The organism is Yoonia maricola, from assembly GCF_002797915.1.
GTDB lineage: Bacteria > Pseudomonadota > Alphaproteobacteria > Rhodobacterales > Rhodobacteraceae > Yoonia > Yoonia maricola.
The window spans coordinates 56,052-166,855 of record NZ_PGTY01000004.1 but is presented as its reverse complement, the minus strand read 5'-3'; the positions used below and the strand labels follow the sequence as shown (position 1 = coordinate 166,855).

Sequence of the window (110,804 nt, the reverse complement as noted above, 5' to 3'; positions counted from 1 at the left end):
AAGCTCAAGAAAGGTCGCAACGACCGTATCATCCGCCATTAACACCAGCCCGTCTTTTGTATCAACTGTGCGCAACTCTGGCGCGTCGCCTTCATATGTGATCTCGATCATGTCTTCTGCCGCGTCAAAATCTTCAACGATCAGTTCGTTATCGACCAACAGCGCAAAGGTATCGGCACCCGTACCGCCATGCAGGTTGTCGCCCGTACCGCCCATCAGCGTATCATCACCGGCACCGCCGTTGATATAGTCGAGGTCCGCATCACCCCTGTCGTAAAGGATGTCGTCCCCGGACCCGCCATGCAGCGTATCCGCGCCACTGCCACCAACCAACGCATCATCACCGAGCGACCCAAGCAACGCATCGTCGCCAGCACCACCCATCAACACATCGTCACCGCCGCCGCCATTCAGCGTGTCATCACCCGCACGACCGGCCAGCACATCGTTCCCAATGTGCCCGTTTAATTCATCATCGCCCTCACCCGCATCCAGCGCATCATCGCCGCGCCCGCCTTGCAGGATGTCATCGCCCGCGCCGCTGGCCAGATGGTCATCGCCATCTTCGCCGTCCAGATAATCATCCCCTGCCCCGGTCAGCACGATATCATCCAGATCGCCAGAAAAGATCACCGTGTCTTCGTCGCTGGGGTCGATCAGATCATCAATTGGTTTGATATCGACGCTCGGATCATCATCCTCAGCCGTCTCATCCATCACCGAAGTTTCTTCTTCATCCGCGTCCGACATCACGACAGCCGCCATAGCGACCCCCATCAATCCAAAAAGAGCAAGCATTCCGCTAACCTACCACTATCCGAGTCGCCCCCACCCTGACGGCAACTGGATAGCATGAGAGCACAGCGAAACCGCGTGAAAACTGAACGAATGGTTAATGCCTAAAGAGCATCCCAAAGGATCGGTTGCTGCGTATAGCTGATGTAAAGCGGGTGCTTGGGGTGCCCGTGTTTGCTGATGCCAAGCGAATAAAGCGGCTTACCGGTTTGTCGTAAAAGCACTTCCATCTGCGGACCGCGATCACGGTGTGTGCCGTGGGTGCCCCAAGCGGCGATCACCTGATCAGCCCATGCGACCCCTTCAAGGATCGTCGTATCATTCTCAGGCCCAACCGGGTCCTTGGCCTTGCGCATTTTAAACGGGTCAGTGTCGCGCCACGCAAAGATATTCGTCACGCGAAATGCGCCAAAGCCCAGCGCCCGCGCTCGACGCTCACAACGCTCGACTGTGGGATCGTTTTGTACTTCGGTGGCCTTTGATGGGTTCAGCATCACAAAGAGCACACGCTTGCCCTGCGCGTCCCACGTCCGGGTCAGCGCATAGCGATAGCGCTCGCAAGCTGAATAGACAGCCTCGGATGGCGCATCGTCTTTGATATGCCTGCGGGTGATCACCTAGACGACAAAGACGCGGGAGGGCTGCAATTCACCACCGCGATAGGTGCCAACGGCAATGGCCTTGCCCTCAAACGAAGCCCAAACCTCTTCGCCAAATTCCACGTCCGTCGCAATAACCGAAGCAGGGTTGCCATTGCGCAGCTTGGCAACGCTTTCGGCCAGACAGCGGACCTCTGGCAGATCAGAGAGGCCAACCTCCAATGGCTGCAAATGCGCATCCAGATCAGGCGTCTTCGCCAGCGCATCCACCTGTTCCAGCGTCACGCCATCGGTAGCCTGAAACGGCCCCGACCAAATCCGACGCAGTGATTTGACATGCGCCTTACAGCCCAACGCATCCCCCAAGTCGCGGGCGATAGACCGAACATAGCCGCCTTTGCCACATGTCATTTCCAGCACAATGTGATCAGCGTCAGGTCGATCAACCAACACCAGTTCTTCGACCCACAACGGTCGCGCCGCCAGCGCCATCTCTTCGCCATCGCGGGCCTTTTTGTAAGCACGCTCACCATCCACCTTCACGGCAGAAAACTGAGGAGGCACCTGCATAATGTCACCAACAAACGCACCCAAAGCGGCTTTGATCTCTGTCTCGTCCGGGCGAAGATCAGAGGTGGCGATCACCTCACCATCGGCGTCATCGGTATTGGTCGCCTGCCCCAACCGCACGGTGAAGGTATAGGCCTTCAACGCGTCGGTGATATAAGGCACTGTCTTGGTCGCCTCACCCAAAGCCACCGCCAGCACACCTGTCGCCTCTGGATCAAGCGTACCAGCGTGCCCGGCCTTTTTGGCATCCATCGCCCAGCGCACCTTGTTCACAACAGCAGTCGAGGTGATGCCAGCGGGTTTATCCACAACCAGCCACCCCGAAATATCGCGCCCCTTGCGTCTGCGTGCCATGTCATTGCCCCTTGCTTTTGTGCGCGCTTGCTATTGGGTCCGCAGGGACTGGTCAATATCGCGCACGCCTTGACGCTGGGTGTCGCCCCTTTCATGCTTGGTTTGTCATATTGCAACGGAGCGTCTCCATGTCTCAGCCGATCGTGCAAAAGGGCAACTGCCTTTGCGGGGCCTGCCGGTTTGAATTGGAAGGACCGCATAACTGGGTTGGTCATTGCCATTGCGAAAGCTGTCGCAAAGCAACGGCCTCGCCCATGACCACATGGATCGGACACCCTAATGGCGCATGGCGCTTTGTTGGAACGACGCCCGCATCCTACGAAAGCAGCCCCGGCACGACACGCGGCTTTTGCCCGACCTGCGGATCGCCGATGTTTTTCCGCACGACACGTTTTCCCGACGAGGTGCATTTTTATGCAGCACTTCTTGCAGAGCCGGATAAGGTTGTACCAATGGCGCACTACCATGCAGATGAAAAGCTGTCTTGGCTTCACCTCGCCGATAGGTTGCCAAACCTTTAGGGCGGCAGATCATCAGAATAGGAAAGACCAAAGATGGCCACAGCACTTCTTGCCCGAAACCGGAACTTCCGCTTGCTGTTCAGTGCTGGTGCCCTGACGAACCTCGGCGATGGTTTGGTGGTGCTGGCGCTGCCATGGCTGGCCACGTTGATGACGGACAATGCGCTGATGATCGGCGCGGTCGCAGCCGCAGGGCGGTTGCCATGGTTGTTTTTCGCCATCCCCGCAGGTGTGATCATTGACCGAGTAGACCGGCGCAAGCTGATTGCGCGGGCTGATCTGCTGCGGGCCGTGATTGCATTTGCGATTATGCTGCTTGCCTTGCAAAGCCATGATGAAGGGGGCGTTTGGCTGCTGGCGGGGCTGGCCTTCTTGCTTGGCTCCGCGGAAGTGCTCAGGGACAATGCGGCGCAAACGATCCTGCCATCCATCGTCGCCTCAGAAGACCTTGAAAAGGCGAATGGGCAGTTGTGGAGCACCGAACAGCTGACCGGGCAATTCATCGGCCCGCCTTTGGCCGGGGTATTGATTGCAGCGGGCATCGCAGTGCCTTTTGGCCTGCATGCCGGGTTTCTGGTTTTGGCGGCAGGATTGGTCTGGCTGATCACACTGCAGCCGACGCTCAAAGCGCAAACCGGGTTTGGTCAGGCCCTTTTGGAAGGGATCGCCTTCATGCGCGGTGATGCCCTGCTTTTGAGGCTGGCAATCGTGCTGGGCATCGCAAATTTCATCGCCACGGCAACGCTGACGGTACAAGTGCTTTTTGCACAGGATGTACTGGCGCTTTCACCCGCCGCTTACGGTTTGGTCCTGTCAGCCGCCGCGATGGGCGCGATTTCCGGCAGCCTGCTGGCACCATGGCTGACGCGGCTTTTCGGTATCCAACTGTGCCTTTTCGCATCGGTCGCTGGGTGGGGGATCGGCTATACAACCATCGGTCTAACCTCGCAGGGGGTCGTGATGGCCTGCGCCCTTTATGGTGTGATGGCCGCCGCGATGCTGTGGAACGTCATCACCGTTTCATGGCGGCAGCGCCGTATCCCGTCCGAACTCTTAGGCCGTGTGAATAGCATCTACCGCTTCTTTGGCTGGGGATCGATGCCGCTGGGTGCGTTGGCCGGTGGCCTGCTCGTGTCGGTTTTAGAAGACGATATGGGGCGCGAGATGGCGATCCGCGCACCGTTCCTTTTGGCAGGGCTTAGCTGTGCTGCGTTGTTAGCTTATGCAGTGTTCAAGCTGAGCTTGGACTAATTGCCTTCCAACACTTCCAAGAAAGCATCACCAAACCGTTCTGCATATTTATCGCCAATCACACGCGTCAGGTGTTCCATATCAGCGCCGCGTAGTTGAGCAACCTTGGCCAGCATTGAGGCCGAGCAACTCATCGGTTTATCGGCCCCGTGCGGCCCACGGTTGAGCGAAGCTTGCACCTGCATCAGACGGTCGTAAACCGCACCTTCATCGCGCCCCGCCAGCTTACGGCGCATAGGATGCACCTCTTCGGTCGCACCGGCGATCACCTCAAGAAAATCACGCCCATAGTTTTCCAGCTTCTTGGCCCCGACACCGCCGATATGCGCCATCTCATCCAGCGTCATAGGCCGCTTCTCGGCCATCTCGATTAAAGTGCGGTCGTTGAAGATGATATAGGCCGGGGCATTCGCCTGCTCTGCCAGATAGCGCCGCTTCGCTTTCAGCGCTGAAAGAAGCGGGGCATCTTCCTCGCTCACCAACATCCGCACCTTCGGGCCTGAACCACGCGCCGCTTTGATTGTATCCTTGCGCAGTTCAATCGTCGCCTCACCCCGCAGGATAGGGCGCGCATGTTCCGTCATCCGCAGTGCGCCATGCCGTTCACGATCAGGGCGCAGTAGGTCATGGCCCATCATCTGCCGGAAAATCGCCTGCCATTGCCTTTTGTCGTAATCCTTGCCGACACCATAAGTCGGCAGGCTGTCATGGCCGCGTTGTTGGATTTTATCTGTGGCGTTACCCAACAAGATATCGATCAGATGCCCAGCACCGAACCACTCTTCTGTCCGCAGAGCTGCCGACAAAGCCATGCGCACAGCCGTCGTGCCATCAAAAACCTCAGCCGGTTTTTCACAGAGGTCACAATGCCCGCAAGGGCCAGGCGTTTCACCGAAATACTCAAGCAGATTCTGACGGCGACAGCGCAACGCCTCTGCCAGTCCCAATAGCGCATTCAACCGCCCATGATCCGCCGCGCGGCGCTCTGGCGGGGCCAACCCTTCATCAATCTGCTGGCGGCGATAGCGGATGTCGTCGGGACCAAAAAGGGTCAGGGTTTCAGCAGGTGCGCCATCCCGGCCCGCGCGACCAATTTCCTGATAATAGGCCTCGATCGATTTGGGCAGGTCCGCATGGGCGACCCAGCGGATGTCGGGCTTGTCGATCCCCATGCCAAAGGCAACTGTGGCGCAAACAATCAACCCGTCCTCTTGCTGGAAGCGGCGTTCCACAATGCGCCGGTCCTCCGCCTCCATGCCGCCATGGTAATGGCAGGCGCGATGGCCCGTTTCGGACAACGCCTTGGCCAGCGTTTCGGTCTTTGCGCGCGTTCCGCAATAGACGATACCCGACTGCCCTTTGCGCGCAGCGGCAAAGTTCAGAATCTGATTGCGGGGGCTATCTTTGACGGCAAATGCCAAGTGAATATTCGGCCGGTCAAAGCCGCGTAGAAAAGTGGACGGTTGCTGCCCACCAAAAAGCTTTTCAACAATCTCTTCGCGTGTTTCAGCATCCGCAGTCGCAGTGAAGGCGGCCAATGGCACACCCAGCGTGCGCTTCAACTCACCAATCCGCAGATAATCAGGGCGGAAATCATGGCCCCATTGGCTGACGCAATGGGCCTCGTCCACCGCGATCAGGCTGATACCTGCGCGGCGCAGCATGTTCATCGTGCCGCCCGAGGCAAGGCGTTCGGGCGCCATGTACAAGAGCTTGAGCGTACCGGCCTCCAACGCCTGCCAAACGGCATCGGTTTCTTCGGGGGTATTGCCGGACGTCAAAGCACCGGCCTCAACACCCGCTTCACGCAAACCGCGCACCTGATCACGCATCAGGGCAATGAGGGGAGAAATGACGACAGTGACGCCGTTTCGGGCCAAGGCAGGCAATTGAAAACACAAGGATTTCCCGCCGCCCGTTGGCATGATCGCGAGAGTGTTTTCACCTGCGATCACGGCATCAACGATCTCTTCCTGACCCGGGCGAAAGGCATCAAAGCCGAAAACGTCACTCAGAAGCGATGTGGTGGACACGCAGATACCCTGTTTTTTGCAATTCTTGCTGCTCTTGAGCGTGACAATCCCACGGTAAGAATCAGTTAACAAGAGGCAGTGATGCGGCAAAAATACAAAAGGCCGACACCCCCGAAAGGATGCCGGCCCAAGGAACGGGAAGGGGGACGCCTTCCTGCTTAGCTGTTGATGTCGTAGTCGCGTTGGGCGACAGCTTGACCATCAACTTTCAGAATGGCGATCACGTCACGCTTTGGGTTTGCGCCAACATTGACGCGAACATCTGCGTTTGCACCGGCATTCACGGTCTCAGTACCCAACAAGGCGCCAAGTTCGCCTGTGCCATAGTCGTAGATTTCCACAACGCCAGCACCTTCGGCACGTACGATGCCAAGATCCAGAACGGTGCCGCTTTCCAGGTTTTCGTTGTACTCAAAATAGCTGTCAGCGGAGGCAAAAGAAGCGGTGGCAGCGATGGTAGCGGCGACGAGTGCGATTGATTTGATAGACATGGTTATGTTCCTTTAGATTTGTGTATGTGCAGCGGGAGAACTGCTATGTGTTTTGGTGGTGGCGACCCGTCATCGGGCCACCACCGAGGGGGGATTACTGGTTGATGTCGTAGTCGCGCTGCGCAACGGTCTGGCCGTCAACTTTCAGCAGTGCGATCACGTCCTGCTTTGGACGGGCACCAACATTGACGCGAACATCTGCGTTTGCACCGGCATTCACGGTCTCAGTGCCCAACAAGGCGCCGACTTCACCTGTTGCGAAATCGTAGATTTCGACAACGCCTGCGCCTTCAGCGCGGACCAGGCCAAGATCCAGGACAGATGAGCTGTCCAGATTCTCGCCGAATTCGAAGTAGTTGTCAGCGGTAGCGACAGAAGCAGTAGCAGCGACTGTAGCGGCGACGAATGCGATTGATTTGATAGACATGGGTTTGTTCCTTTTCAGTTTTTGTGGTGCGGCGTTCGATGCCGCGTTTTCGTATGTTTGTGCGGCGCATCTGCCGCGGTTGGGTTTGTTTGTGCGGCGGGGTGTGCCGCGTTTCGATGAGACTAAGATTGGTCAGAAAGGCCGGTTCGGGAAGGTGCACACCGATCACGAAAATGGTGATCGATGTGATCGGCGTTGGTGCTTGACATGCGAGTTTTCGTTCTACCGGAACAGTTCTGCGCATTTATGCACAGAAAAGGAGTCCTCTTTGTGCGCCAGTTGCCCTTGGGGCAGCCAAAACTGGATCAAAAGTTTTTCACCTGTTCACAGATTTCAGTTAGGCGCATTTCTGTGAGGTGCGATTATTTCTCCAACCTCGCGCCCGCGTGACCCATGTGACAGGAAATCAGGGGCTTAGCAGTCCCCGACTTCGCTATCGAAGCAGCCGCACCCACGATTTTGAGTCGTTGCCAAGCCCTGTCACACCCCGTAACCCTATTGGTTCAGGAGGTATCTGATGGGCGAGATCATTTTAGTTCGGCACGGGCAGGCCAATTCAGGTGCAACCGATGAAGAAAGCTATGACCGGTTGTCTGATCTGGGCCACCAACAGGCAAAATGGCTGGGTGACTACCTTTCTGACCGCGAAGGCGCCTTTGACAAAGTCATTTCCGGCAGCCTGCGCCGCCATAAAGAAACCGCCGCCGGCATCGGTTACCAAGATCCCCACATCGACCCCCGCCTGAACGAGATGGATTACTTCAATCTAGGCCAAGCGTTGGAAGATGTGCACGGTGTGCCCTTCCCCGGCCCCGATGAATTCGCCAGCCATGTCCCCCAAGTAATGGAAGCTTGGCATAAAGCCGAGATTATGGGCGTCGAAAGCTTTGCTTCCTTCGAGGACCGCGTGACCTCTGTTCTGCAAGAGGCGGCAAGTCCGGGGGTACGCGTCTTATGCGTCACCTCTGGCGGGGTGATCGGCATGATCATCCGCCATCTGCTGAACCTTGATCCCACGCGCATGGCGCACGTGCTGCTACCGATCATGAACAGTTCACTGCACCGGGTGCATGTCATCCCCCAAGGTCCGATCCTTGCCAGCTTTAATGCCGTGCCGCATCTGGACCGGGATGACCGCATTCATGCCCAGACACATTACTAAAGGACCACGCCCATGCTGAAACTGCACTACGCCCCGCGCACCATCTCTGTCGCTATCGCCATTGTTCTCGAAGAGCTGGAAATCCCGTATGAAGCCGTCCGCATTGATTTCGCAACCGCCGAGCAAACCAAACAGGACTATCGCGAGATCAACCCCAAAGGCCGGGTGCCCGCATTGGAAACCCCCGATGGTATCCTGACCGAGACCCCGGCGATCATCGAATACGTGGCCCCGCAACTTGTGCCCGAAGATGCCTTTGCTGCGGCCAAGATGCGCGAACTCATGGCGTATCTCAACGGTACGATGCACCCCCATCACGCCCATGGGCTGCGGGGGGAGCGTTGGGCTGATGAAGAAAGTTCACTCGCCGATATGAAACGGAAAGTGCCAGAGCGGATACGGGATTGTTCCGTGCATCTTGAAGAATATCTGCCCAGCCTTCCCTTTCACACCGGCACGTTAGAGGTGCTTTCGGATGCCTACCTCTATGTGGTCCTAACCTGGCTACCAGGCGATGGCGTCGATATCACCCATTTCCCGCGGCTAGAGGCGTTCCAGCACCGGATGAACACCAAAGCCTCTGTGCAGGCGGTCTTTGAAAAAGGCATGCTGTGATGACCCATATCTGGGTCCGGTCCGAGGCCCGTCCGCACGAAGCACGCGTCGGGCTGACCCCGCAAGGTGCTGCCAAGCTGATGTCGGCCGGATATCAGGTGACCGTTGAGGAAAGCACACAACGCAGTTTGCCAACCGCCGATTATGCCGCCGCCGGATGCGCGATTGCATCTGAATTTTCTTGGGTTGATGCCCCGCAAGATGCGATCATCTTCGGCCTCAAGGAACTGCCCGACGACGGCACGCCACTCCGGCACCGCCACATCATGTTTGGTCATGCTTATAAGGGGCAACCATCAGGGAAGATCCTACTAGACCGGTTCAAGACGGGCGACGGTACACTTTATGATCTGGAATATCTGACGGACACAGATGGACGGCGGGTTGCGGCCTTTGGCTATTGGGCGGGATATGCCGGCGCGGCTGTGTCGCTGATGTGCTGGTTGGCACAACAAAACGAACAGGTTGCAGGACCTGTGAAAGCCTACCCCAGCGCGAACCATCTGCTAATGGAACTGCAACAGGCGTTGGTGGCGCTGGGGACCCGGCGCCCAACCGCGCTGATCATCGGCGCTTTGGGGCGGGTCGGCTCAGGGGCGGCTGATCTGTGTCATGCCATGGGAGTAGCCACGACGAAATGGGATATGGCTGAAACCGCCTCAGGCGGACCATTCCCGCAAGTGCTGGCGCATGATATCTTTCTCAACTGCATTCTGGCGCGCCCCGGCACGCCAGTGTTTGTGCCCTCCAGCACCAAAGTGGCGCCGCGCGCGCTCTCGGTCGTTGGCGACATCGCCTGCGACCCCGGCAGCGATTTTTCCCCGATCAAGGTCTATGACCGCACGACCACATGGGATGCGCCTGCGCTCCGGGTACATGACCACCCTGTGCTCGATGTCACGGCAATCGACAACCTGCCCTCTATGCTGCCTACCGAGAGCAGCGAAGACTTTGCCGAACAGCTTTTGCCGCATCTGATGACACTCGGGCAGATTGACGATGGTGTCTGGGGGCGGGCACGGGTGTGGTTTGAACGGGCAACATCCTGACCGGACGCAGGTTTCGTGAAAGGTAAGGTGGATCATGATCCACCTTACTCAGGCGGGACGGTAAAGATCATCCTCAGCCGCCGAAGGATCCACACCAAGGGCGGCCATTCCGGCCTCAAGGTGATCAGCCAAATGCGGTGACCCTTTCAGATAGTCCGCGGCAGGCGTCGTCGCTTCGCGCTCCGCTGTTGCTAAGGCTTCGGCGAAATCCTCGGGCTCAAAACTCCCGCGCCCGATCCAAAAGACGGCGACCAGCCCGACTTTTTCGTCATCGGCAAGCTGATCAACAAAGCCATCAAACTCATTCTCGGCCCGGTCAAGCTCGCGCGCCAGAATGATCACCTCGGCGATCTTATCGGCTGTGATTGGTAACATCGGATATCCTCCTTTGCGTCCAGCATGGCGAAGCGACACGCAGGCAACATTGATCTGGCGCAAGCTTTAGCCAATCCACATCGACTTACTTCTTGTCGCGCGCAGCTTTCTCTTCCTTGGTCAGCTTGTTGTTCCAAACATTATTGCTCAGACCCAGTTCAGCCGCCAAAGGCTTGGTTTTGCCAACACTGACCTTGCCGCCTTTGTTCAGAAATTCCTGAATAAGAGCATCGTCAGTGTTTTCTTTGGGAACATGTTTCATGTGAGAGACGGTAGTCCAGTACGGCGCGGCGAGCAATGGTGGGCATGCGGGACAAAGCGTACCTTGGATCAAAGCGCGCCAAGATTCGTTTCGCCGAACCGTTCAATAAACGGCCCTTTTGCGAAGGCTAGCTAAACGCATCCAGAAGAACATTGGCCGCTGCAGTCCGCTCGGCCCAATCTTCACCCTCGATGCATTTCCACTCCGCCCCCAAATCATCCAACCAAGAGCGCAGCTTGACGGTGAACCACGCTCGGCGCGCCGGATCAGGGAAATGTCGTGTACCGTCATCTTCCCAAGGCGTGGCATGGTCGAGCAAAAGGTAAGTCTTCCCTTCAACCGCAGAACGTGCCCAGTCTACGAGCGGCTTATGCACTTTACCTAACAACGCTTCGGCCCAAACTAACGTTTGCAAGGCATCCGTATCCTCGACAATAATCGGTCCACCTCGCGCCGCCATCGTATCGGCCACCGCTTTGTGGCCCGCCATGATCGCCTCAAAGTCTGACGCGACCCAATCTTGCCCATGTCGGAATACGGCGTCGTAATCACGCCCATATTCAGGGATCGGCACACTTTTAAGCCGTGCGGCCAAAGCTTGGGACAATACCGTCTTGCCAGTGCTTTCGGCTCCCACCAGAACAAGGCGGCGTTGGTAGTGGCTCCGCACTGGAACTGGCACATGGCTCCAATTGCTCGTCAAATCTTCTCGGATTGCGGTCGCCGACACCGGCACAACCTTTCGCTCCGGGTCCACAGGAAAGGGCCGCGCATCGACTTCCTGCGCGAGGCGGTGGACGTAGCCTTCAGAACCGAAGACCCAATCAATCGGCTCGGGGTGAAACTCCGCAATTGCTGCGCGCCAGATAGGCCAAAAGTCGTGGTGATCCTCTGGTGCCTGCGGAATGTCGCGATGCATGTGCAGCACGCGATAGCCGGGCCACGACAAGCATTCCCTCATCCACTTGGCCCTTAGGTGTCCGTCAATCGGCTCTGCGTCATGACTACACACTAGCACCGTCATCACATCACACCGTGCTTTCCCGACCTCGGCACAATAGAGATGGCCCGCATGGGGTGGCATAAACTTCCCCAGTAGAAAGCCGTGTGTTTTCATGTCGTCAGAGGACGCATCGCAGCCTGACGCCACTGGAATAACCCTGTGATAGCAAGGCATAGGAACACGACGTAAAGTGCAGCCGTCGGCTCCAGTCCGCGGGTGTAGAAAAGGCCAATCGCCAGCACATCCACGGCAATCCACAAATACCAGCTTTGCAGGTATCTTCGCGACAATAGGAATTGTGCAGTTATGCTTAGCGCCGCCACTGCCGCGTCCCAGTACGGGGCGGCTGCATCGGTATGGGCCGCCATCAGACTCGCAACGAATAACCATACAATGGCGGTCGCCCCGAGATAAAACGCGAACATGCCAGTTCCCAAAGGCGCCACGATGACCCGACCGTCGGGCGCACGCCCGTTTATCCAGACATAGAGGCCGTAGAACTGAATAAAGAAAAAGTAGACCTGTAGCAGCGCATCACTATAGAGCCGATATTCCCAGAAGATGAAAAAATATAGCGTTACCACGGCAAAGCCGAACGGGTAATTCCAGATCGAACGTCTGATGATCAGACTTACGTTCAGTATTCCACATACAACCGCGAGCCACTCGATAGGGCGGCTGCCAACCATGCCCCAGAAGAACTCCAACATATCGCTTACCCTTCTCGCTTAACTTACCGAGTTTAAACAGCAATTCATTGGGGTGATACAACCAACATAATCCGACCCTTCCAGCGCCGATATGTTCAAGGCCATCAACAGTCAGCAAAAAGTTGTGCAGAGGTTTGGCTCCCGCACTAGCAGACATCAGCTGTGATGCAGTAACGCGGTAAAGTGGGCTCTAAACTGCCACTGGCCCTATGCCCGCTTCTCCAGCGTCGCTACGCCCATCACCTCAAGCACCTTGGCTTCGATATGTTCGGCGTTCATACCGGCCACATCATACATCGCCTTGGGGCTGGCCTGGTCGATAAACGTGTCAGGCAGCACCATGGAGCGGTACTTGATACCATCATCAAAGACACCCTCATCCGCCAACAACTGCGCGACATGCGATCCGAAACCGCCCACGGCCCCTTCTTCGATCGTGATCAGCGCGTCGTGATCTGCCGCCAATTGCAAAATCAAATCCCGGTCCAACGGTTTGGCAAAGCGCGCGTCGGCCACGGTCGGCTTGATCCCCTTCGCCTCCAGCGCCTCACAGGCCGCCGTGACCTCTTGCAAGCGGGTCCCAAACGACAGGATCGCGACCTGTTTGCCATCACGGATCATGCGGCCTTTGCCGATCTCAAGCAATTCCGGGTTCTCTGGCATTTCAACGCCCACCCCTTCACCACGCGGGAAGCGGAACGCAATCGGGCCTTCGTCATGCGCCGCGGCAGTCGCCACCATGCGCACCAGTTCGGCCTCATCTGCCGCTGCCATAACGACGAAACCAGGCAAGTTTGACAGATAACCCACATCAAAAGACCCCGCATGGGTCGCGCCATCGGCACCCACAAGCCCTGCACGGTCAATCGCAAAACGGACCGGTAACCGCTGGATCGCCACATCATGCACAACCTGATCATAGCCGCGTTGCAGGAAAGTCGAGTAAAGCGCACAGAACGGACGCATCCCGCCCGCAGCAAGCCCCGCACTAAACGTCACCGCGTGTTGTTCGGCGATACCAACGTCAAAACAGCGGCTGGTGTAGCGTTCCATAAATTTGGTCAGCCCTGTGCCATCAGGCATCGCCGCCGTGACGGCGCAAATCTTGGGATCATCAGCGGCCAGCTTGCACAGGCTTTCAGCGAAAACGGATGTATAAGACGGCGCGTTGCTTGGCGCCTTCTTCTGCTCACCTGTGACCACATCAAACTTGGCAGTCGCATGGCCCTTATCGCTGGCACGCTCTGCAGGGGCATATCCCTTGCCCTTCTTGGTAATCGTATGAATCAGGATCGGGCCATCGGCCCGGTCTTTGACAGTACGCAGCACTGACAAAAGCTGCTCCATGTCATGTCCATCAATCGGGCCGAGATAAGAAAAACCAAGCTCTTCAAACAACGTCCCACCGACGGTCATATGCTTGAGCATATCCTTGGCCCGCTTGGCCCCTTCGCGGAACGGTTCGGGCAGCAGCGAAACGGCACCCTTCGCGGCGGCCTTGAATTCCTGAAACGGCTCGCCTGCATAAAGGCGCGACAGATAAGACGACATGGCACCCGTCGGCGGGGCAATCGACATCTCATTGTCATTCAGGATCACAATCAAGCGCTTGCCCAAGTGACCAGCGTTGTTCATTGCCTCATAGGCCATGCCCGCAGACAGGGCGCCATCGCCGATCACAGCAATTGCGTCGCCACCTTCACCACCCAGGTCGCGGGCGACGGCAAAACCAAGCGCCGCAGAAATTGAGGTGCTCGAATGGGCCGCACCAAAAGGATCATATGGGCTTTCAGAGCGTTTGGTAAAACCGCTGAGACCTCCCTCGGTCCGTAGCGTACGAATACGGTCACGACGGCCCGTTAGGATCTTATGCGGATAGCATTGGTGCGACACGTCCCAGATGATCTTGTCCTTGGGCGCATCAAAGACTGCATGCAGCGCAACCGTCATCTCGACCACGCCCAGGCCGGCACCCAAATGCCCACCCGTCACCGAAACGGCCGAGATCGTCTCGGCCCGCAACTCATCGGCCAACTGACGCAGCTCTGCGTCAGACATGCCCTTCATATCGTCAGGCGTGTTGACGCGGTCCAAAACAGGGGTGCGGGGTTGGTCTGACATAGCGACCTTTCTTAATGCGTACGCGCAATCACAAACTGAGCGGCTTCTTTCAATGTATCCGCATCGTCACCATAAGGAGATAGCGCATCGCAAGCCTCTTCCACCAGAGCAGCCGCGCGGCTTTTTGCCCCATCAAGACCCAGCAAAGACACGAAAGTGGCCTTACCGGCGGCGGCATCCTTGCCCACTGCCTTGCCTACGGTCGCGGCATCGCCAGTCGCATCAAGCACATCATCGGCAATCTGGAAAGCCAGACCCAAGGACGTGCCATAGATCGACAAAGGCTCGCGCTCTGCCTCGGCCATGCGCGGACCAACAAGGGCGGACCAGGAAATCAAAGCGCCCGTCTTGGCGGCCTGCAAATCCATGATCTGCTGCAAATCCAGTGGCGCTGCGGCGGTTTCGGCGGCAATATCAGCGGCCTGCCCACCCACCATACCGCGCGCACCCGCAGCATTGGCCAATGACATCAGCAGGTTCAACTTGGCACGCGGCGCGCATTCGGCCTGCACCAGCAATTCAAACGCCAGCGCCTGCAAGCCATCACCAGCCAGAACCGCCGTGGCCTCATCCCACTTCTTGTGGACACTCGGCTGACCACGGCGCAAATCATCATCATCCATGCAAGGCAGGTCATCATGCACCAGCGAATAGGCATGGATACATTCAATCGCAGCGGCAGCACCAGCGGCGGCCACTGGATTGATCCCCAGCATCCGCGACGTCTCCAAAGCCAGAAAAGCACGCAACGCCTTGCCACCGGATGCCGCATAAAGCATCGCCGCAGGCACATCGCCTTCCAGCCCGCTCAGAGCAAAGCCAATGCGGGCTTCGGTCAACTTCGATGCTTGCGCTAATGCGTCTTGCAGTGGTTTGCGTTGCAAAGCCGCGATCTGATATGTTTTCATGCCATCAACCATCAAGAGGTGCAGTCCCTGCGGGCGTACCGGTTTCACCCAAGGTGATCTTGGCCACCTTTTCCTCGGCTTCTTTCAACTTCGCCTCACACCGCGCTTTCAACGCAGCCCCCCGCTCATAGAGGGCAATACTTTCGTCCAAAGCCACATCGCCGCGCTCAAGCTGACCGACAACGGTTTCCAACTCTTTAATCGCGTCTTCAAAGCTCATCTTTTCAACGTCGCTCATCGGCCTCTTTCCTCCAGAACCTTCACATGGGCTGCCGCAGATGCGCCCAATGCCGCCAAGTCATATCCACCTTCGAGACTCGATACCACCCGACCCTCACAATGCCGGTCGGCCACATCACACAAGCGCGCGGTCACCCAACCAAAGTCTTCGGTCGTCAGGTTCATACCCGCCAATGGATCATCCATATGTGCATCAAATCCAGCCGAAATTATGACGAGTTGCGGAGAGAATGCGTCAACACGTGGCAGCACCACCCGCTCCATCACATCACGGAACGCCTTTGATCCTGTGCCCCCAGGCAAGGGTACGTTCAGGACATTATCAACGCCAACCTCATGGGCAGCCCCCGTGCCGGGATAAAGCGGGGACTGATGGGTAGAGCAAAACAGGATACGCGGATCATCCTCAACCAGATCTTGCGTGCCGTTGCCGTGATGCACATCAAAATCAACAATCGCCACCCGCTCAAGCCCATGATGGTCCAACGCATGTTTGGCCCCAACCACGACATTGCCGAAAAAGCAGAAGCCCATCGCCGTCTGCCGTTCGGCATGATGGCCGGGTGGACGTACAGCGGCAAAAGCATTCGCCACCTCGCCACCCAACACCATATCAACAGCACGTACGACACCACCGGCGGCGCGATAGGCAGCTTTCAAAGTGCCAACTGACATATGCGTATCAGCGTCCAGTGACCGCCAGCCTTCTTCGGGTGCCGCCGCACGAATAGCATCTACATGTGCCTTCGGATGTGCACGTAAAAGATCGTCCTCAGCAGCCAAAGGGGCCTTCACGCGCTCTAGCGGCAAAGCGTCCAGCGCACCCAAAACCGCATCCAGCCGCGCCACCTGTTCGGGATGGCCGGGGGGCGTCACGTGGTCTGCGCAGTCTTCATGAGAAATCAAGGCTGTTGTCATAGGCACAAAAGACGAGATTCAGTGCAAAAGCGCAACCATGTTCCCGTTCGCTACCATCCACCTTCTTTGCGGCTTGCCGTTGGCAGGCCTTACGTTAGCCTAAGGATATGTTTCGCCTTCTGCTGCACTTTGTAATTGTACTTCTACTGACCATGCTTACGCAGATTGGCGGCTTGGCATGGCTTGTCGGGCTTTTGTTTCAAAGAGGGCTGCTTGCCTTTGTGTTGACGTACACCGCGATGACAGTGGCGGCGATCCCGATTGCGCCCAGCTTTGGCAGAGTAGCTCTTAGCTGTGCCGCGGATGGCCCTCTCCAGATACAAAGCTGGATGTACTGCGGCTTGAACCGCAACTACGTAACCCCGGAACTTGCGGATGTTCTTGAACAAACTGCAAGCACCATGGACCAACGTTATCCCGGGACAACAACGCTGATACTCGACGCGAATTTTCCATTCTTTGACAACTTCCCGCTGCTTCCACACCTGTCACATGACGACGGCGAGAAGGTGGATCTGGCATTCTACTATGAAGATGAGACAGGCTATCTAGCCGGCGCAACACGTTCCCCTATCGGCTATTTCGCCTTCGAGCAGGGGCCAAGCGATTGCCCGCAAGAATGGCCGTCGCTGAGGTGGAACTTCGATGCGCTGCAGCCCTTGTGGCCCGACTACGCGTTGGATCCAGAACGCAATCGTGCTGTGTTACAACTTTTGGCGAATGAGCAGCGCATCGGACGGATTTTTGTTGAGCCGCACTTGGTGCAAAGCCTTAACGTGGCTCATCCTAAAATACGCTTCCAAGGATGTAGGGCCGCCCGCCACGACGATCATATCCACATACAGCTGAGATAAAGGTAGTGGCAACATCCGGCTGGCCCTTTACTCCGGCGCCAGCATATACCCGGCCCCGCGCACGGTCTGCAGATAGCGCGGCTGCTTGGGGTCAACCTCGATCTTGCGGCGTAACCGTGTGATCTGCACATCAACAGCGCGTTCCTGTGTCTGTCCGCCAGAACGGCTGAGTTCTTCAACCAACCGCGTCCGCGTCACAGCCTCACCCGGGCAGCCCGAGAAAATACGCATCAACTGGCTCTCGGTCGCTGTCAGGCGCACCAGCTTTTCGCCATGCCACATTTCGCCCCGCTCAATATCATAGCGCACAGGCCCCATGTTGAGGACCTTGGGCAAGACAACCACCGGTTCTGTGGCAGGCATACGGCGCAGGATCGCGTTGATCCGCAACAACAGTTCTTTCGGTTCAAACGGTTTGGCCAGATAATCATCTGCGCCCGCCTCTAGCCCCGTAATCCGATCATCGGTGCCGCCCTTGGCGGTTAGCAACATGATCGGCGTTGTGATTGTCTTGCGCAGGTCACGGCACAACGCCATGCCATCTTCCCCCGGCATCATCACATCCAACACGATCAGGTCGAATTCCAACCCTGACAGGATACGCCGCGCATGGGCGGCATCACGGGCGGTGCTGACCAGAAAACCAGACCGTATCAGAAACTTCTGCAACAGGCCGCGAATACGTTCATCATCATCAACAATCAGCAGGTGGGCGTCATCGTTACTCATTCCGGTCTATCCTTCATCGCCTCATAATGGTGGCGCGTCTCTTCATCCATCATCGCTTCCAGCACCTGCCGAAACCCGGCAACCGCCGCCGGACCTGCAGCACGATATGCCGCCCGCATCCGGTCGCGCTGGGCATCCGACAATGCGCGTTCCAACTCTGCACCAGCTTCTGTCAAATGCAAATGGCGCTCACGTTTGTCACGCTGCCCCACAGTGCTCGCCACCAAACCGTCTTCGATCAAACTACGCAAGACACGATTAAGCGATTGTTTTGTAACGCCAAGAATGGACAACAGATTGTTCACCGTCGTACCCGGACTCCGATGAATGAAATGGATCGCGCGGTGATGGGCGCGGCCATAGGACTTTTGCGCAAGGATACGGTCTGGGTCAGCGGTAAAGCCGCGATAGGCGAAAAACATCGCCTCAATCCCTTTTCGCAACTGCTCATCCGTCAGGAACAGCAGGCTCTGGCCCATCTGCGGCGGCATCCCGTCGTTCATGCACGTCCTCCCCTTGGTCTACCACCACAATACGTCAGCTTTGTTGACATTCCAAGAATCAACTCGTAAGAAAACGCAGAAACTACGCAATATTATGTCCGAAACGGACCTACCTGCGTAACAAATGCAAAACGGATGGAGGATACGATGGCCGGTGCATATGACGACAGAGACGGAAAGATCTGGATGGACGGCCAGTTGGTCGACTGGCGCGATGCAAATGTGCACATCCTGACACACGCCATGCACTACGCCTCTTCGGTCTTTGAGGGCGAGCGGTGCTATTCTGGCAAGATTTTCAAATCGCGCGAACACTCTGAACGTCTCATCAAATCAGGTCAGCTGATCGACTTTGACATCCCCTACTCGGTCGATGAAATCGAAGCCGCCAAACAAGCCGCCCTCGACGCGAATGGCCTGAAAGACGCTTACGTGCGCCCTGTTGCGTGGCGCGGGTCTGGTGAAGATATGGGTGTCGCAGCGGCGAAAAACCCCGTCCATCTGGCCGTTGCCGTTTGGGAATGGGGCAACTATTACGGCGATGCAAAGATGAAGGGCGCGAAGCTGGACATCGCGAAATGGAAGCGCCCCAGCCCGGAAACTGCCCCGTCACAGGCCAAGGCCGCGGGCCTCTATATGATCGCCACCATGTCCAAGCACGCGGCCGAGGCGAAAGGCTGCTCCGACGCCATGATGTTCGACTACCGCGGCTATGTGGCCGAGGCGACGGGCGCCAATATCTTCTTTATCAAAGACGGCGAAGTGCACACACCCAACGCCGATGCGTTCCTCAACGGGATCACCCGCCAGACGGTCATTGGCATGCTCAAAGACAAGGGGCTGACCGTGCACGAGCGGGTTATCATGCCCGAAGAGTTGGAAGGGTTCGAGCAATGCTGGCTAACAGGCACGGCAGCAGAGGTCACGCCAGTAGGCCAGATAGGCGACTACAATTTTGAGGTTGGCGCAATCACACGCGAGATCGCTGAAGACTATGAGAAGCTGGTCAGGGCCTAAACCACCGCCACAATTGGACGAAGGGGCGCAGTTGCGCCCCTTTTTTCATTACAAATCCGCATCGCGTGCAAACTGTCTGTAGAATTTCGCGCGCTGCGCCCAATCCCTATGACGGCTGCGTCGTTGCAGGATCAATGTCGCGCGGCTTGGCCGCTTTTTGCGTTCAATCCTCGCGGCGCGCAGCATCATGGCACCTGAAACAGTCTTTGGTCTGTCGAATACATGTTTTGTCATCTCATCCTCCGATCTGATGACCGATCATAGCATATTTTCAAGGGATTCGCGCCCCAGTCGGCAAACCCCGGTATTGCCCGCGCCCAGCCATGCAAAGCACGCATTCTCATAAAATTGTATCTATGCGCGAAACATTAAATACATAAATGCGTTCACCACAGACAAAGTTCGGGCGGCTTTCCATGGGATAGTAATACGGTTCAAATTGTCAGAAGTTTCATGGTCCCTTCCAACGACGCAAGCGCGGCATCCGCGCGCTTCAAATCAAAACTCTCAAGCAGTGAAATGCAGCTGCGCCGCATCCTCAAATCTGCGCCACAGGATCTTTGGCTGGATACGGTGCGACGTACCAAAGGCCCCGAACATGATGGGCTGGTGTATTGGATGCTTAGCCAGACAGAGTGCGATTTCGCGATTGCCGTGCATGCCTTCTATCGGAGCGACCCCGCACAGTATCTTGATAATCCTCGGCCACTTCCGCAGCGGCCGGGTTCATCTGACTTATTTGCCCTTGTGTTATTAAACTGGGACACCGGTTCTTACCGCACGCATCGTTTGCAGGTGGATTCATCGGACGCAGAACCGCGCATAATCGCGCGGGTCAGGCAAAAGGTGATGGCACACCCACAGGGCGCTTTGCCATTCAAAATCCCACAGCGGTTTTTAGAACCAGCAGGGGGTGCGCCGATCAAGGTGCCACCACATTTGCTCCCAAACGAAGCACCTCATCTATGGTCGCTTTTCGCTGAGCTGGGGCTTGACGTCGATGCAGCGCCACCCGGCTTTGCCCGCAAAAAGGCATGGGTCAAATCTCTGTTTAAGAAGTTCCGCAAAAGCCGGACTTAGTTTCCAACATTCCCCGTTGCCTTGCGTTGCTGCGCGCGCTGCAGGCCCAGCGCACGCTCGCGCCAGATGATCAGCACACCCGCAGCAATCACAATGCCGGCGCCGATCAGCATGGTCCCGGTCGGGACTTCATCGAAGATAAAATAACCGATCAGCAAGGCCAGGATCATCGAGGTATAGTCAAAAGGGGCGACCAGCGACGCGTCGGCATAGCGATAGCTTGAGGTCAGCAAAATCTGTCCGATACCACCCAACAACCCGGCCATGATCAGCATGACTGCAACCTGCCAAGGTGGGATAACCCAGCCCCACGGCAGGGTAAACAACGCCATCACCGTCGATGTGATCATGAACCAGAACACAATCGCCGCTGTCGTTTCTGTCGCCACCAGCTTGCGCACAAAGACCTGCGCCAATGCCGCCAACACTGCACCCATCAGAACAACAACGGCGCCCAATGTCTCGGACGTGTTCAAAGACGCGCCCACAGACAGACGCGGCGACAACACAATCAAGACGCCAACCATACCCATCGCCACAGCGGACAGGCGGAACAGGCGCACATTTTCATTTAGAAACATCGCGGCAAAGACCACCACCAATAGCGGTGCGGCATAGCCAATGGCCGTGACCTCTGGCAAAGGCAATAGCCCCAAACCGGTGAACCCCAGCCCCATGGCCGATGTTCCAACCAACCCACGCCAGACGTGCCCCATCGGGTTTTTGGTCTTCCATCCATCCCGCAACTCATGCCGGATCGCCAGCCAGCCCAGGATAATCGGCAAGGCACAAAACGACCGAAAGAACACCGCCTGCCCCGGCGGCACGTCGACCGAAGCCGCCTTCACAAGGCTCGCCATGCCCATGAACATGCAGACCGACATAACTTTGAAAACGATGCCGCGAATGGGCTGCATAGTGGTTCCCTTCATCGCTACACTAGGACGCAGTTCCACCACAATGAAGCCTTTTTCCCTTGCTAATGCCTGACGTTAGGGTATCGACAACCAACTCAGGCTAAGAAGCAGTATATGCAAGATAAAAATCAGACCCCCGCAAATATGTCCCCTCGCGATTGGGTTCAGATTTTAGCAAAATACCGCGAACCAAGCAGCTTCCGCAGCAGCTTTGAACTCGCCATTAGTTTGATCCCCTTTGTCGTGCTTTGGGTGCTGGCCTGTTGGGTCGCACAATACAGCTATTTCGCGGCATTCCTGATCTCTTGCGCCAATGGGCTTTTCCTGCTGCGCCTGTTCTGCATTCAGCATGATTGCGGGCATGGGTCGTTTTTCGGCAACCGGGACGTCAGCGACTGGATCGGACGCGCTTTGGGCGTCGTGACGTTGACCCCGTATGACGTTTGGCGGCGTACACATTCTATTCACCACAGCCATGCCGGCGACCTTGATCAACGCGGCATTGGCGATGTGATGACGTTAACGGTTGAAGAATATCACCAGCGAACAGCCTTTGGGCGTATGCTGTACCGTGCGTATCGGCATCCGCTGGTGATGTTCGGCCTTGGGCCAACATATTTGTTCTTCCTGCAAAACAGGCTGCCACTGGGCCTGATGAATCAAGGACACAAATACTGGATCAGCGCGATGGGCACCAATGCTGCGATCCTGACGATCCTTGGCACCATCGTATATTTCGGCGGCTTTCAGGCGCTCTTCCTTGTCTTCCTGCCGACGACATTGATTGCAGCCTCCATTGGTGTCTGGCTATTCTACGTCCAACACCAGTTTGAAACGACGCATTGGGAACAATCGGAAGACTGGCAATTGCACGAGGCCGCTTTGCACGGCAGCTCTCACTATGACCTGCCACCGATCCTGCGCTGGTTCACCGCCAATATCGGCATCCACCACATACACCACCTTTACAGCCGCATCCCGTTTTACCGGCTGACAGAGGTTCTGCGCGATCACAATGAGTTGGTCGAGGTCAGCCGCATGACCATCGCTCAAAGTATCAAATGTGCCAGCCTTGATCTATGGGATGAAAAATCAAAGCGGCTGATCTCTTTCGCAGCAGCGCGCAAGCTGGCTGCATAGGAAAGATGTCGCAGTCCCGGACTTGATCCGGGAAGTCCTGCTACCCCGGCGTTACGCGTAGCACCTGCCCTGCATCCAGCAGGACCAAAACCGCACCATCGTCCAAGACTTCGACATCGCGGATGCGGCCGACATCGGTCAACATCCGTTCCTCACCGACGACGCGCCCACCTTGTATTTTTAATCGGACAAGCCCGCCGGGGTTCAGTGATGCAATCAGCAAATCACCTTGCCAATCGGCATAGGGTCCATCGTAAAACATCATCCCACCTGGCGCGATCACGGGATCCCAGTAATAGACCGGTTCCTCAAACCCCGCAGCGCGCGCAGCGCCCTGACCTACATCAGAGCCGCGATAGTTGATCCCATAGCTGACAACTGGCCAGCCATAGTTCAGCCCAGCCTGCGGTTGGTTCAACTCATCCCCACCGCGCGGCCCATGTTCAATCGTCCAAAGCCCGCCGGGGCCAATGGCTGCCCCTTGCATATTACGATGGCCCAGCGACCAGATTTGATCATCACCATCCCGGCCAACAAAGGGGTTATCGGCGGGCACCGTGCCATCCGCATTGATACGAATGACCTTCCCATGGGTGCTATCGATGTTCTGCACAAGCGTGCCACTGTCCCCCGCACCGCGATCTCCGGTTGTAATCCAAACGGTGCCATCCGGCATAGGAATGATCCGACTGCCAAAGTGGCGACCATTGCGTGCAGGGTTGTCCTGCACAAAGATGTCGACGACCCCACTCAGGCTGCCATCAGCGGCCAACACGCCCCGCGCCGCGGCAGTCACCACGCCACCGCGCACAGATTTGGAATATGTCCAAAAGATCGTCCGATCCTGCGCAAAGCGGGGTGAAACTGCCACATCCAGCAAACCACCCTGTCCCTGTGCGGCAACATCCGGCAAACCGGAAAGCGGGCCAGATACACTGCCATCAGCGTTGATCAGGCGCAAAGCACCGGGTTTCTCGGTCACCAAAAACTGCCCATTGCCCAAGGGCGCAATCCCCCACGGGCCATCCAAACCATCGGCAAACACCTCAACCGAAATCGTGGTTTCGGGAAGTGCAGGCGCGCGGGTCTGTTCTGCAAAGGCCGGTGCAAAATCAGCGTTCGGGCGGCCTTGTGCAACCTGCGCCATCGCAGCGACACCGGCCGCCATAACAAGCGCCAAAATAGCAAGAATGCGGATCATGGTCAGTCCTCCTTCAACCGCAAGATAGCCCAACGCGCGGCATCCGCCACCGCCGGATCAGAATCATCAACCAAAGGTGAAACGGCAGCAGCCAACGCCCGATCACCTGAATTGCCAATCGCGTAAGCGACATTGCGCACAAACCGGTCCCGCCCAATGCGTTTGATCGGAGAGCCAGAGAACAACGTACGAAAGGCGGCGTCATCCAAAGCGGCCAGCTTTGCCAAAGGGGGTGCCACCAAATCATCGCGCGCCGCCAACTTGGCATCGCGGCCCTCATGCGCAAACTTGTTCCAGGGGCAAATGGCCAGACAGTCATCGCAGCCATAGATGCGGTTACCCATCAGGGGGCGCAGCTCTTCATCCACCGGGCCCTTATGCTCAATCGTCAGATAGGAAATGCAGCGCCGTGCGTCCAATTGATATGGTGCAGGAAAGGCTGCCGTCGGGCAGATGTCCAAACAGGCGGTGCAAGACCCACAGTGACTGACCTCGACCTCATCGGGTGCCAAATCCACAGTCGTAAAAATCGCTCCCAGAAAAAACCAGTTCCCCAAATCGCGGCTCAGCAAATTCGTATGCTTCCCCTGCCAGCCGAGGCCCGCGGCCTGCGCAAGCGGTTTCTCCATCACAGGGGCGGTGTCAACAAACACCTTAATCTCGGCCCCCGGTTCCTGTTCAATCAACCAGCGCCCCACACGCTTGAGCCGCTTCTTGACCACATCATGATAATCACGGTTCTGGGCATACACACTGATCGCGCCCACGTCATGCTCCTCCAAAACCGCCAAGGGATCATGCTCTGGCGTATAGGGCTCCGCCAACATGACAACCGATCGGGCGGCGGGCCACAACGCCGCCGGATCACTGCGCCAATTCATCCGCTCTGCCATCCAGCCCATTTGCCCATGCATCCCGGCATCGACAAAGGCCTGCAATCGCTCTGGCAATTCCGGCACCGCGTCCGGCCGGCACACACCAACAGAGGCAAACCCGGCTTCTTTGGCGAAGGCAATCAGACGGTCTTTCATGCGCGCACGCGGCGGTTAGAAATCCAGATCAGCATAATGAGCCGCTGGTTGAAACCCTGGCACCTCATCCGCCAGGATCGACCGAAAGGCAGGGCGGGATTTGATCTTGGCATACCAATCCTTAAGTACCTCATGCCGGTTCCAATCCACATCGCTGGTGTAATCAAGGCACGATAGTTGCGCGGCAGCTGCAAAATCCGCCATCGTCATATCATTTCCCGCGAGCCATCGGCGCTCGTCCAGCAAACGGGCCATGTAATCAAGGTGATACTTAATCGCCTTCGCTCCGGCCTTTACATTCGTGCTATCAGGATAACCGCGCCCCATCACCTTACGAAACACGCGCTCACCCGTCAGGTTGATGGTGACCTCGTGATAAAACTTATCATCAAACCAACCTACTAAACGGCGCACTTCGCAACGCGCATCAGGGGTTTTGGGCAGCAAAGCAGGCGTTGGGTTAGTCTCTTCGATATATTCACAAATCGCGACGCTATCCGACAGCGTGCGCCCATCCATCTTCAATACCGGGACCTTGCCCGCAGGGTTGCGACGCAGAAAATCTGGGTCCTCTTCCCAATAACGTTCTTCAACCAGCCCCACTTCGATCTTCTTTTCGCCAAGGCATAGACGGACTTTGCGGGAAAACGGGGACAGAGGGTAATGATACAGGGTGTTCATGGTTTGCTCACTCAAAGGACTGCCTCTTCAATGCCGCAAGCCGCCGGGCTGATCAATGGCAGGGGTCAGTTTTCAAAGCATTCCGCGCGCCCATCCGCCGCAATCGTCGCCGCACCACTGAGGATCGAGGCCGCACGGCTGCGCGTGAAGGAGCTTGGGTTGCTCGCAGAGCGGTTCTTGGGCGACGGCAAAATGGCGGCCAGACGTGCCGCCTGCGTATTGCTCAGATTGGATGCATCGACGCCAAAGTAATGCCGCGCCGCCGCCTGCACGCCAAAGACTCCTTCATCGAACTCAGCCACGTTCAGATAAATCTCAACAATTCGGCGCTTTGACCACACCGCCTCGGTTAGTGGCGTCCAAACAGCTTCAATCGCTTTGCGCAACCAACTGCGCCCATGCCACAGGAAGACATTCTTCACGACCTGCTGCGAGATGGTCGAAGCACCTCCGCGCCCGCGTTCTACCGCCGATTGGATCGCATTCACATCAAGGCCCCAGTGCAGACAGAAATTTGCATCCTCTGCGGCCACAACAGCGCGAGCCATGATAGGTGCCACATCCTCAAGATCAACCCATTCCTGTTCAACGCTGACCAAGCGATGCGCCTCTGACCGTATATAGGGCGTCGTCGGGGGGTTGATGACCGCATAAAGCAGCGTCCAAAGCAGCGCGAAAGAGAACACCGCAAAGAGACCCCAAAAAATTACCCGCCGCGTCAACCGCCGAAACCGCTCTATCGGGCCGAGTTTCTTGGTCTTCTTCGCAGGTTTCTTCTTAGGTGCCGGTTTTTTCGCCGGTTTCTTCTTTGCTGTACTCGTTTCTGCCATCGCCCCCATAAGCCATGGCAGCGGTTAACAGGTCAAGAAGATGCACCACCCCCACGCGTATTTCAACGCGGGGGCGTGTCATTTATTCCGCAGGGATCGCTGCGTCTTCAATGCTTAGTGGCGCGGGCAAATGCACCAGCATCTCTTTTGGGCAAACCTGTACGAAGTTGTCCTTCTCAAGGTCCCAATGTTGCAGAATGTCGGCAGCCTTTCGGCTGCCCGTCTCTTCCGCATGGCGCTCGATCAGATTTTTCAACTGGTCATGCCAATGATCCACCGTAACCGAATTGGTCACCAGCGTTTCCATATTGATCAGATCAGCCGCTTCCCCTTTGGGATCATAAAGATAAGCCATCCCTCCGGTCATCCCGGCCCCAAAGTTGGCCCCAATCGACCCGAGGATCACGGCGACACCACCAGTCATGTATTCACAACCATTGGTCCCGCAGCCCTCGATCACCACTTTCGCGCCAGAGTTCCGCACAGCAAAACGTTCGCCCGCGCGACCGGCGGCAAAGAGGTAGCCATCGGTGGCACCATAAAGCACCGTGTTGCCGATAATCGTGTTCTCAGACGCAACCAGCGGGCTGACCATCGGCGGACGCACAACAATCGTGCCCCCCGACAGACCCTTGCCGACATAATCATTGGCATCACCGGATACTTCCAATTTCAGCCCCGGTGCCGCAAAAGCGCCGAGCGATTGGCCCGCGCTGCCGCGCAGTTTCACCGTCAGGTGGTCCGGCTGCAACGCGTTGCGCATGCCGAACTGCTGCACGATGTGCGACGACGTCCGTGTCCCGATGGTGCGCAACGTGTTCTGCACTGCATAGTCCAACTGCATCTTCTCACCGTCGTTGAGGAAGCGCGCCGCGTCCTTCACGATCTGCGCATCCAGCGTGTCATCGACAACATTGCGGGGCTTGTAGCGGTCATAGGTGATCTTGTTGGCACCATCGACCGTGATCAGCAGCGGGTTGAGGTCCAGATCATCGAGATGCGCTGATCCACGCGACACTTGGGTCAACAGATCAGCACGGCCAATCACATCGTCCAAAGACCGCGCGCCGATAGAGGCAAGGATTTCACGCACCTCAGTCGCATAGAAAGTGATCAGGTTCACGACCTTGTCGGCATTGCCCGTAAACTTCTCGCGCAGGGCTTCATCCTGCGTACACACACCCACAGGGCATGTGTTCGACTGACATTGGCGCACCATGATACAACCCATCGCGATCAGCGCGGCGGTACCAATGCCGTATTCTTCCGCACCCATCATCGCGGCCATAACGATGTCACGACCGGTGCGCAGGCCACCGTCTGTGCGCAGCGTAATCCGCTCGCGCAGGTTGTTCATGGCAAGTACTTGGTGCGCTTCGGTCAGGCCCATTTCCCACGGCAAACCAGCGTATTTAATCGACGTCGCAGGCGATGCACCGGTCCCGCCATTGTGCCCCGAAATCAGGATCACATCAGCCTTGGCCTTGGCCACACCAGCGGCAATCGTGCCGACACCCGACGATGACACCAGCTTGACCGTCACCTTACAACGCGGGTTGATCTGCTTAAGATCATAGATCAGCTGTGCCAGATCCTCGATCGAGTAAATATCGTGGTGCGGCGGCGGTGAAATCAGCGTCACACCTTTGGTTGAATGACGCAGACGGGCGATCAGGTCTGTGACCTTCATCCCCGGCAACTGGCCACCCTCACCGGGCTTGGCGCCTTGGGCAACCTTGATCTCAAGTTCTTCACAGGCGTTCAGATATTCAGCCGTCACGCCAAAGCGACCCGACGCCACCTGCTTGATCTTTGCAGATGGATTGTCACCATTTGGCTCTGGGTTGAAGTGTGCGGGGTCTTCGCCACCCTCACCACTATCCGACTTCGCACCAATCCGGTTCATCGCAACGTTCAATGTCTTGTGCGCCTCAGGGCTCAGCGCCCCAAGCGACATACCCGGCGTCACGAAACGCTTGCGGATGGCCGTAATGCTCTCCACCTCTTCAATCGGGATCGCTTTACCCAGCGGCTTAATCGCCAGCAGATCACGCAGATGGATCGGTGGGTTTGACTGCATGGATTTCGAGAATTGCTGCCAAAGCGCATAGCTCGCATTGTTGCACGCCGCTTGCAGCATATGCATCGTCTGCGCTTCCCAAGCGTGCTTTTCACCGGATCGGCGGGCCTTGTAGAAACCACCGATAGGCAGCACGTCAGAACCGCCTTTCCAGCCTTTCGCGTGCACTTCTTCAACCTTGGTCTGGATACCTGACGTACCAATACCAGAGATGCGCGAATGCATGCCGGGGAAGTATTCGGCGACCATCGCACGGCTTAGACCAACAGCCTCAAAATTCAGACCGCCGCGATAGGAGGACAACACCGAAATACCCATCTTTGACATGATCTTTAAAAGACCTGCATCAATCGCTGCACGATAACGCTGCATCGCCTCGGTCAGCGTGCCGTCAATCAGCCCGCGACGCAAACGGTCCGCAATCGAATCCTGCGCAAGATACGCATTCACGGTGGTAGCACCACAGCCGATCAGCACGGCAAAATAGTGCGGATCAATGCATTCCGCCGCACGCACGTTGATCGAACAGAAGGTGCGCAGACCTTTGGAGGTCAGGCCGGAATGCACCGCAGATGTCGCAAGGATCATTGGCATCGCAACTTGGTCTGCGGACTGGTTCTGATCGGTCAGCACAATATGCCCGGCGCCAGAGCGAACAGCATCCTCTGCTTCTGACCGAATACGTTGCAGACCGGCATTCAGCGCACCGGGACCCGGCTCAAACAAGCAGTCGATAACAGCCACGTTGTCACCAAAATGGCGGACCATTTCATCAAACTCGGCATTGCCGACAAAGGGACTGGCCAATTGCAAAATCTCAGTCTGTGAACTGTCTTCGTCCAGTACGTTCTTGAGGTTTCCAAACCGCGTTTTCAGCGACATCACCCGGCTTTCGCGCAGTGAATCAATTGGCGGGTTGGTCACCTGAGAGAAGTTTTGGCGAAAAAAATGCGACAGCGGTCGGTAGGTTTTGGACAGCACGGCGGAAGGCGTATCATCGCCCATCGAAGCAATCATTTCCTTGCCATCCTCGGCCATCGGGGCCAGCACCTGCTCCAACTCTTCGATGCTGTACCCGGCCGCAACCTGACGGGTGCGCAGATCAGCGCCTTCGAACAGCGCCTTCTCTGGCACATCGCGCATCACGGCATTCAGGTCAACGACCTTCTTGACCCAATCGCCAAACGGCTGCGCCGCGGCCAGTTTGTCCTTCAGTTCCTCATCATGGAACAACCGGCCCTCTTGCATATCCACAGCAATCATCTGCCCCGGACCAAGCGCGCCTTTCTCAACAACCGATCCTTCATCGACAGGCACCATGCCCACCTCGGACCCTGCAACCAGCAGGCCATCACCCGTCACAACATAGCGCAAGGGGCGCAGACCGTTGCGGTCCAGACCACCGCAAACCCAACGGCCATCTGTCATCGCCAAGGCGGCGGGGCCGTCCCACGGCTCCATCACGGCGTTGCAGTAACCGTACATATCCTGCCACGCCTGTGGCATTTCCACCGCCTGCTGGGACCATGCCTCTGGCACCATCATGGTCTTGGCCATCGGGGCATTGCGGCCCGCGCGGACCAGAACTTCAAATACGGAATCCAATGCAGAGGAATCCGACGCACCCGATGGAATGATCGGCTTGATATCCTCGGCCTTGTCGCCAAACGCACCGGATGCCATGCGGATTTCATGGCTTTTCATCCAGTTGACGTTGCCTTTCAGCGTGTTGATCTCGCCATTATGGGCCAACATGCGGAACGGCTGGGCCAGAGACCATTGCGGGAAGGTGTTGGTAGAATAACGCTGGTGGTAGATCGCAAAGGCGCTTTCGAACCGCGCGTCCATCAGGTCGGGGTAAAACTCCGCCACCTGCTCAGCCAGCATCATACCCTTATAGATCAGCGACCGGCAGGACAGAGAACACACATACATGCCACCGATGCCAGCAGCGGTCGCTGCCTTCTCAATCCGACGACGAATGATGTAGAGCTCACGCTCGAACTGTTCCTCATCCAAACCCTTGTCGTTACGGATCAGAATCTGTTCAATCTCTGGCCGCGTCGCGTTAGCCTTGTCACCCAGCACTTCGGTGTTCACCGGCACATGGCGCCAGCCATATATATAGTGACCCATGCGCAGCACCTCGGTTTCCACAATCGTGCGGCAACGTTCCTGTGCGGCAAAATCCGTACGAGGCAGGAAAATCTGACCAACAGCAATCAGGTGATCCTGATCAGGCTCATGGCCTGTCCGCTGGATCTGGTCATAGAAGAACGGAACCGGGATCTGCACATGAATACCCGCGCCGTCACCTGTCTTGCCATCAGCATCCACAGCGCCGCGGTGCCAAACGGCCTTCAGCGCATCAATGCCTTTTTCGACAACATCGCGCGACGCAGTGCCATCAATCGATACCACAAGACCCACACCACAAGAGGCGTGCTCATCATCGTCCTTATAGAGACCATTTTCAGCCATCCACTGACGCTTGGCTTCCTCGGTCGCGACCCAAGTTTCGTCATATGTTGTCATTGTATTTCCTTTCACGGGCGGGGCCATCACAGGGGATGGGCTTGAACTTCAGGTCTTAAGAGATCGCAATCCCGCAGCCATGTTTCGGGCTGCTGCTCAGGAACCCCGGTTCACCGGGATAGATAAACTCCACGGGGCGGTTGCTTTGCTCAAACGCACCTTCGGACGTGGTCACCATACCTGTTCCTGACAAAAACATCCGCCAGTTGCGGCTGATGAATTCGCGCCCCTTGGAGGACCAGACCTCATTGCCAGCCTCATCAAAGGCTGTGATGTCATAGGTCGTCTCGGCCAGCGTGACCCCATCAATCGTGATCTCGCGGCCAGTCAGCGTGTCCTGACCCACATAACGTGTGGTACCGATTTCATCCGAGAGGGTGCGGAAGTCATAATCATCCACACCGCTTTCAATCAGATCAGAAAGCGAGGCAGGCTCTGCCGGGTCGCTTTCCAACACCTCACGATGCCCGCTCATGACATGAAAGCTGCTGATCCACTGGGTTTCATTGTCGATCACGCCGGCATAGGTCACACCACGCTCATCAAGACTGACGCGACGTTGATGTCCTTCGGGATCACCCTGACAGGTAAAGTGATGGTTCACCTGACAGCTTTCGCTTTGCACGGTCAGATAGGCGGTACAGCCCGCAGGTACGTTGAATGTACCGGGTGCATCCTGTGCGGCGGCAGGGGCCGCAAGACAGATCAAGGCAAGTGCCGTTCTCATGGCCGAAATCCTGCGTCAATTTCGTTGCATTCATACTTCGGCGTGTCCGAGAAAAACCCAGGCTCGCCCGGATAGATGAATTCAACCGGTGACATATCGACGATCTGATCAGGGTCTTCCTGCGGCCAACTTTCCCCAAAGAAGAAAAGGCGGTGCTTTTCACTGACAAACTGGCGGCCGTTGCTGGCGTCAATTTCATTGCCGTCCTGATCAATCGTGCGGCCTTGAAATTCGGTGTTCAGCAAAACCTCGCCATCAATCTCGGTCGTCTCGCCGGTCAGCAGGTCATAGCCAACATTCCGCTCGGTCCCATCCTCGGTTTCCAGCGTAAAGTCCCATGTGTCGATCTGGGTCTCAAACAATTCAGTCAAGGAAGCAGAATCTTCGGCCGGGGTGATAAGGCGCTGGTTTCCAGTCACCTTATAGGCTTCGATCCATTGAAACTCTGAATCAACCTTCTGCACGCTAAAGACACCCGCCTGCGTCAATAGGGCGATCCATTGATCACCCGGATCATCCGCATCGCATTGCCAGACATTGATCATGACGCAGCCCTTGTTCTGCACCGTCAACACCGCTTCACACCCCTCGGGTGCAGCAAAGCTTTGCTGGGCGGCGGCGGGAGTAGCTGCAACAAGTGCAGTCAGGATCATCCAAGGCTTCATCATTTTTTAACCCTTCAGGTCAGTATTAGTGACGTATGTGTTGCGATGTGTATGTACGGCATGTGTACAGGTTGTGTACGCGTTGCATATCACTCGGCGGCGACGTTTGCTGCCTGTCCCAGATACTCCAGCATCGCGGTCGCAGCGTCACGCCCATCGCGGATCGCCCAAACAACAAGCGAGGCTCCGCGCACGATATCGCCAGCGGCATAAACACCCTGAAGGCTGGTCGCACCCGTGTTGAAATCGGCCTTCACCGTCCCCCAACGCGTCACTTCCAACCCATCGACGCCCCACAACTTCGGCAGGTCTTCGGGTTCAAAGCCAAGCGCCTTGATCACAATATCGGCGCCCTCGACATAGTCGGAGCCTTCAATCAACTCAGGTGCCTGACGACCAGTGGCATCTGGCGCCCCAAGGCGCATTTTCTGAACCTTAACACCTGTCACCGCATCGCCCTCAAAGCCGTTCGGCGCAGACAGCCAGACGAACTCAACGCCCTCTTCTTCTGCATTCTGCACTTCACGCTGCGATCCGGGCATATTGGCGCGGTCACGGCGGTAGAGACACTTCACGCTCTCAGCGCCTTGGCGCACAGCAGTACGAACACAGTCCATCGCCGTATCACCACCACCAATAACAACGATACGCTTGCCTTCGGCGTTCAGTTCACCGCTGTCAAACTCCGGCACATCATCACCAAAGCTCTTGCGATTGCTTGCAGTAAGATAGTCGATGGCATCGACGATGCCTTCCGCACCTGACTCTGGCAAATCACGCGTCTTATAAACGCCCGTCGCGATCAAAACTGCATCATGCTTGCCGCGAATGGCGTCGAACGACAGGTCTTCACCCACATTACAGTTCAACACGAACTGCACGCCGCCATCTTCCAGCTGCGCCATGCGCTGCATGACGATATCTTTCTCCAGCTTGAAACCGGGAATGCCGTAGGTCAGCAGGCCGCCGCCACGGTCATAACGGTCATAAACCGTGACCTGCACACCCTGACGGCGCAGCATATCCGCCGCGGCCAGACCACCGGGGCCGGCGCCAATAACACCAACGCTTTCACTCCGCTCCGCATGCGGACGGATGGGTTTGACCCAGCCTTCCTCAAACGCCGTATCGGTGATGTATTTTTCAACAGACCCGATGGTCACAGTGCCATGGCCAGACTGTTCAATCACACAGTTACCTTCACACAAACGGTCCTGCGGGCAGATACGGCCACAAATCTCTGGGAACGTATTGGTCGCTTGGCTGATTTCATAGGCTTCTTCCAGCCGGCCTTCCGCGGTCAAGCGCAGCCAATCGGGAATGTTGTTATGCAGCGGGCAATGGGTCTGGCAGTAAGGCACCCCGCACTGGCTACACCGGCTGGCCTGCTCGGCGGCCTTGTCGCGGGCGTACTCTGCATAAATCTCGCCGAAGTCTTCTTTACGCAAGTTCGGCGGGCGCTTTTCAGGCATATCCCGTTCGACTTTGGTGAACTTCAACATCTTCTGACCAGCCATGGCTATTCTCCCGTTTGGCGAGGCGAGCCGCCTTTTAAAACGCCGCAATCGAAATGAAAAGGCAGCATTACTGACCTATATGAAAGAAAATCGAAGGTTCCACAATGACATGAGGTCAAAACTATTAAAATTTAGGTCCGATATGAGACCTATATCCGCTCTTCCCCCTAAATTCAGGCAGGTTAGGTTGAGCGAGACGAATCAAAGACCGGACCAATGACGACATTTCACCTGCTTCTTATCGCATTGATCCAAGGGATCACCGAGTTTCTGCCGGTGTCATCGTCGGGTCACCTTATCCTTTTGCCATCCCTGTCAGGTATGGATGACCAAGGCCAAGTCATCGACGTTGCGGCCCATGTCGGCACACTTGCTGCCGTCATTCTTTACTTCTGGTCTGACGTGAAATTGGCACTGGGCGGCACATTGCGCCTGATCCGGGGCAAGATCGACACGCAAGGCGCGTTCCTTGCGCTCTGCCTGATTATCGCGACGGTTCCGGTCATTATTGTGGGCTTGATCCTGAAGGTCACAGGGCTGTCAGACGCCATGCGCGGGATCGCAGTGATCGGTTGGGCGATGATTGTCTTTGGGGTATTGCTGTATTGGGCCGACCAGCGTGGACCGGCAGAAAAGACAGCCCCCGAATGGTCACTCAAAGATGCCTTCAAGATGGGGCTGTGGCAGGCTGTTGCCCTCATCCCCGGCACATCCCGGTCAGGTATCACAATCACCGCCGGGCGGATGCTGGGCTACACCCGCACCGACGCGGCCAAGCTGGCGATGCTGATGTCGATCCCGACGATTATCGCATCAGCAGCGCTCTTGGGGTTGGACGTCATAGCGGCAGGCGACATTGGCGAAATACGCGATATTGGCATCGTGATGGGCATGTCATTTGCGGCGGCACTGCTCGCCCTGACGCTGATGATGCGCCTGCTCGAATCGGTCAGCTTCACGCCCTACGTAATTTACCGGATCGGATTGGGCGTCGTGTTGCTGTGGATTGCCTATACTTAGGTCTTGAGGTTCTTCGCCGATTCTTTGATCGCGTCGTACTGACCAGAGGGACGGAAACGCCATAGGTAGTCTGGCAAGACAGCCTCCATCGCGGTGGGGCGCATGCCTAACGCGTCAAAGCTGCGCGCATCTTCGGCCACGATATTATCAACGGCTAGATTGATGACCTGATCCTTGGTCACAGGCCCTTTGATCAGACCAAGAGACACGGCACGCACAATGCCAAAACCGCTTGCCATCAACCGCGCCATCCAGAACGGCGTATTCACGATCAAACGACGGCGGCGGATCACACCAAGCATAAGCTGCATCAGCTCGCGGAAGCTGTGCACATCAGGGCCACCAAGTTCATAAACGCCACCCTCGGCCTGTCCCAGCACACCCTTCACGGCAGCGGCAGCAACATCATCAACATAGACCGGTTGGAACCGCGTATCGGCACCGATCACAGGCAGAACAGGACCCATGCGAGACATGCCAGCGAAACGGTTAAAGAACTGATCTTCGGGACCAAAGATGATGGAGGGGCGCAGGATCATCGCATCGGGCATATGCGCGAGCACGCCAGCCTCTCCCGCAGCTTTGGTTTTGGAATACGCCGATGCCGCCTCAGCATCCGCGCCAATGGCCGAGATATGAACCATCCGCGACACACCATGGGCAGCAGCGATACGGGCCATACGCGCGGCACCTTCGGCCTGCACGGCAGAAAACGTGTTCTTGCCAACTTCATCCAGCACACCTACGCAGTTCACAACCGCGTCGGCGCCATCAGTCACAGCTGCAACGCTGGCGTCATCGCGGATGTTGCAGAAAACAGGCTCCACCTGACCGACGACACCGTAGGGGCGCACGAACATCGCCTCGTTCACATTGCGAACAGCGACGCGGACGCGCCAGCCCTCTTTCGCCATGCGGCGGGCAATGTAGCGGCCGACAAAACCGGAACCGCCGAAGATGGTGACAAGCTGAGACATCATGGTAGCCTTTAGATAAGTCGCTGCGTCAGGGTTTACCCCCCGGTGCCACCCTAAGACAAGGCGCAATGGGCACGGAATCAAACCGCCATCTGCTTTTTCATCTCGAATCGCGTTGACAGCGCAAGGATCGGCGCGTAAATCGCCCAAACGTGACCTGCCCAGGTGGCGGAATTGGTAGACGCGCCAGCTTCAGGTGCTGGTGTCTGTATGGACGTGGAGGTTCGAGTCCTCTCCTGGGCACCATTCTTCCAATTTTATTACATGATATCAGTACAATGCCGGATATAACATCTTTCGTTCCCCAAATATTCCCCGTTTCTCAAGATGGCCTCGTGCGGCAAAATGGGGCGAATGCCTCCAAAAAAAACCGCTCCGCCTACCGTATCTCTCGGTAGATACGTAGTTATGTAATGTACTCTTTCACGGACATACCTTGGACGGCCCTGCGAGCACAGAATACGCAGTCAAGGCGTGGCGCAACTCCGTTTCAGCATAAGCTGTCGGTAACTGCCCCTTGGCGCGTGCTTATCGAGGCGGCTAGTCCTCCGCACAGCAGAAGCGATTAGTGTGGGGTTTGTTGAGACCATCGCCGCATAAGGCTCATATGCGGCCTTATGTCTCAAACGCACCAAGCATGGCGGCGTGTGAGGCATGGCTAAGGCCCAAGTCATTTAGAGGCTAGAACTGGAGGTCATGCCTTGAATGTCCGCTATCATAGACACGAATAATGGCGGCTTTCATGGGTCTAAGTCCTTTGGCGATTGAGGAAAAGTTTGGCAGGTCGTGACGCCTGTGTGATCAGGCCGATTGCATAAGCAAGGTCTTACCCGCCCATTCGGCGCTGATGGCGGCATCGGCCAAGGCCTTTGCCACGTCACCGCGGGCAGCTTTGGCTTTGGTGTCGACGTCGTCACCAAAAACCATGTCACCGTCGCCAGCATCGTCTGTCAGGGCGACGGGACGTACAATAGCATACGTCAGACCAGAATTTTTCAGATGTTCGTCTGCATCGTGTTTGGCTTGTAGGTAGTGGCCCATATCCGTGTCGGGATCAGGGTTTTCTGCACCGACAGTGCTTAGCATGACGAACCGTGACACACACGCTTTTGCAGCTTGGTCCACCAGATCGATTGCCCCATCACGGTCAATCTTGTCCGTCATTTCGGCGCTGGTGTCGCCACCTGATCCGGCCGCAAAGATAACGACATCGCAACCGTCGCAAACCCCGTCTTGCAGATCAGCAAGATCGCCGCTGCGCAGTTCAGCCTGTACTGGCAATTTACTTGTGTCAGAACTTTCGCGCACCAAGGCAACAGTATCATGGCCCTGCGCGACAAGTTCATTCATAAGCCGTGTTCCGGTGTTTCCGGTGGCTCCGGCGACGAGGATTTTCATACTCATTTCCTTTATGTTGGGGTCGACCTATTGCTTAGGTGCCATTGGTCCCGCGGCTTTTGTGGCGGCCAGATAGCCGGGCTGCTTTTGCAGGTCTTCCCAGTATGTTTTGATCCTTGGCGCGTCGCCTAGGAACCCGGTGGCGTCCAAGTTCGCCAAAAGATAGGAAAACTGGATATCCGCCAAGCGTGCGGTCGCGCCAAAAAGCAATCCGCTGTCGGGCAAATGGCTTGCGACATAATCAAGATGCATGTGCAGCGACTGGCGTGCACCATCCGACGGATCATACCCTTGCACGACAGGCATAAGAACGTTCATGCAAGCCGCCGCAAACGTGCTTTCTACGTAGTCGAGCAGCTCTTCGTGCCGAATGTAATCCGTCGTCTGCGGGTTCGGGCGATGTGTTTTGTCGCCAAATTTGTCGATGATATACCGCAAGCAAGTGGCGGACTCCGCCAGTTTCAAATCACCGTCCTCGATCACTGGCGATTTGCCTAAAGGGTGCACATCCTGCAACGCGTCAGGTGCGCGGAACTGGTCGGTCCGATCATAAGGGATCAGATCATCGGGTTGCCCCAAGTCTTCCAATAGCCAAACTAAACGGATGGCCCAAGAATAGGCAAGGCAGTGAACTTTGATCATCAGATCAGCCTTCTTTCGCGAAATGTATCGACTGTTTTTGTCAAGCGGCGCAGTTGGTGCCTTAGGGCAAATAGATCGCTTTGGCGTTGACGAATTCCTTCATGCCAAAGCCGCCGTGTTCGCGACCAAAACCAGAATCCTTCACGCCACCAAACGGCATGTTTGGATCAGCTGCACCAAATGAATTGATCCGGACCATGCCAGTATCAAAGTGGTCCCGCGCCAATTGCAGTGCTTTGTCTTCATCTTTGCTAAAGATACCACCGCCCAGCCCGTAGCGGCTGTCATTTGCGATACGCATGGCATCGGCGTCATCTTTTGCCTTGATGATTGCCGCGACAGGCCCGAAAATTTCATCATCATAGGCGGGTGTACCCGGTTGGCAATTTGCAAGCACGGTTGCTGGATAATAGTGTCCGGTGCGATCCGGGGCGGACCCGCCACACAGCACATTTGCGCCGCCTTCGATGCTTTTGCTGACCTGTTCGGAAATTGTATCAAACTGCTCGGCACTGGACAGCGGTCCAAGCTGGGTATCATCGTCTTTGGGATCACCCATCTGGACGGCCTTCATCTGTTCGACGAAGGCGCTGGTGAATGCGTCATAGACAGCCTCGGTCACGACGAAACGTTTGGCCGAAACGCATGTTTCACCGTTGTTGTACAAGCGGCCTTGCACACAGGTTTTTACGGCCAGTTCAATATCCGCGTCCTCAAGCACCAGGTACGCGTCGTTCGATCCCAGCTCTAGCACGGATTTCTTCAGGTTTTTCGTGGCAACCTGTCCAATATGTCGTCCGCCGCCATCGCTACCTGTCATGGTCACACCGCGCACGCGCTTGTGTTCGATCATCACGTCAGAGGTATCGTGGTCCGCGATCACAACCTCGAACAGCCCTTCTGGCAGTCCGGCTTTCAGGCAAATGTCATGCAGCATCAGGCCACTGCCCGTACAGATTGAGGCATGTTTGAGGATCACACCGTTACCAGCCATCAGGTTTGACGCAAGCACACGCACCGGTTGGTACACTGGAAAATTCCACGGTTGAATGCTGTAAATAACACCAATCGGCGGGTAGGTGACCATGCCACGCTTTTCACCACCGCTGTGTTTGCGATCTTCATCGGCCAAAATGTCTGGACCGTGTTCCGCTGTATATTCAAATATCTGTGCGCACAGCTCGACTTCTGTATGACCGTCACGCAGCAGTTTGCCGGTTTCTTCGGTCATTAACATCGCAAGGCTGTCGGCATTGTCGCGCAGCGCCGCGGCAATCTTGCGCAGATACGGCGCGCGGTCTGCGTGACCTTTGGTACGCCACGCAAGGAACGCTTTGTGACATTTTTCGATTTTGTCGAAAGCGACGTCTGATGTCATAACGTCGTAGGTCGCGATCGTTTCTTCGGTTGCGGGGTTGATCGTGGATATCTGTGTCATGTCAGGCACCTTCAATGGGACGTTTCATAACAAACCCATTGCGACCCGCATGGTTCCATCAATGCGATGCATGACCCAAGGTCATGGGAAATTATCCTTTGGTTTTGACGAAGGGCCCTTGGCCGCGCACAACGATTAGGTTGTCAGATATCGCGCGGCTATTTTTCTGATCCATTCACAAGTTAGTCAAACATCCCGTGAACTTCGATAAACATGCGTGTGTGCAATGCGCCTGCTGTTTCTGACGACAGGATGCATGTCCCGGCCTTCATGTGGATAACAGACCCGTCCCGATGAGGTTTAATTTCGGCAATCAGATGTGCGTCAGTCTCGGACATCTTGCCTGTCTCTTTGTTTTGGAACTTCAAATCCGTACCCTCTGTGAAACTGCGCGGGCTGTGACAGTCTCACAGATCAAAAGACCGCTCTATAAAGTATGACATATGGGGGCAGATATATTTTTGGCTAAGATCGATGGGGCCATGAACCTGCGGGCCGTCCGCCTCCCCTGCCCCGCTTCTGGCATTGACAGCAACAAAATTGGCTTCGGCTGTCTTATGTTAAATAGTCAATCAGCATCCGGTCGGTCGTCTGCGCCACGGTGCTCCATAAATCGACTTGCTGCCAACAGGCTTGCCGCGAGTATTGCGCAGATCACCGCAAACACCCCCAAACCAACACCGGACGCAAGGCCAAGTGCGCCAGCGACCCAAAGGCTTGCCGCTGTCGCCATGCCGCCGACATTCTTGTCGCCTTGGATGATCGCGCCCGCACCCAGAAAACCAAGCCCGCCGATAAGGCCTTGAATGACACGGGTTGGGTCGGCGGCCAGTTCCGCTGTCCCCATGCTGCGCGACATTTCGATTGCGGTAATCGTAAAAATTGCAGAGCCGAGCGACACCATCATATAGGTGCGTACACCAACCCGCCGCCGTCTGACTTCGCGGTCAAGGCCAAGAATACCGCCTGCCACAAGCGCAAATATAAGCCGCAAGAACCAGTCCGCTTCTGTAATGCCAATGTCCAAGGCGTTGAATATCTCGTTCATGGCGGCTCCTGCAGGTCATGCGATGCTTTGGATCGAAGCGATCTTCGCAGCGATATCCAACCTGTTGTATCTCTGCCTTACAACTACGAAGCCAACAACTCGCGGCGGTTTTCGTTCCCAGTAATGCCGGTTGGCAGACAATGCGGCCAATCAGCTTTTGTCGGTCACCTTTGATAGCACTCCGGATCGTATGCGGGAACCAAATATCCTTTTGCACGTTACCTCCCTGCCAGGCGTTGACCGCCAATAAACTAACAAAAGGAACCTACTTATGCGTATTAAAACACTTATCATCGCTACCTTGTCTGCAATGACACTTGCCGCCTGTGAAACAGTTCAAGGCGCTGGCGAAGACATTTCGAACGCAGGTGCTGCCATCAGTGAAGAGAGCCGCGACGTACAGGCTGAGCTCTAAACGTTAAAGAGATCATGTTATTCGATGGGCCGCGTTGTGCGGCCCATCATGTTCTTGCCCCCCGTTTAACAGTAAGGCACAGTTCATTGGTCTCGTCCCTCAGACATCTTTTTTTGTTCATCCTTTCCGCCTGCATCGCAACTTTGCTTGCCCTACCGGTGCAGGCGCAAACGAATACGCAAGATTCAGACACCTCAGAAGTTCTTACACCGCAAGCCCCGGTTGCGGTTGATCCGGTCAATTCTGATACAGACATTCAGAACCGGATTTCAGCGATCATTGATGCCACAGGATGGTATCAGGACATCACAATTCAGGTTCAGGAAGGTGTCGTTTTTCTAGATGGGGTTGCGGATACTGACGCACGCGAAGAATGGGTGCGGCAACTGGCGGCCAAGACAACGGGCGTTGTTGCGGTGGTCAATCGCATGACAGTCGACGAACTTGGCGCGTCCACAATCAATATCAAAACCTATTACTGGTTTGACGGATTAGAGATTTCAGCGATCAAACTAAAGTCAGCGCTGTTGCGCCTGGTGAAATCCAATTTGACCGAAGCGGGCATATCTATGCCTGATGAAGCCCGCGAGGTGATTTTCCCAGATGGCGTGCAGGTGCGGACGCAGGTCGAACATGTCGATAGCAGTGCGGCTTCGGTCGCAGCCTTGCCAGAACCTGATCAGCCACCGGCAGAGCCCGATCAAACCGGTGCCGAGGCTGATTTGAAGAACGATTTTCTACCGCCGCAATCCGATGATGATCGGTTAGAGGAAGACGCGAATGATTTACTTGCCTCACGGTAGGGTGCTCAGTGCTTAACTCTAGGGCAGAACAGTTCGCGGAACCAACGACTTGTTGGCGGGTTTTTACCATTCATGCAACTTCAACACGCGAGGTCAACTATGACACATTTTGCCCACGGTCCAATCCAACAGATTCCAACAAACAACGAAACAGTCTTTGCATTCCAAATTCATGGCCACATCGACGATGACGCCTCCGAGGCACTGGCCAAATTTATGAATGATGTCTTTGATAAACACCCCAAAGTCAGCATGCTGCTGGAAATGACCAAATTCACAGGCAGTGACTGGGATAGCATGCTAGATGGTGACGTCATCAAGTCACGTTTTAGGTCACTGCAACATGTCGCATGCTACGCCGTTGTTGGTGCACCGGACCGCGCGGCAAAGATGATTGCAGTTATGGATAAGGTCATTCCCGTCGAGGCACGCGCGTTTGATACGCACGAAATCACTCAAGCGTGGGACTTTGTCGGGGCGCAACCGATTGTCGCCTGACCGCGATGCGGGTTGCATCGTGACAACAGCGCCGTGTTCTGTACCGTCATGCAGGGTGCGGCGTGCGATCCTAACCTGTTCCCTCGGTTCCCTGCGGCGCGATTGGCAAGGGCTGTTTGAATGTCAAAGTAAGATAAGGGAATGGGATTTCTATGCCAGCGTCATCAAGCGCGCGCTTTACACCTGCAACAACTTCGTCGCGCGATGTGCGGACCTCGACCGGTTTTGATCCCGTCCACCATGCAACCTCAAAATTGATCGAGGATGACGCGAATTCCTGGGCAAAAACCTGAATCGGTTTGCTGTCTTTTTCAACCGTTTCGCATTTTTCAACGGCATGGGTGATAACGCTGCGTGCTTCGTCTACGTCGACATCATACGCAACACCGCAAATGATGGTCACGCGGCGTTTGGGCTTATCTGTGCGGATAATAACAGGGTTTTTGAACAGCATCGAATTTGGCACAATGACCAGCTGACCGTCGGTGCGTGAAATATGGCTTTCGCGGATGGCGATATGTGTCACTTCGCCCTCAATGCCCAGACATTCGATATGGTCCCCGATCCGCATCTCACGGCGGAACAGGATGATGATGCCCGCAAGAAAGTTTTCAAAGACATCTTTGAACGCAAATCCGATGGCCACCGACCCAAGACCCAACCCGGCAAGGATGCTGGCGGGGGTCAGCCCCGGAAAAACGATGACGGCAGCGATCATCAACCCGGTGACCCAGGTCATGATTGATGCCAGAAGCGTGGCAAGTTCCCGCAGGCTTGTCCGTAGTTTGGTACGCGCCATCAGACTGGAAATACCAACCCTGACGATCTTACTGACCACCGCTGTTAAAATAAGAACGACAAGAGCAACAACGATCTGTGGTGACAGCTCAATCGCTGATCGACCAATTTCGCGCAATTGCTCCATTAAAATCCCAACTGGCTCCAACAGAGTTCTCCATTTTGTGACGCATCACACCTCAACGCTTACCGCGTGATTTGGTTCACGCTATTTTTCGGGCCAACGAAGTATTCATCCCGGCCAACACGCCCAGAAACGCGAATGCGATCAATCCAAGATAGCGTTCATAGATCCCATCTATCCCTGTGGGTAGGAAAAAGAAGAATGGCGCCGATATCGTCCAGATGATCGACACGGCAACCAGACTGTGACCATACACGCGCCCAACCTGATATGCGCCGCCCGACATCAACCAAGGGGACGCGGTCATGATGACGCCCAACGCGTAGACAAGGTAGACGTGTATGACGACCCCCTCGTTATCGTTGTCGCCATACTCGTTGCGCGTACCGATCAGAAATACGATCAGCGCCATAAGCCCAACACCGATTAGACCAACGCTCCATCGTGGACCACCCAGATGAATATGTGCGGCACACAGCGCGGTCGCCAGCAAAGACCCTGCAAAGGCGCAAATGCCAATATCCACGATGAATTCATATCGCCCGGCGCCAAGGTTACTGATGGTGTCGGCCAGCCAGTCGTGATCGGGCACAACGAAATCCGCAACCAAGATGGACGTCGCGAAAATGATGCATCCGGCAATCGCAGCATAGCTTAGATATCTGGCTAGATCGGGCTGAAGTTGGCTACGCCATGTCCTATCGAAATCGACATTATTCATGGTCTTATCCACTGTAATTTACATTGAAAGACTACAACGTTTACCGGGCCGGTTTGTTCCAGTGGTGCGGTCTTATCGGAAATTCAGGAAAACGGCGGAACGATCCGCATGGCTTGGTGTTGACACGGCATCAAGGCTGGCGCGTCCAGCCATCATTCAAAACAGGAGGAAAGAATGAGAAACTTTCTAAGCACAACAGCCGTCGCACTGACAATGACAACAGCCGCATACGCGGACGGTCACACAGCGGTCTTTTCAGATGCACAGTTTGACCCGGCAATGAACATCAATGCCACCGAAATAGTCGGCATGCGGGTCTACGCATCCGAGGCCAGCATCGAAAACAACATGACCATCGCCGCTGATGGCGAAACCGAATGGGATGACATCGGCGAGATCAACGAGATCCTGTTGACCCGTGACGGTGATGTACAATCAGTGATCGTGGGCGTTGGTGGCTTTTTGGGCATCGGCGAAAAAGATGTGGCCATCAATATGTCTGAGCTGCGCTTTGTGAACGAAGAAGGCGAGACAGACGATTTCTTCTTGGTGGTCGAAGCCACGACAGTGGGTGTCCAAGATGCGCCGGCGTATGAGTATAGCCAGTTGACCAACTCCATGGGCGACGGTGACGAAATGGGTGCATGGACAGGTCCGGACATCGAAATGGACGGTTTTGCCCGCATGATGCCAGAAGACCTGACAACAGAAGATCTGACAGGCGCGCCCGTCTTTGGCGTGAATGACGAAGAGGTCGGCGAGATTGGCGAACTTTTGGTCACAGACAACGGCAAGCTTGACCGTGCCGTGATCGACGTGGGTGGTATTCTTGGTCTGGGCGAGCGTGAAGTAGCCGTATCCCTGGACGAGCTGACAATCCTGCGCATGGACGACGGTGACGACGTGCGTGTCTACATCGACGCATCCCAAGAAGCATTGGAGCAGCAGCCCGAATACGACGGCTAACTACACATCTGGGGCAAGGTGTAACGCCTTGCCCCATTTATACATTCTTTAAAGGATTTGCCTCATGATTACGACAGCGCGGCTCACCGCTCTTTTCAGTGCTTTTTTCCTTGCAACAGCATCCTCTGCTGACCAGGTCGGCAACGTTGATGTTGACTGGTTGGGCAATGACATCGTGATCGAGGCATTTTCAGATCCGCAGGTTGATGGGGTCACCTGTCACGTATCGTATTTTGAGCGTGGCCTGATCGACCGCCTGAAAAAAGGCAACTGGTTCGAAGATCCATCAAATTCAGCTATTTCTTGCCGTCAGACCGGGCCGATCGTCATTGGTGATATTGATCGCAGCGACGAGGGTGAAAGCATCTTTTCGGAACGCCGCTCAATTATCTGGAAATCGCTGTCAGTGAAACGCATCTTTGATGAGGCGAACCGCACTTTGATTTACGTGGCCCACGCCCGCGAGGTTCAGGACGGCAGCGCAAAGATGGCTATTTCCACAATCCCGCTTTACGAACCTTCCAACTAAGCGCGGGCCTCTGCTGCGTATCGTCATCGACGCCCAGATTGAAACGATGTCTTTACATTGGTGCTTCGGCAAAGAATTCTTCTGCGAATGATGGATGCACCGGTGTCGCTTTGGTCAGCGACACCGCGGGTGCTTTGGCTGCAATCAGGGCCGCCGCCAATGCGATGATGTCCTCTGCGCCGTGGGCTGCAATGGCGACCCCGGTCAACGCATCATCGTCGGCGTTGATCTGGTAAAAAGCTGTGTTGCGATTAGCGGATGACAGGACGTTTTGCGCCAATGGCGTCAGATCGCCACTGCGCAGTGTTGTACCGCTGGTGTCACCAACGAAAGCGGCAGGCGGGTACACAAAGGCCGTGGTCGCCACCAGATCAAGACTGACCGCTTCGGCATCACCGCCATGCAACATATGCGCAAGCGCTGTGCCATCAGCCGTCGCCACAGGTGTCAGCGGCAGCCGGTCGGCGATATCACCGATGGCGTAAATGCCGGGCTGGCTTGTCTCAAACCGGTCAGAGATCGCAAGCGCCCCACTGTCAGCGGTATTAAGCCTGTCGGCAAACTGGCCCAGTTGGTCAATATTGGGCGTCCGACCCGCGGCCGCGACAACGGCATCGGTCGTATCGGTCAGCCCTGACGCGCATGTATATCCAAGCGATGCGCCGTTCTGCTTTACTGCCGTCACGCCGTCATCCGTTCGGATGCGGATGCCTGATGCCTCAAGCCCCTTTTGGACATGAAGCGCCAGATTTTTGGGAAAGGTATCCAGCAGATGCGGCCCGTTATGGACCAACGTCACATCCGATCCCAGCGCATGAAAAATCGCGGCAAATTCGCAACCGATGTAGCCGCCGCCGATAATGGTGATCCTATCCGGTCGCGTCGTCCAGCCAAGCACGTCGTTACTGTTGCTAAGCAAAGCGGCACCGGGGATATCCATGTCGGCCGGGCGTCCGCCACAGGCAAGAATGATTTGATTGGCCGAATATGTCGTATCGCCGACCTTCACACAGCGCGCGTGAATGATCGTGGCCTGACCGCGCACCAGCGCAACGCCCGCATCGTCAAGATTACCCGCGTAAATGTCGCGAATATCTGCGATATGGGCATCGCGTTTCGCGATAAGCGCCGGATAGTCGATGGCTGTTTGCGTCGCGATATTCTGTGATGCAACGGCTTGCGTTGCGCGTGCGATCTCACCAGCAGACCAAAGTATTTTCTTGGGCACACAACCGCGGTTAACGCAGGTGCCGCCAAGTTCGGCGCGCTCGATAATCAAAACGCGCGCGCCAAGCTGGGCTGCCGTGGTCGCAAACGCCATACCAGCGGAACCACCGCCAATGACGATGCTGTCATATGCACGCTGTGTCATGCGTTAGTCGGCATCAGGTTTTTTGGTGTCTTCATCATTCAGATCGGTGTCTTTGGTATGATCCGGGTCACCTTTTTTGCCGGGATCGTTTTTCAGATCATGGTGCTGTTCTGAACCATTAAGTTCGGGGTGCTTTGGGCGTTCTGGCGTGGCCATGGGAATGGTCCTTCTGTTGGGGTTGTATTCAGAGGTAGGAAAAAACAGCAGGATCGCTGTCGGACATGCGCTTTGCTTGGGCCTCCATGCGGGCGCGTACCTCTGCGGGCGACATATCCATGGGGCCTTGCACCGCGCACGGATAGCGAAACGACTTACCTTTATTTGTAATGTCGATGCGGCCTTCGAACGCGCTGTTTGCGGGATTGTACCAAATGTTCTTGATCTCGGTGGCCATTGCTTTTCTCCTGGTTGTTGCAGAACAAACAAACAGCGGACCAAATGGTTCCTTTGTTTCAGGCAGTTGTGGGCTCTGGTGCGCTGTGGCGCGACAGCCAGTACAGCGCGAAACCACCAACAGCGATGCCCGCCACCGCATTCGCCGCAGCGATGGCATAGAAAACGGCATCCGACGTTGCGAACTGAGCGGCAATGAACGACAGCGGCACGTAAAGGACGGCCGTGCGCACCAAATAAAGACCCAAGCCATAGTGTGACCGACCCAAAGCATTGAATGCGCCCGCACTGATGATCACCACGCCATACCCCCAGATGCTAAGAGGCACGATTGTCAGATAAGACGTCGCGGCTGCGATCACGTCCGCATCCTGCGAAAAAACGCCGACAATCGGTGTTGCTGCAAACCAGAAAAACAACGCTAGGACTGCGGCCCAAGCGGCGCAGACAGCATAGCTAAAGCGTAGCGCTTCTGCGACGCGGTCGCACTTTCCGGCGCCCCAATTCTGACCCGAAAAAGGGCCGATGGCCGACGACAGGGCAAGCATGGGGATGACAGAAAGCGATTCAATCCGTGTCGCCACACCAAATCCCGCAACAACCACCTCGCCAAACGCTGCAATCAGTGCGGTGACAACCGCGATCCCGATTGGATTGACGGCATTGCCGATGGACGCGGGCACACCAACGGCAAGAACGCGTTTCCAGGATTTCGCAAGAACGGACATTTTTGGCAGTGTGAGGTCCAGCATTTTTTCGCGCAATGCCACCAGGGCGAATGCACCAAAAACGGTCACAAGCCATGCGATCAAAGTGCCAATCGCGGCACCCTCGATGCCGAAGGCGGGCACAGGGCCAAGCCCAAAGATAAACACAGGCGTGATTGCGATATTTGTCAAAGCAGAACTGACCATTACAACGCTGGGCCAAAACGTATCACCCACCGCGCGCACGATAGAATTTGCGACAATTGGCACGACCAACAGCGGGATGGCAAGAAACCAGATGCGCATATACCGCCCGATCAGATCCAGCGTTTCGCCAGTTGCCCCCAACAGGGTAAACAGGGGGTCGATCATGAAAAACCCGACAGCAGCCACAGCCATAACCAAGATAAGGGCCAGTACCAGACTGTCTGTCGCCAGACGCTTAGCATCATCACGCGCGCCTGCCCCGACAGCACGCGACACAACCGACGACGCGCCCGCGCCAAGCCCGATTGCTAAGCTTGAAACCGTAAGCGTAACCGGAAAGGTGAATGATAATGCGGTCAGTTCCTGCGTACCCAGTTGTCCGACATAATAGGTATCAATCAGCGACACCGATATGACGGCAATGATGCCAAAAACCATTGGCCCGGCCAGTTGAAGTAGTTTTTGCCAAGTTGGTCCGGCGGTTAAGTCACGTTTATCAGCCACAGGTTGTCCTCTCAAAGCGTCACACGACAACGCCCTTGATCCTGAAAGGTTCACCAATCTTGTAAAAAACCTAGCAAGCGCTGTTCAGTGACGCGCAGTCCGTCGGTTGTGACTGGCGTGAAATCGGGTGCTGGTTGACCGGCCAAGTCTATGATTGCAGGGTGGATATAGCTGTTGCGCGCAATTGTGGGGGTGTTGTGCAAGACATCTGCGGCGGCGGTGGCCATCTGCGTGATTGTTGCTGGCCCCGCGCACGCGACCTCAAACGCAGCACAACTACCGATCCAAGTACGGAACGATTTTGCAGTCGCGCCGTCAATGCCCGCCGCTTCAGCAATGTAGGTATTCAATGCGCCAGACGTCAGCGTCTGCGGCGCACCTGCACTATCGACCCAGGTCAGAACGGTCCGACCAGGCAGGTCTGTCAGATCGTCCAGAATGCCCGCCAGTTTGGCATCCTTCATCGTTTGCTGCACCTTTTGGCCGCCCTTGGCGTCGTAGCGCAGTTCGATTTCGCTGCCCGCGATATCAATGTGTTTTTCGCGTAAAGTCAGCGCACCGTAGCTGCCGTTCTCCTCTGCATATTGTGGACTGCCGAGACGAATGGCCGTCCGATCAATCAGTGTCACTGCCGCAGCAAGCGCATAGTCGCGTGTTCCCGTTTCGGCCGCCAGATCACGTTGCAGTCGGCGGCGCAGGCGTGGGAGGCATGCGCCAAAATCTGCAAGACCGTCAAACTTTGCCTCTGCTTGGGCTTCCGTCCACGATGGGTGGTATATGTATTGCTTGCGCCCCTTTGCATCGCGACCCGTGGCCAGCAAATGGCCAAGCGGATCAGGGCAGTACCAGACGTCCGTGTACGCTGGGGGAACCGCCAATGACTTGAGCTGTGCACGCGTCGTTGCATCGCGCAAGGTGGCGCCGTCCAAATCAAGATAGGTAAACCCCCGACCGCAGCGTCGGCGACCGTAGCCCGGCAGCGTATCGGGATAATAGACAAGCGCTTCAGCACTCACGCTTTGCGAACCTCAGACGACAGCTTAAGAACTTTTGTGCCGTCGTCCTGGCTGATCTCAAGTGCCGGGTCGTCGCTTGATCCGTTGCGGGTCACTTCTGATCCTTTGATTGTGCGAGTGATTGAGGATGCGTGCGTTTTGTCGACTTCGCCTGTCGCCGTGCCGTTGCCCCAATCCCATTCCACTTTATCGCCTGATTGATAGCCCATGTGTACATCTCCTTTTCGTGGGTCCAACGATAAACGCGAGGGTACGTCACTTGGTTCCCTAGCTGTCAGACGTAAGCATGGTAATCTCATCCTTGATGACCTGACGATCTTCGTCGCGTACAACATCTGCCAAGTTGTTTAACAGTGTCAGGGCGTGTTCCAGCACCAACGCATCAGGTTTGATGTACTGGCGGCATAATGGAAAACTTGCGGCAAAAAGCCGGGGGAATGTCAGCGGTTTGAACGTGATGCGCGGCAAAGACCTGTCTTTGATTCCGTCCTTGTACGTACTGGCCACCGTCAGTGCGGCCGCAAGTCGGTTCAAGCAGTCTTTTGCGGTATAGGGATCGTTTACACCCGGCGACAACGCGCGGGCGATCATTTCTACCAGCTGTTCAGCTAGAAATGTCGGGTTTTGGTTTTCGGTCCGACCTGCGCCAATAGCGTAGCATTCAAGGATCTCCTTGGCGTCAGCCTCATTTTCCTGTGTCCCAGTCCAAACTTCGAAGACTGGAGTCTGTTCGGTGACAAATGCGCCAATTGAGGCCGCAAGGTTGACCCGAAAGTCATAATCATCGGCCAATTTTTCGAGTTGTGAAAAGTTGACCGTTTGTATGTAGCCCGATGCACCGGCCGTCAGCGTGATATCAGGCGCACGGTCGGGCGGGGTCACATACCGAGCCTTCTCGTCTTGGTCGTCGATCAAATCGCGGACATGGCGTTCTAACGCTGCACCAATGCTGGCCGAAATCTGCGAAACATTGATGGTCTCGGGCACATGGTGAACGAAATATATCAGTGTAAAGACGCAAAGCAAAGTCAGGCCAAGCGCGAGCAACAGGGAATAATGCGGCACAAATTGCGCCGCCCCCCCTTCGAAATCATCCTGAACTGTCCGCAAAACGACCAACGCATAGACAAAGGTGGCGATTAGGATGCCAAGGCTCCACTGATTACCACGGTCGCGCATGAAGTTGCCGATCAATCGCGGCCCAAAGTTACCCGATGCAAATGACACAGCCACAAGCGTCATTGAAAACATCACACCTGTGACACCAATAATAGACTGGGCAATGACGGCCAGCATCGATCTTGCGCCGTCGGCTTGGGTGTCCAACCACCCGCGGGGCACATTAAACGGGACAACAGAGGGCTTGCGGTCGACCCAGATCATGCCGCTGGCAAGCAGCAACCCCAAAAGCACCAAAAGAGACGGCAAAAACCAATAGCTTGCCCGAATATCCTGTAGCAACTTGAACAGATATGCTCTTTTTCCCACCCATGCCCCCTTGCGACACAAATGCGTGTCCACTCTATGAAACGATTACGGAACCAAAAGCGTTCCGCAGTTGTTATGGTTCGAATACCCAAAAGGACTGCAACCATGCCACAAGACCGTGCACATGATACTATCGTAGAAGAAAGCGAAAAACTGTCTTCTAAGCATATCTTTGAGGTCATTCGCCGCGAAGGGCAGGAAGAACTCGAACGCCCTAAAGCGTCTTTGTTCTGGTCAGGCATCGCCGCGGGGATGATGATTTCACTATCAGTCTTGGGAGAAGCGATCTTTCGGACATACCTGCCCGATACGCCGTGGCGCTATTTGCTAGAGAACCTTGGATACAGTCTTGGGTTTATCGTTGTGATCCTTGGTAGCATGCAGCTGTTCACGGAAAATACCATCACCACAGTGTTGCCTGTGATGCGTGATCCCTCTGCTTCGATGTTTCAGCAAGTCGGGATACTCTGGTTCATTGTTCTATTTGCAAATGTGGTCGGTGCCTTTATCGCGGCGGCCGCCTTTGCTTACGGATTATTCATCCCCGCTGAGCTGCTTCCTGCGATCACTGAATTGTCCGAACACGCAACTGGCTTTGCCGCAAGCGAGGCATTCCAGCGTGCAATCCCTGCTGGGGTGATCATTGCCGCGATTGTCTGGATGCTGCCAAAGTCTGAAGGGTTCGAGCTATTCCTAATCATGATCTTTACATGGTTGATCGCCGCCGGTGATTTCACCCACATCGTGGCCGGCAGCGTCGAAATGGCATTTCTGATAGTGCAAGGGGCCCTAACCCTTGATGTGGCAATGTGGAATTTCTTTCTGCCTGTACTGGCCGGCAACATCCTTGGCGGCACGGTCATCTTTGCGTTGTTGTCGTTTGGACAGGTCCGGCATGAATTGCCCACTAAAAAATAATGGAACCAATTTGGATCAGGGTCGTTGTGTAGGTGAAGACAGCGGAACAATCGGAGGAAAGACAAATGGAATATGCTGGTTTAGGCGGTCTGATACTTTTGGCGCTCAACATCTGGGCAATTATCTCGATCTTTGGGTCGGGTGTGTCAACAGGAAGTAAAGTGCTTTGGACGCTGCTTGTTCTGGTGCTGCCGCTGATTGGTTTCATCATCTGGCTTGTTGCAGGGCCGCGCGGCGCAACAGCGACTGGATGATAGTATTCAATGGCGTCCTCATATCTGGGGCGCCATTTTCTCTTATGCCACAGCCATCCAAATCACCCGCATTAGAAACCGTAAGACCGGAGGACCGGCGTAGACTGATCGCAAATGAGCAGGTGTGCATTGGGTGGATACAGGTCGGCCTGGCCTTCTTAGCCGTGGCGCTGGGTACAAAGGCGGCGTTTGGACTTGATCAAACCCCATTTTTTGCGACGGCGGGTGCGCTGCTCTTCGTTGTCGCATCAGTCTTGATGTTCGTGCAGACCTCAAGGCGCGCGCTTTCGGTGCAAAGTTGGATCATTGATAACAACATTTTGGGCCCATCGTGTCGGGGCATATTTGTGATCGCGGCATCACTCACGGTTGGCGCGGTTTCCACGGGCATCCTTTTTTGGCTATTCTAGCTGAAAAAAAGCGCGCTAAAGATAGCGCGCTGATTTTTTATTCTGAAAAGTAGGCTGCTGGACTTTCTGCCGTGGGGTTATCGGCCTGATAGGCGGTCCAGATCGTGAAGCCCGCAAACAAGACTGCGGCCCATACAAGCGCAAATACGATACCAATCAATGGACCGCGATGGCGTCGCGCTTGTTTTTCGAGATTTGTGTTCGAAGCTGACATAGTCATCCCTTTCATTTTAGGTCCTTGGTGACTTAACACCCCAACTGCGCAAAAGTTCCATCCGCGCGGAACGAATACCCACTTCGGATGTTCATCTGTGAGGGAGATCAAAGAATGCGATCAACGATTAACACGCTGTGCCTTGCTGTATTAACGATCATTGCTGTCTTCATAGTGCTACATCAGGCGAAAGCGCTGTTTGCGCCGCTCTTGGCGGCCATTTTGCTTGGCGTTGTCCTCACACCACTGTCGGAGCTTTGGGAGAAACTGCGCATCCCTGACGCGATAGCCGCTTTTTTATCAGTGCTGCTTGCGCTTGCATCAATCTTTTTCATCATTCTTTTGTTAGAGCCCTATATTTCACAGGCCATCAGCCAAGGACCGATCATTCAGGCCGAGTTGCGCGAGACCGTGAAAGAGGCCCAAAGGTTGTTGCGGGGTCTAGAGGAGATTTCTGACGATGTCGTTGCGGCAATCGAACCCTCCGGTGCGGCAAATGAGGGGTCGGGCGAAGGGGTGACGTTGCCATCGCTTACCGATGCCTTGTTCTATGCCCCGCAGTTTGCGGCGCAATTTCTGATCTTCACTGGCACGCTCTACTTCTTTTTGCTGGCTAGAAACGCGGTCTATGACTGGCTAAGCGCGACCACGGCACCGATCGGGCAAAGCGACCTGCGCCGTGCCGCAGCACAGGTGTCACGCTATGTTTTGACGATTTCAGCCATCAATTTCAGTTTTGGCGCAATTGTTGCCGTGGCCATGTACTGGATCGGCATGCCATCCCCGATTGTTTGGGGGCTCTTGGCCTGTCTTTTGAATTTCGTTTTGTATCTTGGCCCGGTGGCCTTGATCGCGATGCTGACTGTCACCGGTATTGTCGTCTTTGATGGCGCGGCCAGTTTCCTGCCGCCCGCAGCCTATATCGCAATGAACGCTGTCGAAGCGCAGTTTGTCACGCCGACGCTGGTGGGCAAAAGCCTGTCGGTGAACCCGCTGTTGGTGTTTGTGTCTTTGGTGTTCTGGTTGTGGCTGTGGGGGCCAATCGGCGGTATCATCGCGATCCCGCTATTGATCTGGACGCTGACGGTCATTCAGGGTTTCAGCGATCAGGTCATTTCAGACGGAACACCGGGCAAGATCTGAGCATCTTCACGCGCGGGCCCGATTTTGTAAGGCAAAACAAAACCCTTGCGTTTTTCCGGTGCAAGCTGGGCGTTTTCCGCCGCGCGTGCGGCCCACGTATCGCAGGCTGTTTGTGGTTGGTAAAACGCGTCTTCCGCGTCCCGCCCAAGCCAGTGTTCAAAACAACGCCGCTTTAGCTGCGCAACTTCTGCCTTTGACTGCGTCTTGATCCCGGCCTCTGTGTCCCAGTTCATGCTGCGTCCGTTCAGGTTAGCGGATGAAACAATGCCCAGGCTGTCGTCAAAGATAGACACTTTGGCATGCAGATAGACCAAAGGTGCCCCGAAATGTGCATCCCTACCCTTCGACGATAATGGCTTTGGTTGTGCAGGTGAGCCGATAAATGCCCTGTCTCCGAAACTGTCGTAGATCAGATCAATGCATTTGACCTGAATATATTCGCCGTAGGCTGCATCAGGGCCCCAGTCGTCAGTAAATGCGATATCCTCTGGGGCCGCGGGCAGCATCATAACAAGCGACAAACCGGGCTGCTGTGTCGCCCGCAGCGCAAGGGCGCGCGCGATAGGCTCATCGCGGAAAAACTGCGTTTCGAAATAGATAAACTGATCTGCCTTCTTGATCGCAGCCAGATGTGCATCAGCAATTTCTGACACCACCGGGATGGGCGACATAAAGGGCAATGCGATTTTGCGTTTCGCCGATATCGTGCGCAAAAGCGCATTGGTGTGACCTGCATCTTTCCCTGAAAAAACGCCTTCCATGTCTAGCAAATGCTGGCGTGCTTCTGCTGCCGCCTCTCCGCTGACAACGACCTGCACATCGTGCCAGGTGTCAACGCCCTCGCGGTTATGACGCGGGGTATCATAGCGGCGGTCGTTCACATCCAAACCACCGATATAAAGCGTCTGCGCATCAAACACCGCCAGCTTTTGGTGGTGCGTCACAGGGACCAGCGGGGGTGGCGGAAATTTACGAGGCGACAATGTATCGCCACGCCGCACAGCGAGGTCCTTTAGATAAGGTGTTTCATCAAGATGGGTGCCTACGTCTTCTTCAACCTTGCGCAATTGTGCGCCGACCTCTTTGAAGGATCGCGGCCACAATAGCGTGCGCGGCAACAGACCAACCCGTGCTGGATGCATCGCGACCCGCGCATTCAGGTTCTTGGGATGGTTTGAAGCCTCTGAAGCTGCGATCAACGCGCGCAGGCATTGCCACGCGTAACGGTGTTCTTGCATCCGCACGACAGGGTCGAAGTCCGTCAAGACCATGCGTATCGCCACACCACGGTTGAGCGTATGCACGATCAGATCAAACCACGTGTCCCCAATAGCGCGCGCCGCATCTGAACGCAGTTTGGTCCACGGATCAAAGATACGGAAACCCGCCACAACGTCCTTTTCGGCCGCCATGAAAGCGGATTCAAGCCTTGGGTACGCCTCTTGCGCGGTAACGAGGACTTCAAAATTGCGGGGATTGGTTTGGGTCAATAGTCCCGCGCCTCCGGTTGGAATTCTGCGGCATTGAAATGAAGTGTCAAAGAGTAACGGTCTGGCGACTTTTCAATGTCGATTTTGCCGCCAAGCTGCATGGCAAAAGCATTCATCAGTTGGCTGCCTAAACCGGTGCTTTCCTGATCTTGGGTCGGACCGACAGAGTTTGTCATAACGAGCAGGCAAGCCGTGCCATCCTGTTTTAGTCGTACGTCGAACATGCCAGCCTTGTCTGACTGGTCACCAATGTACTTCATCGCATTTGTCGCAGCCTCAGCCACAACAAGCGATAGCGGCACCGCTTGGTCAGGGTAGAGCATGACGGGATCTATTTGCATCTGAAGATCCAGCTTGCGTCCCTCGCCTATGATAAGTTCGGTAGATTTTTCAACGATCTCGGTGACAAGATTGCCTACGTTCACGCGCCCAGCATCCTGCGATTGGTAAAGGTCGCGGTGGATGGTCGCCAAACTTAAAACACGGTCCTGAACACGGCGTAAGACGGCTTTGGTCTCATCCGCTTTGGCGCTGCGTATTTGCATGTTCATGATGGATGAAATTAGTTGCAGGTTGTTTTTGACACGGTGATGAATTTCTTTAACCAAGACGCCTTTTTCGCGCACCACGTCCTCCATCACCGCCTCGTCGCGCAGGACTTCTTCGCTCATGCGGGCGAAATTTTCCTCCAGTCGTTCAATCTCGATTGGCGCCAGTGGGTTGGGTTCATAGACATGATGCATACTGCGGTCATCAGCAAACGCATCCATTTTGCGGCGCATGCGGGTCAGGTGCCGGATCACCAATGTATTCATGGCCAACATTGCCACGCCCATACTGGCCAACCACATCAAAACGGGAAAGGACACGGCCAGCCATGTGTTCGTGTCACCCGTATCTGAGCGGGGTTCCCAAACGGCCATCACAGCAGCGGGGCTGCCATCGATTGTGACAATGCTATAGCGACGTTCAATACCCTGCATATTCAAGGTGCGAAATGTGCGCAGCTCGGCTGTCGATAGATCGTTCAATGGTATATTACGCGGGATCTCTTGCGCGGCACTTTCAAATGATATCCTGCTTGTCAGGATACGCCCGTTTTCGTTGAACGTAATCAAATCTACCAGCCCAAGTGCCTGCATACGGTCACTGATATCTGGCAGGTTGTCATGTGGAATTGAGATAGAAACGAAACCAGTGAATTCACCGTTCTGTGTGAACGGTTCAGACACGACGAACACCGCCTGATTGCTGGCTGGGGCGGCTTCATTCAGAATGATTGTGGCCTGTTGGTCGGCCATGGCGGCATCGAAATTGGGCGCGTCTCTGAAGTCCAGCTCCTGCGCCACGGAAGAGCATGTGACAATACCCGAAAGCGGCAGGACGCCGATAAAACTGTAATCCGGGTTTGCATCAACAAAGCGTGACAGGTTTGGGGCACAGGCCTCGGGGTTGTTCAACAAATCCGGGGCAACGGTACCAAACAACCTTGCTGCACCAACTGCGCGCTCGATCAACAGCTGTTCTGTGCGCGCAGCCCGCTCCGTCAGGCCCAGCAGTGATGCAGCCACTGTGCGGTCCGCTTCAACCGCAATCCTTTGCGTCTGATAAAGCGCGACCAGACTAATCGGCAACAGGGCTAGCGTAAGCAGTGCCACGAGTTGCACACTAAGACGGCGATACCACTGTCCACCTGTCATGACGGCAAATTGGGACTACCGACCACTGCCATTGTGGCGCTATCGGTCAGTTCAAGAGCCTCATCATCATCCAGCTGCAGGATTTCGGTTAGCTTGGCGCGCGCACGGTTCACGCGGCTTTTCATGGTGCCAGTGGCGACGCCACACATCTCGGCGGCATCGTCATATGAAAAACCGGACGCACCAACCAAGATTAGGGCCTCGCGATGCTCGTCCGCCAGTTGTTCAAAAGCGACTTTAAAGTCCATCATCTGCAACCGTCCATCATGATCGGGTTTAACCGATAACGTGTCAGAAAAAGCGTTGTCCACATCGGCAACTTCACGGTTCAGCTTGCGACGGGACGAATAATAATTGTTGCGCAGGATGGTAAACAACCAGGCACGCATGTTTGTGCCAGCCTCGAATTTATCCATATTTGTCCATGCTTTCAGGACTGCATCCTGCATCATATCATCTGCTGTGGCGCGGTTGCGGGTCAGACTAAGCGCAAAGGCGCGTAGGGCCGGCAAATGCGTTACCAGCTCATCTTTGGGATCTGGATGACTCATTTTTTGCCTTTTAACTCTTCGTCCTGGGCGCGCAGCACCGACAAGAGGTCTATGATCTCGGTCGGCATATCGTCATTCTCCAGATCCGAAAAAACTTTTTTCAGATTCTGGTCAATGTATCTGTCGATCTTGTCCTGCTTTGGGTCTTCTTTACTTGCCATCGCTTTTTGTTGCCTCATCTAAGAAAATCATAACCTTACGGGAACCAACCGATAAGATCCGCGTTGGTTCCAAGATTAATCCAAAAAAGGTCAAAAAAATGAACGACACGGCACCGGAGCAAAATTTTTCCGATCTGATCGCGGCTGAGCTGCCTTATTTGCGGCGATATGCCCGTGCGTTGACAGGGTCACAGTCACGTGGTGACAAATACACCGTCGCGACGCTTGAAGTCATCCTGAAAGACAGAAGTGACTTTGAAAACGAAAATACGATGAAGGTGAATCTCTTCCGGTGTTTTCACGCGATCTGGTCGACATCCGGCCAGATGTTCCATGATGACGGGGATGGTCCGCGCGCGCGGGCGCACGGGTTGCTTGCGAAGTTGACAGCCAATTCACGCGAGGCGTTGTTGCTGCGCACCATCGAAGAATTCAGCATTAACAAGATTGCAGTCATCATGGATATTGATGAAGACGAAGTGCGTCGCTTGATTGGCGTGGCCAATAGTGAGCTTTCCGCCAGTGTGCAGGGCCGCGTCATGATTATCGAAGACGAACCGATCATTGCTGCCGATATCACCGACATTGTTACTTCATTAGGTCACGAGGTGACAGGTGTTGCGCGTACCCATGCCGAAGCTGTGGAGCTGGGCAAAAATGAACCCGTTGATCTGATCCTTGCTGACATCCAACTGGCTGATAACTCATCGGGTATTGACGCGGTGAACGATCTTTTGAAAACCATGGATGTGCCCGTGATCTTTATCACGGCCTTCCCGGAGCGGCTTTTGACAGGTGATCGACCCGAACCAGCCTTCTTGATCTCAAAACCTTTCCAAGAGGCGCAGGTTCAGTCGGCGGTTAGTCAGGCAATGTTCTTTGCCTCAACGGCCACGCTAAAAGCTTAAGATGATGGATATGAAATCGTATCAGGCAGATCATGTGCCTGATACGACCCCGGTCTTGCGGGGGCTAACCGATATCATCGATCAGGTGATCGATCTTGCCGAGGCAGAGAAGATATCGCTACGCGAAGTCTTGCACACAATCGGTGATGCAAGTTTCGCACCAATCCTTTTGTTGCCCGCACTGGCGGTCGCAACACCGCTCAGCGGTATCCCGTTGTTTTCGACCACAATGGGCGTACTGATTTTCTTGATTGCAGGTCAAATGCTGTTACGGCGCGAAAATCTATGGTTACCGCGTTCGATTTTGCGCCGCGAGGTCAGAGGCAAACTGGTGCGTGACGGTTTCAACAAGTTGTACCCCGTCGCCCGCTGGATCGATGCACGGACAGAACGGCGCATGCGTGTCGTCGCGCGTCGCCCTTTGGTTTTTATACCACAGCTTCTGTGTCTGCTGTCGGGTATCATCATGCCAATACTGGAATTTGTGCCATTTACGTCGTCGATTTTGGGGGTTGGTGTCGCCATACTTGCATTGGGCATGTTGACGCGTGACGGTCTGCTAACAATGATCGGGATGATCCCTTACGGCATTGTTGGCTGGCTTATTACCACAACCGTCGCGTAAAAAGCCCCCGCCATTTCTGGCAGGGGCTTCTATTTTACTCTACAACAAGTGCTTTCAACATCCAGGCTGCTTGTTCGTGGAACGCCGAACGCGCGGTTGCCAAATCCTCGGTGACGGGGTCGTTGCTGTCGCCCGCTATCGTGATCAAAGCATGCAAACGGTGCGCGATCCGTTCGTGATCGGCGGCTAGTGCCTTGCACATATCCCCCGCTGAAATTTTCTCTGGGCTGTCATCAACGACGGACCGGTCGCGGATATCGCGCATCGCCATCGGTGCCATTTGGCCCACCGCGCGAATGCGTTCGGCCAGTTCATCGGCGGCTGCGAACATGTCCTCGTACTGTCCTTCGGTCAGATTGTGAATCGAATAAAACAGCGGACCTTCGACATTCCAGTGGTAGGCATGTGTCTTGTAGGTCAGCATGTAGGTGTCAGCTAAAACATCTGCCAAGCCTTCAGCGATTGTGTCAGGCTGGCGCACGCCTGTTGAAATGTCGCGAGGTTCAGCAACTACATTGAGAGGCTGTGTCATACTTCAATCTCCTTTTTCTGATTTCGTTCGTCATTAACGCCGCACAGCGCGTATGATCAGCGTCAGCACGAACAGGACGACGAAGATGAAGAAAAGAATTTGGGCGATGCCTGCCGACGCAGACGCGATACCGCCAAATCCAAATACGGCCGCGATGATGGCAACCAATAAAAATGCGATCGCATAGTATAGCATGGTAAGCTCCTTTATTCTCGTATCGCGCAGATCATGCTGCGCAGATTTCAAGAAGCTAACGAACAAATTGAATTTTGGTTCCATCTTCGGCGACGAAACGATTTGCCGATCTACGCGTTGGGACGTCAACAGGAAAGCTATGACAAAGGGGACACCGTTATGACGATGCACCAAAGGCTTGCTCGCGACTGTGGCTATCCATGGGCCCGGCGGCGGGGGCGATGCTACGTTGCCAGCGACGCCCCAGGGTCGGGTTCAGGCGTGCCCTGCGCCATCGCGGCCAGCACCATATCCGACGTGAAAGGCAGCTCAATAAAAGCTGCAGGAAAATCAAAATCAAAGGGGCCGCCAATGACCACGATATGCGCTTTACGAATGGCTGCGACCCGTACGACACGCCTGAGGTCATCGTCATCTGCCACAAGTGTGCCCTTCACAATCATTGTGCATTCAGGGCCGCAGCTGTGAGTAGCAAGGCCAATATCAGCCAAGGATGCGCCCGTGGTGATTTGCGCTTGGGGAAACTGACTGGTCAGCAACCCCTCTACATCCATCGCGACGATCGGGTCAGGTTCGATAATGATGAAGTTTTTAGTCACGTTTACCCCCACGGATACGTTCAAATACATGACCAGAAAAAAACGTGCATTAATCTATGACATAAGGAGGGAAGAAAAAATTGGCGACCAAGTGTAAACATTGTCCCCTGCGCGGGCGCGACCATTTCGTACCGATGTCGCAGGAAGAAGTGAACGTTATGCAGCGGTTCAAAGTTGGCGAGCTTATCGTCGATGCCGGCGCGCCCATTCTTATGCAAGGCTCCAACAGTCCTCAGTTGTTCACTGCACTGCACGGTATGGGTCTGCGCTACAAATATTTGGAAAACGGTAAACGTCAGGTTGTGAACTTTATCCTGCCCGGCGATTTCATTGGTCTGCAAGCCGGGGTTATGGGTGAAATGGGCCATTCGGTTGAAGCCACGACAAAGATGACGTTGTGCGTCTTTAACCGGTCGGCGATCTGGAGCTTCTTTAAGGACAACCCCGAGCGGGCGTTCGCCGTCACATGGCTTGCCGCCGTCGAAGAACATTTTCTGGGCAATGCACTGGCAACACTTGGTCAACGCAACGCGCTACAATCGGTGGCTTGGGCGCTTGCAAAGGTGTATTTGCGTGGTGAACAATTGAACATGGTGTCCAACGGCCAGATGCCGCTGCCTTTCCGGCAACAGGATCTTGCGGACGCGCTGGGGCTGTCGCTTGTTCATACCAACAAAACACTTGCAAGACTGCGCAATCGCCAACTGGCGCAGTGGTCCGATGGTGTCCTCAGCATCGCTGACATTGATAAAGTGGCCGATATTGCGATGATGGATGAAACCAGTGTCCCGCAACGGCCCATACTGTAGACTTTCGATTTTTGCAGAAACTTTGGAACGGATCTGCGGATCTTTTGTTGTCTTCATGTAACCTCAATGAAGGAATGAAAGCATGAAAATCGCATCAATTCTCGCAATCGTTATTGCAGCAATCGCAATTGGTTTTGGCATCTACATGGTCGATATTGACCAGACACAAGAGGCAAGCCTGCCCGACGTGGATGTCAGCGTAGAAGGCGGCAGCCTGCCCGAATTCAGCGCTGACGTCGGTGACATCGAAACAGGCACCGAAGAGATCACTTTGGAAGTGCCAACGATCGAATTCGAAAGCCCTGAAGAAGACGATAGCTAAAATTCAGATCAATGCCCCCGGCTGCGGCGTCGGGGGATTTGAACGCGAAGAAAGGAAATTCAGCATGACAAAGAGTGCAGCAATTGAAAAAGATCTCGACGCCGGAAAAGACAGCGTCGCGTCTGATGTGAAAAAACGCGCAGCCAAGACAGTCGAAAAAGGCGTCGATGCCGCGCAAGAAACATTCGAGCAGGTCGCGTTCCAAGCAGAGCTTGCGACGGAACAAGCGAGCGAAGAACTGCGTAAAGTGGCCGAAACGGGCACAAAGTTTGTACGCGAAAATCCCGGCACAGCCATCGTCGGCGCGTTGGGTGTCGGTATCCTTTTGGGTCTTGCCTTGCGCGGTCGCGACTAATCAATCATCACGTCCGTAAAAAGGCCCGCCGCACTGATGCGGCGGGCCTTTTTTATGCCGCAGCGTCCTGACTGATCGTGACAGTAAGCTGACCGTCGGCCGCGCGTGTGACGGTGAATGCCTCAGGCGGGCTTTCCCCAAACGCATCTGCAAACATCTTGATCAGGACTGTTTTGACATGCGTGAACTGGTCGTCCAGCAGCACATCGGCCACATGGCCTATGTCTGCCACCTGCGCGCGCACTGCGTGATCTCGCAGCTCGCTCATCCAGACGCCGTCTTGTTGTTCATGCACGGCAGGCTTTGCGCCGCCAAAACGTGCATTAAATAGCGCGGCAATCATACTAAGTGAAAACGTATTCCCGAACGGCCCAACGAATGTGCTGGGCAGATCTGCAGGGTCTACGGGCACCGACGCACGGTTCATCGATGCGTCATGGCGCGCAAGAATGTCGTCTGCATGGGCTGTCGCTGTGATGCACCCGTCGTTGAACGCCAGCACATGCGGGCTAAACAAAACCGGTGCTGTCCCCCTGGGCGTGGTTACATCGATCAGGACAAAACCGACCTCTTTCAACGACATGTCAAAAAGCACGTCAGTGATTTGTCCCGTGATGTCTTTTGCTGTCGCGTGGCGCAGTTTCAGCCCGATCAGGTCTGTGGTTTTCATTGCTACGTCTCCTCTTGGTCGCAATCAAAATGGGCCCACCGGCGACGGAAGGCCCATTTGACTAGGCAGTCTTTTCGAAATGAAGGATGTGATGCACACCGACGTCAGGCGGTGGCGCGTCCTCGATCAGGTTGGCACGCATCAGACGCAGCCCCACCAGAATCGCGTTGGCCTCAGAGGCCCAGACCGCTGCTTCCTGCGGGGAAAAGCGCAGCAAACGAATATTGGGATCGTCGCGCCCGTCCTCAAACCAAGCTGCCGCAAACGGGCTCCAAAGCGCATCTAGCTTGGCGTCATCCTGCACGAATTCCATGTGACCGCGGATACTGGCGTGATAGTCTTGCTTGGTTGTCGCAAGGGTCATTTGGCCCTGTACACCACTGCCAACAGCCGTCGCGAGGTCGGTATCGGAAGATGTGATAAACCAGATGGCGTTTGCATCTTTGTCAGCAAAATGCGTCATCGGTTGCGGATGTTGCCCGCTTTCGGGCGCCCACAGCATAACGATACGCGACCGGTCCAACTGTTTCCACAGCTGGCCGGTCGCATCTTGGGTCGTTTCGGTTTGGCGGGCCATATCAGCGCTTGTTGACCCACTCATCAAGTTCCTTTTGGACCTCGAGCTTTGCCTTACCGTATTTTTCACTGATCAAACCAACAAGCTGTTCACGCTCGCCTTTCGCCTGTTCAATCTCATCGTCGGTCAGTTCGCCGTATTCCGCGCGCAACTCACCCTTCATCTGTGTCCAGTTTCCTTTGATCTGTTCCCAGTTCATAGCAATCTCCTTTTTCTCATACGGTGTCTGTGGTGGACGCGGTGGCAGGGGGACACCGGATACCCTTGCCCTACTCGTCAAAACTGTATCAAGCGGCTTGCGAGCCGGGTTCGCCTATGTCCAACCGCGCGAATTCTTCGCGCAGGACCGCCACATTCCTTTTGTGGCTCTTGAACGCAAAATCGAACAAATCACCGACAAGCGGGATAGACCCCACCGCCAGATCAAGGCCTGTGTTCCAGACCATCCGCCCCAGCGCGCGCTTGCGGATACCGTGGCGGTAGCCCGCGTTGATCATCACCGCGGCTGGTACGATGGTCACCGCGTCGCCCACGCCCGGCACAAGGCCCAGAATGGAATCCCAACCAACGGGAAAGCCAAAGACGGTGAACTTGCTGTCCAACGCCTCTGACCATCTTTCGAATTTCGCCAGCTCGGTCGACATATCAACGGCGGGCGATGATGTAGACGGCGTGCACAATGCCGGGGATATAGCCCAGCAGGGTAAGCAGGATGTTGAGCAAGAACTGACGCGAAATGCCAACTTCTAACAATACACCCAGTGGCGGCAAGATAACCGCAAAGATAATACGGATGAGGTCCATCAAGATGGCTCCTTGAATTGTACGTCGTGTTGTCCGACTAACCCCCAGCCCGTCATATGGTTCCATCGGTGTGGCTGAATATTAATGACGGGAACGATTTGGCGGGTGGCGTGTTGGTTTGCGGACAACAGACACGGAAAGGAGATGCCACATGTCCAATGCATCCGACCTGAATGACACAGCACGTGCACACGTCGAAGACATCGGCGCGCAGGCCAAAGCAGCCGCCACACAAGAGGCTGTTTCGCAAGCCGATAAGGTAAAACAAGCGACCGCAAGTCAGGTTCAGCAGGCCGCCGACGCAGCAGACGCCGCCGCCAGCCAGCTTAACCCAGCTTCGCCACAGGCCGAAGCGATGAAGCAGGTTGCCGACCACATCGAAGGTGTCGCATCGCAATTGCGCCAAGCAGACGTACGCGAACTCGCATCGCAGGTCACAGATGTGGCCCGCAGCAATCCGATGCTATTCATCGGTGGTGCCGCAATCGCAGGCTTTGCCGCTGCCCGTTTTTTGAAAGCACGCGACCCGCAACCGCACAGTGGCGCAGACAGTGATCCATGGGCGTCATCGCGCGGCTACGCACCGGACAAGACCAACCATCGTACAGTGATGGCTGATATCAACGGAGGCCGCAGCGATGTCTAAACATACGATTCAAGAGGCCCCATCGCTTTTGGTGGACACGCTGCGCCAATTCACGTCGCTTGTGCAGGGCGAGGTGAAACTGGCCAAGGCTGAAATGTCCCGTATCGTCACCCGCGCCGGTATCGGCATCGCGTTTCTTGCGGTTGCATTTCTGTTGGCGCTTGTGTCCCTCAATGTTCTCGCATCTGCCGCTGTCGCGTATATCGCGGCCAACGGTCTGTCAGTCGGCACCGCCGCATTGATCGTGGGCGGGATTCTGATCGTCGCAGCAACCGGTTTTGCCTTGGCGGGCAAGTCGCGCCTTAGCGCTGACGCCCTGACGCCGGACAAAACAGCGGACAGCATTCGCGACGACATCACAGCAATCAGGGAGGCATCCAATGTCTGACATCAAACATATTTCCCAACGTGTCGAAGCAGACCGCGCACAGCTTGCATCATCGCTCGACGCGCTGACCGACACCGTTCAACCACAAAAGCTGGCGCATGACTTTACGGCGGCGGCCAATGACATAGGCCGGGATCTTGCGCAAAAAGCGTGGGGGACGCTACGCGATAATCCCGCAGGCGGGCTGCTTGTGACCATCGGTCTTGGGCTTTTGGCCAGCGGCCAACAGCGCCGCCCGGCACCGTCCGTGCGGCCAACATCCGTCGCCGTAGAACCGGACGCCGCAATGACGGGTTTTGATGCCCGCGTCGCCGAAGCAGACGCACAGTTGCGCGCCGAAATGACTGGTGAGATGGAACAGCGCCCGGAAGCATCACGCCTGAAGGCTGCGTTGAACACAGGGTTGGATCAACTATCGCCGCAAGCGCGCCAACGGGTCGTCAAGGCGCGTCAGGCGGTCGTGTCAGCACAAGAAACGATCGAGCGTAAATCACGCAAAGCTGTACGCAAAACAAAGGGTTTTGCCTATGAACAGCCGCTCGCCGCAGGCGCGCTTGCCTTGGGCTTTGGTGTCTTGGCAGGCACGCTCTTGCCCGGCACGCGCCGCGAAGACGCACTTTTGGGGCGCCGCCGCGATGCGTTGATGGCAGACGCCCGCAACGCGCTGGAAGAGGAAATGCTGAAAGCGAAGGTAAAGGCCGAAAGCACAATCGCCAATAAAACAGGTGTCGACGTGGGTGAGCGTCGCGCTTAGGACTAGACAATCAAGTAAAAAAAAGGGGCGGCATCCAGTGCCGCCCTTTTTTATGTCTCGATGTTGCCCAATAGCGAACGATAGTCGTAGTCGAGCATCAATTTGACGCCTGCGGCTTTGATTTTTGCGGCATCAGATTTGGTCGCTGAAGATAGCTCCGCATCGCTGGGCCTGCGCAAAATCACCTGCGCAATGCGGTCTTGGTGTCGCGCAACAATATCTGCGTAAATATGCGGGTCATGCTGCCCTGTGTCGCCCACCAGCGTGAATTGCAGATGCGGGCTGGCCGCGAGGATCGTTTCAATCGCTTCGGTCTTATGGTCGCCATGGGTGCCCGTGACAAACTGGGTTTGCGATATGCCAAGATCGCGCAGGAAATATGGACCCAAAGGCAATCCAGTGCGGACAAACACCGCCTGTAGGTAGTCATAAAGGTTCCATGGCGAAGAGCTGACATAAAAACACGCAGCCCCCTTGCCCTTCAAATCTCGCAGCAAAGCAACCGCGTCGTCAAAAACTTCGCGCTGGTGCACGTTGCCAGTCGCAGAGGTCCACAGATTGCGTATCAGTGAATACGCACCGGTACGCAAAAGCGTGTCATCAATGTCTGAAATCACGCCAAATGCCGCTGCATGGGCGTTGAAAACCGGTGTCGGATGAACCTCGCTCGCGCCCGCCGCCTGGATATTCACAAAAGCAGGCACGTCGCCGGTCGCGGGAACGCGCAGGGTAAAGAACCCTTCCTCGTCGGTCTGTGTCGTAAGATCGAAATCTGGTGCCGTGATCATCAGATCACGCAGTTCATCGGTGGCAAATAGACTTAGAAAATCTTTGAAATTGCGCCACTTGGATTGTGGACCTACCGGACTGATGGCGCGTGCCTTGGCAAGAACGCGGCCCCGCAGGACGATGTGATCGGGGGTCGTGTAACCGCCATAGCAGTTGATAATCGGATCGTCGCGCGCGGCGCCGTGTCTGATTTTTTCAAACCCGCGTTCGAATATGTGGGCAACGCCGGCTAAGGCAAGTTTCACGGCCATTCAGTGTCCTTTGTTTTGGACGTCAGCCGGTTTGCCAGTGGATGATTTATCGGCGGCCAATGTCGATTTGGTCGCTGATGGATCATCGATGCGCGCTTCGGTCTTTTTCTTGCTAACAATGGCCATCACGGTGAAGGCCAGCAGCGTAAACAGCGCGAGCATAATAACAATAAATCCGCTTTCCATGTGTCTACTCCCTTCGTTGTGGTGTCTGTGAATGAACGCGCAAGTTCTGTGTCAGTTCCATGATGCGTGATGGAACGATCAACAGGCGCAGACGTTGGGTCGGTAATGTAACCATTCTCAAAAAGGGAGATATCACCATGACCATGTCACATCTCAAAGACGTATATCACGACCAACTTCAGGATCTTTGGAGCGCGAACACCCAAGCGGCCGACGCCGTCACCAAGCTGGGCCGCGCTGCACAAGACAAGGATTTGTCCGAGGCCCTGATCGCGGGCGTAAACGGTATGAATGAAGGTCTGCAAAAGATTGCCGAGATTTGTAACCGCCATGACATCGCCCCGAACGGCGAGCACTGCAAAGGCATGGAAGGGCTGGTGGCAGAGGCGCACGCGCATGTGCTGGACGCTGAATTTGGCGACGACGACGTGCGCGACGCGATGATCATCACCCAATATCAGCGCATGGTGCATTATGCATTGGCAGGCTACGGCTGCCTTGTCGCATTCGCCAACCGTCTGAACGAGGACGAAGATGGCGCGATCCTGCAAGAATGCCTTGATAACACCTACGACGGTGACCGCACGATGACGGCGCTTGCGACGGGCGGCATCAACGCGGCAGCCGCCTAACCATGACAAACAGGAGCCCGGACATGACACGCGGACGCCAAGCCGACAGCCCGACCGATATTCCAGCCAAAGGTTGGAAAGACATCGCATTTCGTCTCAAGGACGAAATCGGCGAAGACAGAGTTGGGCTGATCGCGGCAGGTGTTGCGTTTTACGGGCTCCTGGCCCTGTTTCCGGCGATCACCGCAATCCTTGCCATCGGTGGTCTGCTGGTCGAGCCTAACCAAATCGTCAACCAATTGTCCGCGCTTTCAGGCATAGTGCCAGAAGCGGTGATGAAGATCATCACTGAACAGGCAACGGCTGTCGCCGGTTCGCGTGACGGTGGTTTGGGGCTTGCCGCGCTGGCGGGCATCGCCCTTGCGATTTATTCGGCATTAAAAGGCGTGGGAAGCCTGATGGATGGCATGAACGTCGCCTACGACGAAGAGGAAGAGCGCGGGTTCATCCGCCTTAAGCTTGAAACACTCGCCCTGACCCTATTTCTGATCGTTGGGCTGGTTATTTCAATTATGGCGATGATCGGTGTCCCTATCCTTTTGAATGCGCTGCGTTTTGGTGCTTTTGCGCAAACTGCTGCAACCATCGTTATTGTTGCTTTGATACTGGCCCTGTCTCTGGTCGGTTTGGCCGTGCTTTATCGCTATGGCCCGTCGCGTGACGCCCCTGAATTCCAATGGGTCAGCCCCGGCGCGATTGCCGCGTGCATTATTTGGCTGATCGGGTCCGCTGGTTTCGCCTTTTGTGTCGCGAACTTTGGCTCGTACAACGAAAGCTTTGGCGCGTTGGGCGGTGTCGTCGTGTTGCTGATGTGGCTCTAGATTTCGGCCTTTATCGTCATGCTTGGGGCCGAGCTAGACGCCGAAATGGAGGCGCAAACCAGATATGACACCACCGTGGGGCGCGATGAACCCATGGGCAACCGCGATGCAGCAAAGGCTGATCACCTCGGTGAACCGCAACAAAGCTGAACCTAAAGGGTTTACCTACCAGTAGTTAGGTACAACCGCAGTCGCCAAAGGCTCGTTTGATTGTGTCGCAATCTGCCTTTGAAGGTCGTGTAAACTATGACGAGTGTAGAATTACCAATCGATGCGACCGTGGCCGTTCATGATAGGTGGCACCGGGTCACGGATATCGCCTTGGGTGGCAAAGGCGTGCGTTAAGCAGCACCAAGAAACGGCAACACGTGCGGTTCAACACTGTCAACAATGCGTAAAGCGCCATCGAATGCATCCTGGTCCGCATAGGCACCCGGGAACGCGATACACTCCAGCCCTGCGGCCAAGGCGGCCTGCATGGATACGCCAGTGTCCTCAATCGCAAGGCTTTGCGCCGCTGAGACGCCAAGCGCGGTCATCGTGCGATAGTAAATCTCGGGGTCGGGCTTGGTTGCTACAACGCTTTCATCGTCCCCAACGAAGTCAAAAGCACTGCGTTGCAGACAGTTATTAAGGGCGATAAAAATCGCTTGGACGTTGTTACGCGACGTGGTGGTCGCAAAGCCCACTTTCATACCACTATCCTTTGCAAATTGGATCAGATGCAAAACCCCGGGACGCGGTGTAAGCCCCTCATTCACCATCATATCGTCAAAAATCGCTGTCTTGCGCGCGTGTAGATCATGGGCGTTTACCTCAACCCCCATTTTTTCGGCGTAGTCGCTGATTCGTTGGCGGCCACCCGGGTTTTTTAGCATGTCGCGGTAATCATCGCGGGACCAATTCCAATCGATGTTGGCTTCCTCAAATGCACGATTGAATGCGTTGTGTTGCAGTTCCGATGTTTCGACAATCGTGCCTATCGATCCGAATATTATGGCTTTCTTTGTCATCTATGAATTCCTTGTCCCAATGCGTCAGCGGAATTGAGGGCGCACTAATCCTTGTCGCGACAATTGGGCGATGCTCGGACAACACCACAGACAAACAATCGTTCCCACATCTACGCAAGCAAGACTCTGCATTCTGGGTCGCGAAATGATGAGGACGCATTGCGTTTCAGGCATAAGGCCAAGTGTCATAGTCGCGCAGCACTTGCGCCAAACGTTGTCTAAACTCTGTTGAGGGATGAACGACACAAACCATCCCAAGGCGTGACAGAATACGCGGCTAGTTGTTTGACGGTGCGTTCACCCAATTTCTGAACGCCTGTTATCCTTAGGTTGATGACTACAATGCTGCTCTCCTCGTCGCCGCGACCGTTCATGACCCGATGCAGGTTCTCCACGAAACCCGGTATCTACTTATCATTTGAGTTAACACTGATGACGTGATTGCCGCAGGAGTCTGCTCCTCCGCAACCGTGCTGCACTGACATTCCCAAAAAGTAATCTATTTGCGCGGCTCTAAGCCGGTTTTCACTTTGGCACCGACGTCTTGTCAGATTACATCCTTGAGCCCAAAGCCAAAGCTGCGCTCACTTAGCCGGATCATTGCACATCAAGCAAATCAAGACATGTGCCGTCCCAATGCCTTGCCGTTTGTCTGCCCCTCTGGCCGCCAGCCTACTGGATCTTCAACCCACCGGTTGATGTCGGATTCCCGCCATCCCGCGCCATGCACGCTGATCCTGAGCTGAGCCGGGAAGGTGCCTTCTGCGATTTTGCGGTAGATGGTTGACCGGGACAGGCCAGTTCTGGCGAGGACGGTGTTCAGGCGGATGATACGGTCTGGCTCGGACATAGGTTGACTGGCTCCTGCTGGTTGTTTTTGGGTCGTTCTGAACCAGTCAGCCCTCGCCACGTTGGCCGCGCAAGACCGTCCGGCCCATCGTCGCAGCGGGGCGTGGAATGGGCGGCAAATCGGACGGGTGTCAGAGCCCGAGTCCGCGTCCTCGGGTGATGTCGATGCCGTGACAGTAAGCCAACTCCGCACCGAGTCGGCGGCCCGAGTCCATCCGGATGCCCAGCTCGGCCTTGCGGTTGGCAAGGAGAGATTCCAGTTGCGGATCGCGCTGCAGGCTCTTGGCCATCTCGCCCATCTCCGCGCGTGTCGCGCCGTAGTCGGACATTGTGCCCGACCGGTAATGCGACAGGCTGGTCCGATCAAGGTGCTGCCAGCGCTCCACGAACTGCGCGGCCCGGCGCTCTGGAGAGGTGCGCAACTGTGTCTCAAGTTGAAGCGCCCGGATAGCGCGGTTGGCCTGGCCCAATCCGGCCTCGCGGGCAAGGGACGGGTCCTTGGCATAGGCCGCCTCGGCATCGCACCAGCCGTGAGGCCGGACCTTCTCGAAGGCCGCGCGAGACTCAGAAAGGTTGCGCAACTGATCGGGTGTGCCCGTGCCGCCCCGCTTTCGAGCCGTGACAACCGCATCCACCGCATGGGCATGGCGCTTGAGGGCGTCGGTGCGTGCCTTTCGCAACACTGCTTCCGGGTCGTCCGCCAAAGCCTTTTGCGACGTCTCCGCGCCGGGCCGGACATCTCTCCTTGCGTCTTCCCCTCCCGGCCCCTGTACGGCAGGCGCGCCAGACGCATCGTTTCTCCTGGGCCGCGCCCCATCCACCCGCCCGCTGATGCCATCGCGCAACTTTTCCGGCACCACCTTGCGCAGCACCTCGATGACGCGCTCGCGGAAGGTGATGCCGCGCCGCTCGGCAAAGGCCGACGCCGGATCGGCCTCCGCGTAGTCGAGCGCCATGTCCTTGGACCGGTCGCGCGACAGGGTGCGGATCAGGCGATCCTGCGAGGCGAACTCGTCGCGACCGTAATGCAGGTTCAGTTCGTCCCGATGCCGCGACAGGGCGACATAGCTGCCATGGGCATCGAGGCCCGGCGTCGCGAGAACATGGGTACGGTCCACCGTCATGCCCTGAGCCTTGTGGATGGTCGCGGCATAGCCATGGTCAAGGCGGTTGTAGTCCTTGAGGTCGAAGGCGATGGAGCGTCCATCGTCGGTATGAACGGACAGGGACTGTGTGCTGGCCCCATGGATGGTCCCGAGCGTGCCGTTCTTTACGCCAAGGCCGCGGTCGTTCTGCAGGAACATCACCCGATCGCCGCTGGCAAAGCGACGGTCACCTCGCTCGACCGTCAAGGAGACGTCCTCGCCCAGATCGTCCGCCGCCCGTTTCCGCTCCCGCGCCAAATCATTCAAGGCGTACACCTCGACGTTGGTGTGGGTGAGGATGATCCGGCTCCGGCCAGGCTCCGCCTGACGGTCGCGGTCCCAGCGGTTGATCAGATCAGCGCGCGACTGTTCACGTGTCTCGGCGGCATGCACCATACCTTGTGCCTCATAGGACTGGATCGCCGCCCCGATCCGACCGGTCGCCAGATCGCGGGTCGCGTCACGCTGCCAATCTTCGCGCTGGCGACGCACCTCGCCAATCTCCGCGCCACCGTGCCGCTCGTGGAGCGCCCGGAAGGCTGCGCCCGCTTCGATGGATTGCAGCTGCTGCTGATCGCCGACTAGGACAACTTTGGCTCCAGCACCGGCGGCATGGGACAGGACCCGTTCGAGTTGCCGCGTGCCGACCATGCCCGCCTCGTCGATGACAAGGACATCGCTCGAGGTGAGCCGGTCGCGGTTCTGCGACCAACTGTGTTCCAGGCTGGCGATGGTGCGCGACGCGATGCCCGATCCGCTCTGGAGACCGTCTGCCGCGATACCGGAGAGGGCTATGCCCCGAACCTCGTAACCCGCCGCCTCCCAAGCCTCTCGCGCCACGCCCAGCATCGCGCTCTTTCCCGTCCCGGCATGGCCCACGACGATCCCGAGATCACGCCCAGCGGTAATCTGCGTCAGAGCGACGGCTTGCTCGTGCGACAGAACCAGACCGCGCGCTTCCGCACGCGCCAAGGCTGCTTTGCGATCCGCATCCCGCACGTCGTGACGTTCCTTCTCGGCCAAGACTTTGGCGGCGCGATGCAGACGCTGTTCGGCCGCGATCATCGCGCGGGTGGTGAAGCGGTGTTCGCCGCGCCTGTCCTGACCGAGCTCCACCAGATCAGGCGCGCCTCGGATTGCGTTGTTCACCGCGTTGAACTGATCGATCCCATCGCTGTGCCGATGTGCGAAACGTGCCATGTCGCGTTGCGTGAAGGTCGATTGCTGATGGGTAATCGCGTCCAGTGCAAGCGAAGGTTCCGCGATGATCCTCTCTCCGTTATCGCGCGCGATCTCACGATGTAGTTCGGCCCGGTCGGCAGGGCTCCCTTCGCCCACGATACGCTGCGCGGGCGCGCCGATCTGGCTTTGCGGCTCCGGCGCGATGCCTTGGTCTTCCAGACTCCTGTGATCGATGCGTGCGTCGATGTCGAGTTCAGCCAGGCGCTCGTTGGCAAGCGTCGCCCAGCGTTCCCTCCAACGCTCGACCATCCCGGCGCTGTTCCAATCGCGCACCTTTTTGCCAAACCCATCTTCATCGACGGATCGCATCGTCAGCATGACATGGGCATGGGGTTTGGGCAGTCCATCCGCATCCCTGTCCCAATGCACGTTGAGATCGGCGATCATGCCCCGGTCGACGAACTCAGCTTGCACGAAGTCGCGGGCGAGCGCGATGCCCTCTGCCTCGGACATCTCGCGCGGAATGGCGAACTCCACCTCGCGCGCCAACTGCGCATCGCGCCTGACTTCGACCGCCTCAACCGCGTTCCAAAGCTGTTCGCGGTCGGACCATGCTTCGGGCGTGTTCTGCGGTAGCAGCACTTCGGGATGCACGACACCGCGCTTGGCGGTGAAGTCATGGGGCCGGTCCAGCCGCTCGTCGCGCAACCGCGATGCTGCGCGGTAGGCAGCGGACGCCACCGCGCTGGAACCAGCTGCGCGCCCGATGACCTTCACGTGGAGATGATAGATTGCCATGATGGCGCAATCATCTACACAAGAACGCCCACGTCGGAACGACGTATAAGCGCGCCCTCCCTCAATAAAATCTCGGGAAGGACCGGCGCGTCCCCAGCCGTCCTGGCGACTCTGCTGCCTTCTGCAAGATGCCCCGCTATCCTCTCTGCATCAAAACGTTATGGAGGATGCAATGCGCAAACCACGGGACTACGACGCGGAATTGAAGGCGCTGGAGCTGAAGGCGAAAGAGCTGAAGACCCGCAAGGTGCAGCAGCTTGGCGAACTCGTTATTGCCACCGGAGCGGACGGGTTCAGCGCCGAAGAACTCGTCGGTGCGTTGATCGTGCTGGCCGAGACAACGGATACTGCAAAAAGGGAGGCGTGGTCAAAACGCGGGGCTGCGTTCTTTCAAGGACGGTCGCGGAAACCTGCAAAAGCGATTGACCGCGACGCGAAAAGCGCTGCGGCGCAATCTGGCGGCACGCCATCGGCATCAGGTCACCCAGGCGCGGCATGATATGCGCAGCTGGCAGGTCGCTCGCCGCAAACGCACCCGGCATCTGATCGAATTAGGTGGACTGGTCGTCAAAGCAGGGATTGTGGAGATCACCGGCGATGACCGCGCGCTGATCTACGGTGCGCTGCTCTGGATGGCAGCAAAGCTCGAAAGTGAACAAAGCGCACATGCGCGGGAGGTCTGGGCCGAGAGGGGGAAAGGGGCGTTTAAGGCGGATCAGAAGGACGGGTAAGGGGCAGTGTTTGGATTGTCATCACCTCGCCAACTGCACGAGGTTATCTCTTCTACCGGTCAGATGATCAGCCCATTGTTCCATCAACGCGCGCCGTTGCTCGAGGAAATCGTTGCGGTCGTAGCTGCGTTCGATAACTCCGCCTACCTTGTGTGCCAAAGCCGTCTCTGCAACCGCATAAAGGCTGGGATTGATTTCTGACACCCATGAACGGAAGGTCGCACGGATGCCGTGCGGTCTATACGGTTCGGGCCACTCCCATTCAACTTCACGGCTGCGCATAACATTTTCGATGGCTTGATCACTCACGGCCCTTTGGCGGTTTTCTCTGGAGTAAGGAGACGGGAATAGATACCCGGCACCTGTTTCGGTAAGGGAGCGATCATAAATTGCCTGCATCTCAGCCGTGACCGGCACCCGAAAATCGGCTTCCTGCCCTTTGCGTCCCTTCAGTGCCTCTCCTGCCACTGTCCAAATGCCCTCCGAGAATTGATCTGTTCTGGCAAGCCGAAGCGGCTTTAGGCGCGTTCCGCCTCCGGTAAGAATGTAAAGCATCAAAGCACGCTCGACTGTCCGGTCCGCATTCAGCGATTGGTATAATCGCGGTATATCTTGCCATGATAGGGCAGGATGATTGCGGACCTTATGCCCTGTGTGACCCAAAAGTTGCTTAGCGTTCAGAACGGCGTTCAGGTTGACGTCCAATCCCATAGCGGCGCCATGTTTCATGACCGCACCCAATCGATTGAGTGCTTTCTGTGCAGTCGGAGCTTTGGTCTTCCAAATTGGCGTCAGTGTCTTCACGATATCGCGTTGATGGATGTCTTCGATCTTGAGGTCGCCGATCAACGGTAAGACATATAGACGCAGAGGCGAGTACCAACGGCCAGCCCTACCGTCGTCCTTGAGACTTCCCTTCAGTGCGTCAAATGCCATCGGAGCGACCTCCGTCAATGTCAGCGCTTTTTGTGCATCTTGCGCCTCACATTCCAAGCGCCGCTTCTCATCTATGGGATTGACCGGGTTACGCTTGTCGGTCATCAAATCACGCCATCGATCTCGCTCTATTCTTGCCTGTGCAAGTGTGTACGACTGGACCGATCCAAGTCCCAGTTCGTACCGTTGCTTCAAAAAAGTGTAGCGGAATATCCAACTGCCTTTTGCGTGTCCTTTTGCATCTCGTCCTGTGACGAGCAGGTAAAGACCTCCACCATCGGCATACTTTCCGGTGGTCGCAGTCTTTAGAATGTTTGGTGCCAGCTTTGCCATCCAATTCATTCCCCAAATATTCCCCAATTTCTGGGGAATGAATTGGCATACTGTGATGCATAGTGAAACGAACAACAAGATCAAAGACTATGTTTTTATGGCTAACACGGGCAATTGCGGAACAAAGTGGAACTGGGTGGAACATGTATTTGGTGCCTCTCCTGGGCACCATTTATCAAGACATTATTGCTGATTTCATCCGATCTGCCATGTGTTCTGGCGGATGGACTTTCAGTACCACCAGCGAAACGCCCCTAGTTCCGCGTCATAAATCGCTGGTTCACCACCCCTTTGAAACAACGCGGGAAGTAGGGGTACGTATCCGTAGCAAAATAAGTGTAAGTGCCGTTCACAAGCGCACCGTTGCATGCGTCAAGCGTTCCGCTACCGGCGACATATTCAAAATCTTCTTCGAAGGTGCCGTCATAAGCCTCACCGGGGGGTGTCGGGCGTGTGCCGGACTTCAGCTGCCATGAAGAGGTTGCCGTTGTAGGGCTATATAATATCTCGAACCCATCGGGAGCATATCCTATCAACGTGCCTCCCTGAGACGCCAGTAAATCGTTGGAAACGCTATGGTAGTGATACAAGCCTGACCGATCAACATGGCCATTTTGATCATCCATGCCAAGACTGCGTGGGTCATGCATTGCCTGTTGGCGCCAACCGCTTGCCGGATCATGGCTGAATCCACGGCGCCCGTTCGGATCATAATATCCAGCCGTATAAGGCCGGATTGGGACGCCTGTGACTGAGACACCGACGGTCATCAGGTTATCTGTGACCGTATCGGCCATCTGAGGTGTTGTTGGAAAACAGAATTCCAAATTCTGTACCTGGAATGCATTGGGATTGGCCGGATTGGGGAATTGACCCATTTCGTGATTAGGTGCACCGTTGGAAGTGATGCAAGTGAGATCACCCCTCACCTCCATATTGCTCGCATTGTCGTGCGCAAAGGTGGCTGGCGCGTTGATAACAATCAGAAGCGCTGCAAGTCGAAAACTGGACATCTGTTTTCCCTTTTCTTCGGTTTCATTAGAGTTGAAACGTCACGCAAACAGGTTTCCGTCGGAACAGGGTGTTCTTTGATTGTTCGGAGACCTCCAAAGGCCCTAGCCCAGCGCCACCAAATGATTGTCCCATTGCAAGGCTGGTGTCTGCACAGATACCGCATCATCGCCCAGCGTCATCAGCATTCCGGTTCCAGTTGAAATCATCACACCATCTGGGGCCGGCGCAGCACCGCTGGCGTCTGTAATGGCAAAGCTGTCCTGTAATGCCCCGGTGCGGGCATCATAACGCTGTACCATCCCGCCGCGCGGCGAGGTGGCGATCACCTGGGCTTCATCTGCGCTAAACGCGATGCTGCCGACGTAGCTTTGCATTTGACGCAGATTATTTGCAGGAACCTTCAGCAACTGCACTGCGTTGGCACGCTGATGCAGGCCCGCCAGTGGCGGAGACAACGTATCGCCCTGCCATTGCATCCCAAAGGCAACGGTGCCATCGCGGGCGACAGCCAAGTGCCTGATGGAGTTTTTATGCTGGTCGGGGGCAAGCGTTGCGGTCTCAACCACCCTGTCCTCTGCGATATAGCTGAGGTTCGGGGCCATCGTCGCGATGTTCAGTTTGGTGCGTCCGCTGTCAGGATGCGTGTCGATCCCGCCATTGGCCACAACCAGCACATCACTGCCGGGCAACCGTTTGATATCATGGGGTCCGATACCGCCGCTGCTGAACTCAGCGACACGGGTATAGCCTGCCGTCACGTCCCAGACGCCAATGCGCCCCTCACCTGCCTCATAATCGTTTTCGGTAGTGTACAGAACGGACCCGTCCGCGCTGAATACACCATGACCGTAAAAATGGCGTCCAGAGGCCGCTGTGAGCGTATGCAACGTCTGACCACTGGTGCAATCAATCACCAAGGCAAAAGTGCCAGGGCGGCGGGCAAAGGCGACGGCTTGGGGTCGTGTCGGATGTGCGGCAGCCGCATGTCCGCGGGCAGGCAAGGGGATTTGAAACAGGATCGCGCGCGCCGCATCAATGCCACACAGGACATAAGCACCATCAGCGCGCGCGGCAGCAGACAAATAGGCCGGTGATCCGGCGTCGGCCCATGTGGGCAAAGGGGCCAAACCTGTGGCCAATAGCCCCGTCAAGAATTGCCGCCGGTTCGCCATATCTAATCACCATCCAGTGAATTAAAGCCTGCTTCCACCCCAAGGTGCAGTCCGATCTGCAGGCCCGCAATGGCGCGGATTTCATCGACCCGGCTTCGCAAAGCTTCAACCTTGATCCGGTCGGTCGGGGTGGCGACACCAGCAAAAACTGGATCATCAAGCGCTTCGATCTGCCCAATGGCGCGCGCAAAGACGGCATCTACATCGCTGACAAGCGCCGGGTCACCTTGGCTGAGACGTGTAGCCAGATCGCGCAGGCTGTCCAATGCGACCGCGACATGCCGGGCAGAGCGGCCAGAGCGCCAGACCTCGGCCCGTGTAGGACGCGGCTGATCAAAGGTGCCCAAAGGCCGCCCTAAACGCGCATCTGACGTGAGTTCCAGGCCCGTGTTCAAGGCTTTGAACAGTTCCTGTGCGGCCTCAGCGTCCGTGCGGTACAGGCTGTTTTGGGATGGGTTTGTCAGCAATGCCGCGTAATTATCCTGCCAATCGGTCGCGATGTCTTCTGTCAGATTGGCGATATCGGCGGTGACCGTTTGCACCAGTTGGCAGCGGTACGCATCATCACCTGCAGTGCTGATGGTCGGATCGTAAAGCAGGAATTCCAACGCATAGAAACCACGCGCGGCAATCGACATATCGCTGTAGGCTTCCGCAGTTTCGACAATGGGGTCCGCATCGCGGATCAGGGTCGCCAGCGCTTTGGGTGTCGCCCCCCTACTGTCGGGCCAAAAAGCGAGCGCATAGCCGCGCTCTGCCGTTTCAATGGGACCAAAACGCAGGTGACTGACAGCAATCCAGGCATCGAATGCATCGCCGTAGGCCGCGCGCAACGGTTCAGATGTTGCAGTGCAATCGGCGGTGGCAGCCTCGGACAGGGTTTGTCCGCTTTCCGCCAAGGTCGCGATACGCGGCAGGATGTGGTTTTCAACAACATCTGTGGCGATGCTTTGGCTGACGGCCAAGCTGGGACAGATCATCAGGGCAATGGTCGCAAGGAGGTTTTTCATAAGGACTCCACAAATTTGATTAATGCGTCACGGTCCGCTGATGGCATATCGATGACCGCGTCACGCTGCTTTTGCGCTTCACCACCATGCCAGAGGATCGCTTCCAACAAGGACCGCGCGCGCCCGTCATGCAGGAAGTACGTGTGACCACTGACCTGTTCGGTCAGCCCAATCCCCCAAAGCGGCGGAGTGCGCCATTCATGGCCATTCGCCTGCGCCTCGGGACGGAAATCAGCCAGTCCTTCGCCCATGTCATGCAGCAGCAAGTCAGTGTAAGGCCAGATCAGTTGAAAGCTTTGCGCGGGCTGGTTTTCAAGGCGATGGGTGACAAAACTGGGTGTGTGGCAAGATGCGCAACCGGTCGCGTGGAACACCTCTTTGCCGCGCAGTACGGTTGGGTCATCCACATCGCGGCGGGCGGGCACGGCAAGGTTACGGCTGTAGAAGGTCACCAGATCGAGGATTTCATCGTCGATTTCATGCACGCGGTCATCGCCATCACCGTGAATCGCATTCTGACAATCAACCTGCAGGTCGGTACATTCGCCCGCGCCATTAGGGTTGAGCGGTGATGATATCCCGATATCCCCTGCAAAGGCATCGGCTGATTGCTGACGTACTGTCGGATTACCTGCCTTCAGGCCAAAGCGGCCCAACATGTATTGGTCAAATTCAGTAGACCAGACGATATTGGGCCGACCGGAAATACCGTCACCATCCACATCATCGGGGTCTGCATTGGCAAGAATATCGGCCGCCGGGATCGCCTCGAGCAGACCCAGCCCGATCATCTGTGGTGCAACGCGTGGGCTGAGCATGATGTCGGGATGCAGCGGGCCATAGTTAAGGTCGGTCAACGTATAGGCAGGGCGGCGCAACGATGCGGTTTCACCGTCCGACAGGGTGATCACCTCTTCTGTATAGGTGACATCAATCTGCGCTTCTGCGGGATAACCCTGCACACCGAAATCCTGAATTTGTGTGCCGTAGGTGGGGTCTGGCAAGGTCGCGAGGTACGCTTCCAACTCTGCCGTTTTTTCAACATAACCACCGGGGATCGACACACGCATCAGCATCGAAATGGCATTGTCGTCGCCATGCTCTGGTGGATGGCCGCGCCCGTCCTTGATGTGGCAGCGCTGACAAGAGCGGGCATTGAACAGTGGCCCCAACCCGTCAGAGGCTAGTGTAGAGGACGGCGACGAGACCCAAAGCTTGCGAAACAGGCCATTGCCAACCTTGAAGGTCAGTTCTTCCTCAAACGGTATATTGCCAGAAGGTTGCGAAAATGCATCCGCATTGCCCCGGACCCGCACAGTTGCAGCCCCGGCGCTGCGTTCTTCAAACTGGCTGGCGGTGGAAAAATCGGTCGGCGGTGCTGTGACCGCCGCAATACGCGCGGCTTCCTCAGCGGTGCGGGGGATGACGTCAAGATGCGGTTCACTATAGGGGTCGGCATGAGCGAGGCCTGTGGCCGAAACCGCCGCGATCCCCAAAAATCTTACTGCCTGGCGCACGACCGACCTCTCGCTGCTTCTTATTCCTATCATTATAGTCAGGAAATAGAAACTGCGAGTGCTTTCTTGCATGTAAACACTTTTGCCGCGGCGAAAAGAAACCGATGAAGACTTTGAGGTTGGCCTCAATACGGCCTAGACATCAAAAGGCAGTTTCACACCCTTTTTCTTGCACTTTTGGACATAGGCTATTTGCCAACCACCATATTTGCCCATCTGCGCCTGTTGGGCCATCAGCATATCGACAAAGGCCGCGCGATGGCCGTCTTTCTTGAGTGATTTGAACAGTGATTTTTGTTCTTTGGTCATGGAGCAGCCAATGCAGTGACCCTGCCGTTTGAACTTGCAAACATCAATGCAGGGGCTGGGGATTTTGGGCATTTAAGGCTCCATCACAAAAGGCAGCCCCCTTGGTAAAGGGCTGCCTTTCTTACTTAGGAAGGCGGGTGCGTTATTGGAAGACGGCCTCTGGATCATCAAGGCTGTCAGAGCCTTCAATTTCGATGCCATCAGCGCCCAGCACTGCAATCACACGTTCGATCGACCGGGTCTGATCGATCAGGCCATTGACGCCGCCCATGATCAAGGCTTCGCCGGCATCATTGCCGCGCTCAAGCATCATGTCATAGGCAAAGCCCGCTTCGGCAGCTGTCTTGATCCGGCCAAGGGCCAGCACCGCATCCGCCAGTTTCAGCCGCATCTCAGCGTCGAGCGCGGCATCGGTTTCGGCAACCAGATCGGACAGGGAGGGGCCCGATGTGATGGTGCCGTCGATCCCTGTATAGCTGCCCAGATAGACCGACTGAATGCCCACGCCGTTGTAGAAGTGATCGTTGTGGGTGTTGTCAGCAAAACAGGAATGCTCTTCTTCGGGGTCGTTCAACATCACGCCAAGGCGCATGCGTTCACCCGCGGTTTCACCGTAGGACAGCGACCCCATCCCGGCAAGGATCGCCGAGATCCCCGCATCGGCATCCGATGTCAGCTCTGCGCGTGCCACACCGCCATCAGCCCATTGTGCCGCCATCCATTCCAGATCGGACACCAGCAGATCAGTGGCCGCTACCAGATATTCACCACGACGATCACAATTGCCGCCAGTACATGCATCACCCGCAGCGTAGTCTGTCCAGGGCCGGTTGCCCGCACCTGCGTCATGCCCGTTCAGGTCCTGACCCCAAAGCAGAAATTCAATCGCGTGATACCCGGTGGCAACGTTAGCTTCGACACCATCCGCTTCTTGCAAGGTCTCTTCTAACAGCGCAGGCGTAATGATGGATGCATCAACCGTTTCACCGCCCAAGGTGAAGGACGCGTTGGCGATGACGTTCAGCGCAGCGGCTGCGTTTTCGTCGGTGGGGCCGCCATAGGATGCATCGACATAGTCGATCAGACCTTCATCAAGTGGCCAAGCGTTCACCTTGCCTTCCCAGTCATCCACGATGGCGTTGCCAAAGCGGAAAACTTCGGTTTGTTGATACGGCACGCGGGCCGCAAGCCATGCGTCCTTTGCAGCCTGAAGGCTCGCGGCAGATGGTGTTTCAACCAGCGCATTCACCGCCGTTTGCAAAGCCTGCCCCGCCGTCAGGCTATCGGTGTACTGAGCAGCGGCCATATCTGCGTAATTGTCCAGAACATCAGACCTTTCAACCGCCAAGGCAGGCGTCGCAAGGGCCAGACAAAGCGCCGTTGACGCAAGATAGATAGATTTCATTGGGTGTTTCCTATGATTGAAAGCTTTAGCGCGCCGGGCTTTCCTGATCATATGACAGGATGGCTAAGCATTTGCGCCAAACCTGAGTGAAACAATAAGGCTTGTCAATCCGACAAATTTAATCAGGAACCTAGACATCCACGAAAAGGACGTTAGAAACCATTTCTGAGTAAAATACTCATGAAAGGGATTGGATCATGAAAAAGACAACAACCGCATTGCTTGTCTGTGCGACGACAGCGACGGCAATTGCATCATCAGCGGTCGCGGAGGGTGAGCTGAACCTCTATTCATCACGTCACTACGACACGGATGAGCGCCTCTATTCCGACTTTACGGAAATGACCGGCATTACAATTAACCGCATCGAAGCCAACGCTGATGAGCTGATCGCACGGATGGAAGCCGAAGGCGTGAATTCACCGGCTGACATCTTGCTGACAGTCGATACATCGCGTCTGGAGCGCGCCAAGGATGCAGGCGTGCTGCAATCTATTGATAGCGATGTGCTAGAGGCTCGTATCCCAACAAGCTTGCAGGATGCCGACAACCAGTGGTTTGGCTTTAGCCAACGTGCACGCATCATCTTTTACGACAAGACCGATGTCACAAACCCGCCGATGGACTATGTATCGCTCGCCGATCCGGCCTACGAAGGCATGGTCTGCCACCGGTCATCCACCAATGTCTATTCACAGACATTGTTGTCGGCCATCATTGAAAACCACGGCGAAGAGGCCGCGACTGCGTGGGCGCAGGGTTTTGTAAACAACTTTGCCCGTGATCCGCAGGGCGGCGATACTGACCAACTGCGCGGTCTTGTGTCAGGCGAATGTGATATCTCGATCTCGAACACCTATTACTTTGCACGCGCGCTGCGTAAAGAAGTGGATGGTCTGGATGCCGAAGCACTTGCAAACATCGGATGGATTTTCCCAGCACAGAACGCCGAAGGCGCACATATGAACCTGTCAGGTGGCGGCGTGGCTGCACATGCGCCAAACCGCGACAATGCAGTCGCTTTCATGGAATACCTTGCCTCTGATCAGGCGCAGCAATATTTCAGTGCCGGGAACGATGAATACCCTGCGGTGCCGGGTGTGGGTCTATCGCCATCCGTGGCTGCTTTGGGTCTTTTCCGCCCGGATGCGGTGGACCTGACGGAAGTGGCCAAGAACCTGCCTGCGGCGCAGGTTATCTTCAATCAGGTTGGCTGGGAGTAAGTCCCAACACGATCAAATTGAAAAAGGGCGCAGCACAAGCTGCGCCCTTTTTTGCCACAAACCCGCGCAGGGGTCGTGTCACTTATGCACCTATGCTGACCTCTTTGGCGGATATGTCCAATCGCCCCGCTCCGGTCCGTATGGCTTCTGGCGTCGGAGGCGGGAAATCAGCGTCCTGCAGCCCGGCCTGCGCCTGTACCCATGCGCGGTCACCGTCAGCCCCCGTTGCCATCTTGTTGGCGGTAAACCGGGCGACACGGGGTGCAGCAACACTGGTGCCGTTCAGACGCACCATGGATCCGCTGCGTGAACCGGCGCTAAGCACACCCAACAAGACAGGGCTGTCATCCCCGCGCGCTGATGCATCCGGCCCGTCGCGATAGGCAACAGGCTCTCCGCGTGGTGGAGTAATAGGTCCGGCGGCGGAATAATCCGACATCTTACCATTGCTTTGCACCAGCGCCCCAATCACCAAAGGTGACGGACCGCAGGCAAACCCGCTCAGCGTGCCTGCCCGCCGGATCAAGCTATCTGTACCCGGCGGATCAACCGCAAGCGGCGCACCATACTTGTCAAAGCGTTCATAGTTGGCGTTGTTGAAATAAGGCTGCCGTCCGCCCCGCCGGAAGCCGGGCAATGTATCATCACGCTCAACCCAGACCTGCACGTCTTCGTCAGGAGCGATCTGATCTGGCGTAACCTCGATTTTCCACCGGCCTGCAGGCGCGAGTGGGGCCGGTGTCAGGCTTTCTGTCGGGTTCAGCGTCAGCGTGATCAAACCGCGGGCGGTGGGAAGCGGCGCGAAAGCAAAGGACAGGCGCGCCACTTCGATGCCCTGATCATTCAGCAAGGATTGATAGGACCCGGCAGCAATACTCACAGGGCCGCTTTGTAGCCCATCCGGTGTTGTGGCGCGCACCGTGACGAAGTTTGGCAATGGGGTGGCCCCACTGTAAGGCATCCACAACTGCACTTCGCTGGCCGTGCGGTCATCGGGCATCGCCACGAAATCAAGCGTCTTTGCCGGGCGATTGCCCCCCCCGTTGAACGCCAGCTTTGCATGGGTGCGCGACAGGTTACCGTTGCCGGCCGGTAGCACCAATCGCAGTTCTTGATCGGGGTCGCAGTGCGGGCCTGAGGGGCCGAAATAATCCTCGATCGCCCGCGCAATCGCACTTGTGCCATCGTGCGGTCCGCCAAAATTCCCATAGCTGAAGTTGAATACAGCAGGCGGGCGGGTGCCATCCTTGCACCGGAACCGCGCTGCTTGGCGCGTCAAACGGTGCAAAGCAAGAACGAGACTGGGCAGGATGCTCCCACCCGAAACATCCTCGGTCACGCGGGTTGGCAGGATGGCGCACAGGATGGGCCTGTCATCAGGCGCGGCGTCCATAGGATAGCCCGCTGCCAAAGCCGTAATATGGGTTCCATGCGAACGGCGCAGAGATGTCGGTGAAAACGTCCCGTCAGCATAATCTATCACGCCAGCCTGTTGATAGAACCGGTCCTCATCCAGCAGTTTGGATGATGTGTTCGCCACCAACAACGCGTCGATCTGCGCTTTGTCGAGTTCGACGCCCACTGATGCCAGCCCCGGTGCCGTACCCGGCATGGTTGGCAAGACCGTCGCATATGCGACCCGTGTTGATGTCAAACCGTCACGGAACACATCATTGCCAAATGCAATGCCATCATCAATCACTGCCGTGATCACAGTACCATTCGGCACCTTTATCGTCGGCAGGGCCGCCTTCTGTTGTTTGGCCTCCAGGTTAATAAAATCCGGATCAATCACAGCGCCAAGGATCACCGACGCAACGCTGTATTCCTTCTCTGACCAGTTCAAAGCGCGCAGCACCTCAGCGGTCGCAAAGACGACGACAAGCTTGTCTTTAAAGACGGTCTTTCGGTCTTCTGCAGTATAATCGGACGGGATATGGAGCTGCGCCTTCAGGCCCCCATCAAGCTTTTTGACAAAAGCTGCGATGCTGGTCTCGCGCAGGTCCAGCAGTGCGGAATACCAGATCGCAGGCACCTCTTGGCCTTTTTCCCGGTCGCGCGGCTGGGTGAACGCCTCTTGCTGTGCCAGTCGGAAATCCAAAGCGCTGCTGGTGGCCCCGCGTTCGGCCACGCCTTGCCATCGCTGCCCGGAGGGGCGTTTTTCTGATCTCTCTTTATCCTTTATGCGCATGGCAGGTCCTGCCATTCGGCAACCGCCTTGCCCCATAGCCATTCCAATGGGGCCGACTGCACTTCGTTTTTGGATGGTTTGCGCGTTGTAGTAGCCCATGGATTGCCGTTTGGTCCTGATTTCTTTGGTTGCAGATCGTCTTGCGCCTCGTACAGTTGGTGCCAGTCAAAATCATCAGCGGCATCAAAACGTGTGCCGTGGAAAGTTGCACTGGTGCTGTCTTGCGCGGTTGGATCGCAATGTTCATGAATGAATTCCGCCAGCGTCAGTCCCAAAAGTGACCCGGCAACGCTATCCATCGGGAAATGGACGCCAGCAACGGTTCTGTTGATCGCAATGCGTGAAGCAAGACGCATCATCATTTCACCCCAAACGCCATCTTGCTGATATTGTGGCGTGCCGGACGCGCGCAACAGTTTCCAAAGCAAGCGTGCGGCGATGAAGCTTTCAGTGGCGTGGCCGCTGGGCAAAGACCCATGCGTAGGCGTCTGGATCATTGGCTGCACTTGCGGTGAAAATTCGATGGGGCGCTTTGCGGCCAGCGTGTACTTGATCCGCATGTGGTTGTAGGCACAAAAACGCAACGCCGCATAAAGCAATTCTATTGTGAATGGCGTACGGGCGGGATCAAGAAATGAAATGGATGCCAAAAAAGGTACAGGTGTAGGTAATTGCGCCAGAATCTCTGCCCCACGGTCCTGCCGCAAGTCGGCGTAGCCTGACAAATAAGACATCTGGTCCTTGAACTGTTGTATTGTAGGCGCAGTCATTTCAATGAGGGGCCGGGCCTGCACTTTGGGTGGTTGGCCAGACTTGGAATCGACACGCCAAAGATAAGCCGTCGCAGTTTCATCACAGCTCGCAGAATAAGTTACGCGTGTTCCCAACTCAAACATAAAGATATTGGCACGTACTTCTGGTGAAAGACGTTTGAGGTTCGCCGGGTCTTCGCAACAGCCCTGAACAATGTTTGGGTCCAGATTAAGTGGTGCACCCACAATGCCATCGCGTGTTGTTAAAAGCGACTCTGCGCCAAGCGGGCTTTCAGTCGCGGCAAAGCCTGAAAATCCCGAAAAACCTGAAAAACCAGAGAAACCTGAAAAACCGGAGAAGCCTGAAAATCCCGAAAAACCGGAGAAACCTGAAAAACCGGATTCTGGCCCACCGCCATTACCACTACTTGCCATTATTAAATCTCCTTAGAATAAATTTTTAATCAATCCGGCACACCAGTTTCACGCAGTGTTGCCGCAAAATTTTGCCCTACATCAAAGTTAGCACTAGGTGACCCTTTAAGCCAAGCACTGACGCGCAGTCCCGGCTGTAGCCTTAATAACTCACGAGTGGTTTTACGGGCTTCATCTTCATAGCCCAGTCGCATTTGCGCCACAGCTTGCACCCTTAATGTAGATGTATGTGTCCGGTTCAGGCGAAGCGACGCCTTTGCCAACACAACTGCGCGCTCGTAATCCTCAGCAGCAACGTTGGCCGATGCCGCCAAAGCCAAAAAGAAGAAGCGATGTGGGTCAATTGGCGCTAAATGCAATGCGCGCTCAGCATCACGCTTGGCGTCTTCACCTTTACCTTGAAATGCAAACAGCGTCCCACGTAATACTCTGCCGCTGGCGTCATTTGGATTGACATCAAGTGCCGCATCGTAGCGGTCTTCAGCCTCGTCAAGCTGGTGCAGAAGATTGGTCAACACATTGCCTTCACTAATCAGAGCAAGTGCATTTTCTGGGTCAATATCCAATGCCTTCCGTGAAAAGCCAAGGGCATGTTGCGCTTCCTCTTTAGGATTCTCGGACCATCCCTGCTGCACGCGCAGCACATGCCATCTTGCCATCCATGCGAGTGCAGCCGGATGATTTGGAACACGCTCAATGAGAGTACGCAGCATTTCTCCAGCCAAATTGAAATCCACGGGTGCGAACCGGTACATCAGCCCGACGGCCCCAATCAACAGAGAATAATTTCGCAGCGTCGAAATGGGTTTTGAGCGAACCCTATCAATTTCGTTAAGCGCGATAGCTTTCCGGACTTTGGCAACGATTTCTTCAATCGCCTCTAAACCGTTCAGAATATTGGTCACTTCGATAGTAACACGCTCGGCCCACAGGACCTTATTCGTACTGACTTCGGACAGCTGAAGCATCATGCCGATATGGGTATCATGCGTCAAGATTGTGCCAGACAGAACGAAATCAGCTCCCAGCACGTCACCAATTCTATTCAAGCTTGCATCTTGCCCGCGGAAGGCCGTTGTTGAAAGGCGTGAAATCACGTTGATATCGGCAGAGCGCGATATTGTTGCAATCAGATCATCCGCAATAATCTCGCCAACAACGTTTGTATCGGGTGACGTGATCCACGCCCTGAGCGGAACGACCGCAATGGTTGGTAGAAGGTCCTCGGCCGCAATCTGTGGCAAGAGCCGCTGGCGCCCGACATTGGCATGGACACGAAACGTACCAAGCGTTTCCTGCGTGGTTTGTAGCCTTTGCTGACTAAGGTCTTCAAAATCGAAATCCAACTCACCATGGCATTGGTCGCGCACTTCGACGGACACCACAACCTGCCTGGCTTGCCCAAGCGCTGCAATTCCTGCAACGCGCATATGGCTGCCATCGGTTTGCCCTATCGGCAGCAGATCAACACCGATGCGGGCGCTTTGGCCGTGGTCAGATGCGCCAAACCCAAGAGCAAAACGTATTGCCCCCGCAACATCGGAAAATGAAAAGATAGCGGCATCATCATTGGCAAGGATACGTTTATCAGCGCCACCGCCCATCGCCTCTCGTTCAAGGGCAACATGATCGAGTAAGGCCTCAGGGCTCGCTGGCTGAATACAAACCCATGCTGCTTTTGAAGCAAAGGCAGACCCTTGATCTGACGTGACAAGGGCCTGTGGCGGCGTAGTATCTACGTGGGTCGGGCTTAGCAGGTATCCTACCTTTGGGCGCGTTTTCAGAATGCTGCGGTCCGTGTCACCCAATGCGCGTCTGATATCTGCAATGCATTGCGTCAAGCTGTCGTCGGTGACGCTGACATTCTGCCAGACCGCCGAAATCAGGTTATCTTTCGTGACAGGATGCCCAAGATTATCAACCAATATTGACAGGACCTGCGCCGATTGCGGCCTAAGGCTCACATGCTCGCCCGCACTATCCAAAAGGCAGCCCCGCCCTTTGTCATAGGTAAACAGGCCCAAGCTGATCTGCACTGGCACATGTATTCCAGATGTCACCATGTCTCCCCACTTCGCACTTCAGGCCGCAACTGAAAGCAAAGTTCCTATTTCCCAAAGATAGGTTACTGCGGATCGGCTGGTGTGCAAGTAAAATGGATACGACGTTAGGTTGCGTGTCCGTTGTGCCACTAGGGTCAGGTCCCAACCAATCTGTGCAATCAATTCGGTAATTTTCAGAAAATTTCAGGAAAACCTTCAGGACTTTCGCCCGGCGCAAAAGTTAACGTCGGGTCACTGCTTCGCTGAGCACCTGAAGATAATGACGATGACCTCTTCCAGTCAAAGTCCTTCAGTCCCCCGCAACGCGATAGCACAGATGAAAGGAGAGGCCGCCATTATTAATCGGTGAGTTGTTTAAGAGTGGTTATGAAGATGTCCAGATGACGCTGTCACAATTCAGATCAGCCGCAAGCAAATCTGAGTGGGGTTAGTGAGTGAGCCTAAGTGTCGATTGGTCGTTTTTTTTGGTTGTCTCCCTGGGTCTGGACGGTCCCGGTTCAGACCCAGTCATCTGTTCCAGATGCCGCTATTTGTGAGTTAGAGCGCATTTGAAATGGTAATGAGTGAAACAGATTAGCAGACCTTTTCAGGCGATCCAGATGACCGGATCGATGTTGAAGGGGACGGTAACGAAGATTTTAGAGAGTTATTTTAGCACCATAAGGGCTCGGTACATGTTGTATCGGGCCCGTTTTCTTTGGTGCATGGAAACATAACACAACGTTACTCAACCCGTATTAGCGTATCCCAATGTGTCTGCGCCAAGGCGATCATCTCAACCGGCCCACTGTCGAAAAATCTTCCGCCACGCGCTGCAAAAAAGACGTATAATTTACCGTCATGAATGCGCCAGACCTCTGGATCACCGGGTACTTCTTGGCCCAACGACATCGCCCGTGTGCAGTAGCCGCCAAACTGTGGGGCGTATTCCTCTGGGTTTGCCCGAAACAGCGTTGCCTCCGCTTCCGTTGCAAACCGCCAAACCGCCCCTTTCCAGTTGGCAGTTATGGCATCTGTACCATCCACGGCCACACCTGCATTGAAGTAAGCCGTTGTGTCATAGCCACCAAGCGCATGGCCCGTTTCAGATAGGCTAAAGCGGCTTATTGTTTTCGCAAAAACAACAGAAGGCGCAGACATCAGGGCGCTGAGCGCAAGCGCTGTTTTTCCAAATATGCGGCGGCTTATCTGGTATTGTGTCATTGGTTATTTTCAATCCAAAAAATACGCTTTGGGAGATGATTGACTACCATCGATCGGCGCTTGCGACCTAATCACGTTTGAATGATCTATGCCCGACCGTATTTATCGGCAAACCGTACGATATCGTCTTCACCCAGATAGCTGCCTGATTGCACCTCGATCAGTTCCAACGGGATTTTACCGGGGTTTTCGAGTGCGTGGATTTCGCCCAGCGGAATATAGGTCGATTGGTTTTCCGACAACACCAGCGTTTCATCGCCACGGGTCACCTTGGCGCAGCCGCGCACCACAATCCAGTGTTCAGCCCGGTGATGATGTTTTTGCAACGACAGCTTAGCACCCGGGTTCACAGTGATCCGCTTGACCTGATAGCGGTGGCCCGCATCCACGCTGTCATACATCCCCCATGGACGGTAAACGACCCGGTGATGGTCCAGCTCCGGCCTGCTGTCTGCCGTCATCTGCGTGATCAGTTCCTTGATCTCCGCCACCCTGTTCTTGGGCGCGACAAAGACCGCATCCTTAGTTTCGACCACAACCGTATCCTGTAAACCGACCGCCGCCACAAGGCGGCTGCCAGCGTTGATATAGTTGCCCGATCCTTGCAGGCTAATCACGTCACCAATGGCGCAATTGCCGTCCGCGTCCTTCTCAGACGCCGCCCAAAGCGCGGCCCATGATCCAACATCGCTCCAGCCTGGATCAATTGGAACGACCACCGCTTCATTTGTATGCTCCATCACCGCATAATCGATGGACACATCGGGGCAGGCCAGAAAGGCCTCTGCGTCAAAGCGCAGAAAGTCCAGATCACCCGCTTTGCCAGCAAAGGCAGCCCGGCAGGCCGCCAGCACATCGGGACGGTGGGTTTCGAGTTCTGCCAGATAACGGCTGGCCCGGAACAGGAAAATCCCACTGTTCCACAGATACCCCCCGGTGGCGAGATAGTCCGCCGCGGTCGTGGCGTCCGGCTTCTCAACAAAAGCAGCGACGGACAGCGCAGGCCCCCGCCCGACGCTGTCACCGGTGCGGATATAACCATAGCCGGTTTCGGCATACGACGGGTTGATCCCAAAGGTTACCAACTGGCCTGTTTGCGCATGGGGCGTAGCCGCTTTGACGGCATCAGCAAAGACATCCGGGGCGGCCATCTTGTGATCAGCTGGCATCACCAGCATCACTGGATCATCCCCATCTACTTGCGCCTGCAAGGCGGCCAAGGCAATCGCAGGTGCGGTATTACGCCCGGCAGGTTCCAACAGGATCAATGCTCCGTCCTTGCCAATCTGGCGCATCTGCTCTGCAGCCAGAAACCGGGTCTCTTCATTACAGATCACCAGCGGGGCCACACAAGGCAGTCCACCGATCCGCGCGACTGTCGCTTGCAAAAGCGTCGTCGTGCCATCAAGGCTGAGGTATTGTTTTGCATAGTGCTTGCGCGACAAAGGCCACAGCCGCGTGCCAGAACCACCTGCCAAGATCACAGGCAGGATGGGCGATAGCGGATCGTCTGGCGAATGGGGCATAATCAGCTTTCTTGTAAAAGTTAGTCTGCTACTTATCACCGGCGGTACAGAGGCAACAAGAACTGTTGCAGCACCTGACCTTAAGCAATTCGAGAGCGGCATTTATCGTGGGTCTCTTAGGTTCAATAAGCTACAGTCTGCACCACCTATTCCGCGACTTATTTTTTGCGTGTTGCGGCAGCCTTATCATGGCTTTCAATTTCCATTTCCCGTAAGATCCCAAAACAGCAAACCCGTTTGAATTGGACAACCAATGCCTTTGCAGAATACCAGCGACAGCTATGGCGCATTTACCAAGCTTTTCCATTGGATCATCGTCATTCTGTTTGCTTGGCAATATCTCAGCGGCAATATCATGACAGAGATGCAGCGTGGCGATGTTGTCGCCAGCCTGACCCAGAACGATTACTACAACTGGCATAAATCTATCGGGCTTGTCGCCTTGGCGATTGCTGCCTTTCGCCTGTTGAACCGGTATATTGGGCGGCTACCCGGCTGGGCGCCGACGCTTTCAGGGGGCGAAAAGAAGGTTATTCACCGGCTTGAACAAGTGCTTTATCTGGCGATGTTTGTGATGCCGATCAGCGGGTTCATCTATGTCATGGCAGGCGGGTTTGGTGTGCTGATGTTTGGCGAATTCAGGCTGCCTGATCCTATAGGCCGGTCAGAGACCCTCGCTTTTATTGGCAAATGGGTGCATATCGTGTCTGGCTGGGTGCTGGCTGCGGCTGTCGCAGGCCACCTCTTTATCGTCTTGCGACACCAGCTGTTTATGAAAGATGGGTTGCTCTTGCGGATGCTGCCCGCCCGGCGCAAATAAAGGCCAAAGCAGTTGGGAAATATGATGAAAACAATAGCTCTTGTCCTTGTGGCGCTCATCGCTTTGCTGCACCTCTATATCGCTTGGTTTGAAATCTTTGCGTGGACGTCGCGCGGGCCTAGTGTGTTTGACACCTTACCGCCCGATCTTTTTGCGCAAACCGTTGAACTGGCCGCCAATCAAGGGATCTATAATGCCTTTCTGGCAGCGGGTTTGATTTGGGCGCTTTTGATCAAGGACGCAAAGTGGCAGTTCAACATTGCCGTTTGCTTTTTGCTTTTTGTAGCAAGTGCCGGTGTTATGGCAGCATTGACGATTGCATTAAAATCGGGGCTGCCACAGTTTGTGCCAGCAAGTATCGCACTGCTCCTATTGCTGCTTTCGAAAGAAAAGGCCGCAGACTAGGGTCCTGACCCTAGGGCCATTAGACTTGCGTGCGGTTCAACGCAGTCTCAACCGCGTCATGCAAGGCCCCGTTGCTTGCCAGAAATGACCCTGATGACAGCACATCTCGGTCAGCCCAGAGCGGGGTAAACCGCCCGCCTGCTTCGGTCACAATCAACATGCCCGCAGCGATATCCCACGGCCCAAGGTTGCGTTCCCAATAAGCGTCAAACCGGCCCGCGGCGACATAAGCCAGATCAAGCGCCGCTGCCCCCCAGCGCCGCAAACCCGCAGTTTGCGGCATCAACTGTTCCAGATCATCCAGACAATGCGACAGATAGGTCGTGCGCCCGCCCGCAGGCACGCCCGACGCCAGAAGCGCCGCATTCAAGGGCACGGCTTCGCTCACCGTGATCGCACATCCGTTCAGATAGGCACCCTTGCCCTTTTCAGCGCAGAACATCTCGGCTTTCACCGGGTCGTAAATGATGGCCGCAAGTGGCGCATCTTCCTGAAACAGTGCGATCGACACTGCCCAATGCGGCAGCCCCTTGAGGAAATTTGTGGTCCCATCCAACGGGTCCACGATCCAACGCAACCCGTCAGCGTCACTGGCGCGCGCGTTGGTCTCCTCACCCAGCCAGCCGTAACCGGGAAAGCGCTGCATGAGGTGATCAAAGATCACCTTTTCGGCATGCACATCAGCTTCGCTGACAAAGTCGCCTTGCGTCTTTTCCGTGATAGTTAATCCCGCCAACCGCTCTGACGCGCCCAGCAAACCCTGCCCTGCCAAAAGCGCTGCTTGCGCCATGATACAGAGTGTCTCTGATGCATCATCGGGCAGGAATGGCGACATGTTATCCCTCATAGCGCACCCGGTGGCACAGCGTCGCCGGATCATGCAAAATCCCGTCATAGGCGGTGGGCAGATCGCGGAACGCCGTTTCACCCGATATCAAAGCATCCAATATCGGGTCATTCAACAGCGCCAGCGCCTTGGCCAGCCTACGACCAAAATCCCAGCGGGCGGCTTGTCGTGCTGGCACACGCCCAACCTGAGAACTGATGAGACGCAACCGGCGCTGATGAAACCGCCCGCCCAATGGCACGTCGGTGCTTTGCGCGCCATACCAACTGGCCTCAATCACTGTCGCCTCAACCCCCGCGAGCGCGAGCGCAAGCGACAAACCGGCGGCACTGGCTGAGGCATGGATGACGACATCGGCCTCCTCAGGTGCGGTGTCAGGGCTCGCAAAACCACAGCCAAGCGTGGTGGCAAGCGTACCACGGCCGGGGTCGATATCTACCAAAGTCACCTCGGTGCCCGGCACCTTGGCGGCCAGATAGCCGACAAGTGCACCAACGACACCGCAGCCTATCACCACAACGCGGTCGCCCACACTGATCCCGGCATCCCAAGTGATGTTCACCGCCGTTTCCATATTCGCCGCAAGCACCGCACGAGCCGCAGGCACATCGGCAGGTACAGTCAGCGCCATATGCGCCGGAACAGCAAAGCTTGATTGGTGCGGAAACAGGCTAAACACGATCTCACCATGGCGATCACCGCTCTGCACCCTGCCGACAGCCGCGTAGCCGTATTTTATTGGAAAGGTGAATTCGCCCTCCTGAAACGGCGCGCGCATATTGGTATGTTCGGATACGGGAACCTGACCTGTATAGACAAGACGTTCGGTCCCACGGCTGATGCCAGTGAACAGGGTTTGGATGTCCAACTCACCATCATTGACGTGATAAACCGTGTCACAATATTCCACTGTTTTGGGGGCTGTGATCCACAGCGCACCAGCGATGGTCATAGGCTATGGCCCGACTTCAGCGCCTTTACGGACAGGTAGTCGTGATTGTGCAGGTTACGCCCAACACGCAGGGGCAATTGTTCAACCACGGTGATATCGCTGTCATGGAAGGTCTGCACCTTGGCGGGGTTATTCGTCAAAAGCCGGATTGCCCTAAATCCCAACGTGCGCAACATCACGGCAGCCACGCGGAAATCACGCTCATCATCCTCATAGCCCAGACGGTGGTTCGCCTCGACCGTATCAAGACCCTGCGATTGCAGATCGTAAACGCGCATCTTGTTGGCCAAACCAATACCGCGCCCCTCTTGGTTTAGGTACAGCAGCACGCCAGAGCCTTCTCGCCCCATGCGGGCCAGTGCCGCGCGCAGTTGCGGGCCGCAGTCACATTTCAGGCTGCCCAATACGTCGCCGGTAAAGCAGGCCGAATGCACGCGCGATAGCACAGGTTGATCGCGGTCGGGCGTGCCGATTTCGATCGCGTAATGCTCTTTGCTGCCATCAGGATCTCGGAAGATATGCAAGCGGCCAAGATCATGGGTTTCCAACGGCAATACCGCAGCAGATACCTGTGCCAGCACAGGCGGGATCAGCAAGGCCTCAAGCGCTTCGTCGGCCACAAGTGATGCGATGGGCAGATCATCAAGGCGCGCATCGTCGGCCACATTGAACATCGCAACCGCAGGCAGGAGTTCGACCATTTTCACCAGCTTGATCGCCAAACGGTGTAGGGGTGTCTGCGGGCTGCGGATCATGTGCAATGGACCAGCAAGGCGACGGTCTGCATCAAACTGCGTATCAGCAAGGTCCTTGAACCATGCCAATCCCGCAGGCGCAGGCGGTTGCAGGCGCACCACCGGGTCACTGATATCCAAAGTGGTCGGCATGATCGCCTGCGCACGCTGGGCGGTCAAGATCAGCTCTGGTGTATCAAACCGCTGGCAAAGGGCATCAAACCGCGCTTGCGACAGCGTTTCGACGGCGACAACCACGGCGCGGTTGCCGTGATGCGTCAGAAGACAGGGCAACCCCATTGCAAGGTCGCCGCGTGCCCGCGCAAGACGTTCGGGCAATGTCGGCAAAAGACAGTCAGATTTGATATGCATGGCGGCGGTCTCGTTTCTGGTTAGAGGCGTGGGCCTTGGGGGTTCAGCATGGCATTGGCACAGCGAGCAGGGGCGATCGGCAGCGCATCAGCAGGGCTGAGCACACAATCAAACAAAACATCGCTGCCTAGGTTATACACATTTGTTTCGGGGCGACGGGCCTGCGCCAAGGTCCCAATAGGGGCGGTCGTCAGGCTTTGTGGGCCGGACCCGATCAGTAAAGGCGCAATCGCCATATGCAACCGGTTGAGCAAGCCCGCTTCAAGAAACTGGGTGATCGTGATCCCCCCGCCTTCGATCAGGACGCTTTTGAAACCACGCTCTTCCAAGGCGTTTAGTATATCTTCTGGGTCGATCCACGAGGTGCGCGATAGGGTAATCGCCTCAACCCCTTCTGGCCGCTCTTTTGGAACCGCCTGAATAACAATGCGGCGGGCTGAGGTATCAGTCAGCAAGCGTACGTCATTGGGCAAACGTCCATCAGGGTCAATCACGACGCGGGCAGGGCTGGTGCCATCGGCCAGACGCACGGTCAGTTGCGGGTCATCATGCAAGGCCGTTTTGACCCCAATGACCACCGCATCAGCCAAAGCCCGCAACCGATGCAAATGCGCCAGACCATCCTTGCCAGACACATCCTGTGCATCGCCGGTTTCGGTGGCAATGCGCCCGTCCAGAGACTGACCGATCTGTGCAAATACCTGGGCCGTGGCCGTCGGCTGTGCCAAGGCACCGTAAAGCGCCAGCGCCTGCGCCTCGCCCCAGGACCAATTGCCACAACACAGACAGGCCGCCCCTGTTTTCACGTCAAGAATCCTTTCCCATACTCTATGGGTTACGTCTACGTGCTGCATTTTATTCCCCCATTCCGTGTGGAACGGCAAAAATATCGGTATGCCCGATATATCCGACCGTTTCCGCCACGTTCGCACGGCGGTCGGCGACCCAGGCCTGCGCCTGCGCAAACCCCGCCTCTGCCGCGGCCTCACCAATTCCGCTTAACAACTCATCATGCAATTGGACTGTCGCGCCATTCAACCGCCAAGGGCTATCACCGCGATGCACGTCAAATCCATGCTTGACGAAAACCTCGGCAGCGACATCAGCCGATGTTGGCCCTAATGCGGGGCCAATCCCCTTGTCTGTCCGCTGGTGCGCGTTGAACGCATCTGTTACGTCCGCGTCAGCCGCGTGTCGTGGCAACCATCGCATCTGTCCGTTGTAATTGAGCGCTGCGTAAAACGGGATACCTGCGTCTTGCAGCCGTTGGGCCAGCGCTGTCACCCACTCCAGCGGCATCAAATCAAGCAGGGCCGAAGCTGTGACCAACCGCACACCATCCAGCGGCAGCTGATCAATATCGCGCAGGTCAAACACAACCCGCTCCGCCCCCGGATGCCGCGCTAGCGCAATATCCAAGAGCGCCGCATCGCCATCGACAAACCGCCACTTGCAGCCGGTATCACCAAAGGCGCGTGCAGTTGATCCTGTGCCGCTGCCCAGATCCACCACAGTGGCCGTTGATCCCGCACATGCCACGGCCTGTGCCAGCAGACTGGCATCACGTGATGCATGATCCACCGGTTCGCGCAGGGCCAGCCAGTCTGGTGAGAACCCCATTTAGATATCCGCCTCGTACCAGCCGCGCGCGACATGGCTTTCTTCCAGCGACACTTTGATGCGGCACACCCGGCCACCGTCGCCCAAACCCGTCGTCTTGGCCGTGTCGCGCAACTGTTGCCAGATGTAATGGCACAGGAATTCGGTCGTCGTAATCTTGCTTTTAAACGCGGGCACCTCATCCAGATTGGCGTATTTCAGCGGTTTAAGCGCCTCTGCCAACGCCTCAAGCGCCAGTCCAATATCAACGACCAACCCGTTGTCATCCAGATCCTTGGTATAGAACGCTGCATCAACAACGAACGTCGCCCCATGCATACCCTGCGCAGGGCCGAACACCGGCGAGGGCAAGGAATGGGCGATCATCACGTGATCACGTACTTCAACTGCAAACATTTATTTCCCCAATCATATCGATTTGTTTGAACATTAGACTATCATTTCGCGGACCCAGCGCCATAAAGCCACCCGCAAAGGCCAGATATTGCCCGATAGAAATCAAGACTTTACCTGCCTGAGCTGGAACATCCACCGCTGCCGCGGCAATGACGGACGCATTGCCCCCGACCGGACACTTGCCACCTTGCAAGCCGAAATGCCTGTCGATCAGATCGACGCGCTGATCCTGCAAGAGGCTGATGAAGAGGTCCCACCACATAATGGCCTGTTGGATATCGCGGCAGTCGAGGCCGCCACCGGCCTGCGCTATCTGCACGGCGACCCCGCGCATCGCTGGTCGGATGACAGCCACGGATTTCTGGGCACGATCGTTTTTGTCCGGCCCCATATCACGGTCGACCGCATCACCCTGCTTGATCTGCCCGGACGCTGCCATCGCGGTGCTGTCGTCGCTGATCTGACGCGTGATGGGCAACCGTTTCGCCTCGTCGGCACGCATCTGTCGCTGATGCAGACCCTGCGCTGGGCGCAATTGCGCACCATCTGCCAATATATTTTTCGCCAACCGCGCCAACCCGCCATTCTGATCGGCGATCTGAACGAATGGCGCCCTTGGGGCGGCTTTGCGCTGTCCAAGCGGTTTCTGAGCACAGATCTGCGCGGCCCGGTCAAAGCGACCTTCCCGATCAACCGGCCCTTTCTGCCGCTCGACCGCGTGCTGACCACGGCCCCGGCGGAAGTCACGCAAACGCATGTCCTTGACGGTCCCGGTATCCGCATGACCTCTGATCACCGGCCCCTGCTGGCGCATATCAATCTGGGCAGCTAACATCACACATCCCCATCGCGCGCGCGCGTCCAGCGGTGCAGCCATACGGGGCTAAGCGGCGTTTCATCCACGCCTCGTAGGCTGAGCCTGATTTCAGCAACATCCAGATCACCCGGCGCAAACAGAAACGTCACGCGTGTGGCACTGCCATCAGGCAATGGGAATGAGCTAACACCCAACACCTCGGCCCCGTTATTGGCGGACACGACTGGTACGGCGTCCTCTGCAACAGTCGCTACATCCACGACAAAGCGGCGATGGCCGGGCCGGTCATGCTCGCGCCCGCTGCGACCTTGAATGATAGGCGCCAAATCACCCACATCAGGGGCAGAAAGCGTCCATGTCAGCTTGTAGGTATAGGCATGCTCCTGACCCGCTAAAAGCGGGTCTCGCGGACGCCAGAACGCCACGATATTGTCCAGAAACTCTGTCTGCGTTGGCAGTTCCACCAACATCACAGCACCCGGCCCCCAAGGCTCCAACGGTTCAACCGTTGCGGAAGGACGGTCATGATAGCGCGCCTCGGTGTCCTGATAATCCTCATACGCGCGGGGCATCTGATAGAGCCCAAATCGTGCAGGGTTGTCATCCATGAACACGGATGTTTCTACATTGCGTGGGTTTGCGATGGGTCGCCAAAGCCGTTCGCCGGCACCATTTGTGATGGCCAGCACGTCGCTATCATGCACATGCGGGCGGAAATCGTCTGATACGGCGGCCAGCATCGGACCTTTGAGATACATCGACGTAAGTGGCGCAATGCCGATATCACTGATATCGACACGCGGGAAAATTGTGGTCGTGATCTCCATCTCAGTGTCCGTACCGGGGCGCATTACCATATCCAGATGTGCCGACAGTGACGGGCTGTCGATCACCCCCTCAAGATGTACCGTGTCGCCCTGTGAGGGGTGCAGGCGCAGGTGGAGGAACCGCGGAAACTCTTCCGTTCCATCCCCCCCTGTGCCCAGCGCCACGGTGCGCGCCGACAGCCCGTAAACCATCGCCTCGCCAATCGCGCGGAAATAGCTGCCGCCTTGCATGACCAGCACCTCGTCCATCAGGTCGGGCGCATTCAGCGGATAACGCAGGCGCATTCCTGAAAAACCAGCGCCGGGGCTTGTCTGCGGGATATCGTCGAAATAACGGTCGTCGAAATCAAACAGCGCCGGGCTGAACGTGATCTCGCGCAGGCCCTCAGGCGTGACCTTATCCACCTTGATGGGATCAGGAAAATAAAGGCCCGGTGGCATCAGATCGACCGAGAAACGGTTGCCATGCGGCAGTTGCGCTGACTTGCCCACCAACGGGCGGATGCCCCGGTAAGCATTGTAATCCAGCCCCGCAAATGGCGGCGCAAGCGGCGTGGTATTGGGGGTATAAGGCAGTTGTTGCAGGGCCTTGGCCACATCGCGCAAGCTATCCTCAGGTTGGGCCATTGCAGGCAGTGCGGTGGTGACAGCGAAGGCCGCTGTACTCATCAATAAATCACGGCGGTTCATATAGGTTCCCTGTTCAATAGCGGTATGAGCATCGGTGCAATGATCAGGGGCACAATCACCGGCGCGAGCCACAACGCGCTGGTTGTCGGGTTGGCAAGCGCGAGAGCAAGTATCACAAGACCCACTGCCGCCTCAGGCCAACCGGCCGGCACCATCAGGCGTGCCTTGCGGGCCGATTTCCAGCCGCAGTCCTGCCCCAACAAAATGGACCCAACAGAGGTCGCATGACGCAATGAAATCAGCGGGCCGATGAGCGTGGAAATGACAAATTCTGACAGCCAAGCGCGCAAAATCACGCGTCGTCGCCACATGGTGCGGGCGCGGGGCAAAAGATCAATCAAGGCGCACAGTTTAGGCACAAGCAAAATGACCGCGACCAAAGCGATTGAGGCATAATTACTGACTGGGATCGCGCCAAGCCCAAGCAATACCAAAAGCAACAACCAGATCGGCGCAGACAGATAGCTGAATGCCCCGGTCACCAGATGCATCCGGCTCACCGGGTGCAGGCCGGGGCTGGTCATGACCCGCAAATGCTGCAAGTTGCCCTGACACCAGCGACGGTCGCGGCGGAAGAAGTCCTGCAGGCTCTGCGGCGCATCTTCGGCACTGCCGCGCAGATCGGGGGCCAACTCAATATCCCAACCAGCCCGGCGCATCCATGCGGCCTCAACAAAATCATGGCTGAGCAGATCACCGCCAAAGGGCGCAGGGCCAGACAGACGTGGCAAGCGCGCTGCTGACCGAAACGCGGCCACGCGCATAATCGCATTGTGACCCCAGTAGTTGCCCGCCTTACCAGACCAAGCAGCAAAACCACGGCCGAATGCATGCCCCAACAAGCGTGACGAAATACGCTGATGGCGGCCAAAGCGGGTGCGACCGGGAATGAGCGAGATCGCAGCCTGCAATAGGCCGGTACCGGGCCGGTGTTCCAACTGCCAGATCAGTTGCCTGATGCTGTTCGGTGTCATCCGGCTATCGGCATCCTTGATAACCATATAATCAAAATCATGACCATAATTGGTCAACCAATCGGCAATATTACCGGGCTTCTTACCTGTATTATCAGCTCTGCGACGATAGACGATGCGCCCCTGCGCAATCAGGTCAGCCAGTGCATTTTCCTCCACCGCTATCTGCGGGACAGCGGATGTATCGGACAGAACAAATACCGTTGTGTCATGCCCAAGGCCAAGCGCATCCAAACCACGGGTAAAGCTGTTCAGATACATGGCCAAAGGCGCCGCGTCCTCACCGCACAAGGTAACCAAAACAGCCGTCCTACCCTTTGGTATCCACTGCTTTGGCGGCATGCTCTGCGGTGTAGTAGCGGCAAAGAGCCCCATCACCGCAGTCACAGCGCCACCTGAAATCCACAAGGCGTTCACCATGATCAACGCAGCCACGACACCGGTCAATACGCTCCACTCAGCCACCGCGCTGGTAAAGGCCGCCACGACCAGAGCCGACATGGCAAGAGTTGTGCTGATAAACGGCACAAAGCCTGCCCCAACGGTCTGTTGCAAATGCCCGCGTCGTAAAGCGCCAAACTGCCGCTGCGCAGGGGCAGTTGTCTGAGAATAAGGTGTAAACACGCGACGTTACTTTCCCTGCTCTTACGCCTTGGGGCCGACCGGTGGCCACATGCGGGAGAAAATACCATCCTTCCGCACCACACCATGATAAGCCGCTGCACCAATGTGCATCGCAACCAATATGGCGATCGCGTAAGATCCGTAGAAATGAACAGCCTTCGCAAACTCCGCCAAAGCCTCGGATCGCGGAACAAGCGCGGGAATGCCCATCGCATCAAGCGCTTCAATCGGGAATCCCCCGGCCCTCACCCTGACATAGCCCGCAAGTGGCATAATCAAGAGCAGGGCATAAAGGCCGAAATGCGTTGCATGGGCCGCAAATTCCTGCGCCTTTGGCAATGGCGCGGGGTTGAGCACAGGCGGATTCCGCCAGCGGTAAATCAAACGCACGAAAATCAGGACCAAGAGCAGCACCCCGATATTTTTGTGGGAGATGAAAAGGAAGTTCTGGAAACTCCGGTCCAGCCCCTCACGCACCATCAGGAAACCGACCGGGATCATGCCAAGCACCAGTAATGCCATGGTCCAGTGGATCAGTCGTGCTGGAACGCGATATCTTAAAATACTGTTTGTCATGGGTCGTACTCTTTCTTTTTTGCGGGTCTTGCGAATATTACGCCTACCTTGAGCGTATTATTCACAAGAAATGTTTTTTAGAGTGCGCCGGATGAGACAACCAACATCAAACAAGCCCCTCGGGGACCTGCCTGCAAAGCCAGCCAGCATTGCTGCATCGCCGTTGCAAGTTTTCTGCGGTGGTGCCCTGATTGGCGCGTTTCTATTGGTCTTCCTTTATGATGTCCTCTTTGGCGTCACTGCTGAAAGTGTTCATTTAGTTGCCATTGGCGTGGGCCTGTACACGGCTGCCGCAACTTTGGCAGCTTTTCGCCTAAGTCGCGATTTTCCGCATCAATCCTTGGGCGTGTGTAATCTGGTCACGCTGGGGCGACTGGTCATTGTTGGTGTGCTTTGCGTTGTCGTGCTGGCCCAGATCGCGCCGAATTGGGCGACATTTGGCATCGCTGCATTTGCATTGGCCCTTGATGGCATTGACGGCTGGCTGGCGCGCCGCCAAGGCCTCGCCTCTGATTTCGGAGCACAGTTCGATGTTGAGGTTGATGCCGTCTTCGCGGTGGTTCTTGCGCTCTATGCTGCCACCAACGGGGCCGCTGGCCCTTACGTGATCCTGCTGGGTCTGCCGCATTACCTGTTCTGGATCGCGCGATTGCAACTGCCATGGTTGAACCAGCCGCTGCGACCAAGCTTTGCTCGCAAGGCCGTCTGTGTTTTTCAGATCGGTGCGCTGATTGCCCTGCAGATTCCGGTTTTTGCGGACGGGCGGCTGGACCTGATCATAGCTACCGTCACGCTGGCGCTTGTCTGGTCGTTTGGCCGCGATATACTTTGGCTCTGGCGCAAGCGGGGGGCAGAAACTTGACGCTGCGCAGTGTTTCAGCGGTCATTTTGGCTGCGATGATTTTGCATCTGGTACTCGTCCAACCTAATCACCCGGCGGCCATGGCTTGGGACGCTTTGTTGCTGTTCCCGTTGGAGCTGCCTGCTATTTTGCTGGCGCTCCTCGCCTTTGGCACATCGCGTACCGGGGTTATTCTACGCCTCGTGCTCGTAGTGGCACTGATCAGTATTTTCGTCCTCAAAACTGCTGATTTCGTCATGTTCACTTCGCTTAATCGCGGCTTCAATCTAGTCGGTGATATGCCTTTAGTCGGCTCTTTCTATGACCTGATCGTCGGCAATCTGGGCGCGGTTGCCGCCATCGCCGCTGTCATCGGAGCAGTGCTGGTCATCATAGGCCTTGCCCTCATACTATGGTGGGCAATGCGCGTTTGGGCGCGGCTGCCCCTGCGGCGTCCTTTGCCCGCTTTGGCAGCTATCGCGGCCGTGGCAGGCGCGGCCCTTGTGATAACTGATGTCGGTGCAAAGATGGGCCGTTGGAGCACGCCTTTCCCCTATCCCGGCACCGCCTTTACCGCGCGTCTTGGGGTCGAGCGGTTTCGGACCGCCCAAGACACGATCGCAGACTTGCGGGTGTTCCGCGCCGCTGTTGCGAATGATCCTTTCGCTGGTCAAGCGGGGCTGTTTGATCTGGTCGACCGCGACGTGATCGTCGTTTTCGTCGAAAGCTATGGGCGCACCAGCCTCGACACCCCATTTTATGCCGATTTGCACCGAGAGACGCTGGCCAAAGGCGAAGCAGAACTTGCGGCGCTGGGCCTTGCCACATCGTCGACGTTGCTGGCCTCGCCTACCCAAGGCGGGCAAAGCTGGCTGGCACATTCCACCTTTGCCAACGGCCTGTGGGTGCCCAATCAAACCAGCTATCGCGCCGTGCTATCGAGCGGCCGCCAAACACTGTTTCATCTCGCGCAAGACGCTGGTTTTCATACCGCAGCCGTGATGCCGCAGATCACACTTGATTGGCCCGAAGCACAGGTCATGGGGTTCGAGACAATCCTGGCCGAGGCTGATCTGGGCTATGCAGGTGAGCCTTTCAACTGGATTACAATGCCTGATCAGTTCACCTTTGCCGCGATGGATCGTCTGTTGCGTGACCAGCGCACCGATGACAGGCCGTACTTTATCCAAATGGCGCTTGGGTCATCCCACGCCCCTTGGGTGCCAGTGCCGGACCTCGTCGATTGGGACGATCTGGGCGACGGCACGATCTTTGACCCCATTGTCGCAGCCAGCGATACGCCACGTGTGGTTTGGAAAGACTACGACCGCGTCCGTGATCAATACCGGCTGGCGGTAGATTATGCTTTGCAGACCGTCTTTGCTTATGCCGCCCTGCATGCAGATAACCCGCCTTTGATGATCATCGTCGGGGATCATCAGGCCGCAGGCTTTATCGCATTGGATGAGCGTCCGCATGTGCCAATGCATATCGTTGGACCGCAAGCTCTGGTCAATCTTCTGTCCGACGCCGATTTTACCCCCGGCCTGATCCCGACCAAGACGACGCCCATACGCCGCATGGACCTGATGCGCGCGCATATCCTGCAAGCCTTGTCCACACGGCAGATCACCGAGGTGGCCCAATGACGCGGGCGGGCCTATGGCGCATCGGGCAGTTGGCGTTCACAGCGGTGTTGATTGCGTTGCTGTGGTCGGCGGCTGATGGACCAGAGATCATACACCTCCTGTCGCAAGCCGAACCCCTTTGGTTGCTGGCCGCGGTGGCGGTGTTGATCTGTCAGACTGCCTTGTCCGCCTTGCGCTGGAAAGTCACCGCAGCGCATCTAGGGCAAACCTTGCGCCTGCCCCACGCAATCAAGGAATATTTCATGTCACAAGTCGTCAATCAGGCCCTACCAGGTGCCGTTGTTGGTGATGCGGCGCGCGCGGTGCGCGCCCGTGCGCAAGCGGGCCTTGCCGTTGCAACGCAAGCGGTTGTTTTCGAACGGCTGGCCGGGCAAATAGCCATGTTTCTGACGATGGCCGGCGCTTTTGCTGTCACTTACCTGTCGGTGGGCGGTCTGGAGTGGCCGATGACCTATGCCGCGCCGATTGGTACGGCTGTCGCGATCGGCTGCCTCATCGCAGCACTGATCGCTGTGGGGCTATGGTTTCCTGCTATGATGGGGGCAAAACTCTCTGGCTGGATGCGTCCGTTTTACACGGCACTCCTGTCCAGGCAGGCCTTGCCTGCGCAGATTGGGCTGGGCGTGTCGATCACACTGTGCAACCTCACAGCCTTCGGGCTTTGTGCTTGGGCTGTTGGCGTCAGCCTCTCTCTTGCCGCCATCCTTGCGATTGTACCGGTTATCCTGTTTTCGATGCTCATCCCCTTCACCGTCAGCGGCTGGGGCATCCGCGAAGGGGCCGCCGCCGTCCTTCTTCCCCTTGCAGGCACCACAGCCAGCGAAGGTGTCGCGGCCAGCGTCATGTTTGGCATCGCGATGCTGCTTGCCGTCGTGCCCGGCCTGATCGCACTGGTGTTGAAATGAGGACCGCACTTGCCGTTCCCGGTGATCTGGCCACGCTGACGGGTGGGTATATCTATGACCGCAGGCTGCTGCATGAATTGCGTGCGCTTGGCATTGATGTCACTCATATTGCTTTGCCCGGCAGTTTCCCGGAGCCGCCTGCGCGCGATATGGACGCAGCCTTTGCGCAACTGGCCAGCATCCCCGATGATTGCCCTGTGATCATCGACGGCCTTGCCTTTGGCGCGATGGACCCGGCGCGCACAGCGCAAGTGCGCGCGCCCATTGTTGCGCTGGTCCATCATCCGCTCGCCTTGGAGAACGGGTTGGATGCGGGCCGCGCGCAAGCGCTTTATGACAGCGAGCGCGCGAACCTGTCCCGTGCCGTTCAGGTCATCGTGCCAAGCCCCCATACGGCGGCCCTACTCGTTACAGACTATGGCGTGTCCCAAGACCGCATCCACATTGCCCGCCCCGGTACAGACCGACCATCTGAACCTGCGTGTCCGGTCGATCCGCCGCTCATCCTTTCGGTCGGCATCCAGCTGCCTCGCAAAGGGCATGATGTTTTGCTGAAAGCGCTTACCCAGATCACCGACCTGGATTGGCAAGCTAAGATCGTCGGTGCGCCACTGGACGCGGGTTATGCGCAAGAATTAGCAGACCTGCGCCTATCGTTGGGACTGGCCGACCGTGTGAAACTAACCGGCCAGATTGGCCGTAATGCGTTGAGGGCGCTCTTCGGCTCTGCGACCCTCTTTGCTCTGGCGACACGATTTGAGGGATACGGTATCGTCTTTGATGAGGCGCTCGCACATGATCTGCCGATCGTCTCTTGCGCCGCTGGAGCAGTGCCTGACACCGTACCGCCTGACGCCGGGATTTTAGTGCCACCTGACGCACCAGAGGCATTTGCCAACGCGCTGCGGCAGGTCTTGAGTGATCCTGATTGCCGCCAAACGCTCACCGCCGCAGCCCGGACCGCCGGGCAGGCATTGCCTACATGGCAAGACACCGCCGCGATCGCCGCATCCGCGATTGCCGCCACAAAGGCCGATAGCTCATGACCCCTGCATTTCCCGTCACCAAAGCGCATTTAAACGCGATCCATAAGTCACTGGATGTCTATTACCGCGATGCCGAACGCACCGCGCGGATGGACCGGCTGAACGCGCAGTTTGTACCGAAAGCTGGGCTTGCCTTTGATATCGGTGCCCATGTGGGCGACCGCACGGGCAGTTTTCTGCGACTGGGGGCCACGGTGGTCGCGGCTGAGCCGCAACCGCATGTGTTCCGTGCGCTGCGGTTACTTTATGGCGGGTGCGACCGCGCCAAGCTGCACCAGACAGCAGTAGGGGCAGAGCGGGGAACGCTCGATTTGCATGTGAATACCGACAATCCCACCATCACCACCGCATCGCCCGATTTGATCGCGGCGGCACGTACATCGACGCAGTGGCAAGGTCAGGTTTGGGATAGCCGGATCACGGTAGAGGTCACCACGCTGGACAGGCTGATCGCCATATATGGAATCCCGGATTTCATAAAAATCGACGTTGAGGGGCATGAGTTGGAAGTGCTGAAGGGTCTGAGCCAGAAACCCTGTGCCTTATCATTCGAGTTCACCACGATCCAAAAGGACGTTGCACTGGATTGCCTGACCCAGATGAACACACTTGGACGTTATGAATTCAACGTCAGTCTTGGCGAAGGTCACGCGTTCGTCAATCCAAGCTGGACGGATGCGCGCGCGATACAGTCGCAGATTTCAAGACTGCCAATGCGCGCAAACTCTGGCGATGTCTTTGCGAGGTTGCGATAGGTCGTAAGACAAACTGACGTTTGACCCATACTGATATTCCTATATCAATCGCCAGATGGTGCGGACGATAATGACATGGTTTATGCTGGCAGGCGTGATAGCGGGGCTATTGGCACCAAAGGTTTCAGCGCTCGCCCTGCATCTTAACATGCCGATGCAGGTTCTGCGCATATTCCATGGTGAGCAACTTTTTGGCAGTTTCGGCACCAAATTTTTTGAAGCCGCCGCACATTGGGCGATTGTGATGTTTGCTACTGGCATTTTTTGTGGTGGATGCGCCGGCCCAAGGGCAGCCTTGGCGTGCCTGCCGCACCGGATGCGACATTGTCCACCGGTATGATCCTTCTGATCATTGGACTTGCGATCTTCTTTCCACTGATGGGCGGGACGCTTGTTGTGGCCCTGATCCTTGACTGGCTTTTGTTCCGCAGGCTGGGCTGGTTCCGGGCAACACCTGCATAAAACACGCGGGCTGCGCATCCCGTATCACTGACTGGGCGCGGCATCACCATGGATGCGCAAAAATCTGGTGATTTCATCCATGAAGACCTGCCACGCAGGTTCATCCCCCAGAATGATATGGTTTGGGCTATCCAGTTCCACGAATGTGGCATTTGGGATCGCTTCGGCCAATTCGCGCCCGTGTGATACCGGGATGCGTTGATCGGCGCGGGCGTGCAGCACCAGTGTGGGTACCCGTACCTGACCCAGCAAGTGGCGGACATCAATATCGCCAAAGGCCTCTTGAAACCGTACAGCGTTTTCAGCCGAGGTGGACCGGCGTTGAAAGTCATCAAACCACGCCAGCCGGTCGGCATCTGCGTCAGGCATGAAGGTTTGTGAAAAAATGTGTCGATAGGCCGGGTTTGACGTCCCCCAGCCGTGCCGGGTCAGGGTCAAAACCGCCTCGCGTTGTTCTAGTTGCGCGGGCGTCATCGCGTGCCGCCACCCGGCAGCATACCCCCCCACCAGGACCAGCGCAGACACCCGTTCGGGATGCCGCACGGCATAGGCGATGGACACAGCGCAGCCTTGCGACAGACCGAGCAAAGGGAAGCGTTCTATGCCAAGACTGTCCACGACCGCTTCAAGATCATCAACGAAGGCAGTAAAATCCAGCTGGCGCACATTCCAGTCCGACAGCCCATTCCCGCGTTCATCATAGCGGATAAGCGTGTGATTGTTCGACAAGGTCCGAAATGTATCGCCCCAGATTGGGCTGTCCCAGTCAAGTTCCAGATGATTAAGCCAGTTGGCCGCTTTGACCAAAGGCGGCCCATCGCCGGTACTGGCATAGGCGATACGAATGCGGTCGGCGGTGGTGCAATATCTGATCGTCTGCTCATGGTTGCGGCGCAGCGGAATCTTGAGCGGTGGTGCTGCAGCATACCAGGACCCCGGTTTGTTTCCGACCATCTTGCGATAAGTGGTGGCGACGACATCTGCCTCTTGCTGCTGGTCGCATTGCGTCAGCCGCTGCCACAGAGCAAAGGCTGCATCATGAGATCGCGGCGCGATACGCACCCAATGGCGCAACCATTTCAGGGCGATCTCATCCGACAGATCAGAGGCGGCAGTCAGTGCCTTGATGATATGGCCCTGCATGCTGAGGATCATTTCGCGCTCTTGCGTTAACCAATCATCAAAGCGGTCCTGTCTGGGCATGCTTAAATGCGCCAGCGGGCGACGCGACACCAGCAAGGCCGCCCGCAGTAAATCGGGTGTTTGCGGCGTCTGGTTCATATAGGTCTGGCGAACCACATCCAGATCAAGCCGGATATGGCTCATGTCAAGGTGAACATTTCGTCTGTTGGTGATTAACCGGGGCATATCAAGGTTAAGCACAGCGCGCAGTCGCGACAAGGACCAGCGTAGTGATCCACGCGGATCCTTGGTGTCAGCAAAGAACAGCTCGCACAGGTATTCGCGCGAATGCGGGCGCCCAGTAATAGCCAAAAATGCAAGGATAGCCCGCGTTTTAAGTGACGGGACAAGCTGTAATTCCGTATCGCCCGCAAACAGGGTCACGGCGTCCAAAACGGTCAGATCAAGGGGCTGTGGCATCACGCTTTACCAAGCTGTACAGGATTACGGCCGCGCACGCATTTGAATGTCTTTGCTGTCATACCGATGAATCCTGCGTCCGTGTTACTTGGATAGGTTACGTCTGATGCCCTGACTTTATTCCGGTTTCTTGATGATTAAGAATATGGGTTGTGGGGACCGCGACATAAGGGTTGCGCAAGGCAACTGCAAATTCAACCCGCAGAGAATTGTGACGCAGCGACATCGTCCGGCCCCGTGGTTGTCGCCGCCCGTCCTCTGAATTCTGAAAACTTTCTCTTTTTGTGACAGAAAGTGAACACTGATACGTTGAACAACAAGAAGCAGCACAAGGATACCGCTATGCGAACCCTCACCCTCGCCCTCACCGCATTGACGCTGTCTACAGGTTCCCTTCACGCCGAAAGCTACACAGCCGATGTCTGGGCCGATAACTGGTTTGAAATGCGCGTCGATGGCCAACAAGTTGCCGAAGACAGCGTTTCGATCACCACTGAACGATCATTCAACGCCGAAAGCTTTGCCTTTGATGCTGAACCACCGTTTGTGATCGGCCTTGTGGCCAAAGACTTCAAGGAAAACGACACCGGGCTGGAATACATCGGAACGGGCCGACAGCAAATGGGTGATGGGGGTGTTATCCTGCAGATCAAAGATGCCGCCGGGGACACGGTGGCTATCAGTGATGATGGGTGGCAATGTCTGGTCATACACACAGCACCTCTTGATAAATCCTGCGAAAACGAGAGCAATCCTGTCGCGGGCGAAGGCGCTTGCGGGTTTGAGGCCAGTGAAGAGCCCGAAGGCTGGGATACCGCTGACTTTGATGCGGCAGATTGGCCGGTGGCCAGTGTTTATTCCGAAGCGCAGGTCGACCCCAAAGATGGGTATGATCAAATTAGTTGGGACAGCGCCGCGCAGTTGATCTGGGGCCCCGACCTTGAGCAAAGTAACACGGTGCTGTGTCGCCTGACCGTCGAGTAAAAGGAGCAAAGCACATGAAATTCCTCACACTAATCGCAGGTGTATCGCTTTCTTTTGTCGCAGGCACAGCACAAGCACATGATGATCACTGCGCCGCCGTTGCGGCCTCTGTTGATGACGCAGGCTTTGCCGATCAGGTCACTGTCACCTGCGACGATAGCCATGCGTTCATCACCTCGGACACGTATCCCGACCATGAAAAAATGACCGGCATTGTCGGCACAAACGAGCAAGTGCCGGTGCCCGGCGAATACGCTGCGCCGATTATTCTTGAGCCAACGCTGGGTAACACACCTTTGACCCGTGATGCGGCATTGGGTGTCGCGGTGAACGGCGTGCCGATTTATGACTACACGGCTGGCGGCGAAATGACCGAGGCTGACCTGGCCCACCATCAGGCCGAGCATGACACGGTTCAAA

Annotated in this window: 123 protein-coding genes, 1 tRNA gene and 1 pseudogene (2 of these 125 cut by a window edge); 43 read left to right on the top strand and 82 right to left on the bottom strand. The window is 56.2% G+C overall.

Annotated features, from left to right (window positions below; all coding sequences use genetic code 11):
• From BC777_RS17655 to truB, 3 genes are all read right to left on the bottom strand, one after another.
• Positions 1 to 798, bottom strand: the 5' portion of a protein-coding gene (locus BC777_RS17655; RefSeq protein WP_245834461.1) for a calcium-binding protein. 42 nt of this gene lie to the left of the window's left edge; only the first 798 of its 840 coding nucleotides appear in the window; it begins with the start codon at positions 796 to 798; its stop codon lies beyond the left edge, outside the window.
• Between the two features lie 101 nt (positions 799 to 899).
• Positions 900 to 1,412, bottom strand: coding sequence for a DUF1643 domain-containing protein (locus tag BC777_RS17650; protein ID WP_100369536.1), 513 nt, complete (start codon positions 1,410 to 1,412; stop codon positions 900 to 902).
• Entirely contained in the window at positions 1,413 to 2,318 is a 906-nt protein-coding gene (gene truB / locus BC777_RS17645) for a tRNA pseudouridine(55) synthase TruB (protein ID WP_100369535.1), read from the bottom strand.
• 128 nt (positions 2,319 to 2,446) lie between these two features.
• On the opposite strand from truB, the gene BC777_RS17640 reads away from it, so the two are divergent.
• Both BC777_RS17640 and BC777_RS17635 read left to right on the top strand, forming a co-directional pair.
• Positions 2,447 to 2,839, top strand: a complete 393-nt coding sequence (locus BC777_RS17640; protein ID WP_100369534.1) for a GFA family protein — start codon at positions 2,447 to 2,449, stop codon at positions 2,837 to 2,839.
• A 33-nt stretch (positions 2,840 to 2,872) separates the two neighbouring features.
• A complete protein-coding gene (locus tag BC777_RS17635) occupies positions 2,873 to 4,090 on the top strand; it encodes an MFS transporter (protein WP_100369533.1) in 1,218 nt (405 codons plus the stop codon).
• Here BC777_RS17635 and recQ read toward each other — a convergent pair.
• The 3 genes from recQ to BC777_RS17620 all read right to left on the bottom strand — a co-directional run bounded on the left by recQ (position 4,087) and on the right by BC777_RS17620 (position 7,041).
• On the bottom strand, positions 4,087 to 6,123 hold the full coding sequence (gene recQ, locus BC777_RS17630; RefSeq protein WP_100369532.1) for a DNA helicase RecQ: 2,037 nt from the start codon (positions 6,121 to 6,123) through the stop codon (positions 4,087 to 4,089). The two genes, BC777_RS17635 and recQ, sit on opposite strands and share 4 nt — an antisense overlap.
• A gap of 158 nt (positions 6,124 to 6,281) precedes the next feature.
• A complete protein-coding gene (locus BC777_RS17625) occupies positions 6,282 to 6,614 on the bottom strand; it encodes a hypothetical protein (protein WP_100369531.1) in 333 nt (110 codons plus the stop codon).
• A gap of 94 nt (positions 6,615 to 6,708) precedes the next feature.
• The gene (locus tag BC777_RS17620) at positions 6,709 to 7,041 is read right to left on the bottom strand and encodes a hypothetical protein (RefSeq protein ID WP_100369530.1); all 333 of its coding nucleotides are present in this window, start codon (positions 7,039 to 7,041) and stop codon (positions 6,709 to 6,711) included.
• A 517-nt stretch (positions 7,042 to 7,558) separates the two neighbouring features.
• Here BC777_RS17620 and BC777_RS17610 point away from each other — a divergent pair.
• Genes BC777_RS17610 through BC777_RS17600 form a run of 3 tightly spaced genes read left to right on the top strand, consistent with a single transcriptional unit; the run spans position 7,559 to position 9,867 of the window.
• On the top strand, positions 7,559 to 8,203 hold the full coding sequence (locus BC777_RS17610) for a histidine phosphatase family protein (RefSeq protein WP_100369528.1): 645 nt from the start codon (positions 7,559 to 7,561) through the stop codon (positions 8,201 to 8,203).
• 12 nt (positions 8,204 to 8,215) lie between these two features.
• A complete protein-coding gene (locus BC777_RS17605; protein ID WP_100369527.1) occupies positions 8,216 to 8,818 on the top strand; it encodes a glutathione S-transferase family protein in 603 nt (200 codons plus the stop codon).
• Positions 8,818 to 9,867 carry a saccharopine dehydrogenase gene (locus BC777_RS17600; RefSeq protein ID WP_211095398.1) on the top strand — a complete coding sequence of 350 codons (1,050 nt, stop codon included), beginning with the start codon at positions 8,818 to 8,820 and terminating at the stop codon, positions 9,865 to 9,867. Before BC777_RS17605 ends, BC777_RS17600 begins: the two co-directional genes overlap by 1 nt.
• 48 nt (positions 9,868 to 9,915) lie before the next feature.
• Here the strand turns inward: BC777_RS17600 and BC777_RS17595 are convergent, their stop codons facing one another.
• The 8 genes from BC777_RS17595 to BC777_RS17565 all read right to left on the bottom strand — a co-directional run bounded on the left by BC777_RS17595 (position 9,916) and on the right by BC777_RS17565 (position 16,404).
• Positions 9,916 to 10,242: a DUF3775 domain-containing protein gene (locus tag BC777_RS17595; RefSeq protein ID WP_100369525.1), complete on the bottom strand. Its 327-nt coding sequence runs from the start codon at positions 10,240 to 10,242 to the stop codon at positions 9,916 to 9,918.
• A gap of 85 nt (positions 10,243 to 10,327) precedes the next feature.
• Complete coding sequence (locus tag BC777_RS19420; RefSeq protein ID WP_168769214.1) at positions 10,328 to 10,504, bottom strand: hypothetical protein; 177 nt, start codon at positions 10,502 to 10,504, stop codon at positions 10,328 to 10,330.
• Between the two features lie 127 nt (positions 10,505 to 10,631).
• The gene (locus tag BC777_RS17590; RefSeq protein ID WP_168769213.1) at positions 10,632 to 11,465 is read right to left on the bottom strand and encodes an AAA family ATPase; all 834 of its coding nucleotides are present in this window, start codon (positions 11,463 to 11,465) and stop codon (positions 10,632 to 10,634) included.
• A 152-nt stretch (positions 11,466 to 11,617) separates the two neighbouring features.
• Positions 11,618 to 12,217, bottom strand: coding sequence for a nicotinamide riboside transporter PnuC (pnuC, locus tag BC777_RS17585; RefSeq protein ID WP_211095397.1), 600 nt, complete (start codon positions 12,215 to 12,217; stop codon positions 11,618 to 11,620).
• Between the two features lie 207 nt (positions 12,218 to 12,424).
• Entirely contained in the window at positions 12,425 to 14,338 is a 1,914-nt protein-coding gene (gene dxs / locus BC777_RS17580; protein ID WP_100369523.1) for a 1-deoxy-D-xylulose-5-phosphate synthase, read from the bottom strand.
• 11 nt (positions 14,339 to 14,349) lie between these two features.
• Entirely contained in the window at positions 14,350 to 15,246 is an 897-nt protein-coding gene (locus BC777_RS17575) for a polyprenyl synthetase family protein (protein WP_245834459.1), read from the bottom strand.
• Between the two features lie 4 nt (positions 15,247 to 15,250).
• On the bottom strand, positions 15,251 to 15,484 hold the full coding sequence (locus BC777_RS17570; protein ID WP_100369521.1) for an exodeoxyribonuclease VII small subunit: 234 nt from the start codon (positions 15,482 to 15,484) through the stop codon (positions 15,251 to 15,253).
• Entirely contained in the window at positions 15,481 to 16,404 is a 924-nt protein-coding gene (locus BC777_RS17565; protein ID WP_100369520.1) for a histone deacetylase family protein, read from the bottom strand. Before BC777_RS17565 ends, BC777_RS17570 begins: the two co-directional genes overlap by 4 nt.
• A gap of 107 nt (positions 16,405 to 16,511) precedes the next feature.
• On the opposite strand from BC777_RS17565, the gene BC777_RS17560 reads away from it, so the two are divergent.
• The gene (locus BC777_RS17560) at positions 16,512 to 17,258 is read left to right on the top strand and encodes a hypothetical protein (RefSeq protein ID WP_100369519.1); all 747 of its coding nucleotides are present in this window, start codon (positions 16,512 to 16,514) and stop codon (positions 17,256 to 17,258) included.
• A 27-nt stretch (positions 17,259 to 17,285) separates the two neighbouring features.
• Here the strand turns inward: BC777_RS17560 and BC777_RS17555 are convergent, their stop codons facing one another.
• Complete coding sequence (locus BC777_RS17555; protein ID WP_100369518.1) at positions 17,286 to 17,987, bottom strand: response regulator; 702 nt, start codon at positions 17,985 to 17,987, stop codon at positions 17,286 to 17,288.
• Positions 17,984 to 18,490: a MarR family winged helix-turn-helix transcriptional regulator gene (locus tag BC777_RS17550; RefSeq protein ID WP_100369517.1), complete on the bottom strand. Its 507-nt coding sequence runs from the start codon at positions 18,488 to 18,490 to the stop codon at positions 17,984 to 17,986. Before BC777_RS17550 ends, BC777_RS17555 begins: the two co-directional genes overlap by 4 nt.
• Before the next feature lie 147 nt (positions 18,491 to 18,637).
• Between BC777_RS17550 and BC777_RS17545 the strand changes: the two genes are divergently transcribed.
• Positions 18,638 to 19,507 carry a branched-chain amino acid aminotransferase gene (locus BC777_RS17545; protein WP_100369689.1) on the top strand — a complete coding sequence of 290 codons (870 nt, stop codon included), beginning with the start codon at positions 18,638 to 18,640 and terminating at the stop codon, positions 19,505 to 19,507.
• 48 nt (positions 19,508 to 19,555) lie between these two features.
• Here the strand turns inward: BC777_RS17545 and BC777_RS17540 are convergent, their stop codons facing one another.
• Positions 19,556 to 19,741, bottom strand: a complete 186-nt coding sequence (locus BC777_RS17540) for a hypothetical protein (protein ID WP_100369516.1) — start codon at positions 19,739 to 19,741, stop codon at positions 19,556 to 19,558.
• 285 nt (positions 19,742 to 20,026) lie between these two features.
• Between BC777_RS17540 and BC777_RS17535 the strand changes: the two genes are divergently transcribed.
• Positions 20,027 to 20,587 (top strand): hypothetical protein, encoded by a 561-nt coding sequence (locus BC777_RS17535; RefSeq protein WP_168769212.1) that lies wholly within the window; start codon positions 20,027 to 20,029, stop codon positions 20,585 to 20,587.
• Here BC777_RS17535 and BC777_RS17530 read toward each other — a convergent pair.
• On the bottom strand, positions 20,584 to 21,504 hold the full coding sequence (locus BC777_RS17530; protein ID WP_100369514.1) for a DMT family transporter: 921 nt from the start codon (positions 21,502 to 21,504) through the stop codon (positions 20,584 to 20,586). The genes BC777_RS17535 and BC777_RS17530 overlap by 4 nt on opposite strands.
• Positions 21,505 to 21,618: 114 nt before the next feature.
• Here BC777_RS17530 and BC777_RS17525 point away from each other — a divergent pair, with 114 nt between their 5' ends.
• Positions 21,619 to 22,644, top strand: coding sequence for a fatty acid desaturase (locus BC777_RS17525; protein ID WP_100369513.1), 1,026 nt, complete (start codon positions 21,619 to 21,621; stop codon positions 22,642 to 22,644).
• Between the two features lie 40 nt (positions 22,645 to 22,684).
• Here the strand turns inward: BC777_RS17525 and BC777_RS17520 are convergent, their stop codons facing one another.
• The 8 genes from BC777_RS17520 to BC777_RS17485 form a co-directional block, all read right to left on the bottom strand.
• Positions 22,685 to 23,845, bottom strand: coding sequence for a PQQ-dependent sugar dehydrogenase (locus tag BC777_RS17520; protein WP_100369512.1), 1,161 nt, complete (start codon positions 23,843 to 23,845; stop codon positions 22,685 to 22,687).
• Between the two features lie 2 nt (positions 23,846 to 23,847).
• Positions 23,848 to 24,876, bottom strand: a complete 1,029-nt coding sequence (queG, locus tag BC777_RS17515) for a tRNA epoxyqueuosine(34) reductase QueG (protein ID WP_100369511.1) — start codon at positions 24,874 to 24,876, stop codon at positions 23,848 to 23,850.
• 15 nt (positions 24,877 to 24,891) lie between these two features.
• A complete protein-coding gene (gene fzlA / locus BC777_RS17510) occupies positions 24,892 to 25,557 on the bottom strand; it encodes an FtsZ-binding protein FzlA (RefSeq protein WP_100369510.1) in 666 nt (221 codons plus the stop codon).
• 65 nt (positions 25,558 to 25,622) lie between these two features.
• Complete coding sequence (mtgA, locus tag BC777_RS17505) at positions 25,623 to 26,387, bottom strand: monofunctional biosynthetic peptidoglycan transglycosylase (RefSeq protein ID WP_100369688.1); 765 nt, start codon at positions 26,385 to 26,387, stop codon at positions 25,623 to 25,625.
• 82 nt (positions 26,388 to 26,469) lie between these two features.
• Entirely contained in the window at positions 26,470 to 31,002 is a 4,533-nt protein-coding gene (gene gltB, locus BC777_RS17500) for a glutamate synthase large subunit (RefSeq protein ID WP_100369509.1), read from the bottom strand.
• A 55-nt stretch (positions 31,003 to 31,057) separates the two neighbouring features.
• Positions 31,058 to 31,729 (bottom strand): hypothetical protein, encoded by a 672-nt coding sequence (locus BC777_RS17495; protein WP_100369508.1) that lies wholly within the window; start codon positions 31,727 to 31,729, stop codon positions 31,058 to 31,060.
• On the bottom strand, positions 31,726 to 32,397 hold the full coding sequence (locus BC777_RS17490) for a hypothetical protein (protein ID WP_100369507.1): 672 nt from the start codon (positions 32,395 to 32,397) through the stop codon (positions 31,726 to 31,728). Before BC777_RS17490 ends, BC777_RS17495 begins: the two co-directional genes overlap by 4 nt.
• Positions 32,398 to 32,483: 86 nt before the next feature.
• The gene (locus tag BC777_RS17485) at positions 32,484 to 33,911 is read right to left on the bottom strand and encodes an NAD(P)-dependent oxidoreductase (RefSeq protein WP_100369506.1); all 1,428 of its coding nucleotides are present in this window, start codon (positions 33,909 to 33,911) and stop codon (positions 32,484 to 32,486) included.
• 216 nt (positions 33,912 to 34,127) lie between these two features.
• On the opposite strand from BC777_RS17485, the gene BC777_RS17480 reads away from it, so the two are divergent.
• On the top strand, positions 34,128 to 34,931 hold the full coding sequence (locus BC777_RS17480) for an undecaprenyl-diphosphate phosphatase (RefSeq protein ID WP_100369505.1): 804 nt from the start codon (positions 34,128 to 34,130) through the stop codon (positions 34,929 to 34,931).
• On the opposite strand, the gene BC777_RS17475 is transcribed toward BC777_RS17480, so the two are convergent.
• Complete coding sequence (locus tag BC777_RS17475; protein ID WP_100369504.1) at positions 34,928 to 35,908, bottom strand: complex I NDUFA9 subunit family protein; 981 nt, start codon at positions 35,906 to 35,908, stop codon at positions 34,928 to 34,930. The two genes, BC777_RS17480 and BC777_RS17475, sit on opposite strands and share 4 nt — an antisense overlap.
• 159 nt (positions 35,909 to 36,067) lie before the next feature.
• Between BC777_RS17475 and BC777_RS17470 the strand changes: the two genes are divergently transcribed.
• Positions 36,068 to 36,154 (top strand) — tRNA-Leu (locus BC777_RS17470).
• A gap of 555 nt (positions 36,155 to 36,709) precedes the next feature.
• Here the strand turns inward: BC777_RS17470 and BC777_RS17465 are convergent.
• The 5 genes from BC777_RS17465 to BC777_RS17445 all read right to left on the bottom strand — a co-directional run bounded on the left by BC777_RS17465 (position 36,710) and on the right by BC777_RS17445 (position 40,434).
• Complete coding sequence (locus BC777_RS17465) at positions 36,710 to 37,306, bottom strand: SDR family oxidoreductase (protein WP_100369503.1); 597 nt, start codon at positions 37,304 to 37,306, stop codon at positions 36,710 to 36,712.
• Positions 37,307 to 37,333: 27 nt separating this feature from the next.
• Positions 37,334 to 37,948 carry a glutathione S-transferase family protein gene (locus BC777_RS17460; protein WP_100369502.1) on the bottom strand — a complete coding sequence of 205 codons (615 nt, stop codon included), beginning with the start codon at positions 37,946 to 37,948 and terminating at the stop codon, positions 37,334 to 37,336.
• 61 nt (positions 37,949 to 38,009) lie between these two features.
• Positions 38,010 to 39,386, bottom strand: a complete 1,377-nt coding sequence (locus tag BC777_RS17455) for an NAD-dependent succinate-semialdehyde dehydrogenase (protein WP_100369501.1) — start codon at positions 39,384 to 39,386, stop codon at positions 38,010 to 38,012.
• A 182-nt stretch (positions 39,387 to 39,568) separates the two neighbouring features.
• On the bottom strand, positions 39,569 to 39,724 hold the full coding sequence (locus tag BC777_RS19415; RefSeq protein WP_168769211.1) for a hypothetical protein: 156 nt from the start codon (positions 39,722 to 39,724) through the stop codon (positions 39,569 to 39,571).
• 230 nt (positions 39,725 to 39,954) lie between these two features.
• Positions 39,955 to 40,434, bottom strand: coding sequence for an MgtC/SapB family protein (locus BC777_RS17445; RefSeq protein WP_100369499.1), 480 nt, complete (start codon positions 40,432 to 40,434; stop codon positions 39,955 to 39,957).
• A 271-nt stretch (positions 40,435 to 40,705) separates the two neighbouring features.
• Between BC777_RS17445 and BC777_RS17440 the strand changes: the two genes are divergently transcribed.
• The 3 genes from BC777_RS17440 (at position 40,706) to BC777_RS17430 (ending at position 42,150) form a co-directional block, all read left to right on the top strand.
• Positions 40,706 to 40,849, top strand: a complete 144-nt coding sequence (locus BC777_RS17440; protein WP_100369498.1) for an entericidin A/B family lipoprotein — start codon at positions 40,706 to 40,708, stop codon at positions 40,847 to 40,849.
• Between the two features lie 113 nt (positions 40,850 to 40,962).
• Positions 40,963 to 41,652 carry a BON domain-containing protein gene (locus BC777_RS17435; RefSeq protein ID WP_245834457.1) on the top strand — a complete coding sequence of 230 codons (690 nt, stop codon included), beginning with the start codon at positions 40,963 to 40,965 and terminating at the stop codon, positions 41,650 to 41,652.
• A 99-nt stretch (positions 41,653 to 41,751) separates the two neighbouring features.
• The gene (locus BC777_RS17430) at positions 41,752 to 42,150 is read left to right on the top strand and encodes a SpoIIAA family protein (RefSeq protein WP_100369496.1); all 399 of its coding nucleotides are present in this window, start codon (positions 41,752 to 41,754) and stop codon (positions 42,148 to 42,150) included.
• A 70-nt stretch (positions 42,151 to 42,220) separates the two neighbouring features.
• Here BC777_RS17430 and BC777_RS17425 read toward each other — a convergent pair whose 3' ends face one another.
• Both BC777_RS17425 and BC777_RS17420 read right to left on the bottom strand, forming a co-directional pair.
• The gene (locus tag BC777_RS17425) at positions 42,221 to 43,075 is read right to left on the bottom strand and encodes a mechanosensitive ion channel family protein (RefSeq protein ID WP_100369495.1); all 855 of its coding nucleotides are present in this window, start codon (positions 43,073 to 43,075) and stop codon (positions 42,221 to 42,223) included.
• Between the two features lie 76 nt (positions 43,076 to 43,151).
• Positions 43,152 to 43,793: a DUF998 domain-containing protein gene (locus tag BC777_RS17420; RefSeq protein ID WP_100369494.1), complete on the bottom strand. Its 642-nt coding sequence runs from the start codon at positions 43,791 to 43,793 to the stop codon at positions 43,152 to 43,154.
• Positions 43,794 to 43,967: 174 nt separating this feature from the next.
• On the opposite strand from BC777_RS17420, the gene BC777_RS17415 reads away from it, so the two are divergent.
• Together BC777_RS17415 and BC777_RS17410 are read left to right on the top strand one after the other, a co-directional pair.
• Positions 43,968 to 44,759, top strand: coding sequence for a PRC-barrel domain-containing protein (locus tag BC777_RS17415; protein ID WP_100369493.1), 792 nt, complete (start codon positions 43,968 to 43,970; stop codon positions 44,757 to 44,759).
• A 64-nt stretch (positions 44,760 to 44,823) separates the two neighbouring features.
• Complete coding sequence (locus tag BC777_RS17410) at positions 44,824 to 45,288, top strand: CreA family protein (protein ID WP_100369492.1); 465 nt, start codon at positions 44,824 to 44,826, stop codon at positions 45,286 to 45,288.
• Between the two features lie 52 nt (positions 45,289 to 45,340).
• On the opposite strand, the gene BC777_RS17405 is transcribed toward BC777_RS17410, so the two are convergent.
• The 7 genes from BC777_RS17405 to BC777_RS17380 are packed head-to-tail and all read right to left on the bottom strand — an operon-like array spanning position 45,341 to position 50,975.
• A complete protein-coding gene (locus tag BC777_RS17405; RefSeq protein WP_100369491.1) occupies positions 45,341 to 46,660 on the bottom strand; it encodes an FAD-dependent oxidoreductase in 1,320 nt (439 codons plus the stop codon).
• A 3-nt stretch (positions 46,661 to 46,663) separates the two neighbouring features.
• A complete protein-coding gene (locus BC777_RS19410; RefSeq protein WP_168769210.1) occupies positions 46,664 to 46,816 on the bottom strand; it encodes a hypothetical protein in 153 nt (50 codons plus the stop codon).
• Positions 46,817 to 46,844: 28 nt separating this feature from the next.
• Positions 46,845 to 47,054, bottom strand: a complete 210-nt coding sequence (locus BC777_RS17400; RefSeq protein WP_100369490.1) for an orotidine 5'-phosphate decarboxylase — start codon at positions 47,052 to 47,054, stop codon at positions 46,845 to 46,847.
• A gap of 58 nt (positions 47,055 to 47,112) precedes the next feature.
• Positions 47,113 to 48,471, bottom strand: a complete 1,359-nt coding sequence (locus tag BC777_RS17395; protein WP_100369489.1) for an MATE family efflux transporter — start codon at positions 48,469 to 48,471, stop codon at positions 47,113 to 47,115.
• 50 nt (positions 48,472 to 48,521) lie between these two features.
• Positions 48,522 to 49,487, bottom strand: a complete 966-nt coding sequence (locus BC777_RS17390) for a DNA topoisomerase IB (protein ID WP_100369488.1) — start codon at positions 49,485 to 49,487, stop codon at positions 48,522 to 48,524.
• Positions 49,484 to 49,696, bottom strand: a complete 213-nt coding sequence (locus BC777_RS17385; RefSeq protein ID WP_100369487.1) for a hypervirulence associated TUDOR domain-containing protein — start codon at positions 49,694 to 49,696, stop codon at positions 49,484 to 49,486. Before BC777_RS17385 ends, BC777_RS17390 begins: the two co-directional genes overlap by 4 nt.
• 58 nt (positions 49,697 to 49,754) lie before the next feature.
• On the bottom strand, positions 49,755 to 50,975 hold the full coding sequence (locus tag BC777_RS17380; RefSeq protein WP_168769209.1) for a DUF2254 domain-containing protein: 1,221 nt from the start codon (positions 50,973 to 50,975) through the stop codon (positions 49,755 to 49,757).
• 105 nt (positions 50,976 to 51,080) lie between these two features.
• Here BC777_RS17380 and BC777_RS17375 point away from each other — a divergent pair, with 105 nt between their 5' ends.
• Entirely contained in the window at positions 51,081 to 51,893 is an 813-nt protein-coding gene (locus BC777_RS17375) for a formate/nitrite transporter family protein (RefSeq protein ID WP_245834456.1), read from the top strand.
• 65 nt (positions 51,894 to 51,958) lie between these two features.
• Positions 51,959 to 52,147: a PLDc N-terminal domain-containing protein gene (locus BC777_RS17370; RefSeq protein WP_100369484.1), complete on the top strand. Its 189-nt coding sequence runs from the start codon at positions 51,959 to 51,961 to the stop codon at positions 52,145 to 52,147.
• Positions 52,148 to 52,594: 447 nt separating this feature from the next.
• Here the strand turns inward: BC777_RS17370 and BC777_RS17360 are convergent, their stop codons facing one another.
• Positions 52,595 to 52,786 carry a hypothetical protein gene (locus BC777_RS17360; RefSeq protein WP_100369482.1) on the bottom strand — a complete coding sequence of 64 codons (192 nt, stop codon included), beginning with the start codon at positions 52,784 to 52,786 and terminating at the stop codon, positions 52,595 to 52,597.
• 99 nt (positions 52,787 to 52,885) lie between these two features.
• Between BC777_RS17360 and BC777_RS17355 the strand changes: the two genes are divergently transcribed.
• On the top strand, positions 52,886 to 53,914 hold the full coding sequence (locus BC777_RS17355; protein WP_168769208.1) for an AI-2E family transporter: 1,029 nt from the start codon (positions 52,886 to 52,888) through the stop codon (positions 53,912 to 53,914).
• On the opposite strand, the gene BC777_RS17350 is transcribed toward BC777_RS17355, so the two are convergent.
• The 4 genes from BC777_RS17350 to BC777_RS17335 all read right to left on the bottom strand — a co-directional run bounded on the left by BC777_RS17350 (position 53,878) and on the right by BC777_RS17335 (position 57,834).
• Positions 53,878 to 55,326 carry a phospholipase D-like domain-containing protein gene (locus BC777_RS17350; RefSeq protein ID WP_133122587.1) on the bottom strand — a complete coding sequence of 483 codons (1,449 nt, stop codon included), beginning with the start codon at positions 55,324 to 55,326 and terminating at the stop codon, positions 53,878 to 53,880. The genes BC777_RS17355 and BC777_RS17350 overlap by 37 nt on opposite strands.
• A 74-nt stretch (positions 55,327 to 55,400) precedes the next feature.
• Positions 55,401 to 57,062, bottom strand: a complete 1,662-nt coding sequence (locus tag BC777_RS17345) for a sensor histidine kinase (protein WP_168769207.1) — start codon at positions 57,060 to 57,062, stop codon at positions 55,401 to 55,403.
• A 38-nt stretch (positions 57,063 to 57,100) separates the two neighbouring features.
• On the bottom strand, positions 57,101 to 57,655 hold the full coding sequence (locus BC777_RS17340) for an RNA polymerase sigma factor (protein ID WP_100369478.1): 555 nt from the start codon (positions 57,653 to 57,655) through the stop codon (positions 57,101 to 57,103).
• A complete protein-coding gene (locus tag BC777_RS17335) occupies positions 57,652 to 57,834 on the bottom strand; it encodes a hypothetical protein (RefSeq protein ID WP_100369477.1) in 183 nt (60 codons plus the stop codon). The genes BC777_RS17340 and BC777_RS17335 overlap by 4 nt, the downstream gene beginning before the upstream one ends.
• Before the next feature lie 80 nt (positions 57,835 to 57,914).
• On the opposite strand from BC777_RS17335, the gene BC777_RS17330 reads away from it, so the two are divergent.
• Both BC777_RS17330 and BC777_RS17325 read left to right on the top strand, forming a co-directional pair.
• The gene (locus BC777_RS17330) at positions 57,915 to 58,724 is read left to right on the top strand and encodes a response regulator (RefSeq protein ID WP_100369476.1); all 810 of its coding nucleotides are present in this window, start codon (positions 57,915 to 57,917) and stop codon (positions 58,722 to 58,724) included.
• 10 nt (positions 58,725 to 58,734) lie between these two features.
• Positions 58,735 to 59,349: an exopolysaccharide biosynthesis protein gene (locus BC777_RS17325; RefSeq protein ID WP_100369687.1), complete on the top strand. Its 615-nt coding sequence runs from the start codon at positions 58,735 to 58,737 to the stop codon at positions 59,347 to 59,349.
• Positions 59,350 to 59,383: 34 nt separating this feature from the next.
• On the opposite strand, the gene BC777_RS17320 is transcribed toward BC777_RS17325, so the two are convergent.
• From BC777_RS17320 to BC777_RS17310, 3 genes are all read right to left on the bottom strand, one after another.
• Complete coding sequence (locus BC777_RS17320; protein ID WP_100369475.1) at positions 59,384 to 59,881, bottom strand: Dps family protein; 498 nt, start codon at positions 59,879 to 59,881, stop codon at positions 59,384 to 59,386.
• Positions 59,882 to 59,914: 33 nt separating this feature from the next.
• The gene (locus BC777_RS17315) at positions 59,915 to 60,076 is read right to left on the bottom strand and encodes a DUF1328 domain-containing protein (RefSeq protein WP_100369474.1); all 162 of its coding nucleotides are present in this window, start codon (positions 60,074 to 60,076) and stop codon (positions 59,915 to 59,917) included.
• Between the two features lie 224 nt (positions 60,077 to 60,300).
• Positions 60,301 to 60,675, bottom strand: coding sequence for a hypothetical protein (locus tag BC777_RS17310; protein WP_133122586.1), 375 nt, complete (start codon positions 60,673 to 60,675; stop codon positions 60,301 to 60,303).
• An 80-nt stretch (positions 60,676 to 60,755) separates the two neighbouring features.
• Between BC777_RS17310 and BC777_RS17305 the strand changes: the two genes are divergently transcribed.
• The 3 genes from BC777_RS17305 to BC777_RS17295 all read left to right on the top strand — a co-directional run bounded on the left by BC777_RS17305 (position 60,756) and on the right by BC777_RS17295 (position 62,161).
• Positions 60,756 to 61,484 (top strand): Crp/Fnr family transcriptional regulator, encoded by a 729-nt coding sequence (locus tag BC777_RS17305; RefSeq protein ID WP_100369472.1) that lies wholly within the window; start codon positions 60,756 to 60,758, stop codon positions 61,482 to 61,484.
• Between the two features lie 82 nt (positions 61,485 to 61,566).
• Positions 61,567 to 61,806, top strand: a complete 240-nt coding sequence (locus BC777_RS17300; protein ID WP_100369471.1) for a hypothetical protein — start codon at positions 61,567 to 61,569, stop codon at positions 61,804 to 61,806.
• 64 nt (positions 61,807 to 61,870) lie between these two features.
• Positions 61,871 to 62,161, top strand: a complete 291-nt coding sequence (locus BC777_RS17295) for a synaptic vesicle glycoprotein (protein WP_100369470.1) — start codon at positions 61,871 to 61,873, stop codon at positions 62,159 to 62,161.
• A gap of 52 nt (positions 62,162 to 62,213) precedes the next feature.
• On the opposite strand, the gene BC777_RS17290 is transcribed toward BC777_RS17295, so the two are convergent.
• The 5 genes from BC777_RS17290 to BC777_RS17270 form a co-directional block, all read right to left on the bottom strand.
• On the bottom strand, positions 62,214 to 62,831 hold the full coding sequence (locus BC777_RS17290) for a hypothetical protein (RefSeq protein ID WP_100369469.1): 618 nt from the start codon (positions 62,829 to 62,831) through the stop codon (positions 62,214 to 62,216).
• A 61-nt stretch (positions 62,832 to 62,892) separates the two neighbouring features.
• Positions 62,893 to 63,432 (bottom strand): pyridoxamine 5'-phosphate oxidase family protein, encoded by a 540-nt coding sequence (locus BC777_RS17285; protein ID WP_245834454.1) that lies wholly within the window; start codon positions 63,430 to 63,432, stop codon positions 62,893 to 62,895.
• Positions 63,410 to 63,607, bottom strand: a complete 198-nt coding sequence (locus tag BC777_RS17280; RefSeq protein ID WP_100369467.1) for a CsbD family protein — start codon at positions 63,605 to 63,607, stop codon at positions 63,410 to 63,412. Before BC777_RS17280 ends, BC777_RS17285 begins: the two co-directional genes overlap by 23 nt.
• 88 nt (positions 63,608 to 63,695) lie before the next feature.
• Positions 63,696 to 64,052: a DUF4112 domain-containing protein gene (locus BC777_RS17275; RefSeq protein ID WP_100369466.1), complete on the bottom strand. Its 357-nt coding sequence runs from the start codon at positions 64,050 to 64,052 to the stop codon at positions 63,696 to 63,698.
• 1 nt (position 64,053) lies between these two features.
• Positions 64,054 to 64,212: a YqaE/Pmp3 family membrane protein gene (locus tag BC777_RS17270; protein WP_100369465.1), complete on the bottom strand. Its 159-nt coding sequence runs from the start codon at positions 64,210 to 64,212 to the stop codon at positions 64,054 to 64,056.
• Positions 64,213 to 64,363: 151 nt separating this feature from the next.
• Between BC777_RS17270 and BC777_RS17265 the strand changes: the two genes are divergently transcribed.
• The 3 genes from BC777_RS17265 to BC777_RS17255 are packed head-to-tail and all read left to right on the top strand — an operon-like array spanning position 64,364 to position 66,000.
• Positions 64,364 to 64,858 (top strand): hypothetical protein, encoded by a 495-nt coding sequence (locus tag BC777_RS17265; protein WP_100369464.1) that lies wholly within the window; start codon positions 64,364 to 64,366, stop codon positions 64,856 to 64,858.
• A complete protein-coding gene (locus BC777_RS17260; RefSeq protein WP_100369463.1) occupies positions 64,851 to 65,246 on the top strand; it encodes a phage holin family protein in 396 nt (131 codons plus the stop codon). Before BC777_RS17265 ends, BC777_RS17260 begins: the two co-directional genes overlap by 8 nt.
• Positions 65,239 to 66,000 carry a DUF3618 domain-containing protein gene (locus tag BC777_RS17255; protein ID WP_100369462.1) on the top strand — a complete coding sequence of 254 codons (762 nt, stop codon included), beginning with the start codon at positions 65,239 to 65,241 and terminating at the stop codon, positions 65,998 to 66,000. The genes BC777_RS17260 and BC777_RS17255 overlap by 8 nt, the downstream gene beginning before the upstream one ends.
• Positions 66,001 to 66,050: 50 nt before the next feature.
• On the opposite strand, the gene BC777_RS17250 is transcribed toward BC777_RS17255, so the two are convergent.
• Positions 66,051 to 67,040, bottom strand: a complete 990-nt coding sequence (locus tag BC777_RS17250) for a phosphatase domain-containing protein (protein WP_100369461.1) — start codon at positions 67,038 to 67,040, stop codon at positions 66,051 to 66,053.
• Positions 67,041 to 67,226 carry a hypothetical protein gene (locus tag BC777_RS17245; protein WP_100369460.1) on the bottom strand — a complete coding sequence of 62 codons (186 nt, stop codon included), beginning with the start codon at positions 67,224 to 67,226 and terminating at the stop codon, positions 67,041 to 67,043.
• Between the two features lie 137 nt (positions 67,227 to 67,363).
• Here BC777_RS17245 and BC777_RS17240 point away from each other — a divergent pair, with 137 nt between their 5' ends.
• Together BC777_RS17240 and BC777_RS17235 are read left to right on the top strand one after the other, a co-directional pair.
• On the top strand, positions 67,364 to 67,858 hold the full coding sequence (locus tag BC777_RS17240) for a ferritin-like domain-containing protein (RefSeq protein ID WP_100369686.1): 495 nt from the start codon (positions 67,364 to 67,366) through the stop codon (positions 67,856 to 67,858).
• Between the two features lie 23 nt (positions 67,859 to 67,881).
• Positions 67,882 to 68,679 (top strand): YihY/virulence factor BrkB family protein, encoded by a 798-nt coding sequence (locus tag BC777_RS17235; protein ID WP_311135479.1) that lies wholly within the window; start codon positions 67,882 to 67,884, stop codon positions 68,677 to 68,679.
• A gap of 341 nt (positions 68,680 to 69,020) precedes the next feature.
• On the opposite strand, the gene BC777_RS17230 is transcribed toward BC777_RS17235, so the two are convergent.
• The 3 genes from BC777_RS17230 to traA form a co-directional block, all read right to left on the bottom strand.
• Complete coding sequence (locus tag BC777_RS17230) at positions 69,021 to 69,692, bottom strand: HAD family hydrolase (RefSeq protein WP_100369459.1); 672 nt, start codon at positions 69,690 to 69,692, stop codon at positions 69,021 to 69,023.
• Positions 69,693 to 70,308: 616 nt separating this feature from the next.
• A complete protein-coding gene (locus BC777_RS17225; RefSeq protein ID WP_100369458.1) occupies positions 70,309 to 70,542 on the bottom strand; it encodes a helix-turn-helix transcriptional regulator in 234 nt (77 codons plus the stop codon).
• Positions 70,543 to 70,672: 130 nt separating this feature from the next.
• Positions 70,673 to 73,666, bottom strand: a complete 2,994-nt coding sequence (traA, locus tag BC777_RS17220; protein ID WP_100369457.1) for a Ti-type conjugative transfer relaxase TraA — start codon at positions 73,664 to 73,666, stop codon at positions 70,673 to 70,675.
• Between the two features lie 172 nt (positions 73,667 to 73,838).
• Here traA and BC777_RS17215 point away from each other — a divergent pair, with 172 nt between their 5' ends.
• Both BC777_RS17215 and BC777_RS17210 read left to right on the top strand, forming a co-directional pair.
• Entirely contained in the window at positions 73,839 to 74,165 is a 327-nt protein-coding gene (locus tag BC777_RS17215) for a conjugal transfer protein TraD (protein ID WP_211095395.1), read from the top strand.
• Between the two features lies 1 nt (position 74,166).
• A complete protein-coding gene (locus BC777_RS17210) occupies positions 74,167 to 74,397 on the top strand; it encodes a conjugal transfer protein TraD (protein WP_100369455.1) in 231 nt (76 codons plus the stop codon).
• 21 nt (positions 74,398 to 74,418) lie between these two features.
• Here BC777_RS17210 and BC777_RS17205 read toward each other — a convergent pair whose 3' ends face one another.
• The 7 genes from BC777_RS17205 to BC777_RS17175 all read right to left on the bottom strand — a co-directional run bounded on the left by BC777_RS17205 (position 74,419) and on the right by BC777_RS17175 (position 82,093).
• Positions 74,419 to 75,666, bottom strand: coding sequence for a tyrosine-type recombinase/integrase (locus BC777_RS17205; protein WP_168769206.1), 1,248 nt, complete (start codon positions 75,664 to 75,666; stop codon positions 74,419 to 74,421).
• Positions 75,667 to 75,920: 254 nt separating this feature from the next.
• Positions 75,921 to 76,679 (bottom strand): YHYH protein, encoded by a 759-nt coding sequence (locus tag BC777_RS17200; protein ID WP_100369453.1) that lies wholly within the window; start codon positions 76,677 to 76,679, stop codon positions 75,921 to 75,923.
• A 102-nt stretch (positions 76,680 to 76,781) separates the two neighbouring features.
• Positions 76,782 to 77,852, bottom strand: a complete 1,071-nt coding sequence (locus BC777_RS17195) for a DUF1513 domain-containing protein (RefSeq protein ID WP_100369452.1) — start codon at positions 77,850 to 77,852, stop codon at positions 76,782 to 76,784.
• A gap of 2 nt (positions 77,853 to 77,854) precedes the next feature.
• On the bottom strand, positions 77,855 to 78,862 hold the full coding sequence (locus BC777_RS17190) for an imelysin family protein (RefSeq protein ID WP_100369451.1): 1,008 nt from the start codon (positions 78,860 to 78,862) through the stop codon (positions 77,855 to 77,857).
• Positions 78,859 to 80,412, bottom strand: coding sequence for a di-heme oxidoreductase family protein (locus tag BC777_RS17185; RefSeq protein ID WP_100369450.1), 1,554 nt, complete (start codon positions 80,410 to 80,412; stop codon positions 78,859 to 78,861). Before BC777_RS17185 ends, BC777_RS17190 begins: the two co-directional genes overlap by 4 nt.
• 102 nt (positions 80,413 to 80,514) lie before the next feature.
• Entirely contained in the window at positions 80,515 to 80,760 is a 246-nt protein-coding gene (locus BC777_RS17180) for a DUF1289 domain-containing protein (RefSeq protein WP_100369449.1), read from the bottom strand.
• A gap of 70 nt (positions 80,761 to 80,830) precedes the next feature.
• Positions 80,831 to 82,093, bottom strand: a complete 1,263-nt coding sequence (locus BC777_RS17175) for an imelysin family protein (RefSeq protein ID WP_100369448.1) — start codon at positions 82,091 to 82,093, stop codon at positions 80,831 to 80,833.
• Positions 82,094 to 82,290: 197 nt separating this feature from the next.
• Here BC777_RS17175 and BC777_RS17170 point away from each other — a divergent pair, with 197 nt between their 5' ends.
• Positions 82,291 to 83,316, top strand: coding sequence for an extracellular solute-binding protein (locus BC777_RS17170; RefSeq protein WP_100369447.1), 1,026 nt, complete (start codon positions 82,291 to 82,293; stop codon positions 83,314 to 83,316).
• An 82-nt stretch (positions 83,317 to 83,398) separates the two neighbouring features.
• Here the strand turns inward: BC777_RS17170 and BC777_RS17165 are convergent, their stop codons facing one another.
• The 6 genes and pseudogenes from BC777_RS17165 to BC777_RS17140 all read right to left on the bottom strand — a co-directional run bounded on the left by BC777_RS17165 (position 83,399) and on the right by BC777_RS17140 (position 91,486).
• On the bottom strand, positions 83,399 to 85,522 hold the full coding sequence (locus tag BC777_RS17165) for a S8 family serine peptidase (protein ID WP_100369446.1): 2,124 nt from the start codon (positions 85,520 to 85,522) through the stop codon (positions 83,399 to 83,401).
• The gene (locus BC777_RS17160; protein WP_168769205.1) at positions 85,498 to 86,694 is read right to left on the bottom strand and encodes a phosphatase PAP2 family protein; all 1,197 of its coding nucleotides are present in this window, start codon (positions 86,692 to 86,694) and stop codon (positions 85,498 to 85,500) included. The genes BC777_RS17165 and BC777_RS17160 overlap by 25 nt, the downstream gene beginning before the upstream one ends.
• A gap of 29 nt (positions 86,695 to 86,723) precedes the next feature.
• Positions 86,724 to 88,298, bottom strand: coding sequence for a tetratricopeptide repeat protein (locus BC777_RS17150; protein WP_245834452.1), 1,575 nt, complete (start codon positions 88,296 to 88,298; stop codon positions 86,724 to 86,726).
• A 159-nt stretch (positions 88,299 to 88,457) separates the two neighbouring features.
• A pseudogene (locus BC777_RS19720) lies at positions 88,458 to 88,757 on the bottom strand (winged helix-turn-helix domain-containing protein); the annotation flags it as partial.
• A gap of 723 nt (positions 88,758 to 89,480) precedes the next feature.
• Positions 89,481 to 89,960: a YHS domain-containing (seleno)protein gene (locus tag BC777_RS17145; RefSeq protein WP_100369442.1), complete on the bottom strand. Its 480-nt coding sequence runs from the start codon at positions 89,958 to 89,960 to the stop codon at positions 89,481 to 89,483.
• Between the two features lie 86 nt (positions 89,961 to 90,046).
• Positions 90,047 to 91,486: a mannose-1-phosphate guanylyltransferase/mannose-6-phosphate isomerase gene (locus BC777_RS17140; protein ID WP_100369441.1), complete on the bottom strand. Its 1,440-nt coding sequence runs from the start codon at positions 91,484 to 91,486 to the stop codon at positions 90,047 to 90,049.
• Positions 91,487 to 91,739: 253 nt separating this feature from the next.
• Between BC777_RS17140 and BC777_RS17135 the strand changes: the two genes are divergently transcribed.
• The gene (locus BC777_RS17135; RefSeq protein WP_100369440.1) at positions 91,740 to 92,306 is read left to right on the top strand and encodes a cytochrome b; all 567 of its coding nucleotides are present in this window, start codon (positions 91,740 to 91,742) and stop codon (positions 92,304 to 92,306) included.
• Between the two features lie 21 nt (positions 92,307 to 92,327).
• Complete coding sequence (locus tag BC777_RS17130; protein ID WP_245834450.1) at positions 92,328 to 92,711, top strand: DUF1304 domain-containing protein; 384 nt, start codon at positions 92,328 to 92,330, stop codon at positions 92,709 to 92,711.
• A gap of 19 nt (positions 92,712 to 92,730) precedes the next feature.
• Here BC777_RS17130 and BC777_RS17125 read toward each other — a convergent pair whose 3' ends face one another.
• The 6 genes from BC777_RS17125 to BC777_RS17100 are packed head-to-tail and all read right to left on the bottom strand — an operon-like array spanning position 92,731 to position 97,632.
• Positions 92,731 to 93,546, bottom strand: coding sequence for an inositol monophosphatase family protein (locus tag BC777_RS17125; RefSeq protein ID WP_100369439.1), 816 nt, complete (start codon positions 93,544 to 93,546; stop codon positions 92,731 to 92,733).
• A gap of 1 nt (position 93,547) precedes the next feature.
• A complete protein-coding gene (locus BC777_RS17120; protein WP_100369438.1) occupies positions 93,548 to 94,510 on the bottom strand; it encodes a zinc-dependent alcohol dehydrogenase in 963 nt (320 codons plus the stop codon).
• The gene (gene ribA / locus BC777_RS17115; protein WP_100369437.1) at positions 94,507 to 95,616 is read right to left on the bottom strand and encodes a GTP cyclohydrolase II; all 1,110 of its coding nucleotides are present in this window, start codon (positions 95,614 to 95,616) and stop codon (positions 94,507 to 94,509) included. Before ribA ends, BC777_RS17120 begins: the two co-directional genes overlap by 4 nt.
• A gap of 20 nt (positions 95,617 to 95,636) precedes the next feature.
• Positions 95,637 to 96,422 carry a RibD family protein gene (locus tag BC777_RS17110; protein ID WP_245834448.1) on the bottom strand — a complete coding sequence of 262 codons (786 nt, stop codon included), beginning with the start codon at positions 96,420 to 96,422 and terminating at the stop codon, positions 95,637 to 95,639.
• A 49-nt stretch (positions 96,423 to 96,471) separates the two neighbouring features.
• Positions 96,472 to 97,236 carry a class I SAM-dependent methyltransferase gene (locus BC777_RS17105; protein ID WP_100369435.1) on the bottom strand — a complete coding sequence of 255 codons (765 nt, stop codon included), beginning with the start codon at positions 97,234 to 97,236 and terminating at the stop codon, positions 96,472 to 96,474.
• On the bottom strand, positions 97,237 to 97,632 hold the full coding sequence (locus BC777_RS17100; RefSeq protein WP_100369434.1) for a 6-pyruvoyl trahydropterin synthase family protein: 396 nt from the start codon (positions 97,630 to 97,632) through the stop codon (positions 97,237 to 97,239).
• Positions 97,633 to 97,720: 88 nt separating this feature from the next.
• Between BC777_RS17100 and BC777_RS17095 the strand changes: the two genes are divergently transcribed.
• Complete coding sequence (locus BC777_RS17095; RefSeq protein ID WP_245834446.1) at positions 97,721 to 98,464, top strand: endonuclease/exonuclease/phosphatase family protein; 744 nt, start codon at positions 97,721 to 97,723, stop codon at positions 98,462 to 98,464.
• Positions 98,465 to 98,466: 2 nt separating this feature from the next.
• Here BC777_RS17095 and BC777_RS17090 read toward each other — a convergent pair whose 3' ends face one another.
• Genes BC777_RS17090 through BC777_RS17080 form a run of 3 tightly spaced genes read right to left on the bottom strand, consistent with a single transcriptional unit; the run spans position 98,467 to position 102,140 of the window.
• Positions 98,467 to 99,966, bottom strand: coding sequence for a glucan biosynthesis protein (locus BC777_RS17090; RefSeq protein WP_100369432.1), 1,500 nt, complete (start codon positions 99,964 to 99,966; stop codon positions 98,467 to 98,469).
• The gene (gene mdoH / locus BC777_RS17085; protein ID WP_245834444.1) at positions 99,963 to 101,564 is read right to left on the bottom strand and encodes a glucans biosynthesis glucosyltransferase MdoH; all 1,602 of its coding nucleotides are present in this window, start codon (positions 101,562 to 101,564) and stop codon (positions 99,963 to 99,965) included. The genes BC777_RS17090 and mdoH overlap by 4 nt, the downstream gene beginning before the upstream one ends.
• A 21-nt stretch (positions 101,565 to 101,585) precedes the next feature.
• The gene (locus BC777_RS17080; RefSeq protein WP_100369431.1) at positions 101,586 to 102,140 is read right to left on the bottom strand and encodes a cytochrome b; all 555 of its coding nucleotides are present in this window, start codon (positions 102,138 to 102,140) and stop codon (positions 101,586 to 101,588) included.
• A 91-nt stretch (positions 102,141 to 102,231) separates the two neighbouring features.
• Between BC777_RS17080 and BC777_RS17075 the strand changes: the two genes are divergently transcribed.
• The 6 genes from BC777_RS17075 (at position 102,232) to BC777_RS17050 (ending at position 107,798) form a co-directional block, all read left to right on the top strand.
• Positions 102,232 to 103,002 (top strand): CDP-alcohol phosphatidyltransferase family protein, encoded by a 771-nt coding sequence (locus BC777_RS17075; protein WP_168769204.1) that lies wholly within the window; start codon positions 102,232 to 102,234, stop codon positions 103,000 to 103,002.
• Positions 102,999 to 104,630, top strand: coding sequence for a sulfatase-like hydrolase/transferase (locus BC777_RS17070; RefSeq protein WP_100369429.1), 1,632 nt, complete (start codon positions 102,999 to 103,001; stop codon positions 104,628 to 104,630). Before BC777_RS17075 ends, BC777_RS17070 begins: the two co-directional genes overlap by 4 nt.
• Complete coding sequence (locus BC777_RS17065; protein WP_100369428.1) at positions 104,627 to 105,535, top strand: lysylphosphatidylglycerol synthase transmembrane domain-containing protein; 909 nt, start codon at positions 104,627 to 104,629, stop codon at positions 105,533 to 105,535. Before BC777_RS17070 ends, BC777_RS17065 begins: the two co-directional genes overlap by 4 nt.
• Positions 105,532 to 106,581, top strand: a complete 1,050-nt coding sequence (locus tag BC777_RS17060) for a glycosyltransferase family 4 protein (protein ID WP_100369427.1) — start codon at positions 105,532 to 105,534, stop codon at positions 106,579 to 106,581. The genes BC777_RS17065 and BC777_RS17060 overlap by 4 nt, the downstream gene beginning before the upstream one ends.
• On the top strand, positions 106,578 to 107,336 hold the full coding sequence (locus BC777_RS17055) for an FkbM family methyltransferase (RefSeq protein ID WP_100369426.1): 759 nt from the start codon (positions 106,578 to 106,580) through the stop codon (positions 107,334 to 107,336). Before BC777_RS17060 ends, BC777_RS17055 begins: the two co-directional genes overlap by 4 nt.
• Positions 107,337 to 107,609: 273 nt before the next feature.
• The gene (locus tag BC777_RS17050) at positions 107,610 to 107,798 is read left to right on the top strand and encodes a hypothetical protein (protein WP_133122584.1); all 189 of its coding nucleotides are present in this window, start codon (positions 107,610 to 107,612) and stop codon (positions 107,796 to 107,798) included.
• Between the two features lie 24 nt (positions 107,799 to 107,822).
• On the opposite strand, the gene BC777_RS17045 is transcribed toward BC777_RS17050, so the two are convergent.
• On the bottom strand, positions 107,823 to 109,400 hold the full coding sequence (locus tag BC777_RS17045) for a bifunctional AfsR/SARP family transcriptional regulator/alpha/beta hydrolase (RefSeq protein ID WP_100369424.1): 1,578 nt from the start codon (positions 109,398 to 109,400) through the stop codon (positions 107,823 to 107,825).
• Positions 109,401 to 109,742: 342 nt separating this feature from the next.
• Here BC777_RS17045 and BC777_RS17040 point away from each other — a divergent pair, with 342 nt between their 5' ends.
• Together BC777_RS17040 and BC777_RS17035 are read left to right on the top strand one after the other, a co-directional pair.
• Entirely contained in the window at positions 109,743 to 110,384 is a 642-nt protein-coding gene (locus BC777_RS17040) for a PEBP family protein (RefSeq protein ID WP_100369423.1), read from the top strand.
• A 14-nt stretch (positions 110,385 to 110,398) separates the two neighbouring features.
• On the top strand, positions 110,399 to 110,804 hold the start of the coding sequence (locus BC777_RS17035; RefSeq protein ID WP_100369422.1) for a YHYH protein. It continues 551 nt past the right edge of the window; 406 of the gene's 957 nt are visible here — the first part of the coding sequence; it begins with the start codon at positions 110,399 to 110,401; its stop codon lies off the right edge, out of view.

Bases quoted from the DNA above. Each gene is read 5' to 3' on its own strand.
- BC777_RS17355 (WP_168769208.1), top strand. From the start codon at position 52,886: ATGCGATCAACGATTAACACGCTGTGCCTTGCTGTATTAACGATCATT.
- BC777_RS17410 (WP_100369492.1), top strand. From the start codon at position 44,824: ATGATTACGACAGCGCGGCTCACCGCTCTTTTCAGTGCTTTTTTCCTT.
- BC777_RS17635 (WP_100369533.1), top strand. From the start codon at position 2,873: ATGGCCACAGCACTTCTTGCCCGAAACCGGAACTTCCGCTTGCTGTTC.
- BC777_RS17605 (WP_100369527.1), top strand. From the start codon at position 8,216: ATGCTGAAACTGCACTACGCCCCGCGCACCATCTCTGTCGCTATCGCC.
- BC777_RS19415 (WP_168769211.1), bottom strand. From the start codon at position 39,724: ATGTCCGAGACTGACGCACATCTGATTGCCGAAATTAAACCTCATCGG.
- BC777_RS17330 (WP_100369476.1), top strand. From the start codon at position 57,915: ATGAACGACACGGCACCGGAGCAAAATTTTTCCGATCTGATCGCGGCT.
- BC777_RS17065 (WP_100369428.1), top strand. From the start codon at position 104,627: ATGACGCGGGCGGGCCTATGGCGCATCGGGCAGTTGGCGTTCACAGCG.
- BC777_RS17555 (WP_100369518.1), bottom strand. From the start codon at position 17,987: ATGAGTAACGATGACGCCCACCTGCTGATTGTTGATGATGATGAACGT.
- BC777_RS17415 (WP_100369493.1), top strand. From the start codon at position 43,968: ATGAGAAACTTTCTAAGCACAACAGCCGTCGCACTGACAATGACAACA.
- BC777_RS17340 (WP_100369478.1), bottom strand. From the start codon at position 57,655: ATGAGTCATCCAGATCCCAAAGATGAGCTGGTAACGCATTTGCCGGCC.
- BC777_RS17545 (WP_100369689.1), top strand. From the start codon at position 18,638: ATGGCCGGTGCATATGACGACAGAGACGGAAAGATCTGGATGGACGGC.
- BC777_RS17265 (WP_100369464.1), top strand. From the start codon at position 64,364: ATGTCCAATGCATCCGACCTGAATGACACAGCACGTGCACACGTCGAA.
- BC777_RS17130 (WP_245834450.1), top strand. From the start codon at position 92,328: ATGATGAAAACAATAGCTCTTGTCCTTGTGGCGCTCATCGCTTTGCTG.
- BC777_RS17190 (WP_100369451.1), bottom strand. From the start codon at position 78,862: ATGAAAAACCTCCTTGCGACCATTGCCCTGATGATCTGTCCCAGCTTG.
- BC777_RS17250 (WP_100369461.1), bottom strand. From the start codon at position 67,040: ATGGCCGTGAAACTTGCCTTAGCCGGCGTTGCCCACATATTCGAACGC.
- BC777_RS17620 (WP_100369530.1), bottom strand. From the start codon at position 7,041: ATGTCTATCAAATCAATCGCATTCGTCGCCGCTACAGTCGCTGCTACT.
- BC777_RS17485 (WP_100369506.1), bottom strand. From the start codon at position 33,911: ATGGCTGGTCAGAAGATGTTGAAGTTCACCAAAGTCGAACGGGATATG.
- BC777_RS17045 (WP_100369424.1), bottom strand. From the start codon at position 109,400: ATGCCACAGCCCCTTGATCTGACCGTTTTGGACGCCGTGACCCTGTTT.
- BC777_RS17560 (WP_100369519.1), top strand. From the start codon at position 16,512: ATGTTTCGCCTTCTGCTGCACTTTGTAATTGTACTTCTACTGACCATG.
- BC777_RS17430 (WP_100369496.1), top strand. From the start codon at position 41,752: ATGACACATTTTGCCCACGGTCCAATCCAACAGATTCCAACAAACAAC.
- BC777_RS17535 (WP_168769212.1), top strand. From the start codon at position 20,027: ATGCAGCTGCGCCGCATCCTCAAATCTGCGCCACAGGATCTTTGGCTG.
- BC777_RS17080 (WP_100369431.1), bottom strand. From the start codon at position 102,140: ATGACAAACAGTATTTTAAGATATCGCGTTCCAGCACGACTGATCCAC.
- BC777_RS17075 (WP_168769204.1), top strand. From the start codon at position 102,232: ATGAGACAACCAACATCAAACAAGCCCCTCGGGGACCTGCCTGCAAAG.
- BC777_RS19410 (WP_168769210.1), bottom strand. From the start codon at position 46,816: ATGGCCACGCCAGAACGCCCAAAGCACCCCGAACTTAATGGTTCAGAA.
- BC777_RS17490 (WP_100369507.1), bottom strand. From the start codon at position 32,397: ATGATGAAGCCTTGGATGATCCTGACTGCACTTGTTGCAGCTACTCCC.
- BC777_RS17565 (WP_100369520.1), bottom strand. From the start codon at position 16,404: ATGACAACAGCCTTGATTTCTCATGAAGACTGCGCAGACCACGTGACG.
- BC777_RS17595 (WP_100369525.1), bottom strand. From the start codon at position 10,242: ATGTTACCAATCACAGCCGATAAGATCGCCGAGGTGATCATTCTGGCG.
- BC777_RS17255 (WP_100369462.1), top strand. From the start codon at position 65,239: ATGTCTGACATCAAACATATTTCCCAACGTGTCGAAGCAGACCGCGCA.
- BC777_RS17440 (WP_100369498.1), top strand. From the start codon at position 40,706: ATGCGTATTAAAACACTTATCATCGCTACCTTGTCTGCAATGACACTT.
- BC777_RS17185 (WP_100369450.1), bottom strand. From the start codon at position 80,412: ATGATAGGAATAAGAAGCAGCGAGAGGTCGGTCGTGCGCCAGGCAGTA.
- BC777_RS17270 (WP_100369465.1), bottom strand. From the start codon at position 64,212: ATGGACCTCATCCGTATTATCTTTGCGGTTATCTTGCCGCCACTGGGT.
- BC777_RS17520 (WP_100369512.1), bottom strand. From the start codon at position 23,845: ATGATCCGCATTCTTGCTATTTTGGCGCTTGTTATGGCGGCCGGTGTC.
- queG (WP_100369511.1), bottom strand. From the start codon at position 24,876: ATGAAAGACCGTCTGATTGCCTTCGCCAAAGAAGCCGGGTTTGCCTCT.
- BC777_RS17625 (WP_100369531.1), bottom strand. From the start codon at position 6,614: ATGTCTATCAAATCAATCGCACTCGTCGCCGCTACCATCGCTGCCACC.
- BC777_RS17225 (WP_100369458.1), bottom strand. From the start codon at position 70,542: ATGTCCGAGCCAGACCGTATCATCCGCCTGAACACCGTCCTCGCCAGA.
- gltB (WP_100369509.1), bottom strand. From the start codon at position 31,002: ATGACAACATATGACGAAACTTGGGTCGCGACCGAGGAAGCCAAGCGT.
- BC777_RS17120 (WP_100369438.1), bottom strand. From the start codon at position 94,510: ATGACCATCGCTGGTGCGCTGTGGATCACAGCCCCCAAAACAGTGGAA.
- pnuC (WP_211095397.1), bottom strand. From the start codon at position 12,217: ATGTTGGAGTTCTTCTGGGGCATGGTTGGCAGCCGCCCTATCGAGTGG.
- BC777_RS17150 (WP_245834452.1), bottom strand. From the start codon at position 88,298: ATGGGCGGTGGCGCTGATAAACGTATCCTTGCCAATGATGATGCCGCT.
- BC777_RS17200 (WP_100369453.1), bottom strand. From the start codon at position 76,679: ATGTCCAGTTTTCGACTTGCAGCGCTTCTGATTGTTATCAACGCGCCA.
- BC777_RS17210 (WP_100369455.1), top strand. From the start codon at position 74,167: ATGCGCAGCTGGCAGGTCGCTCGCCGCAAACGCACCCGGCATCTGATC.
- BC777_RS17480 (WP_100369505.1), top strand. From the start codon at position 34,128: ATGACGACATTTCACCTGCTTCTTATCGCATTGATCCAAGGGATCACC.
- BC777_RS17245 (WP_100369460.1), bottom strand. From the start codon at position 67,226: ATGGAAAGCGGATTTATTGTTATTATGCTCGCGCTGTTTACGCTGCTG.
- BC777_RS17575 (WP_245834459.1), bottom strand. From the start codon at position 15,246: ATGAAAACATATCAGATCGCGGCTTTGCAACGCAAACCACTGCAAGAC.
- BC777_RS17525 (WP_100369513.1), top strand. From the start codon at position 21,619: ATGCAAGATAAAAATCAGACCCCCGCAAATATGTCCCCTCGCGATTGG.
- BC777_RS17055 (WP_100369426.1), top strand. From the start codon at position 106,578: ATGACCCCTGCATTTCCCGTCACCAAAGCGCATTTAAACGCGATCCAT.
- BC777_RS17275 (WP_100369466.1), bottom strand. From the start codon at position 64,052: ATGTCGACCGAGCTGGCGAAATTCGAAAGATGGTCAGAGGCGTTGGAC.
- BC777_RS17295 (WP_100369470.1), top strand. From the start codon at position 61,871: ATGACAAAGAGTGCAGCAATTGAAAAAGATCTCGACGCCGGAAAAGAC.
- fzlA (WP_100369510.1), bottom strand. From the start codon at position 25,557: ATGAACACCCTGTATCATTACCCTCTGTCCCCGTTTTCCCGCAAAGTC.
- BC777_RS19420 (WP_168769214.1), bottom strand. From the start codon at position 10,504: ATGAAACATGTTCCCAAAGAAAACACTGACGATGCTCTTATTCAGGAA.
- BC777_RS17460 (WP_100369502.1), bottom strand. From the start codon at position 37,948: ATGATCAAAGTTCACTGCCTTGCCTATTCTTGGGCCATCCGTTTAGTT.
- truB (WP_100369535.1), bottom strand. From the start codon at position 2,318: ATGGCACGCAGACGCAAGGGGCGCGATATTTCGGGGTGGCTGGTTGTG.
- BC777_RS17285 (WP_245834454.1), bottom strand. From the start codon at position 63,432: ATGAGTGGGTCAACAAGCGCTGATATGGCCCGCCAAACCGAAACGACC.
- BC777_RS17550 (WP_100369517.1), bottom strand. From the start codon at position 18,490: ATGAACGACGGGATGCCGCCGCAGATGGGCCAGAGCCTGCTGTTCCTG.
- BC777_RS17260 (WP_100369463.1), top strand. From the start codon at position 64,851: ATGTCTAAACATACGATTCAAGAGGCCCCATCGCTTTTGGTGGACACG.
- BC777_RS17455 (WP_100369501.1), bottom strand. From the start codon at position 39,386: ATGACACAGATATCCACGATCAACCCCGCAACCGAAGAAACGATCGCG.
- BC777_RS17385 (WP_100369487.1), bottom strand. From the start codon at position 49,696: ATGGGCTATCAATCAGGCGATAAAGTGGAATGGGATTGGGGCAACGGC.
- BC777_RS17125 (WP_100369439.1), bottom strand. From the start codon at position 93,546: ATGTCGCCATTCCTGCCCGATGATGCATCAGAGACACTCTGTATCATG.
- BC777_RS17465 (WP_100369503.1), bottom strand. From the start codon at position 37,306: ATGAAAATCCTCGTCGCCGGAGCCACCGGAAACACCGGAACACGGCTT.
- BC777_RS17445 (WP_100369499.1), bottom strand. From the start codon at position 40,434: ATGAACGAGATATTCAACGCCTTGGACATTGGCATTACAGAAGCGGAC.
- BC777_RS17425 (WP_100369495.1), bottom strand. From the start codon at position 43,075: ATGGAGCAATTGCGCGAAATTGGTCGATCAGCGATTGAGCTGTCACCA.
- BC777_RS17240 (WP_100369686.1), top strand. From the start codon at position 67,364: ATGACCATGTCACATCTCAAAGACGTATATCACGACCAACTTCAGGAT.
- BC777_RS17100 (WP_100369434.1), bottom strand. From the start codon at position 97,632: ATGTTTGCAGTTGAAGTACGTGATCACGTGATGATCGCCCATTCCTTG.
- BC777_RS17610 (WP_100369528.1), top strand. From the start codon at position 7,559: ATGGGCGAGATCATTTTAGTTCGGCACGGGCAGGCCAATTCAGGTGCA.
- BC777_RS17590 (WP_168769213.1), bottom strand. From the start codon at position 11,465: ATGAGGGAATGCTTGTCGTGGCCCGGCTATCGCGTGCTGCACATGCAT.
- BC777_RS17360 (WP_100369482.1), bottom strand. From the start codon at position 52,786: ATGAAAGGGATGACTATGTCAGCTTCGAACACAAATCTCGAAAAACAA.
- BC777_RS17090 (WP_100369432.1), bottom strand. From the start codon at position 99,966: ATGAACCGCCGTGATTTATTGATGAGTACAGCGGCCTTCGCTGTCACC.
- dxs (WP_100369523.1), bottom strand. From the start codon at position 14,338: ATGTCAGACCAACCCCGCACCCCTGTTTTGGACCGCGTCAACACGCCT.
- BC777_RS17600 (WP_211095398.1), top strand. From the start codon at position 8,818: ATGACCCATATCTGGGTCCGGTCCGAGGCCCGTCCGCACGAAGCACGC.
- BC777_RS17280 (WP_100369467.1), bottom strand. From the start codon at position 63,607: ATGAACTGGGAACAGATCAAAGGAAACTGGACACAGATGAAGGGTGAG.
- BC777_RS17235 (WP_311135479.1), top strand. From the start codon at position 67,882: ATGACACGCGGACGCCAAGCCGACAGCCCGACCGATATTCCAGCCAAA.
- BC777_RS17475 (WP_100369504.1), bottom strand. From the start codon at position 35,908: ATGTCTCAGCTTGTCACCATCTTCGGCGGTTCCGGTTTTGTCGGCCGC.
- BC777_RS17040 (WP_100369423.1), top strand. From the start codon at position 109,743: ATGCGAACCCTCACCCTCGCCCTCACCGCATTGACGCTGTCTACAGGT.
- BC777_RS17290 (WP_100369469.1), bottom strand. From the start codon at position 62,831: ATGAAAACCACAGACCTGATCGGGCTGAAACTGCGCCACGCGACAGCA.
- mtgA (WP_100369688.1), bottom strand. From the start codon at position 26,387: ATGGCAGAAACGAGTACAGCAAAGAAGAAACCGGCGAAAAAACCGGCA.
- BC777_RS17640 (WP_100369534.1), top strand. From the start codon at position 2,447: ATGTCTCAGCCGATCGTGCAAAAGGGCAACTGCCTTTGCGGGGCCTGC.
- BC777_RS17105 (WP_100369435.1), bottom strand. From the start codon at position 97,236: ATGGGGTTCTCACCAGACTGGCTGGCCCTGCGCGAACCGGTGGATCAT.
- BC777_RS17350 (WP_133122587.1), bottom strand. From the start codon at position 55,326: ATGGCGGCCGAAAAGGACGTTGTGGCGGGTTTCCGTATCTTTGATCCG.
- BC777_RS17370 (WP_100369484.1), top strand. From the start codon at position 51,959: ATGGAATATGCTGGTTTAGGCGGTCTGATACTTTTGGCGCTCAACATC.
- BC777_RS17320 (WP_100369475.1), bottom strand. From the start codon at position 59,881: ATGACACAGCCTCTCAATGTAGTTGCTGAACCTCGCGACATTTCAACA.
- BC777_RS17215 (WP_211095395.1), top strand. From the start codon at position 73,839: ATGCGCAAACCACGGGACTACGACGCGGAATTGAAGGCGCTGGAGCTG.
- BC777_RS17230 (WP_100369459.1), bottom strand. From the start codon at position 69,692: ATGACAAAGAAAGCCATAATATTCGGATCGATAGGCACGATTGTCGAA.
- BC777_RS17135 (WP_100369440.1), top strand. From the start codon at position 91,740: ATGCCTTTGCAGAATACCAGCGACAGCTATGGCGCATTTACCAAGCTT.
- traA (WP_100369457.1), bottom strand. From the start codon at position 73,666: ATGGCAATCTATCATCTCCACGTGAAGGTCATCGGGCGCGCAGCTGGT.
- ribA (WP_100369437.1), bottom strand. From the start codon at position 95,616: ATGCATATCAAATCTGACTGTCTTTTGCCGACATTGCCCGAACGTCTT.
- BC777_RS17195 (WP_100369452.1), bottom strand. From the start codon at position 77,852: ATGGCGAACCGGCGGCAATTCTTGACGGGGCTATTGGCCACAGGTTTG.
- BC777_RS17335 (WP_100369477.1), bottom strand. From the start codon at position 57,834: ATGAGGCAACAAAAAGCGATGGCAAGTAAAGAAGACCCAAAGCAGGAC.
- BC777_RS17205 (WP_168769206.1), bottom strand. From the start codon at position 75,666: ATGGCAAAGCTGGCACCAAACATTCTAAAGACTGCGACCACCGGAAAG.
- BC777_RS17400 (WP_100369490.1), bottom strand. From the start codon at position 47,054: ATGGCCACCGAGATCAAGAACATTTGGTACAATCCCGCAAACAGCGCG.
- BC777_RS17175 (WP_100369448.1), bottom strand. From the start codon at position 82,093: ATGAAATCTATCTATCTTGCGTCAACGGCGCTTTGTCTGGCCCTTGCG.
- BC777_RS17530 (WP_100369514.1), bottom strand. From the start codon at position 21,504: ATGCAGCCCATTCGCGGCATCGTTTTCAAAGTTATGTCGGTCTGCATG.
- BC777_RS17165 (WP_100369446.1), bottom strand. From the start codon at position 85,522: ATGGCAGGACCTGCCATGCGCATAAAGGATAAAGAGAGATCAGAAAAA.
- BC777_RS17315 (WP_100369474.1), bottom strand. From the start codon at position 60,076: ATGCTATACTATGCGATCGCATTTTTATTGGTTGCCATCATCGCGGCC.
- BC777_RS17050 (WP_133122584.1), top strand. From the start codon at position 107,610: ATGCGCCGGCCCAAGGGCAGCCTTGGCGTGCCTGCCGCACCGGATGCG.
- BC777_RS17145 (WP_100369442.1), bottom strand. From the start codon at position 89,960: ATGACACAATACCAGATAAGCCGCCGCATATTTGGAAAAACAGCGCTT.
- BC777_RS17300 (WP_100369471.1), top strand. From the start codon at position 61,567: ATGAAAATCGCATCAATTCTCGCAATCGTTATTGCAGCAATCGCAATT.
- BC777_RS17160 (WP_168769205.1), bottom strand. From the start codon at position 86,694: ATGGCAAGTAGTGGTAATGGCGGTGGGCCAGAATCCGGTTTTTCAGGT.
- BC777_RS17405 (WP_100369491.1), bottom strand. From the start codon at position 46,660: ATGACACAGCGTGCATATGACAGCATCGTCATTGGCGGTGGTTCCGCT.
- BC777_RS17495 (WP_100369508.1), bottom strand. From the start codon at position 31,729: ATGAGAACGGCACTTGCCTTGATCTGTCTTGCGGCCCCTGCCGCCGCA.
- BC777_RS17180 (WP_100369449.1), bottom strand. From the start codon at position 80,760: ATGCCCAAAATCCCCAGCCCCTGCATTGATGTTTGCAAGTTCAAACGG.
- BC777_RS17170 (WP_100369447.1), top strand. From the start codon at position 82,291: ATGAAAAAGACAACAACCGCATTGCTTGTCTGTGCGACGACAGCGACG.
- BC777_RS17570 (WP_100369521.1), bottom strand. From the start codon at position 15,484: ATGAGCGACGTTGAAAAGATGAGCTTTGAAGACGCGATTAAAGAGTTG.
- BC777_RS17420 (WP_100369494.1), bottom strand. From the start codon at position 43,793: ATGAATAATGTCGATTTCGATAGGACATGGCGTAGCCAACTTCAGCCC.
- BC777_RS17375 (WP_245834456.1), top strand. From the start codon at position 51,081: ATGCCACAAGACCGTGCACATGATACTATCGTAGAAGAAAGCGAAAAA.
- BC777_RS17540 (WP_100369516.1), bottom strand. From the start codon at position 19,741: ATGACAAAACATGTATTCGACAGACCAAAGACTGTTTCAGGTGCCATG.
- BC777_RS17140 (WP_100369441.1), bottom strand. From the start codon at position 91,486: ATGCCCCATTCGCCAGACGATCCGCTATCGCCCATCCTGCCTGTGATC.
- BC777_RS17325 (WP_100369687.1), top strand. From the start codon at position 58,735: ATGAAATCGTATCAGGCAGATCATGTGCCTGATACGACCCCGGTCTTG.
- BC777_RS17060 (WP_100369427.1), top strand. From the start codon at position 105,532: ATGAGGACCGCACTTGCCGTTCCCGGTGATCTGGCCACGCTGACGGGT.